Genomic DNA, 97455 nt, shown 5'->3' on the forward strand with positions numbered 1-97455 from the left:
CGCCTTCCGGCAGGGGAGAATCGGACGCATGGACGCAACTCTCCAGTTCCTGCTGGACCTGCTCGATCTGGAGCGGATCGAGGAGGACATCTTCCGGGGCAACAGCCACGCCTCCGTCGTTCCCCGGGTCTTCGGCGGTCAGGTCGCCGCCCAGGCGCTGGTCGCGGCGTGCCGCACGGTGCCCGAGGAGCGGCTGCCGCACTCCCTGCACTCCTACTTCCTGCGCGTCGGCGACCCCGGCGCGCCCATCGTCTACACCGTCGACCGCATCCGCGACGGCCGGTCCTTCACCACCCGGCGCGTCGTGGCCGTCCAGCACGGGCAGGCCATCTTCCACCTGTCCGCCTCCTTCCAGCACGCCGAGGAAGGGCTCGACCACCAGGAGCCGATGCCCCCGGCCCCCGACCCGGAGACCCTGCTCCCGGCCGAGGAGCTGCTGCCGCGGTACTCCCACCTGTTCTGGGACCCGGGCGTGGTGCAGCTGCTGCTCGACGCGCGGCGGGCGATCGACCTGCGCTACGTCGCCGACCCGCCGTTCGCCACCGCGGGCAAGCCGAGGGAGCCCCGCTCGCAGGTGTGGTTCCGCGTCAACGGCAAGCTGGCGGGCCGGTACGACAACCCCGTCGTCCACCTCTGCCTCGGCACCTACGTCTCCGACATGAACCTGCTCGACTCGGTGCTGCTGGCGCACGGCCGCGGCGGCTGGATGACCGGCGACATCGTGGGCGCCAGCCTGGACCACGCGATGTGGTTCCACCGCCCCTTCCGCGCCGACGAGTGGCTCCTCTACGACACCGACTCGCCGACCTCCCAGGGCGGCCGCGGCCTGGCCCGCGGCCGGATCTTCACCCGGGACGGGCGGCTTGCGGTCTCCGTCATCCAGGAGGGCCTGATGCGGGTGCCGCGCACCGAACAGGGCTGAGCCGGGGCCCCGGCGCGGGCCGCCCCCACGCCGGGGTGGTCAGCGGCGGGCCCAGGTCGTCCACAGGGGCCGGTAGCCGTGGCGGTGCCAGAAGGGCGCCGAGAACGGGTTGAGCGCCGCGTAGTGCAGCAGCGTCACCGCGCAGCCCGCCTCGTCGAGGGCGGCGTGCGCGGTGCGCGCCAGCGCGGTGCCGATCCCCCGGCCGCGCAGCTCCTCGGCGACCATCATCAGCGTCAGATAGCCCGCGCGCCTGGCCGAGGTGAGGCCGGCCGCCCAGTCCGCGCCGGCCGGCTCGGCCACCGCGAGCAGCCCGACGACCTCGCCGTCCGCCTCGGCGACCCAGGCCAGGGCGGCGGCGAGGCGTTCGCGGACGTGCCGCTCGGCCGAGGCCCGCGGCACGCAGGCCCCGAACCTCGCCTCCCAGCGCAGCTCTTCGAGCCACAGCGAGGCGGCCCGGTCGGCGTCGGCCTCGTCCAGGGGCCGCACGGCGGCGGCCGGGCGGCGGCGCTCCGCGGGCCCGGGGCGCCCGGCCTCGCGGACCGCGGCGATCTGCTTGGGAACCAGCCCGTGCCCGAGCAGCACCGGGGTCAGCTCCGTGTCGCGGCTCGGCCAGGTGAGCACCGCCTCGGCGTCCGCGCCGGGCGGCCAGGGCGCGATGCGCCCCTCCCAGGCGGTGAGCAGCGCGTCCAGCGCGGCGGCCCGCTCCCTTCCCGGGGCGGGCGGCGCCAGCCGGGCGTGCAGCAGGTGCTGGTCGGCCGCGTTCCAGCTGGCCTCGAAGGACTCGGGGTCGGGCCGGCGCCGCCGGTAGACGCCCTGGGCGCCGGGCACGGTGAGCAGCACGTCGCCCGGGGCGGGCTCGGGCAGGGCCCGCTGCCGGGGAAGCAGCCGGTCCAGCGCGCGCAGGCCCCTGGCCTCGTCTCTGGCCTCCCGGAGCCTGCCCCTCATGAACCGCTCAGGCCGGCCGCGTCGAGCAGGTAGGCGGTCATCGGCTCGTAGTAGCGCGGGTCGGCGACGTGGTCGTCGAGGGGGACGCAGACCGCGAGGGTGCCCTCGGCCTCGCCGAGGAACAGGGCCGGGTCGTTGCAGTCCGCGTAGCCGATGGTGTCGATGCCGTACTGCGCCGCGCACCCGGCCCAGCCGTGGTCGGCCACCACGAGGCCGGGGGGCTCCTCGCCCTCCTGGGCGAGCGCGTCGAGGATCTCGGCCATCGGGCGCGGGGAGTGGGTGTGCCACAGCGAGGCGCCGCGTTCGTACATGGCGACCCCGGCGAACTGGGAGACCACGCCCTCGTCCGCGGTGAGGCCGAGCGGCACCCGCACCAGCTCGCAGCCCGCGGCCTTGAGCGCCGCGGCGGTCTCGGCGTGGACGTCGAGCAGGCCGCCGGGGTGGCCGGTGGCGACCAGCACCCGCCGCCTGCCGGTGACCGCCTTCCGCAGCAGCGTCGCGGCCCGGTCGAGCGCGTCGATCGTCAGCTCGGGGTCGATGGTGTCCTGGCCCTGGCGGTGCTCCGGGTCCTCGTCGACCCCGCAGCGCTCCGCCATGACGGCCAGGACGTCCTGCTCGTCGGTCCAGCGGTCGCCGAGTTCGAGGCCAAGCCAGAAGTAGCGGTTGCCGTTGGCCAGCTCCCGGTAGTGCGCGAGGTTGTTCTCCCGGGGGGTGGCGACCTCGCCCGCGATCCGGGTCCGTATCAGATGTTCGACGAGCTCCGAACGGGGCGGGGCGGCGGTGGTCGGCATACGGCCAGTATCGCCCCGGCCGCGGCGCTCGGGGGCGTGCGTCGCCGAGCTGTGATCTCCGGGAGGGCCGGGGCGTGCGCTCAGTTCCCGGGGCCGCGGCCGGTCAGCGACTCCAGGCGGGCGGTCAGGTAGGCCCGCTCCCGGGCGGTGGGGGCGAGCGGGATGGCCTCCCGGTAGGCCGCGGCGGCCGCCTCGGTGCGGCCGAGGCGGCGCAGCAGGTCGGCGCGGGTGGCGGGCAGCAGGTGGTAGCCGGCCAGCGCGCCCCCGCGCTGCAGGCCGGCGAGCAGCGCGAGGCCGGCGGCGGGGCCGTCGCGCATGGCGACCGCGACGGCGTGGTTCAGCTCCACCACGGGGGAGGGAGCCACCCGGTGCAGCCGGGCGTACAGGGCGGCGATCTGGGCCCAGTCGGTGTCCGCGGCCCGGGCCGCCTCGGCGTGGCAGGCGGCGATGGCGGCCTGGATCTGGTACGGCCCCGGCCTGCCGAGCCGCAGCGCGGCGTTCAGCCGTTCGGTGCCCTCGCGGATGGCCTCGGCGTCCCAGCGGGTCCTGTCCTGCTCGTCGAGCGGGACGAGCCGGCCCGCGGCGTCGACGCGGGCCGCGCGCCGCGCATGCTGGAGCAGCATCAGGGCGAGCAGGCCGGTGGCCTCGGCGTGGCCCTGCTCCGGGGGCCGCGGGCCGAGCAGCCTGGCCAGGGTGCGGGTGAGCCGGATGGCCTGCCCGCACAGGTCGTGCCGCTCGGCCGGCGCCGAGTAGCCCTCGTTGAACAGCAGGTAGAGCACCGCGAGGACCGCCCCGGCGCGCTGCGGCAGGAACTCGGGCGGCGGCACCCGGAAGGGGATGCCGGCGTTGCGGATCTTGTGCTTGGCGCGGACCAGGCGCTTGGCCATCGTGCCCTCGGGGACCAGGAAGGCCCTGGCGATCTCCGCGGTGGTCAGCCCGGCCAGCGTCCGCAGGGTGAGCGCGACCCTGGCCTCGGTGGACAGGGCCGGGTGGCAGCAGGTGAAGAACAGCCGCAGCCGGTCGGGTTCGTCGCCCGTCTCGCCTGGCTCCCCGGCCCCGAGGCGGTCGAACGCCGCCTCGCCTGCGGCGTCCCGCGCCTCCTCCCCTGGACCGCGGCGGCCGGCGAGGTCCGCCTCGGCGGCGGGGGCCAGGGCGGCCAGCCGCCGCAGCCTGCCCTCCTCGGTGGCGGCCCGGCGCAGGCGGTCGAGCGCCCGGTTGCGCGCCGTGGTGGTGAGCCAGGCCCCCGGGCGCCGGGGCACGCCGTCCCGCGGCCAGCGCTCCAGCGCCCGGGTGAACGCGTCCTGCGCGCACTCCTCGGCCAGGTCCCAGTCCCCGGTCAGCCGGATGAGCGTGGCGACGACCCGGCCCCACTCCTCCCGGAACGCCGCCGCGACGGCCGCCTCCGCGCTCATCCCGGCCTCACTTCCCCTCGGCGTCTTCGCCCGTCCAGAAGGGGCGCACCTCCACCGCGCCGAAGCGGGCGACGGGGTGGAGGGCGGCCGCGTTCAGCGCCTCGTCGAGGTTCTCACACTCGATCACGTCGTAGCCGACGATCAGTTCCTTCGTCTCGGCGAAGGGCCCGTCGGAGACCAGGACCTCCTCGGCAGCCGGGTCCCCCGGCTTCCTGCGGACGCGGACGGTGGTGGCGTCGGCCGGCGGGCGCAGCCGGGAGCCGTCGAGGCGCACCCCACGGGTCGCCTCGATCCAGGCGTCGGGCGATCCCTCGCCCGGGGCGACCTCGATGGACTCGTCGAAGCAGATCAGCAGCAGATACTTCATCGTTTCTCCGTAGGGTGTCGGGCGGTCCCGGCGGTCCGGGCCCGGCCGGTCGCCGGTGTCTGTCACCCACACGACGCACGGGAGGGCCCCGGATGGACCGCAGGGGGCGCACGAGACGGGAAAGACCCGGGGGACGGGGGTGGATGTTCGGATATGGCCGGGAATGGGCAAGTGGGTTCGGAAATGTCCGGCGAGGCCGGGTGTGAGCGGTGCGGGGCGAGCAGGGGCGGGCAGGGGCGGGCGGGGCCGGAGGCGGCGGGGAACGGGAAGGCGGGGCGGGGGTGCGGGCGCGCGGGGGGCCGGTGGGGTGATTCCGCCGGGGGGCGGCACGCCGGGCGGCCCGGCGGCCGGAATGGGACGATCGGCGGTGAGGGTCCCGGAAGGCGAGGCGGGCCAGGGAAGAGGCGGGAGCGATGTCCGAGTACCCGGAGCCCCAGGTGCTGCGGGCGGCGTTCGACAATCTGGACGCCGGGCTGATCCTGACCGACCCGAGCGGCCGGATCAGCGCCGTCAACCCGTATGCCGAGCGCCTGCTGCGCCGCCGCGCGGCCGCCATGCGGGACGCCGACCTGCACGACCTGCTGCACCGGCGGCTGAACGGCGCGAAGATCCCCCGCGGGCAGTGCTCGGCGCGGCGGGTGTACGAGCGGCAGGAGACGGCCTCGGCGGAACGGGACGGCTTCCTGCGCGGCGATGGCGAGGTGCTCCCGGTGAACTGGCACGCGGCCCCCGTGGTGGAGAGCGGCCGGCCGCTGGGCATGGTGACCCTCTTCACGGACGTCACCGAGCGCAGGGCGGCCGAGGACCGGCAGGCGGCCGAACTCGCCGACCTGTCCGACCTGACCGCGCGGCTGACGCTGCTCGGCGAGATCACGGCCGTGCTCAGCGAGACGCTGGAGGCCGAGGAGGCGCTCAACCGGCTGGGGCGGCTGGTCGTGCCGCGGCTCGCCGAGTGGGCGGCGGTCGACCTGATCACCGGGGAGGGGGAGACCCGGCGGGTGGCGGTGGTCGGCCCGGCCGGGCGGTACGTCGGCAAGGAGGGGTGGCGCGGCACGCTCCCGGCGATTCCCGAGTCCTCCGGCTCGGCCCTGGTGCGGGTGCTGCGCGGCGCGCAGGCCGCGCTGCTCGGCCCGGAGGAGATCGCCGAGGCGCCGGACAGCCCGCTGGCCGCGGTGCAGGCCGCCTTCTTCGAGGCGCTCGGCGCCACCTCGGCCATCGTGGCGCCCCTGGGCACCGCCCGGCAGGTGGTGGGCGCGCTCACCGTCGCCAGGACGGCGCGGGAGCGGCCCTACACCCCGGCCGACCTGCCGCTGATCACGGACATCGGCCGCCGGGCCGGCCTCGCCATCGACAACGCCCGGCTGTTCGAGCAGCAGCGGGACATCGCCGCCACCATGCAGCGCAACCTGCTGCCCACGCTGCCCGACGTCTCCCCGCTGGTGCTCGCCGCCCGCTACCAGCCCGCGCCGCCCGGCTCCCAGGTGGGCGGCGACTGGTACGACGCGTTCCGGCTGCCCGACGGCTGCCCTGCCCTCGTGATCGGCGACGTGGTCGGGCACGACCTGGCGGCGGCGGCCGGCATGGCCCAGCTGCGGAACATGCTGCGGGTGCTGGCCTGGGACCGCGCCGGGCCGCCCGGCGTGGTCGTGGACCGCCTGGACGAGGCGATGTCGGCGATCACGGACGTGCCGATGGCCACGCTGGTCCTGGTCAGGGTCGAGGCGGCGGACGAGGGCAGGTGGCGGATCGGCTGGGCCAACGCGGGGCACCCGCCGCCGCTGCTCGTCACGCCGGAGGGGGAGGCGCACTTCCTGGAGGAGGGGCCGGTGCTGCTGCTCGGCACCCGGATCGGGCACGAGCCGTTCGCGCGGCGCACCGAGACCGCGGAGCTGCCGGCCGGGTCGACGCTGCTGCTCTACACGGACGGGCTGGTCGAGGCGCCGGGCTCCGACCTGGCCACGGGGCTGGAGCGGCTGCGGCGGCACGCCGCGGCGCTGGCCAGGCACGCGCTGGGGGACTTCCTCGACCAGATCCTGGCCCGCATCCAGCCGGGCAGGGCCGACGACATCGCCCTGCTCGCGCTCCGGGTCCCGATCCGGGCACAGGCGCGGGACGGCTCCCCGGGAGGCCGGTGAGCGGCCGGTCAAGGCCGCCGGCCGGTCCCGGCCGTGCGGGGGGTGGCGGCCGGGGGCGGACGGCAGCCGACGGCCCGGCGCGCGGGGCTCGCCCGCGCGCCGGGTCCGTCCTGTGGTCAGCCGCGGCGGCTGACGCGCTGCCGCATCTTCGCCGCGGCGATGCGCAGCCGCTGCTTGCGGCGGCGCATCACCTGCGCGGGCTGTACGCGGTCGGCGAGGCGGCCCAGGTCATGGGTCAGCTGTGCCCTGGTGGCCTCGATGTCCGCTCTCAACTGGTCGGATGACGTGCCCACTTCGCGTCCTCCTTCAGGGTCTCCACGGTCTGGTTCGGTGTCGGCGAGACCGCGCGCATCTCCTGACGGCCCACGGCCGCCAGGACCAGGCCGATGAGCGCCCAGGCGCCCGCGACGATCAGCGCGGCGAACACCAGGGGCAGCACCAGGTCCAGGGCGAACATGCCGGCCAGCGACAGGAAGATCACCACCAGGTAGCCGGCGAACCCGGCGCCGCCGAACATGCCGGCGGCCTTGCCCGCCCTGGTGGCCTCCTCGCGCATCTCGGTCTTCGCCAGCTCCGTCTCCTGGCGGAACAGCGTCTCCACGTCGGACGTCAGGTCGGCCAGGACCTGGACCACGGAGTCCCCTTCCGCCGGTGGCGAGTAGCGCGACATCTCACACCTCCACGAAACGGGTGCCGCATCCGCCGCACCCCGGTGCCGAGTAACCACCCCTCCCGGCCCGAAACGGCGCGCCCGCCGCTCAGGGCAGGGTCAGCACCCGGGGCCCCTCGTCGGTGATCGCCACCGTGTGCTCGAAGTGGGCGGCCCTGCTGCCGTCGCAGGTGCGCAGGGTCCAGCCGTCGGGCGCGGTGTACCAGGGGTCGGCGCCGCCGGCGAGCAGCATCGGCTCGATGGCCAGCACGAGGCCGTGACGCAGCGGAAAGCCCCGCCCGGGGCGGCCCTCGTTGGGCACCTCGGGGTCCTCGTGCATCCGGCGGCCGATGCCGTGCCCGCCGAAGCCGTGCGGGATGCCGTAGCCGGCGGACCGGCCGACCCGGCCCACGGCGTGCGCGATGTCTCCGGTCCTGGCGCCGGGGACCGCGGCGGCGATGCCGGCCTCCAGGGCCTGGCGGGTGGTGTCGAGCAGCCGCCGGTCCGCGGGCTCGGGGCGGCCGATGGTGAAGCTGATCGCCGCGTCGCCCGTCCAGCCGTCCAGGATCGCGCCGCAGTCCACGCTGAGCAGGTCGCCGTCGCGCAGCCGGTAGCCGTCGGGGATGCCGTGCACGATGGCGTCGTTCACGGAGGTGCAGACGACGCCCGGGTAGGGCACGGGGGCCCAGGAGGGCAGGTAGTCGAGGAACGCGGGCTTGGCCCCGCTCCCGTGGATGACCTCCCTGGCCACCTCGTCGAGCGCGAGCAGGGTGACGCCCGGCCCGGCGGCCTCCCGCACCGCGCCGAGCGCCCGGGCCACCACCCGGCCCGCCTCGCGCATGGCGTCCAGCTCGCCGTTCGTCTTGATCTCGACCATGACCGCTCCTCCGGTTTCCCTCGCCTCGGCCCCAATTCTTATACCGGTATTAGTATCACGTCCATGGTGCGCACTCCTCTCACCCCCGCGGAACGCGAACGCGGCCGCCGCCTCGGCGTCCTGCTCAGGACGGCCAGGGGCGGGCGCAGCATGGCCGAGGTGGCGGCGGCGGCCGGGATCTCCGCCGAGACCCTGCGGAAGATCGAGACGGGGCGGGCCCCGACGCCCGCCTTCTTCACCGTCGTCGCGCTGGCCGCCGCGCTCGGACTCTCCCTCGACGAGGTGGCCGGCGCCTGCGCGCCGGCGGAGGAACCGGCGGGCGCGGCGGGCGCCGCGGCCTGAGGTGCGGGCGCCGGACGGGCGCCGGACGGGCGCGGGTGAACGCGCCGGGGTGCGGCGTTGGCACGGGCCCGGGCGCGCGCCCGCGCGTCACCGCCGCCCGCGCCGGTCCGTGCGCCCGCGCCCGGCTGCGCCCTCGTGCCGGTGCGCCGCGCTGCCGTGGGCCGGGCGCCGCGCCGGGAGCGCCGCGGGCCCCCGGCGGCCGGGCCGGTCCGCCGGGACGGCCCCGGCGCCGGTCAGTCCGCCGGCCGGTCGGCCGGGGGAACCGGGGGCGCCGGGGTGGCCAGGGCGAGGGCGGCGGCGGCCGGGATCTCGTCGAACGCCTCGCGCAGCAGGGCGGCCAGGGTCTCCCGGTCGGCCCGCTCCGGGGTGGCCGACCAGCGGGTGAGGGCCCAGTGCCAGGCGGACAGGGTGAGGTCGATCAGCAGCCGCAGCCGCAGCCGCGCGTGGGGGTGCGCGCCCTCCCCTTCGCCCGCCGGTGCCCCGGCTCCCTCCGTCCCGTGGGGGCGGGGCCGTTCGGCCAGGTCGAGCAGGCGCTCGGTCACCTCGGCGCAGTGCCGCAGGCTGTGCGCGGCCAGCCCCGGGGTGCGGTCGCACAGTTCGCGGGCGGCGAGGAAGCGGGCCTCCCAGCCCTCCGACATGGCCGCGAGCGCGGCGAACATCGTCTCCTCGAACTCCGCCAGCGGCGAGGGCCCCGGCGTCCGGCGGGCGAGTTCGGCCGTGTAGACCGACCACAGCTCCTTCTCCGGCGCCAGCGCGACGTCCTCCTTGGAGGAGAAGTAGCGGAAGAAGGTCCGCTGCGAGACCTCGACCGCCCCCACGAGGTCGTCGAGCGTCGTCTGGGCGAACCCCCTGCTGGTGAAGAGCCGCAGCGCCTCGTCCACCAGCGTGCGGCGGGTGCGGAGCTTCTTGCGCTCGCGCAGGGGCAGCCCGGTCTCACTCACGCGCCGGAGTCTACTCCGCCGAAGGTGCCGCTGGCTGACTTACGCGGGTTGCCAGCAAATGCCGGTGACCGGCATATACTCGGGGTGTTCACGAGGAACGTCACGATCGGAGTCAACGATGCGCGCCTGGACGATCGACCACGAGGCCCCCGAGGAGCTGTCCCTGGCCGAGGTGCCCGACCCCGAGCCCGGGCCCGGGCAGGCCCTGGTGCGGGTGGCCGCGTTCTCGCTCAACTTCGGCGAGGTGCGCAGGCTGCCGGAGGGCGAGCCGGGGTGGGTGCCGGGCTGGGACGCGGCCGGGGTGGTGGTCGAGGCCGCGGCCGACGGCTCCGGCCCGGCCGCGGGCACGCCGGTGGTCTCGCTGGCCCCCGACGGCGCCTGGGCCGAACTGCGCGCCGTGGACACCGCGTTGCTCGCGCCGGTGCCGGCCGGGGCGGACCTGGGCGCGATCAGCACCCTGCCGGTCGCCGCCGGGTCGGCCCTGCGCGGCCTGCGCCGCCTCGGGCCGATCCTCGGCCGCCGGGTCCTGGTGACCGGCGCCACCAGCGGCGTCGGCCGCTTCACCCTGCAACTGGCGGCCCGCGGCGGCGCGTACGTCATCGCGAGCACCAGGAACCCGGCGAACGCCGAGCGGCTGCGCGCGCTGGGCGCGGACGAGGTGGTCATCGGCGTCGAGGGGGTGGCCGGGATCGAGGCCCCGGTGCACGGCGTGCTCGACATGGTGGGCGGCGACCACCTGGTCGCCGCCTACCGGCTGCTGCGCCGCGACGGCACCCTGGTCGCCCTGGGCAGCACCGCGCAGCAGCCGGAGTCCTTCGCCCAGGGCGACTTCAGCGGGTACCTCGGCACCAACCGGACCATCGCCTCGTACTACCTGCTGGAGGACGCCGACGGCCTGGGCGCCGACCTGGCCTGGCTGGCCGGGCTGGTCGCGCGCGGCGATCTGGAGCCCGAGATCGGCTGGCGCGGCGAGTGGACCAGGACCCGGGAGGCGGTGGCGGCCCTGCGGGAGAGCCGGGTGCCGGGCAAGGCGGTCCTCGACCTCGGCTGAGCCGGCGCGCCGCCCGGCCCCCCGCGTCGCCCCGCGCCCGGCGCGTGAACCGGCGGGTGGCGCCGCGGGCGCGCCCCGCCGGGCGCCCCTCGGCGGGGGCCCGGCCGGCGGGGCGCGTTCCGGCGGCTCAGGGCCGGGTGGCGGCGAGCCTGCGGTGCAGCGCCAGCCACTGGGCGGGGGTGACCAGCCCCGCGGTGGCCTCGCGTGGCACCCCCGCCGCCTCAAGCGCCGCGCTCACCCGGCGGGCGCGGCGCCCGCGGGCGAGCGCCGCCCGCACCGAGCCGCCAGGGCCGGTGAAGCCGGCCGTGACCAGCGCCCGGTAGTCCGGCAGCTCCGCGGGCGGCAGCAGCGGCACCGGCCTGCGGACCAGCCGCAGCACCGCCGAGTGCGTGCGGGGCACGGGCGTGAAGTGCGCCCGGTCGATCCGCGGCCCGAGCAGCCACTCGTGCTCCGGCCAGCTCAGCACCGTGATCAGGGGCCAGCGGCCGAAGCCGCCGGTGCGGCGCCTGGCGTACTCCAGCTGGGTGACGAGCGTGGCCGAGCGCAGCCGGGGCGCCCGCAGGCACCAGCGCACGATGTCCGTCGTGCGCGCGTACGGGATGTTCCCCACCACGACGAAGGGCAGGCGCGGCGGCGTGGAGCGCAGGAAGTCGCCGCGCACCACCCGGACGTTCGGCAGGCCGCGCACGCGCCGGGGCAGGCGCGCGGCGAGCGCCGGGTCGAGCTCGTGCGCGACCACCTCGCGCGCCCGGCCGGCCAGCACGCGGGTGAGGGCGCCCTCGCCCGCGCCTGGTTCGACGACGAGATCGCCGGGCCGCAGCGCGGCGCAGGCGGCGATCGAGCGCAGCACGCCGGGGTGGTACAGGAAGTTCTGTGACAGGGTCTTGCGGCGGGATGCCATGGATGTCCTCGGAGTCCTCGGGGGGAGGACAGGCCGACGACGGCGGAACGCGCGCGCACGACGGCGGATCGCGGCGCAGGGCCGCGATCCCGGGAGCCGTGAGGTGCCGCGGCCCCGAACCGGCGTCACCGGAAGGCCGGGACGTCACCGGGAGGGCGCGCGGGAGAGCGGGAAAGCGAGTGCCGACGGCCTGTCCGGGTCGGTGGACACGGACGGCCCTGGCAACGGGAGCCGCGGGAGCTCAGACGCCGGGCAGATCCTCGTGGACCAGGGCCGGGCGGCAGGCGCGAGGACGATACGCGTGCGTGAGGCCGCACCCGGCGAACCCGGCGACTGCGCGCCGACCGTCGCGGCAAAGCGTTCCCATGGCGGGGACCCTACGCGCGGCCTGTGGCCGCGGCAACGGAGTTTCCTCACGGCCCGTCCCCCCAACCACCGGGGGACACGACGGGGCGTGCGACGGCGTCGGGGCTGCCCGGCGCCGATGGCCTCGATCGCGCACCGCGGCTTCCGGACGCCCCGCTTGATTCCGGCGTCCGTGGTGACCCAGGGGACGCCGAGGGGCTCGGCGAGGGCGACGTAGGTGGCGTCGCAGGCGGACGGGTTGCCGTGCAGGGCCCGGATGCGCGGCAGCGGCGGCGTCTCGTCTGGCGGGGACCGGGTGGGGCGTGCGCGGGGCGCGGCCGTCGCTCGCGCCGGAGTGCGCGGCCGTCGCCTGGCCGACGATGATGCGGAGGGATGAACGTGGGATGAAATCCCCAGGCGGGCGCGTTGCGGTCCTGGGAGAGTGACGCAGGCGGCGCCCCCGGGCGGCGGGCGCGCACCGGGCGACGGAGGGAGCTGCTTGTGGCGGTGGCACGGGAAGAGGGGGGCCTTTCGGCGCCCGACGGCGGCTGGGTGAGGCGGCTCACGGGGTACTGCCTGCGGTACCGCCGCAACGTCCTGCTGGCGGTGGGCGCCTCGCTGGCCGGCATGGCGATGACGGCCCTGATGCCGCTGATCACGAAGTCGGTGATCGACGACGTGGTGGTCGGCGGGCACGGCTCGCTCACCCCCAGGATCGTGCTGCTGGTCGCCGGGGCCCTCGTCATCTACGGGCTCACCTTCCTGCGCCGCTACTACGGCGGCAGGCTCGGCATCGACGTGCAGCACGACCTGCGCACCGAGATGTACCGCTCGCTCACCCGGCTCGACGGCCGCCGCCAGGACCGGCTGAGCACCGGGCAGGTCGTCGGCAGGGCCACCAGCGACCTCCAGCTCATCCAGGGCCTGCTGTTCATGATGCCGGTGACGGTCGGCAACGTGATGCTGTTCGCCGTCTCCCTGGTGATCATGTGCACGCTCTCCCCGCTGCTCACGCTGATCGCGCTCGCCGTGGTGCCCGCCCTGTGGCTGATCACCGCCCGCACCCGCACCCGGCTGTTCCCGGCCACCTGGTACGCCCAGCAGCGCGCCGCGGACATCGCCGGGGTCGTGGACGGCGCCGTCGGCGGGGTCCGGGTCGTCAAGGGCTTCGGGCAGGAGGAGCAGGAGATGGGCAAGCTGCGCGCCGCCTCCGGCCGGCTGTTCGCGGCCCGGCTGCGCAGCGTGCGGCTGAACGCCCGCTACACCCCCGCCCTCCAGGCGGTGCCCGCCCTCGGCCAGGTGGCGATGCTCGCCCTCGGCGGCTGGATGGCCACCCGCGGGCAGATCACGCTCGGCACCTTCGTCGCGTTCTCCACCTACCTCGCCCAACTGGTCGGCCCCGTACGGATGTTCACCGTCATCCTCACCATGGGTCAGCAGGCCAGGGCCGGGGTGGAGCGGGTGCTGGAACTCATCGACACCCGGCCGGAGATCACCGAGGCCCCCGGCGCCCGCGAGCTGCCGCCCGGCGCCCCGGCCACGGTGGAGTTCGACCGGGTCTCCTTCCGCTACCGGCCGGGCGGCGAGCCGGTGCTGCGGGAGCTCTCGCTGCGGATCGAGCCGGGCGAGACGCTCGCCGTGGTGGGCCCCTCCGGCAGCGGCAAGTCGACCGTCTCGCTGCTGCTGCCGCGCTTCTACGACCCCGACGGCGGCACCGTCCGCCTCGGCGGCCACGACCTGAGGGAACTCACCTACGACTCGCTGCGGGCCGCGATCGGGCTCGTCCCCGAGGACGGGTTCCTGTTCTCCGACACGGTCCGAGCCAACCTCGCCTACGGGCATCCGGAGGCGACCGAGGAGCAGATGCGGGCGGCGGCCAGGGCCGCGCAGGCCGAGGACTTCATCGCGGCGCTGCCCCAGGGCTACGACACCGTCATCGGCGAGCAGGGCCTGACCCTCTCCGGCGGGCAGCGGCAGCGGATCGCGCTGGCCCGGGCGATCCTGACCGACCCGCGGCTGCTGATCCTCGACGACGCCACCTCCGCCGTCGACGCCCGGGTCGAGCACGAGATCCACGACGCGCTGCGCGCGGTCATGGCCGGCCGGACCACGCTGCTGATCGCGCACCGGCAGTCCACCCTCCAGCTCGCCGACCGGATCGCGGTGCTGGAGGCCGGCCGGCTCGTCGACACCGGCACCCACGAGGAACTGGTGGCGCGCTGCGGGCTGTACCGGCGGCTGCTCGCCGACCCCGCCGAACTCGCCGGGGCCGGGCGCGACCCGGTGGGGCTGCTCGCCGGGCCGGAGGCGCTGCCCGGCGGGCCCGGGTCCCTCCCCGGCGGCTCGGAGCCGCTGCCAGGCTCGGAGCCGCTGACCGGCCCGGAGGCGCTGCCCGCGCGGGCGGGCGCGCGCACCGCCGTGGCCGCCCCCGCGGGGCCGGGCGGCCCCGGGGCGCCGGGGGCCGCGCCTGGGCAGGGCCCCGGCGGCGGGATCACCCCCGAGCTGTGGGTCGGGGAACCCGGCCAGGAGGGCAGGGACGGCAGGGACGGCAGGGAGGGAGCGCCGCTCGCCCCGGCCACCGCCGCGGGGCCCGTGGGCGGCGGCCCGGGGCGCATGGGCGGCCTCGCGGCGAACCCGCAGCTGCTGGCGCAGGTGGCCGCGCTGCCCCCGGCCACCGACGCCCCGGACGTGGACGAGGAGCGCGCGGCCGGCGCGGAGCCGGGCGGCTTCGGACTGCGCCGCCTGCTCCAGGGCCTCGGGCGGCCGTTCGCCCTGGCCCTGCTGCTCGTCGTCGCCGACGCCCTGGCCTCGCTCGTGGTGCCGATCCTCATCAGGAGCGGCATCGACGACGGCGTGCAGCGCGAGGACCTGCACGCCGTGTGGGTGGCCTCCGCGGTGGCGTTCGTGGTGGTGCTGGCGCAGTGGGTGGCGCAGTTCGGCGGGCTGCGCCTGGTGGGCCGCACGGGGGAACGGGCCCTGTACACGCTCCGGGTGAAGATCTTCGCCCAGCTCCAGCGGCTCGGCCTCGACTACTACGAGCGGGAGCTGGCCGGGCGCGTGATGACGCGGATGACCACCGACGTGGACGCGCTGACCTCCTTCCTCCAGACGGGGCTCACCCAGGCGCTGGTGGCCCTGATGACCTTCTTCGGCATCATGGGCGTGCTGCTGGCCATCGACCCCCAGCTCGCCCTGGTCGTGCTCGTCACGCTGGTGCCGCTGGTGGCCGGGACCGTCGTGTTCCGGCGGCACAGCTCCCGCGCCTACGAGCTGGCCAGGGAGCGGGTCAGCGGGGTCAACGCCGACCTGCAGGAGACGGTGGCCGGGCTGCGGATGGTGCAGGCGTTCCGGCGCGAGGAGGACGGCTTCGCGCGGTTCACCGCCCGCTCGGACGGCTACCGGCAGGCGCGGGCCCGCGGGCAGTGGCTGATCTCGGTCTACTTCCCCTTCGTCCAGCTGCTGGCCACGCTGGCCACCGCCGGGGTGCTCGTCGTGGGCTCCTCGCGGGTGGGCGACGGCACCCTCACCGCGGGCGCCCTGGTGGCGTACCTGCTGTACATCGAGCTGTTCTTCGCGCCCGTGCAGCAGCTTTCCCAGGTGTTCGACGGCTACCAGCAGGCCGTGGTCTCGCTGCGGCGCATCCAGGAGCTGCTGCGGGAGGAGACCAGCACTCCCGCGGCCCCGCACCCGGCCGAGGTGACCTCGCTGCGCGGCGCCCTCACCTTCGACGGGGTCCGCTTCGCCTACCGCGGCGCGGAGCGCCCCGCGCTCGACGGCGTGGACCTGAGCATTCCGGCCGGCCAGAGGGTGGCGTTCGTCGGCGAGACCGGGGCGGGCAAGACGACGCTGGTGAAGCTGGTCGCGCGGTTCTACGACCCGACCTCGGGGGCGGTGCGCGTGGACGGCCGCGACCTGCGGGAGCTCGACCTCACGGGCTACCGGCACCGGCTCGGCGTGGTGCCGCAGGAGCCGTACCTGTTCGCGGGGACGGTCAGGGACGCGATCGCCTACGGGCGCCCGGAGGCCACCGACGCCGAGGTGGAGGCGGCGGCCCGCGCGGTCGGCGCGCACGCCATGATCGCGACGCTGCCCGGCGGCTACCTGTACCCCCTCGCCGAGCGCGGCCGGAACCTCTCGGCCGGCCAGCGCCAGCTGATCGCGCTGGCCAGGGCGGAGCTGGTGCGGCCGGACATCCTGCTGCTCGACGAGGCGACGGCGGCCCTCGACCTGGCCACCGAGGCCCTGGTCACCGAGGCCACGGAGCGGCTCGCCGGGAACCGCACCACGCTGGTCGTCGCCCACCGGCTGACCACGGCGGCCCGCGCGGACCGGGTGATCGTGCTGGACCACGGCCGGGTCGTCGAGGACGGCAGTCACGCCGACCTGCTGGCGGCGAACGGCAGGTACGCCGCGCTGTGGCGCAGCTACGCGGGCGGCACCGAGCCGGAACCGGCCACGCTCGGCTGAGGCGGCGGCCGGGGGCGCGCGGGCGTGGGGGCGCGGTGGCGTGCGCGGGCGCGCTGCTCCCGCGCGCGCCGGACCGTGGCGCGTTCAGCGGGGGTGCGCTCAGCAGGGGTGCGCTCAGCAGGGGTGCGCCCGGCCGGGGGTGCGCTCAGCGGGGCCAGAGGCCGTCGTGGACGCGCAGCAGCAGGGCGTGCAGCGTGTCGCGTTCCCGCGGGGACAGGGGCGCCAGCACCTCCTCCTGCACGGCCCGTGCCTCGTCCGTCAGCTCGCCGAGCAGTTCCCGGCCCGCGGCGGTGAGGCTGACGACGACGCGCCGCCGGTCGGCCGGGTCGCGTTCCCGATCCACCCATCCCGCGCCGCCGAGTTCCTCGACGATCCGGGCCATGTCGCTGACGTGGATGGCGAGCCGCTCGGCCAGCCGGCGCTGGGGGTGGGGGCCGAAGTCGGCGAGCGCGGCCAGGACGGCCATGTGCCACAGCAGCATCCCGCGCGGCGCCAGCCGCTCCCCGAGGCGCCCGCGGGCGGCCTTGCCCGTCCTGGAGAGGAGGTAGGTGGTCAGCGCGGTGAGGCTGGGCGGGGATTCCGGCATGGGGCTATCATAGGTGCACCCCAAAGGTTGGGGCACACCTACTGATTCCCGCACCGAGGAGCTGCCGTGGACGCCCTGCACCCGCGTTTGCTGGTCGACCGCTTCCCCGAGACCTTCCGCTTCTACGACGCCGTGCTGCCCGCCCTGCTCGGAGCCGCCCGCGCCCGGGGCGACGCGGCCGGCCCCTACGCGAGCTGGGACGTGGGCGGCGAGGGCGTGCTGGCGCTGTTCGACCGGGCGGCGGCGCCGCCGGAGCTGGCCGGGGCCCAGGCGGCCGCTCCCGGCACGATGCTGGTCAGCCGCGTCGAGGACGTGGACGCCGCGTTCGCCCTGTGCACGGCGCACGGCGCGGCCCCGGTCGCCGGGCCCACCGCCAGGCCCGCGTGGGGGCCGACGATGCGCACCGCCCACGTCCGCGCCCCGGAAGGCACGCTGTGGGAGCTCCAGGCGTACTGAACGCCCGCCGCGTCAACGGGAGTTGCGCGGGTGGTTGCGCGCGGTCCGCTCGTTGCCCCGCTGGTGGTCGCCGGTCCGGCGGGCCATCGCCCGCAGGGAGTCCCCGGCCCCGGCCTGGGCGAGGAACGCCGCCGCCCGCGCCCCGCGCAGCACGGTGACCACCCGCCCGTGCCGGGAGATCCGCACCGTGCCGTCCGCCTGCCGCGCGTACGCGAAGCCCTCGGGTCTGCCCGTGCGGGCAGCGCAGGCCCGCGCGCCCGGCCGGGGCAGCCGCATTCCCCGCGGCCCCTGCGGCCCGCCGCCGCTCCCGGGGGCGGAACTCAGCCGCGCAGCCTGGCGGCCAGGTAGGCGTCCACGGTCTGCAGCCGCCCGCCGGGCAGCGGCGCGACGCGGTCCCACCAGTGGATCGCGGCGATCTCGGGCGTGGGCCGGAACGGCAGCCGGTGGCCGGCCTCGGCCTCGTACAGGGCGCCGTGCAGGGTCGGCCTGCCGGGCAGCGCGGTCGCGGTGAAGCCGGCGAACCGCAGCGCCCCGGGCTCCAGGCGCTGGGCCGACTCCTCGCGCAGCTCGCGGACGGCGGCCTCGCGGGGCGTCTCGCCCGGCTCGACGCCGCCGCCGGGCAACTCCCAGCAGTCGCGCTCGCGTTCCCTGACCATCAGCAGGTGGTCCCCGTGCCACAGCGCCACCAGGACGTAGCGCACCGGGGCGCCGGGGCGGGGGGAGTCCTCGGGCAGGCCGGGGGAGAAGGAGAGCAGTTCCATGCCGCGCGGGCCGCGGGCGAGCGGCGCGCCCGGCCGGTCCTGGCCGGTGGAGGGGAGGCCGGAAAGGCCGGGGGAATCGGTCACAGTCCCGAGCCTAGAGCGGAGAACTCCGCCCAGATCGTCTTGCCCTCGCTCGTCTGCCGGGTGCCCCAGCGCTGGGTCAGCTGCGCCACGATGAACAGGCCGCGCCCGTTCTCGTCGAGGGTGCGGGCCCGGCGCAGGTGCGGGGTGGTGCTGCTGCCGTCGGAGACCTCGCAGATCAGCGAGTTCTCCCGGATCACGCGCAGCCGGATCGGGCCTCCCGCGTGGCGGATCGCGTTGGTCACCAGCTCGCTGACGATCAGCTCGGTGGAGAAGGCCGCCTCCGGCAGGCCCCAGTCGGCCAGCTGCCGGTTCACCAGCTCCCTGGCCCGGCCCACGGCCGTCGGATCGGAGGGGACGTCCCAGACGCCCACGTGGGAGGCGTCGAGCGCGTGGGTGCGGGCGAGCAGCAGCGCCACGTCGTCCTTGGGCCTGAGCCTGGAGTCGCCGTCCAGCATCTCCCGCAGCACCGCGTCGCAGGTCGCCTCCAGGGAACTCCCCGGCCGGGCGAGGACGTTCCGCAGCTCGTCCATGGCCAGGTCCAGGTCGTGGCCGCCCGCCTCGATGAGGCCGTTGGTGTAGAGGGCGAGCAGGCTGTTCTCCGGCAGCCTCAACTCGGTGGCCTCGAAGGGCAGTCCACCCACGCCGAGCGGGGGCCCGGCCGGCAGGCCGATGAACTCCACGCTGCCGTCCGGCCGCACCAGCGCGGGCTCCGGGTGCCCGGCGCGGGCGAGGGAGCACATGCGGGAGACCGGATCGTAGACCGCGTACAGGCAGGTGGCGCCGGCGTCGGCGAACTGGCCCTCGCCCGGCTCGCCGCCGTCCCCGCGCCCGGTCTCGGCGCGCAGCCTGATCAGCACGTCGTCGAGGTGGGTGAGCAGTTCGTCGGGGGGCAGGTCGATGTCGGCCAGGGTGCGCACCGCGGCGCGCAGCCGCCCCATCGTGGCGGAGGCGTACAGGCCGTGCCCCACCACGTCCCCGACCACCAGCGCCACCCGGGCGCCGGAGAGCTGGATGACGTCGAACCAGTCGCCGCCCACCCCGAGGCCGGTGTCGGCGGGCAGGTAGCGGGTGGCGACGTCCACCGCCGCCTGCTCGGGCAGCCGCCTCGGCAGCAGGCTCCGTTGCAGGGTGAGCGAGGTGTGGTGCTCGTGGGTGTACCTGCGGGCGTTGTCCACGCAGACCGCGGCGCGCGCGCCGATCTCCTCGGCGAGCAGCAGATCGTCGGCGTCGAAGGGCTCGGGGCGGTGACTGCGCAGGAAGACCGCCACGCCGAGGGTCGCGCCGCGGGCCCGCAGGGGGACGGCGATGCCGGAGTGGTAGTCGTGGCGGCGGGCGGCCGGCTCCCGCGCCTTCGCCCGCCCCCGGCCCTTGCGCCGCCCCTCCGGCCGCCGCCCGGCGGCCCCCGCTTCTGCGGCCTCCGGTGCCGTGCCCTCCGCTTCTGCGGCCTCCGGTGCCGTGCCCTCCCCGGGAGGCTCCTCGGCACGGTCCGCGCCGGGGCCGTCGGCGCCCTCCTCCGCCGGCCGTCCTGCGCCGCCGGGCGGGGCGTCGTCCCGGCCCGCGTCGTCCCCGCCCGCGTCGTCCCCGCCAACGCCGTCCCGGCCGGGGGCGGCCGCGTCCGGCCGGCCGGGGGCCGGCTCGCCTCGTTGCGGCCCGCGCCTTACGGCGGGGGCGAGGAAGCGGGCTTCGGCCGGGTCGGCGCCCAGCCAGCTCGCCGCCTCGGAGGCACTCTGGATGCCGGCCCGCGCCGCCTTGCCCGTGGCCAGGCAGCGGCCCGGCACCGAGCCCGGCTCGTAGGTGTCCGTGCCGCCGGGCTCGAAGGTCTCCACCCCGTCGCCCTCGTCCACCGTGCGCCCCGCCACCCGGCGCACCGTGACCGGGCCGCGCGGCCGTTCCTCCGCGGGCTCCTCCCCGTGCAGCACCGGATCGAAGAGGTCGACCACCGCGGTGTCGGCGAACCTGGGCACCGCGGCCTCCACCAGCTCCCGCGCCGTGCGGTCCACGTCCAGGGTCGAGCCCACGTGGGTACTGGCCACGCTGAGCAGGGTCAGCCGCTCGCGGGCCACCATCAGGCCGCTGATCCGCCGCTCCCGGCCCAGCCTGACCCGTCCCACCACGAGGCTCAGCGCGCAGGCGACCGTGACCAGGGCCACCGCGAGCAGCCGGTGCCACACGGCGATGTCCCTGGCCAGGAAGCCGTAGGCGACGAGCGTGGTCAGCACGGTGGCCCCGCAGACGAGCAGCGTCTGCCTGAAGGTGAGCAGCGCCCCGCCGACCAGCGGCGCCAGCAGCGTCCAGCCGACGAGCCTGAGGGCGCCCTGCGAGATCAGGCTCTGCACGACCCCGAGCAGTACCACCCAGGTCAGAAGCAGGGCGAAGAAGCCGATCCTGCCGCCCAGGCGAAGGGGAGCCACCGAGCGCACCTCCCGGCCGGGTAGACGGGGGCTGTCCTGCCAGCCCTCTGCTCAACCGTAACCGCGGGACCCCGGCTCGGCGACGCGGAGCGCGCGCCGCCCGCCGTGGCCCGCGCGCCACCCGCAGCCGCCCGCGTGCCGCGCCGTTGCCCGCGTGCCGCGCCGCGCCGGGGCCCGAAGGCCCCGGGCGCCCGGCCCCCGGAACGGGCCGCCGGCTCAGGCGCCGTCCTCGCCTTCCGCGCCGGCCGCCTCCTTGGCGGCGCGGGAGAGCGCCAGGTCGTTGGAGGTGGAGAAGTACAGGCGCAGGCGCGGGCCGGGCGAGGGCAGGACGTCGATCTTCTTCCGGTCGGGAATGTCGCCGCCGATCCTGCCCAGGGGCACCAGGGCGCCGTCGGGCAGGCAGAGCCGCAGGTCCCACCGGCCCTCGTCGGGGACGTCGGCCTGCCGCAGGACCAGCGAGAAGAGGCCGGGCGCGGCCAGCGGGCGCACCGCAAGGCCGATCTCCCCGTCGGTCTGCCCGCGCGGCGCGGCCACCGCCCTCACCCGTTCGGGCGCGGGCGGCTCCGTGGTGAGCAGGGCGGCGGTGATCCGCACCTCCTCGCTGCCCACCACCACGTCGGCCACCTCGGCGTGGGCCGGGCGCAGCCAGGTGCGCAGCGAGAGGTTGCCGTGGGCGGTCACGTAGGGAATCCACGCCGACACGCCCCGCTCGTCCACGGTGGGTGGCGTGCCGACCAGGGCGGCCCGCTCCACCAGCCGCGCGCCCACCCGCTTCGGCTTCGCCCCGGCGAACACGTCCCAGCGGCCCTCCTCCAGGGTGAGCGAGGCCCGCGAGAGGGTGGCCGTGCCGTCCTTCCCGACGGGCACCCTGACCTCCCGGCCCCGCGGGTCCTGCCGCAGCCGCAGCCGCAGCTCGCCGGCGGGCGGCAGCGCCGAGACGGTCAGCCCCCCGTCCGCGGTGCAGGCGACGCGCGCCAGGGGCCGCGCGGCCGGACGCGGCCGCTGCGCCGGCGGGGCCTGCCGGGTCCCGCGCGGCCTGCCGCCGCCCACCAGCCGGCGCAGCCCGCGCAGGCCCCGCAGCCCGGCCAGGCCGCCGGCCCCCGGCCTGCCCCGGCCCTCGCCGCGGGGGCCGGAGCGCGGGCGCGGCCGGTCGGCGAGCAGCGCGGCGAACAGCTCCTCGTAGCGGCGCGCGATCGTCTCCGGCCGGTATCTGGCGGCGCTCCGCAGCCCGGCGGCGCCCATGCGCCGCCGCAGCGCCGGGTCGGCCATCAGCCGCCGCAGCGCGTCGGCGAACGCCTCGCTGCCGCCGTCGAGGGGCGTCAGCAGGCCGTCCTCGCCCTCGGTCAGGATCTCCCGCGGCCCGTGCGGGCAGTCGGTGGAGACGACCGGAACCCCGCAGGCCATCGCCTCGACGAGGGTCAGCCCGAACGACTCGACGTCGGAGGAGACCGCCGCGATCGCGCCCTTCACCCACTCCGCCTCGATCGGCGAGGCGGCGCCCATCAGCCGGGCCCGGTCGTACAGGCCGTGCTCCTCGATCCGCCGGCGCAGCGCATCCTTGACCGGGCCGCGGCCGTAGATCCGCAGGTCCCACTCGGGGAACTCGGGGGCGACCTTGGCGAAGGCGTCGATCAGGCGGTCGTAGCGCTTCACGGGGACCAGCCGGCCGGCGGCCACGATCGTCGTCGAGTCGCCGGTCGCGGGGGCGACCGCGGGGGTGGGCGAGCAGTTCGGAATGCACAGCACCCGGGTGGCCGCGGCGGGGAGGGCGTCCCGGTAGGCGGCGGCGTCCGCCTCGGACACCGGCACGAACGCGTCGAGCACGGCGGCGGCGGGCAGTTGGAGGGCGCGCACCGGCTGCTTGCGCGCCCGGAGCGTCAGGTGCTCCTGGCCGATCCTGAGGTGGCGCCGCGGGTCGCCGAACCGGGCCAGGTAGGCGTTCAGCGTGGGCCTGGTGGAGATCACCACCTCGGCGTCGGTCCCGGCCAGGTACTCCGCCACCAGGCGGTCGCTGAGCAGCGAGGGCGGGGTGGAGCCGAAGTCCATCCGCGCCTGGGCGAAGAGCTCGCTCGGCCGCGCGCCCGCGGGCGGCAGGGCCACCCCCTCGCGCAGGTCGATCAGCGGCTCCACGGTGACATCCGGGTGAAAACCGAGGCTCGGCACGTCACGATGCCGGTAGAGACTGGCGACCCGCACCTCGTGCCCGCGCGCGGCCAGCGCGGCCGAAAGATTACCGACCGACCTGATTGTCCCCCCGATGCCGTAGGCGTTGTTCAGCAGAAAAACGATCTTCAAGGCAGGCCCCCCAGCGGCTCCGTGTCCCGGCGCTTCCCCAGGCCAAAACGGGGGAAGTCGCTGTGAGGTGGACCAATGAGGCGCCCGCACGGTTGTAGGGGGTGCACGCGGAGTGATCTTGCCCACGGCGTCCCCGCATTCCTTCGCTCCTTCCACACCCCTTCCGGGTGCCCCCTCGCCTCCCGCGCCTCCCCTGCCGCGCCTGTGGGGAAGGTGAAGTGATCCGCGGGAAAGGTGAAGTGAAGGTGAATCAGCAGCGCGCGCGGGAATGGGCGTGCCCGGCTTCCGTCCGCGGCCGGGGCGACCGCCCGCCCACGTCGTGGGGCCGGCTCAGAAGCGGCCGTCTGAGGTGAGCCCGAGGTGCGCGGAAAGGGCCGCGCGCCCCGCCTCGGTGAGCCGCACGGCGCGCCCCGTGCCGCGCCGCGCGACCCAGCCCGCCTCGAAGGCGTGCCGGCACAGCGCGGCGCCCACCGCGCCCGCCAGGTGCGGACGGCGTTCGGTCCAGTCGAGGCAGGCGCGGGTGGGCGGGCGGCGCCCGCCGGGCCGCGGGGCCAGGCCGAGTTCGGCGAGCCAGGCCGCGCCGCGCGGGGTGAGGCGGAGATCGTGCGCGCCGTCCAGCAGGCCCCTGGCGGTCATCGCGTCGGTGAGGGCGACGCCGAGGGCGCCCGCCAGGTGGTCGTAGCAGGTCCGGCCCGCCGCCAGCGCCCTGCGGCGGCCTGCGGCCGACAGGGAGCGCGGCGGGGCGGCGGCCGGCGCCAGCGCGGCGAGGCTCTCCACGACCGCGGCCACCTCGGGACCGGCCAGCCGCACGTAGCGGTGCCGCCCCTGGCGCACCTCGCTCAGCAGCCCGCCGTCCACCAGCGCGTTCAGGTGCTCGGTGGCCGTCGAGGGGGCCACCCCGGCCAGCCTGGCCAGTTCGGTCGGCGTCCACGCACGGCCGTCGAGCAGCGCCAGGCAGAACCCGGCGCGGGTGTCGTTGGCCAGCAGCGCCGCGAGGGCGGCGAGGTCCCGATCGGCCTCCCGCCCGGCGCGCTGGGCCCCGGTCTGCCGGGTCTCCGCCGTGCCTCGCATACCCCCAGCATGACGCGCCGGCGTTTCGGCCCGCGCCGAAGCGTTCCCCGCCGGGACCGGGGCGGGCCCGGCGGGTCCGTACGCTGGGAGGGGCCGGTCCCGCGCGCGGGACCGCGAACGGCGCGCCCGGATCCCCCGGGCGAGGGACTTCGAGGTGGCTGAACGTGACCGACGCGACCAACCCGACACAGGCGGCGCCTGCCGCGCACGCGACGGATGTGGCGGATGTGGCGGATGTCCCGGATGCGGCGGATCGAGGGCGGGGCGCGGGCGCCGGGGCCCGGGGAGAGGGCGGGGCGGCCAGGCGGCGCGTTCCCCTGCTCCTCGCGGTGGCGGGCCTGGCCTACGCGATCGACCTTGGCACCAAGCTGGCCGTGGTCGCCCGGCTCGAACACCACGCCCCGGTCGGGCTGATCGGCTCGTGGATGGAGCTGCGGGTGATGCGGAACTCCGGCGCGGCCTTCGGCATCGGCGGGGCGACGACCCTCGTGTTCACGGTGATCGCCATCGGCGTGGCCGCGGTGATCTTCCGCCTGGCGCGCCGGCTCTACAGCAGGCCGTGGGCGCTCGCGCTCGGGCTGCTGCTCGGCGGCGCGCTGGGCAACCTCACCGACCGCCTCTTCCGCGCCCCGGGCGACCTGCAGGGGGCGGTCGTCGACTTCATCGCCGTCCGCGGGTTCAGCGTGATGAACCTCGCCGACTGGGCGATCGTCTGCGGCGGGGCGCTGATCGTGCTCTTCTCCTTCTGCGGCTGGGAACTCGACGGCACCACCCGCGGCGGGGCGACCCCGGCGGGGGCCGCCCCGGTCCCCGGCCCCCGCGCGGAGGCGGGGCCCGCGCGGCCGGGCGACGGCCGCGGCCCGGGGGCCTGAGCCGCCGGCCCCGCCGCTGCGGCGGGCGCGGCACCCGCCGGGGCCCGCGCGGGCGCGATCCTTCGGCGCCGGCCGAACTGCCGGGCGCCTAGCGTCCCCGGGTATGGAACACGTCGCGATACGGCCCCCCATCCTGTACTTCGGCACCCCCGTGGTGCTGCTGAGCACGGAGAACGAGGACGGCTCGGCGAACCTCGCGCCCATGTCCTCGGCCTGGGCGCTGGGGCAGGTGGTGGTGCTCGGGCTCGGCCCCGGGGGCCAGACCGCCCGCAACCTGCGCAGCCGCCCCGAGCTCGTGATCAACCTCCCCGCGCCCGGGCAGTGGCGGGCGGTGGAACGGCTCGCGCCGCTGACCGGCGCCGACCCGGTGCCCCCGCACAAGACGTGGGCCAGGTTCGAGCGGGACAAGTTCGGCGCGGCCGGGCTGCGCCCCGAGCCCTCCGTGCTCGTGCGGCCCCCGCGGGTGGCGGGCTGCCCGCTGCAGTTGGAGGCCAGGGCCGAGGCGGTCAGGCCGGACGCGGCGGGCGATTTCGTGATCGTCGAGGCGCGGGTGCTCCGGGTGCACGCGGACCCGCGGATCGTGGTCGGGGACACCCAGCACGTGGACCCGGCGGCCTGGCGGCCCCTCGTCTACAACTTCCGCCACTACTTCACCCTCGGCCCCGAACTCGGCGCCTCCTTCCGCACCGAGACCCCGGGCCGCGCCGCCCGGCCGCCGCGCCCCGAGGGGCCCACGGCCCGGCCGGAGCCGGCCGGGGAGGCGGCGCAGGAACGCGGCCGGCCGGCGCGCTGACGGGCGCGCTGACCGGCACCCCGGCCGGCACCCAGGCCGGCGCGCGGCGCCGCCGGGAAAGGCCTTACCGGCCGGGGGCGGCCGTGGACTGGCGGGCCATCAGCTCGGTGGGGAAGGTGGTGACGCCGCCGGGCGGCGGGGTCTCGCGGCCGAGGACCAGCCGCCCGGCGCGGGCCGCGGCGTCGTGCAGCGGCAGGCGCACCGTGGTGAGGGCGGGCGTGGCGTCCACCGCGAAGGGCAGGTCGTCGAAGCCGGTGACCGACACGTCCTCGGGAATGCGCAGCCCCCGGTCGCGCAGCGCCGCGCAGACGCCGAGTGCCACGGTGTCGTTCGCCGCCAGGATGGCCGTCAACCCCGGGTCGCGCCGCAGCAGTTCGAGCGCACCGTCGTAGCCGGCCGCGCGGTCGTAGGCGCCCTGCACCGTCAGCCGCTCGGCGTCCCCCGCCAGGCCGGCCGCGGAAAGCGCCTCGCGGTGCCCCTCCAGCCGGTGCCTGGTCGTGGTGCGGCCGGCGGGGCCCGCCAGGTAGCCCAGGCGGCGGTGGCCGAGGGAGAGCAGGTGCTCGGTCAGGCGGCGGGCGCCGCCGCGGTTGTCGAAGGTGACGGTCAGGGGCCCCGGCTCGGGCAGCGGGGGGCGCCCGCAGAGCACGACCTGCGCCCCCGCCGCCTCAAGGCGCCGCAGGCGCGCGCCGAGGGCCTCGGCGTGCCCCGGGTCCTCGACGGCGCCGCCGGTGAGGACCACCCCGGCGGCGCGCTGGCGCTGGAGGAGGGTGAGGTAGGTCAGCTCGCGCTCGGGGAGGCCCCCGGTGTTGCAGACGATGGCCATCTTGTGCCCGGCCCCGTCGGGCCCCGGGCCGATCTCGGACTGCACCGCGCTCGCCATGATCCCGAAGAAGGGGTCGGCGATGTCGTTGACCAGCACCCCGACCAGGTCGGAGCTGGCCGCGGCCAGGGCGCTGGCCGGGCCGTTCACCACGTACTCCAGCTCGTCGACGGCCCGCAGCACGCGGCTGCGGGTGGAGCCGGCCACCGGGTAGTTCCCGTTGAGCACCCGGGAGACGGTCGCCGCGGACACCCCCGCGCGGGCCGCCACGTCCGCCAGCGTCACTGACATGCCTTCGCTCCCACACTTGTCCTTCCCCGTGGGGAGAGGTTAGCTTCTGTCGATGTAGAAAGCGCTTACTTGCCCAGGAGGCACAGCCCATGACCACACGCAGGACCGTCAGGATCGCCATGAACGGGGTCACGGGACGAATGGGGTACCGGCAGCACCTCGTCCGTTCGATCCTGGCCATCCGCGAGCAGGGCGGCGTCGACCTGGGCGACGGCACGGCGATCTGGCCAGAGCCGGTGCTGCTCGGCCGCCGCGAGCACGCCCTGCGCGAGATCGCGGAGCGGCACGGCCTGCCCGCGGAATCGGTCTCCACCGACCTCGACGCCGTCCTGGGCGACGACTCGGTCGACATCTACTTCGACTCCCAGATCACCGCCGCCCGCGAGGAGGCGCTGACCAAGGCCATCGCGGCCGGCAAGCACCTCTACACCGAGAAGCCCACCGCGGGCGACCTTCAGGGCGCGCTGCGGCTGGCCAGGCTCGCCAACGAGGCCGGGATCAAGACCGGCGTCGTGCAGGACAAGCTGTTCCTGCCCGGCCTGCTCAAGCTGCGGCGGCTGGTGGAGGGCGGCTTCTTCGGCCGCATCCTCTCGGTGCGCGGCGAGTTCGGCTACTGGGTCTTCGAGGGCGACTGGCAGGCCGCCCAGCGCCCCTCCTGGAACTACCGCACCGAGGACGGCGGCGGCATCGTGCGCGACATGTTCCCGCACTGGGAGTACGTGCTGCACGGGCTGTTCGGCCGGGTGGAGAGCGTGCAGGCGCTCGCCGTCACCCACATCCCCGAGCGCTGGGACGAGCAGGGCAAGCCCTACCAGGCCACGGCGGACGACGCGGCCTACGGCATCTTCGAGCTCGCCGGCGGCACCGTCGCCCAGATCAACTCCTCCTGGGCGGTCCGGGTCAACCGCGACGAGCTGGTCGAGTTCCAGGTCGACGGCACCGAGGGCTCGGCCGTCGCCGGCCTGCGCACGTGCCGCGTCCAGCACCGCTCCGCCACCCCGAAGCCGGTGTGGAACCCGGACATCCCGGCCACCGAGGTCTTCCGCGAGCAGTGGCAGGAGGTCCCGGACAACGGTGAGTTCGACAACGGCTTCAAGGCGCAGTGGGAGCTGTTCCTGCGGCACGTCGTGGCGGACGAGCCCTACGACAAGGACCTGCTGGCCGGCGCCAGGGGCGTGCAGGTCGGCGAGCTCGGGCTGCGTTCCTCGGCCGAGGGCCGCAGGCTGCCCGTGCCCGAGCTGAGCCTGTGACCCCGCGAGGCACCCACCGCCGAGGAGAGGAGCGAGCCACCCCATGATCCGACTGCCCGACAGCCAGGGCCGGTTGCGCGACTACCAGCCCCGCGCCGAGCCCGCCGACCACCCGCCGGGCGAGGGGCCGCTCGCCGCGCGCGTCGTCTACTCGGCCGCCCACGTGGTCGCCGACCCCTTCGCCGACACCACCCCGGACGGCCCGGCCGCCGTCGACTGGGAGGCCACCCTCGCCTTCCGCCGCCACCTGTGGGCGCACGGCCTCGGCGTGGCCGAGGCGATGGACACCGCCCAGCGCGGCATGGGCCTGGACTGGGGCGGGGCGGCGGAGCTGATCCGCCGCTCCGGCGCGGAGGCGAAGGCCGTCGGCGGGCGCATCGCCTGCGGCGTGGGCACCGACCAGCTCGCGCCGGGCACCGCCTCGCTCGCCGCCGTGTGGGCCGCGTACGAGGAGCAGCTGGCCGTCGTCGAGGAGACGGGCGCGCAGGCCATCCTCATGGCCTCCCGCGCGCTTGCCGCCGCGGCCCGCGGCCCCGAGGACTACCTGGAGGTCTACGGGCACCTGCTGCGGCAGGCCGCGGAGCCGGTCATCCTGCACTGGCTCGGGCCGATGTTCGACCCGGCGCTCGAAGGCTACTGGGGCAGCGCCGACCTGGACGCGGCCACCGGCACCTTCCTGCAGATCATCGCCGCCGACCCGGCCAAGGTGGACGGCGTCAAGGTCTCCCTCCTCGACGCGCGCCGCGAGGTGGAGCTGCGCCGCCGCCTCCCGGCGGGGGTCCGCTGCTACACGGGCGACGACTTCCACTACCCGGAGCTGATCGCCGGGGACGAGCAGGGCTTCAGCCACGCCCTGCTCGGCATCTTCGACCCGCTCGGCCCGCTCGCCGCGCACGCGGTGCGGACGCTGGACGCGGGCGAGGGGGGCGAGAAGGAGAACACGGCCGGCTTCCGGGCGGTGCTCGACCCCACCGTCCCGCTGTCCAGGCACCTCTTCCAGGCGCCGACCCGCTTCTACAAGACCGGCGTGGTCTTCCTGGCCTGGCTGGCCGGGCACCAGGAGCACTTCGCGATGGTGGGCGGCCTGCAGTCCGCGCGCTCGCTGCCGCACCTGGCCCGCGCCTACGAACTGGCCGACGGGCTCGGCCTGTTCCCGGACCCCGGCCTGGCCGAGTCCAGGATGAGGCACCTGCTCGCGGTGAACGGGGTGACGGCGTGACGCACGAGGACCTGCGGGACTTCTCGCTCAACCAGATGACCGTCAGGCAGCTCTCGCTGCCCGAGCTGGTCAATGGCCTGCTGGCGGCCGGGGTGCCGGGCGTCGGGCTGTGGCGGGAGCCGGTGGCGGAGTTCGGCCTGCAGGCCGCGGCCCGGCTGGTCCGCGAGGCCGGCCTCACCGTCACCTCGCTGTGCCGGGGCGGCTTCTTCACCGCGATCGACCCGGCCGAGCGGGCCCGCGCCCTCGCGGACAACCGCGCGGCCATCGACGAGGCGGCCACCCTGGGCACCGACACGCTGGTCCTGGTCTCCGGCGGCCTGCCGCCGGGCAGCCGCGACCTGGCCGGGGCCCGCGAGCGGATCGCCGACGCCCTGGGCGAACTCGCCCCCTACGCGGCCGAACGCGGCGTGCGGCTGGCGATCGAGGCGCTGCACCCGATGTACGCGGCCGACCGCTGCGTGGTCTCCACCCTGGCGCAGGCCCTGGACCTGGCGGAGCGCTTCCCGGCCGAGCAGGTCGGCGTCGTCGTGGACACCTACCACCTGTGGTGGGACGACGCCGTCGCCGAGGGGATACGGCGGGCGGGGGCCGGCGGGCGCATCCACGCCTTCCAGTTCGCCGACTGGGTCACCCCGCTGCCGGCCGGGGTGCTCAACGGCCGCGGCCAACTCGGCGACGGATCGGTCGACTTCCGCTGGTTCAGGTCGCAGGTCGAGGCGGCGGGCTACCGCGGCCCGGTGGAGGTCGAGCTGTTCAACGACGGGCTGTGGGCGCGCGAAGGACACGAGGTGCTGAGGGAGACGGTGGCCCGCTACCGCGCGCACGGGCGCTGACCCGCGCCCCCCTGAACGCCGCCCCGTCCCGGGTGAAGCCGCCCCGGGTCGGGGCGGCTTCATGCCGCGGGCGGGCGCCCCGTCACTCGACGGAGCCGGTGCCCAGGACGTGGAGCCGGATGCGGTCCAGGGTGGCGTCCTCCAGGCAGCCCTCCAGGCGGTGCTCGTCGTGGGCGGAGAGCGAGGGGTGCACGGTGGCGGCGTACAGGCCCTCGTCGAGGCGGGTCATCCCGGCCTGGCCCAGCGGGACCGAGGTGGCGTCCCGGCAGCGTTCCCACAGCTGGCGCGCGGCCAGCGCGGAGCGCTCGGCCGTGACGCCGTGGCCCTCGACGGTGAAGAGCAGCGAGGTGGCGGTCGCCTCGCCGTGCTCGGGCGGCGCCGTCTCCGTCAGCTCGGCGAGCCCGGCGACGAGCAGCGCGCACAGGAGCGCGGCGGTCAGCCAGGCCAGGCCGCGCAGCCCGCCGCGGGTGGAGCCTGGGCCAGCGAGGGCCGGGCGCGGCGGCAGGTCCCGCGCCCCGGCCAGGTAGCCGCCGGGCGGCGCGGCGAGCACCGCGAACCTGCGGGCCAGGCGGCGTCCCGCGGCGGGACGGGCCGTGGCCCCCGCCGCCCGCTCGACCAGCCAGGCGAGGCCGGAGAGCGCCGCGCCCGTGGCCATCAGCACGGGGACGAAGACGTGGCTGTGGTGTTCCCACTCCAGCGCCTCCGTGCCGCGTTCGAGCCAGGAGAACCGCGGGCCGCCCGCGGCGGTCCGCGCCTCCTCGCCCGCCGGGGCGCCCTCGGCGCCGCGCAGGGCGGCGAGGATCTCCCGCTGCCTGGCGTCGCCCTCGCCGAGCCGCCGCTCCAGGCGGGCCAGCCGGTCGAGGACGGCGAGGGAGAGCAGCAGTACCTCGACGACGAGGAGCAGCACGCCGCAGACGATCGTGCGCTGCCACTGCCACCGGTAGAGGTAGACGACCAGGAAGCAGGCCGCCCCGAGCGCGGCGGCCCCGCCGAGGAGGTAGGCGGCGGACCTGGCGCCCCTCATCGGGCCCGCACCTCCCCGGTGGCGCCGTCGACGAGCAGGGGGGTGCCCGGCGGGAAGCGGTCCACGGCCCCGGGCACGCCGGTGACGGCCGCCAGCCCCGACTCCCGGGCGAGGAGGGCCAGGTGCGACAGCGGGCTCCCGGTCTGCGCGACCAGCCCGGTCAGCCCCGGCAGCAGGGGGGCGAGGCCGGGATCGAGGGTGCGGACCACCAGCACGGCCCCGGGCGGCGGCGGCCCCGCCCCGTCCCAGGCCAGGCCGTGGACGCGCCCGCCGGAGACGGGCCGGCCGGCGCCGGCGGCCCGGCCGCCGCGCCGCGGCTCGGGCACGGGGGTGCCGTCCGCGGCCAGGCGGAACGCGTCGGGCGGCGGCGGGCCCTGCGGGGGCGGCGTCCGCCGGTTCGCCCCGGCCGGCCGCCGCCCGCCCTCGGCGAGGGCGAGCAGCTCCTCCCACCGCAGCAGGGCGAGCGGTTCGGGACCCGGGTGGCGGGCCGCCAGCTCCCGCACCAGCGCCGCCTGGAACTCCTGCACCCACCGCACGCGCAGCCGCAGCGCCTCCCGGAGCGGCAGGCCCGCCAGGGCGGCCGCGATCTCCTGCCACCCGGCCGCCGAATCCGGGTCCGTGTCCGGGATCGCGCGAGGGGCCGTGTCGGGGACCGCGCCCGGGGCCGTATCCGGGGCCGTATCCGGTATCGCGCCCGAGGTCGTGCCGGGGATCGCGCCCGGGGCCGTGCCGGGGACCGTTTCGGGGACTGAGTCCGGGATCGCGCCAGGGACCGTGCCGGCGGGCCATGCCGCCGGGGGGCGGGGCGGGGTGGTGAGGCTGGGCGGGATCAGGGCCAGCACCTCGGGGTGGCGGGCCGGGATCGCGGCCTCCTCCTCGCCCGCGGCCCGCGCGGCGGCGAGGGCGGCGAGCGCCACCCCGGCGCCGGTCGCCGGGGGAGCGCCCGCCGCGTCCCCCGCCGCCCCCGCGGCGGCTCCCCCGGGGCCGCTCGCGGCCACCCGCGCCGCGGGGGCACGCCGGCGGCGCGGGCGGGCGGCGGCCGGGGCTTCCGGGGGCGCCGGCAGCGCGCCCGCCAGGGCCTCCTGGGCGTGCAGGGGGACCAGGACCGCGCGGCTCCAGCGCAGGGCGGCGGCCAGCGCGGCGGGGGAGAGTTCCCCGGCGGCCGGGGCCGCGGCGAGCTGGGCGTCCACCTCGGCCCGCAGGGCGAGCGCGAGGCCGGGCAGCGCGGCGCGCAGCCGGCCGACGCGCCAGGCCGCGGCCAGGCGGCGCGCCGCCGGAAGCGGGTCGAGGGCGGCGAGCAGCCGGTGGCGCGGCCCGGCGAGGCCGAGCAGCCGCAGGTCCGCCACGGCGCGGCCGGCCACGGTGGTGACGGCGGGCACGCCGCGCAGCGTGCGGGCGCTCGCCGCCCCGCACAGGTGCAGCGCGGCGGCGAGCCCGTGGGCCATCGGCGTCACCCACAGGTCCTCCTCCAGCGGGTGCAGCACCCCGGGGAGGGTCTCCGCCACCGGCCCCGCGCCCAGCAGCCTGGCCCGCCGCGCCGGGCGCGGGGCCCGCGCGGTGATCGGCCGGGACTGGAACAGCCACAGGCGGCCGGTGAGCGCGTCGAAGCCGAACTCGATGTCCTGGGCGCGCCCGAAGAGCCGCCGCGCCCGCCGGGCGAGCGCGGCCAGCCGCCGCAGCTCCCGGCCGGTCAGCAGCCCGGCCGCGGGCGCCCCTCCCACCGGGCGGCCGTGCCGGGTGAGGCGGAAGTCGCTGCCGGTCTCGGCGCCGCCCACCAGGCGGTCCGGCCCGCCGCGCACGGCGCTGACCAGCATCCGGCGGGCGCCGCCCGGCAGCGGATCCGAGGTGAAGAGCACCCCGCCGACCCGCGACCTGACCATGGGCTGCACCAGCACGGCCGGCTCCCGGGCCGAGGAGCCGCGGACCTCCCGCAGCGCGGCGCGGAACTCCTCCCAGCCGCGCACGTCCAGGACGGTGCGGAAACGGCCCGCCATCGAGGAGGTCACGGTGTCCTCGGCGGCCGAGGAGGAGCGCACGGCGAGTGGCCGGGTGCCTTCCGCGCTCAGCTCCCGCCAGGCGGCGTACAACTCGCGTCCGTGCGGGGTCGGTTGAGCGCTGGGCGGCGGCACGACGAAGCCGGGCGGCACCGGCAGCCCCGCCTCGGCGGCCCGGGCGAGCGAGGCCGCCTTGCCGCCGCTGAGTTCCACCCGCCGCGCGCGCGGATCGGCCAGGGCGAGGACGCGCTCCCCGGCCGCGGCCGGCCCCTCCCCGGCGAGCCCGGTTCCTCCGGTGCCCTCGATGTCCTGGATGTCCATCGCCTGCCTCCCGAGTCCCCCTCCGGCCTTACGGGAATGAGGACGCCGCGTGACGCTCCGGTGCCTGACAGGCAACCGGCGGCAAAAGGTGATGTGTCCCGCCATGGCGGGCCGCACCGCCCGCCGCGGCGGCGGGCCGCTGCCCGGCCGCCCGCCGCCCCGGCCGAGGCGCGCCGGCGGGCCCTCTCATGGTGCGCCCTGGCCAGCGCCCCTTCCAGTGCGTGCCGGTGCCGCCGGGAGCCCCGGGGCGCCGGTGGAGGCAACCGGGGGAGCGCGCCGGGCGGCGGGCGCCGCGGCCTTCGAGGCGGAAGGGGCCGACTGCCGTGTCGGCGACCGGGGTTACGGTCGTGGCATGTCGTCAAGCACCGTCGTCGAGGGGGTCCTCGAACGCATCACCTACGCCAACGAGGAGACCGGCTACACGGTCGCCAGGGTGGACACGGGCCGCGGCGGGGGCGAGCTGCTGACGGTGGTGGGCTCGCTGCTCGGCGCGCAGGTCGGCGAGTCGCTGCGGATGACCGGCCGCTGGGGCTCGCACCCCAGCTACGGCCGCCAGTTCACCGTGGAGAACTACACGACCGTGCTGCCGGCGACCGTGCAGGGCATCAGGCGCTACCTGGGCTCCGGCCTGATCAAGGGCATCGGCCCGGTGACGGCCGACCGCATCGTGGAGCACTTCGGGCTGGCGACCCTGGAGGTGATCGAGGAGGACCCGGGGCGGCTGATCGCCGTGCCGGGGCTCGGCCCCAAGCGCACCGCGCGGATCGCCGCCGCCTGGGAGGAGCAGAAGGCGATCAAGGAGGTCATGGTCTTCCTGCAGAGCGTCGAGGTCTCCACCTCCCTGGCCGTGCGCATCTACAAGAAGTACGGCGACGCCGCCATCTCCGTGGTGAAGAACCGGCCCTACCGGCTGGCGGCCGACGTGTGGGGCATCGGCTTCCTGACCGCGGACCGCATCGCGCAGGCCGTGGGCATCCCGCGCGACAGCCCCGAACGGGTGAAGGCGGGGCTGGCCTACGCGCTCTCCCAGGCGAGCGACCAGGGCCACTGCTACCTGCCGGAGGAGCGGCTGATCTCGGACGCGGTCAAGCTGCTCCAGGTGGACACCGGCCTGGTCATCGACTGCCTGGGCGAGCTGGCGGCGCAGCCGGAGGAGGCGGGCGGCGTGGTCCGGGAGGCGGTGCCGGACCCGGAGCAGCCCGAGGGCAGGGTCACCGCGGTCTACCTGCTGCCCTTCCACCGCGCCGAGCTCTCCCTCGCCGGGCAGCTGCGGCGGCTGCTGCGGGGCCCGGAGGACCGGCTGGCGGCCTTCGGGTCCGTCGACTGGGCGGCGGCCCTGGCCTGGCTGGCCGCGCGGACCGGGGCGGCGCTCGCGCCCGAGCAGGAGCAGGCCGTGCGGCTCGCGCTGACCGAGCGGGTGGCGGTGCTCACCGGCGGGCCCGGCTGCGGCAAGTCGTTCACGGTGCGGTCGGTGGTCGAGCTGGCCCGGGCCAAGCGGGCGCGGGTGCTGCTGGCCGCCCCCACCGGGCGGGCCGCCAAGCGGCTGGCCGAGCTGACCGGGGCGGAGGCCAAGACGGTGCACCGGCTGCTCGAACTGAAGCCGGGCGGGGACGCCGCCTTCGACCGCGACCGGCCCCTGGAGGCGGACCTGGTGGTGGTGGACGAGGCGTCCATGCTGGACCTGCTGCTGGCCAACAAGCTGGTCAAGGCCGTGCCCCCGGGCGCGCACCTGCTGCTGGTGGGCGACGTGGACCAGCTGCCCTCGGTGGGGGCCGGGGAGGTGCTGCGCGACCTGCTGTCCGCGGACAGCCCGGTGCCCGCCGTGCGGCTGACCCGCATCTTCCGGCAGGCGCAGCAGTCCGGGGTGGTGACCAACGCCCACCGGATCAACGCGGGGGTGCCGCCGCTGACCCAGGGCCTCGCGGACTTCTTCCTGTTCGTGGAGGACGACGCGGAGGAGGCGGGGAAGCTGGCCGTGGACGTGGCGGCCAGGCGGGTACCGGCCAGATTCGGCCTCGACCCGCGCCGGGACGTGCAGGTGCTCACCCCGATGCACCGCGGGCCGGCGGGCGCCGGCGTGCTGAACGGGCTGCTGCAGCAGTCGATCACCCCGGCCAGGCCGGGCCTGCCGGAGAAGCGGTTCGGCGGCCGGGTCTTCCGGGTGGGCGACAAGGTCACCCAGATCAGGAACAACTACGAGCGCGGCGCGAACGGCGTCTTCAACGGGACCGTCGGCGTGGTGACGGGCCTGGACCTCGACGAGCAGCGGCTGACCGTGCGCACCGACGAGGACGAGGAGGTGGGCTACGACTTCGGCGAGCTGGACGAGCTGGCGCACGCCTACGCGGTGACGATCCACCGCTCCCAGGGCAGCGAGTACCCGTGCGTGGTCATTCCGGTCACCACGAGCGCCTGGATGATGCTCCAGCGAAACCTGCTGTACACGGCCGTCACCCGCGCCAAGCGGCTTGTGGTGCTCGTGGGTTCGCGGCGGGCGCTGGGCCAGGCGGTGCGCAGCGTGTCCGCCGGGCGCCGCCACACGGCCCTCGACGCGCGGCTGGCGGGGCTGATCCCCCGCCGGGATCGGCCGTAAAACATCCGATTTAGGCGGCACGCCGTGCCAGATTTTCGCCACTTGGCCGACCCCGAGTGCACATTCTGGCTCCAGATGGGGGACAGTGGAGTCAGTCAGGGCACCTCGAAGAAGAGGCACATACGTCGGTGAGGGATGACGTGAGCGAGAACCGCAACAGCGACAGTGCAGACACGGCAGTCGTAGTCAGGTACGGGGACGACGAGTACCGCTACCCGCTGGTGGAGAGCTCGGTGGGCGACCGCGGCTTCGACATCGGCAAGCTGCGGGCCCAAACCGGTCTGGTGACCCTGGACTCGGGCTTCGGGAACACCTCGTCGGTGAAATCGGAGATCACCTATCTCGACGGCGAGAAAGGCATCCTTCGCTACCGGGGTTACCCGATCGAGCAGCTCGCCGAGCACGGCTCGTTCCTGGAGACGGCCTACCTGCTGATCAACGGTGAACTTCCCACGGTCGACGAGCTGTCGGCCTTCCGGAACGAGATCACGCAGCACACGCTGCTCCACGAGGACGTCAAGCGCTTCTTCGAGGGCTTCCCGACGGACGCGCACCCGATGGCGATGCTGACCTCGGTCGTCAGCGCGCTGTCCACGTTCTACCAGGACAGCCACAACCCCTTCGACGAGCGCCAGCGCTACATCTCGACCATCCGGCTGCTCGCCAAGCTCCCGACCATCGCGGCCTACGCGTACAAGAAGGCCGTCGGCCACCCGGTGGTCTACCCGCGCAACGACCTGGGGTACGTGGAGAACTTCCTGCGGATGACCTTCTCGGTCCCCGCCGAGGACTACCAGCCCGATCCGGTGGTCGCCAACGCCCTGGACAAGCTGCTGATCCTGCACGCGGACCACGAGCAGAACTGTTCGACGTCCACCGTGCGCCTGGTCGGCTCCTCCCAGGCCAACCTGTTCGTCTCCATCTCCGCCGGCATCAACGCCCTGTGGGGCCCGCTGCACGGCGGGGCGAACGCGGCCGTGCTGGAGATGCTCCAGCGCATCCAGGCCGAGGGCGGGGACGTCGACTCCTTCATCCGCCGGGTGAAGAACAAGGAGCAGGGCGTCCGGCTGATGGGCTTCGGCCACCGGGTGTACAAGAGCTTCGACCCGCGGGCCAAGATCATCAAGGCGGCGGCCCACGACGTGCTGTCGGCGCTCGGCAAGTCCGACGAGCTGCTCGACATCGCGCTGAAGCTGGAGGAGCACGCGCTGGGCGACGACTACTTCGTCTCGCGCAACCTCTACCCGAACGTCGACTTCTACACCGGCCTCATCTACCGGGCGATGGGCTTCCCGACCAGCATGTTCACCGTGCTGTTCGCCCTCGGGCGGCTGCCGGGCTGGATCGCCCAGTGGCACGAGATGATCACCGACCCGACCACCAGGATCGGCCGCCCGCGGCAGATCTACACCGGCGTCGTGGAGCGTCCGTACGTGCCGGTGGAGCAGCGCGGATAATGTGACGCAGGTCACATCATCTTGTGCGCAACCTTTGAACGAGTTGTGGGTCTAACCGGTCAGCGTTAGCGCGGATTCGGCTGGACCCACGCTGACGGCCGTTCCGCCGGGGTCCCGTGGGGGGACGCTCTGAGCGAACGGCAGGAAGCGCCCCGCGCCACGGGCCCTGTGGGGGGACCCGTCGCCGGGGCGCTTCTCCCTTTCCCGGGCCTTCCCGTGGGTTCCCGGGGATTCCCCGAATCCTCGGGGAATCCCGGACGTCTCAGGGTTCCCCGCATCCCGTCCCGGGGATTCCCCGATTCCCCTGCCCGGCTTCCGGCCTTCGCGGGGGTTTCTCCCCCGCGCGGGGCGCGTCCGGCTCAGACGCGGCCGACCAGCTCGTATCCCGCCTCGTCCACGGCGCCGCGGACGGCCTCGTCGTCGAGCGGGCCCTCGGAGGTGACGGTCACCAGGCCGGTGGCCGCCGCGGCCGTCACCCCGGTGACGCCGGGCAGCGCGGAGACCTCCTCCTTCACGCTCCCCTCGCAGTGTCCGCAGGTCATGCCGGAGACCCGGTAGGTCACGGTGCTCGTGGTGCTCATGGGGCTGCCTCGCTTCTGTGTGGCTGCTGCTTCCGTTCCCCCCGCCCGGCCGGTGGGCGCCGGCCGCGCCGGGGGAGTCGTTCCGGCGCGTCGCGGGGTCCGCTTCCGGCCACCGGCGTTGCGCAGGCTTCCCGCACGCCTGTGTGGATTTCCCGGGTGTCCCTTCACGCGCCCTGCGACTGGCCGAATCATATACCCCTTGGGGGTATAACGCGACCGCCCTAGGGGAGACCACCACATCCCCCGGGTATTCCTCGAAACGTGTTCCCCGTCCCGCGCCTGGCGTGTCAGCTTTTGCTGACACACACCAGGCTCGGGAGAGCCGTGGAGAGGATGGGACACCAGGAATGGACGGCGCACTGTGGATGTACGCCCTGCTCGCCCTCACCACCGCCCCTCCGCTCGTGCCCAACGCCGCCCTGATCGCCTCCGCCGGCGCCCTCGCCCAGGAGGGAAAGCTGAGCCTGCCGCTGGTCCTGCTCGTGGTCGCCGGCAGCGCCCTGGCCGGTGACGCCCTCGTCCACGGCGCGGGCCGCCTGGCCGGGCCCCGCGCGCTGCGCCGGCTGAACCGCAGGCCCAGGCGCCGGGCCGCACTGGCCTGGATGGCCGCCAGGATGCACTCCCACGGCCTGCCCTTCGTCATCGGCATCCGCTTCCTGCCGAGCGGGCGCCTGGTGGGCGGCCTCGCCGCCGCCGTCGTCGGCTACCCCGCCAGGCGCTACCTGCTCGGGGCCGCGATCGCCGAGGCCGTCTGGGCCTCCTACAGCGTCGCCCTCGGCTACTGGGGCGGCTCGGCCCTGCACGGCACCTGGCCCTCGCTCGCCCTCGGCACCGCGGTCTCCGCCGTCGTCGCCTGCGTCGCCCAGCTCCTCACCCGCCTCGGCCGCCCCGCCTCGGGGCCCACCAGGACCGTGGCCAGGGGACCGGCCGCCGCCGGGGCCCTCAGGTCCGGCGCCCGCGACGCCGTCCCGGCCGGTTCGCCACCCACCGCCTGACCGTCTCCTGACGCCAGTACGGCCGCCCGTCGCGCACGGCGTCGGGCGGCGGCAGATGCCCCAGCTTGCGATACGAGCGCACGGTGGCGGGCTGCACCCCGATGTGCGCGGCGATCTCCTTGTAGGACCACAGCTCCCCCGGCTCCCACGGCTCCTCGCGCGGGTCCCGGCGCACGTCCTCGCTCATCTCCTCGCACCTCCTCCGGCCGCCGCACGAGCGGCCTCGCTCCCGGCTGACACCCCGTCAGCGCGCTGTTCCCCGACCACAACGACGCCACCGGGCGCGGGGCCCACGCTGTCGCCCACCTGTGACGGGCGGGCCACAGGGCGGTGACGCTCGTGGCCCGCCGCGGAAGAACCTGACGGCTTATCGGGTCTTCCGGTGTTCAGCCGGCCCCAAATCCGGGGAGAGCGAGATCAATTGACAGCCGGGCCCGCCGCGGGTTTGCTTCCGTCCCCAGCGGCCCAAGCCGCCATCAGGGAAGTCTCACAGCGAAGTGAGGTACGGACGATGAATCGGACCAGCCGCTCCGCGCTCGTCGCGGCCTGCGCCGCGAGCCTGCTGCTCGCCGGCTGTTCCAGCGACTCCGGGGGCAAAGAGGCCCAGGAGGACCGGGACAACCAGAACGCCGGGGCCTCAGTGGCCGACACCCCCAGGCTGAAGGTCGCGCTGATCACCCACGGGGCGTCGAGCGACACGTTCTGGGACACCGTCCGCGAGGGAGCGGAGGCGGCGGCGCAGAAGGACAACGTCGACCTCGTCTACTCCAGCGACCCCAGCGCCGCCAACCAGGCGGCCCTCATCCAGAACGCCATCGACCAGGACGTGGACGGCATCGCCCTCACCATGCCCGACCCCGACGCGCTCGCGGACGCCATAGCCGATGCCGAGGACGCCGGGATCCCCGTCGTCGGCCTCAACTCGGGGCTGCCCGCCTGGCAGGACCTGGGCCTGCTCTCCTACTTCGGCCAGGACGAGGGCGTCGCGGGGCGGGCGTTCGGCGAACGGCTCAACGAGGTCGGCGCGCACCACAGCATCTGCGTCATCCACGAGCAGGGCAACATCTCCCAGGAACAGCGCTGCGGCGGCGTGGACGACACCTTCGAGGGGGAGAACGAGATCCTCTACGTGGACGGCGAGGACATGCCCTCGGTCCGCTCCACCATCGAGGCCAAGCTCCGCCAGGACGACTCGATCGACTACATCGTCGCGCTGGGCGCCCCCTTCGCGCTGGCCGCCGTGGGCTCGGTCGAGGACGCGAGCAGCGAGGCCGGCATCGCCACCTTCGACCTCAACTCCGAACTGGTGCAGGCCATCCAGGACGGCGACATCCAGTTCGCCGTGGACCAGCAGCCCTACCTTCAGGGCTACCTGGCCGTGGACGCCCTGTGGCTCTACCAGACCAACGGCAACGTCAGCGGCGGCGGCCAGGAACCGGTGCTGACCGGCCCCGCCTTCGTGGACCAGGACAACATCGACACCATCGCCGGCTTCGCCGCGAACGGGACCCGATGAGCGGCGCGCAGGGACAGGCCGCACCGCCCGCCGCCCCCGCCGCTCCCCCCGCGGGAGCCGGCGCGCCCCGGCGGCGCACGGCCCGCCGTCTGCTCGGGCGGCCCGAGATGGGTGCCCTGGTGGGCGCGCTCGCCGTCTACCTGCTCTTCTACGCCGTCGCGCCCACCTTCCGGCACGTGGACTCGCTGTCCACCGTGCTCTACCAGTCCTCGACGCTCGGCATCATGGGCGTCGCGGTGGCGCTGCTGATGATCGGCGGCGAGTTCGACCTCTCGGCCGGGGTCGCGGTGACCACCTCCGCCCTGACGGCCAGCATGTTCGCCTTCCAGCTGACCCTGAACGTCTGGGCGGGGGTCTGCGTCGCCCTGCTGCTCTCGGTGGCGATCGGTGCCCTCAACGGCTTCCTGCTGGTGCGCACCAAGCTGCCCAGCTTCCTCATCACGCTGGCCACCTTCCTGATGCTCCAGGGCCTCAACCTGGCCGTCACCAAGGCGATCACGGGCGAGGTCGCCACCGACTCGATCCGCGACATGGACGGCTTCGACCAGGCGAAGAAGGTGTTCGCGGCCACCCTCACCATCGGCGGCACGCACCTGCGGGTCACCGTGCTGTGGTGGCTGGGCTTCGCCTGCCTCGCCACCTGGGTGCTGCTGCGCACCAGGTACGGCAACTGGGTCTTCGCCGTGGGGGGCAACGCCGAGAGCGCCAGGGCCGTCGGCGTCCCGGTGGCCTTCGTCAAGGTCAGCCTCTTCATGACGGTCGGCTTCGCGGCCTGGTTCACCGGCATGCACCAGCTGTTCGCCTTCAACACGGTGCAGTCGGGCGGCGGCGTGGGCAACGAGCTGCGCTACATCGCCGCCGCGGTCATCGGCGGCTGCCTGCTGACCGGCGGCTACGGCTCGGTCTTCGGGCCGGTCGTCGGCGCGTTCCTGTTCGGCATGGCCTCCCAGGGCATCGTCTACGCCGACTGGGACCCGGACTGGTTCATGTTCTTCCTCGGGGCGATGCTCCTGCTCGCCGTGCTGCTGAATCTGTGGGTGCGCCGGCAGGCGACCAGGAGGTGACCCAGGTGACCACACCAGAAAACCCCGCAGAACCCGCCGGGCCCAAGGGCGCCACCACACCGGCCGGCGCCGCGGAACCCGCCGGCCCCGCCGCGCCGGGCGGCGCCGCGCCCCTCGTCGAACTGGTGGGCGTGGGCAAGACCTACGGCACCATCCGCGCCCTGGACGGAGTGGACCTGGCGGTGCACCCCGGCCGGGTCAGCTGCGTGCTCGGCGACAACGGGGCAGGCAAGTCCACCCTCATCAAGATCATCGCCGGGGTGCACCGGCACACCTCGGGCGAGTTGCGCATCGACGGCCGGCCGGTGCGTCTCGACTCGCCCCGCCAGGCCCTGGACCGCGGGATCGCCGCCGTCCACCAGGACCTGGCCACCGTCAGCCTGATGCCGGTGTGGCGCAACTTCTTCCTCGGCTCGGAACTCACCCGCGGCCGCTGGCCCTTCCAGCGGCTCGACGTGGCGAGGATGCGCGCGGTCGCCGACGCGGAGCTGCGCGGCATGGGCATCGTCCTCGACGACCTCGACCAGCCGGTCGGCTCCCTGTCCGGCGGGCAGCGGCAGTCCGTTGCCATCGCGCGGGCGGTGTACTTCGGGGCCCGCGTGCTGATCCTGGACGAGCCCACCGCGGCACTCGGCGTCAAGCAGTCGGGGGTGGTCCTGAGGTACATCGCCGCGGCCCGGGACCGCGGCCTCGGCGTCGTCCTCATCACCCACAACCCGCACCACGCCCACCTGGTGGGGGACCACTTCACCGTGCTGCGGCTCGGCTCCGTCGAACTCGCCGCCCCCCGCAGCGGGGTCACCCTCGACGAGCTGACCCGCCACATGGCCGGCGGCGCCGAACTCGCCCAACTCGAACGCGAACTCTCCGGCCCGGCCTGACCCCCGTCCGCCACCCGCCCCGGGCCCCGCCCGCCCCCGGCCCAGGCCCCCCGGGGCGGGGGCGGGCGGGGCCGCCCGGTCCGCGCCGAGAGGCCGGTGGCCTCCCGTCGCGCCCGGGGCGGGCGTGGCGGGAGGCGCGGGCGCCGGGGCCGTCGTACCGGGGGGCGGTCAGCGGCCGGCGAGCAGTTCGAGGGTGTCGATCACGCGGTTCGAGAAGCCCCACTCGTTGTCGTACCAGGCGACCACCTTGACGTGGCGGCCGTCGACGCGGGTGAGGGCCGAGTCGAAGATCGAGGAGGCGGGATTGCCCGTGATGTCGGAGGACACCAGCGGGTCCTCCGAGTATGCGAGGATGCCGGCGAGCGGCCCCTGGGCCGCGGCCCGGTACGCCGCAAGCACCTCCTCGCGCGTCACGTCGCGGGCGACGGTGGTGTTGAGTTCGACGATCGAGCCCACCGGGACCGGCACGCGGATCGAGTCGCCCGACAGCTTGCCGTCGAGGTTCGGCAGCACCAGGCCGATCGCCTTGGCGGCGCCGGTCGTGGTCGGCACGATGTTGACGCCGGCCGCCCGGGCGCGCCGGGGGTCGCGGTGCGGCCCGTCCTGCAGGTTCTGCTCCTGCGTGTAGGCGTGCACCGTCGTCATGAACCCGTGCTCGATGCCCGCGAGTTCGTCCAGGACCGCGGCCAGCGGAGCGAGCGCGTTGGTGGTGCAGGAGGCGTTCGAGACGATCGTGTGCGCGGCCGGGTCGTAGGCGCCGGTGTTGACCCCGAACGCGAGCGTGACGTCGGCGCCGTCCGAGGGCGCGCTGACGAGGACCTTCTTCGCACCCGCGTCGAGGTGGGCGCGGGCGGCCCTGGCCGCGGTGAAGCGGCCGGTGGCCTCCAGGACCAGGTCGACGCCGAGCGCGGCCCACGGCAGCCGCGCCGGCTCGCGCTCGGCCGTCACCGTGATCCGGCGGCCGTCCACGACCAGGGTGTCCCCGTCGACGGTCACCGGGCGCCCGAGCCGGCCCGCCGTGCTGTCGTAGGCGAGCAGCCGGGCGAGGGTGGCGGGCTCCGTCAGGTCGTTGACGGCGACGACCTGAAGGGCGCTGTCGCGCTCCAGCAGCGCGCGCAGCACGTTGCGTCCGATGCGGCCGAATCCGTTGATGGCGATGCGTGTCATGAGCGGTGTTCCTTCCCTTCGCCACCAGGGTCGCCCGCCGCTCGCGCCCCTGACAGTGGCGGGAACGCCAGCGTTCACAAGTATCCTGCCACCCTGCCCGCGCCTGCCCGCCCCTGCCCGCGCCGCGGCGCCCGGGGTCACTCGCCCCGGGTGAAGGTGCGCCGGTACTCGCTCGGCGTGGTGCCGAGGATGCGCTGGAAGTGCAGGCGCAGGTTGGCTCCGGTGCCCAGCCCGACGTCGGCGGCGATCTGCTCGACGCTGCGCTGCGAGCGCTCCAGCAGCTCGCGGGCCAGGTCGACGCGGGCGCGCATCACCCACTGCATCGGCGTGTAGCCGGTCTCCTCGACGAAGCGCCGGGAGAACGTGCGCGGCGAGACCTCGGCCTGCCGCGCCAGCCTGTCGAGGGTGAGGGGCTCGCCGAGCCGGTGCAGCGCCCACTCGCGGGTGGCGGCGAACCGCTCGCCGAGCGGCTCGGGGACGCTGCGCGGCACGTACTGGGCCTGGCCGCCGCTGCGGTAGGGCGCGGCCACGAGGCGCCGGGCCGCGTGGTTGGACGCGGCCACCCCGAGGTCGCCGCGCAGGATGTGCAGGCACAGGTCGATGCCGGAGGCGGCGCCCGCCGAGGTGAGCACGCTGCCCTCGTCGACGAACAGCACGTTCTCGTCGACCCGGACCAGCGGGTGCCTGGTCACGAGGGCCCGCGTGTAGTGCCAGTGCGTCGTGGCGCGCCTGCCGTCGAGCAGGCCGGTGGCGGCGAGCGCGAAGGCGCCCGTCGAGATGGCGGCCAGCCGCGCGCCGCGGTGGTGGGCGGCGATCAGCGCGTCGAGGACGGCCCGCGGCGGGTCCTCGCGGTCCGGGTTCCGGTAGCCGGGGACGAAGACGATGTCGGCCCAGGCGAGCGCGTCGAGCCCGTGCGCGACGGAGTACGCGAGGCCGTCGCCGCCGGTCACGAGGCCGGGCGCCGCCCCGCAGACCCGCACCTCGTAGGGCATGCTCGCGCGGGTCGTGAAGACCTGCGCGGGAATGCCGACGTCGAGCGGCTTCGCGCCCTCGAGCACGAGGACGGCGACGCGATGCAGGCGGGAGGCTGGCACGGGACGAGGGTACGGGGGGCGGGCCGCCTCGGTCGGGGAACGGGAGCGGGGAGCCGGGCCCGGGGCAGGGGACGTCCGGGCGTCGCGGGCCTACGGCGGCCCGCTGCCGGGCGGCGGCGGAACGCGGGGCGGCGGGAGGCACGGCGGCGGAGAACGCATGGCGGCGGGAGGCACGGCCGGCGGCCCCTATCCTGAGTCAGCACGGACGCGGCCCGCGGGGAAGGCCCGCGGTGCGGGGGGAACGACGGGGAAGGGATAGACGTCGGGTGGACGTCAAGTTCAGCATCGACCGCAGCAGCCCGGTGCCGCTGTACTACCAGCTGTCCCAGCAGCTTGAGGCCGCCATAGCGCAGGGCAGGCTGCTGCCCGGCACGCTGCTCGGCAACGAGATGGAGCTCGCGGGCAGCCTCGGCCTGTCCCGGCCGACCGTGCGGCAGGCGCTCCAGGGCCTGGTCGACAAGGGGTTACTGGTCCGCCGCCGGGGCGTGGGCACCCAGGTGGTGCACAGCCAGGTCAAGCGCCCGCTCGAACTGACCAGCCTCTACGACGACTTGGAGGCCGCCGGGCAACGCCCCACCACCCGGGTCCTGGGCCTCGCCCGGGTCCGCGCCACGGCCGGGGTGGCGGCGGCGCTCGCCGTCGCCGAGGGCAGCGAGGTGCAGCGCCTCGACCGGCTGCGCCTCACCCACGGCGAGCCCCTGGCCCACCTGCGCAACTACCTGCCGCCCGGGCTGCTCGACGCCACCGAGGAGGAGCTGGAGACCACCGGCTTCTACCGGCTGCTGCGGGCCGGTGGCACGGCCCTGCACAGCGCGCACCAGTCGATCGGCGCCACCTCGGCGAGCGCGGAGGAGGCCGGGCTGCTGGCCGAGCCGGTGGGCGCGCCGCTGCTGAGCATGCAGCGCACGGCCTTCGACGAGCGGGGGCGTGCGGTCGAGTTCGGCACCCACCTCTACCGCGCCTCCCGCTACACCTTCGAGCTGCACCTGCTGGTCCGCTCCTGAGCGGGACGGGCGCGCCGCCGGGGCTGTTCCCGGCGCGGGTTCCGCCCCGCCTTCGGCCCGTTCGTGAACGGGGCATGTCCGCCGATGCCGTTCCCGTTGCGTTCGGCCCGGATCCGTTGACCGGGCGGGCGGCCCGGCGGCATGGTCGTGCAAGCGAGAGCGCACGGCCGTGTGCCCGAGTGGTTCAGGGGCTCGCCTGCAAAGCGAGTGACGTGGGTTCGAATCCCGCCACGGCCTCCGGTGTCCTGAACCAGGGCCGTTGGGTGGTAGCCCGTTCGCAGTCGTTGCGTACCCGATCAGTTAACCGACTCCCGCTGCGCCCGGGCGAATCGGCAATGGGGGACGACGATTCCAGCGAAGCAGGCAGTTCACGTGTGGGTAGGTCGCCTTGGCCCTGCCTGATGGTTGGGACTTCCGTCGAGCCGGTGTCAGACTGATCGCATGCAGGACAACTACTTCTCGCTGACCCGTGTCCGGCTACGGCACTACAGGAGCATCGCTGCAGCCAACGTGGAGTTGGGCCGGCTCCTGCTGCTCGTCGGGCCCAATGGCTCGGGCAAGAGCAACTTCCTCGATGCCCTGCGTCTCGTATCCGAGTCACTCCAAACATCGTTGGACCAGGCTCTACGTGCGCGCGGCGGAGTGTCTGAGGTTCGCCGCCGGTCGACAGGCCATCCCACCCATTTCTCGATTGATCTCTCGGTCGAGAGCCCTTCATTTTCGGGAGAATACGGGTTCGAGGTAGGCGCGGTTAAAGGGCTCGGCTATCGCATCTCCAGAGAATATTGCCGAGTGCGGAGTCGTTCGAGCGCTGCCGAGGTGTCACTTCCCGTAGAGGCATATTTTCGGGTGGAAAATGGTGCCCTGGCCGAGCAGAGCGAACCGGTGATGCCGCCTGTGAGCAACCAGCGACTTTACCTGGTGTCCGCCGCTGGGCTTGATCCCTTTCGGTCGATCTTCGACGGACTTGCCGGAATCAGTGTTTTCAGTCTCAATCCCGATGTGATACGGCAACCGCAATCGCCGGACGCTGGAGATTTCCTTCATCGTGACGGCTCCAATATCGCCAGTGTGCTTCACCGCCTGGAGCGGAGCGGGCGGGGTCAGTCGGACAAGGCGCGCATCGAGAGCTACCTGCAAAATATCGTGCCTGGTATGCATGGAGTATCCCGCTCCGAATTGGGCAATTGGGAAACGCTTGTTTTCAGTCAAGACGTGCCAGGAGCAAAAAATCCCTGGCGGTTCCAGGCGCAATCCGTCTCTGATGGAACGCTGCGCGCCCTGGGCGTCCTGGTTTCCCTCTTCGCCGGGACCGGATCAACCCTGAGTACCGTCGGAATCGAGGAGCCGGAAAGTGCATTGCACCCGGCGGCTGCGGGTGTCCTTCTCGATGCCCTGCGTGATGCGAGTGAACGCCGTCAGGTGATTGTGACCAGTCATAGTCCTGATCTCCTGGATCGGCACGACTTCACTTTGAGGGAGATTCGCGCAGTGCGCTCCATTGCTGGCGAAACGTGTATCGGTGAATTGGATGAGGCCGGGGCTTTGGCGCTTCGTGAGCAGCTTTACACCCCGGGGGAACTGCTTCGTAACGACCAACTTCTTCCGGGAGTCCCCAGGTGAAGCGTGCACCAATCGTGGCCCCAATCGTCGAGGGTCACGGTGAGGTTGCGGCCGTACGGCAACTGATCACCAGAATCGGAGAACGTCACGCAGTCTGGATTGAAGTAGCTCAACCTTTCAGGCTTGACTCCGCGAAAATGCGCAAGCCCGAGGAGTTGGCGAAGGCCGTGCGGTTGCAGGAAGTTCGAGTCAAGGGGCGGACGGGGGGAGTGCTGATCATCCGTGACGGCGACGATAGCGACATCCAATGTCCCGTGGAATTGGCTCGCCTCATAGCTCCCGAGGCAGAAGCATTTTCGGTGCCCGTGGAGGTGGTGATCGCCTATCACGAGTACGAGGCTTGGATTCTTGCCTCCGCGGACTCTCTGCGGAGCCACCCATCGGTCCGAGACAACGCTGTTGCCCCGGCGGAACCGGAGGCGAAGCGCAACGCGAAGGCCCAACTGGAATCGATGATGCACGAGTCTTACAAGGAGACTCTCCATCAAGCAAAGTTCTCGTCCATGATCGACCTGGCCATGGCTTCGGAAAAGAGCCGCTCGTTCCGGCGGATGATGCATGCGGTTGAAAAGCTGATCGGATTGCCGGGGAGTTGACCTCACAGGTGGACTCACCCCCTGCGGGCGATCCGCTCGCGTGGCCTTGAGGCAGGGTGGCGCGGCGCGGCCGGCGCCGTGGCGAGGGCCGGGCTTGACCTTCTCACCGTGTCAGGGCTCTAGGCTCCGCTTCCGGTGGCGCGGCCGGTGGCGCGCCGAGGCGGGAGAACGCGGGAGGAAGGCGGGATGAGCGGCATGTCCACAGCGGTGATAGTCGGGGCGGGCCCTGGGATCGGGCGCGCGGTCGCCAGGCGGTTCGCCCGGGAGGGCTTCGCGCTGGCGCTGCTGGCGCGGCGCGAGGAGACGGTGCGGGCCGCCGCGGAGGCGGTGGCGGAGTTCGGCGTGCCGGTGCTCGGGCTGACCGCGGACGGCGCGGACGAGGACGCGTTGCGCGCGGCCCTGGACACCGCGGCCGACCGGTTCGGCACCCCCGAGGTCGCGGTCTACAACGCGGCGGTGATCAGGCCGGACCGGGTGGGGGAGCTGCCGGTCCGCGCCCACCTGGACGCCTACGCCGTGAACGTGCTGGGCGCGCTCACCACCGCCGCCCACCTGGCGCCGCGGATGGCGCGGCGCGGCCACGGCAGCATCCTGCTCACCGGCGGGATGCCCGAGCCCAAGGCGGGCTACGTCAGCCTCTCGCTCGGCAAGGCCGGGGTGCGCACCCTGGTGGAGCTGCTCGACCAGGAGTACGGGGCGGCCGGCGTCCACGTGGCCTCCGTCACGGTGGCCGGGCCGGTGGCGCCAGGCACCGCCTTCGACCCGGAGGACATCGCCGAGCACCACTGGCGCCTCCACACCCAGCCCCGCCGCGACTGGCGGCGCGAGGTCGTCCACGCCGGCGTGTGACTCCCGCCCGGGGCGGCCCGGGCCGTGGGCCGCCCCGGGCCGGTGGCGCGGCCGGGCCGATGGCGCGGCCGGGCCTGCGGGGCGGCCGGGCGTGCCCGCGGTGGCTCAGGCGTCGCCGCGGAGCCGGGCCGCGAGCGGGGAGGCGCCCGCCAGCCGCGCCCGCCCGCCGGCGATCGCCTTCTCGACCGTCAGATCGTCCCTGGCCAGGGCCACGCAGGTCTCCGTGTCCAGGCTGAGCCGCGCGTCGGCGCGCTCCGCCCGGCCCTCCCCGTAGCCGGGCCCCGCGCCGAGCCGCAGGTGGAAGGCGCCCTCGTCCAACTCGACCTCCACCACCCCCTCGTGCCCCGCCGCCAGCCGCTGCAGCCGGTCGAGCAGCGGCACCGCGAACCAGTGCGCCCGCACCGCGTCCGTGGGGCGCCGCTCGGCGAGGCCGGCCGCGCCCCAGGTGGCGAGCGCGGCGAGCACCGGGAGCAACTCCCGGCCGTGCGGGGTCAGTTCGTAGACGACGGCCCCTCCGGGCGGCGGCAGCTTGCGGCGGCCGAGCACGCCGTCCCGCTCCAGGTCCCGCAGCCGGGTGGCGAGCACGTCGGTGCTGACGCCCGGCAGGTCGGCGTGCAGGTCGGTGTACCTGCGCGGTCCCGCCAGCAGCTCGCGCGCGATCAGCAGGGCCCAGCGGTCCCCGACGGCGTCGAGGGCCCGCGCAATCGCGCAGAACTGGTCGTAGGCGCGGCGTGGTCGGTGTGGCATGAGGGGAAGTCTAGAAAAATGAGGTTGGACTTTCCAAGTGGGCACTTGGTAGAACCAAGTGAAGCGCCAGTACCTGGGAGGTCCGGCATGGAGTTCCGGCAGTCGAGCAAGCTCCGCGACGTCTGTTACGAGATTCGCGGCCCGGTGATCGAGCACGCCAACGCGCTGGAGGAGGCGGGCCACAGCGTGCTGCGGCTGAACACCGGGAATCCCGCCCCCTTCGGCTTCGAGGCGCCGGAGGAGATCCTGCAGGACATGATCAGGACGCTGCCGAAGGCGCACGGCTACAGCGACTCGCGCGGCATCCTCTCCGCCCGCCGCGCGGTGGCCCAGTACTACCAGCAGCGCGGCGTGGCCGACGTCGGCGTCGACGACGTCTTCCTGGGCAACGGCGTCTCCGAGCTGGTGTCCATGGCGGTGCAGGCCCTGGTCGAGGACGGGGACGAGATCCTGGTGCCCGCCCCCGACTTCCCGCTGTGGACGGCCGTCACCAGGCTGGCGGGCGGCCGGGCCGTGCACTACCTGTGCGACGAGTCGGCCGACTGGTACCCGGACCTGGAGGACATGGCCGCCAAGATCACCGACCGCACCCGCGCCGTCGTCGTGATCAACCCCAACAACCCCACCGGGGCGGTGTATCCGAAGGAGATCGTCGAGGGCATCCTCGACCTCGCCCGCCGGCACGGCCTGATGGTCTTCTCCGACGAGATCTACGACCGCATCCTCTACGACGGCGCCGTCCTCCACAGCCCCGCCGTGCTGGCGCCCGACGTGGTCTGCCTGACCTTCAGCGGCCTGTCCAAGTCCTACCGGGTGGCGGGCTTCCGCTCCGGCTGGCTGGTGGTCTCCGGGCCGCGCCAGCACGCCAGGAACTACCTGGAGGGCCTGACGATGCTGGCCTCCATGCGGCTGTGCGCCAACACCCCCGGGCAGCACGCCATCCAGGCGGCCCTCGGCGGCCGGCAGAGCATCAACGAGCTGGTGCTGCCCAGCGGGCGCCTGCACGAGCAGCGCGACACGGCCTGGCGCAAGCTCAACGAGATCCCGGGCGTCAGCTGCGTGAAGCCGCGCGGCGCGCTCTACGCCTTCCCGCGGATCGACCCCGAGGTGCACCGGATCGTCGACGACGAGCGGTTCGTCCTCGACCTGCTGCTGCGGGAGAAGATCCAGGTCGTGCAGGGCACCGGCTTCAACTGGCCGCGCCCCGACCACTTCAGGATCATCACCCTGCCGCACGCGGAGGACCTGGAGTCGGCCATCAGCCGGATCGGCCGTTTCCTGGCCGGGTACCGCCAGTAACCCCGCCGTCCCCGCCCGCCCGGCCGGCGGGCCGCCCGTGCCCGCCGTCGGCCCGCCGCAGGTGGACCCGGCCCCTGGCGGTCAGCAGGGCGGAGGCGCCCAGCGCGGACACCAGCGAGCCGAGCAGGACGGCGGCCTTGACGTGCGCGGTCAGCTGCTCGTCCCCCTCGAAGGCCAGCTCCGCGATGAGCAGCGAGACGGTGAACCCGATTCCGGCCAGCATCGCGCCCCCGGCGACGTCCGCCCAGCTGAGCGTGGGGTTCAGGCGCGCCCGCGTGAAGCGGTCGGTGAGGAAGGCGGCGCCGAACACGCCGATCGTCTTCCCGGCGAACAGGGCGAGCACCACGCCGATCGCCTCCGGCTCGTGCGCCATGTCCGCGAGCGTGCCGCCCGAGACCTCGACCCCGGCCGCGAACAGGGCGAAGAGCGGCACCGCGAAGCCGGCCGAGTACGGGTGCACCAGGTGCGCGACGCGTTCGGCTGACGACTCCTTCTCCAGCGGGTCGGGCGTGGCCCGCAGCAGCATCCCCAGCAGCACGCCCGCAATGGTCGCGTGCACGCCGCTGTTGAACATCAGCACCCAGACCGCCAGCGCCAGCGGCACGTACACGTACCAGCCGCGCACCCGCAGCGCGTGCAGGGTCCGGAACAGCGCCAGGCCGAGCAGCGCGCCCAGGAGGGCGAGGAAGTTCAGGCCGCTGGTGTAGAAGACGGCGATCACGGTGATCGCGATCAGGTCGTCGACGATCGCGAGGGTGAGCAGGAAGGTCCGCAGCGCCGCCGGAATGTGCCGCCCGACGACCGCGAGCACCCCGAGGGCGAAGGCGATGTCGGTGGCCATCGGCACCGCCCAGCCGTTCAGGTCGCCGCCCCCCACCCCGCCGGCCAGGACGTAGAGCCCCGCGGGCACCGCCATGCCGCCGACCGCCGCCACCACCGGCAGCGCCGCCGCGGCCGGGCGGCGCAGCTCGCCGGCCACCAGCTCGCGCTTCAGCTCGGCCCCGGCGACGAAGAAGAAGACGGCAAGCACCCCGTCGGACGCCCAGTGCCCCACGGTCAGCTCCAGGCCGAGCGGCGGAATGTCCAGGTGGTGGTCGCGCACCGTGGCGTAGGCGTCGCTCAGCGGGGAGTTCGCCAGCACCAGGGCGAGGGCCGCGGCGATCACCAGCAGCAGGCCGCCGACGACCTCCAGCCGGAGGAACTCGGCGAGGGTCCGCCGGTCGCGCTCCGCGTCGCTCGCGGGGTTCCTCGTCAGGCGGAAGGGCAGGGCGGGGCGCTTCATGCGGGAGCCTCTCGCGGCGCAACGTACGGACACGGACGTTGCCGACCAGACTTCCCGGCGCACCCCAGGCGAAGAGGACACATCCCGACGCCTTTCTCCCACCCTACCCGCTGACCCCGCGCGGGATCAGTCGTCCGGCGCATCGATCGCCCCGGAGGCGGCCGGGGTCCCCGGGGCGGCCGTGGCCGAAAAGGATCGGTGAGCAGCCGGTGGCGAAAGCGAGGTAAAGGTGAATGAATGCGCTCAAGGTGTCGAAGGGTGTGCGGTGCCTGGCGGAAGGCCGAGATCCCCGTGGATGGCCGCAGATTCCCGAAGCGCGCCGAAGATCACCGAAGGGCCGCTTGCGGCGAGGGGCGCCGCGGGGCGCCGGGGATCACCGGGGAGCGCCGGGGAACGCCGGGAGTCGGCCGCCGAGCCGGCGCCGCGCAGGCGCGGAGGGGGCGCGGGGGAGGCGCGCAGGGAGCGCGGGGGAAGGCGGGGCGAGCGGGATGCGCCGGCGCGCGAGTCGCCGGGCGGCGGGCCGGTGCGCATCGGGGCGGACCGGTGGGGAAAGGGGCGAATCGGAGTGGAGTGGGGTGGAGGGGTGTGAAGCGGCGGGAAGGATGAAGGAGAAGGAGAACGCGGAGAAAAAGGGCGAGGATATCGCGGAGGAAACCCCGAAGCGCGCCCCGAAGCGCGCCGCGGAGCCGGCCGCGAGGGAGAGGCGGGGGAAGGCGCGGGGAAGCCGCGGGAGAAGGGCGAGAAGGGCGAGAAGGGGCGAGAAGGGGTGAGAAGGGTGGCAAGGGTGGCAAGGGTGGGGAAAGGCCGTGGGGCGGTGCCGGGCGCCGGGTGGGCGCCTGGCACCGCCCCACGGGCGGCAGGCGGATGCGTCAGCCGCTGATGCCGGAGGCCAGACCCTCGTCGGTCTGCTCGAAGGTGTCGGCCGCCTGGATCAGGAAGGAGCCGAGGCCCTCCAGACCCTGGAGCATCTGCTTCGCACCGGTGGTGAACTGCTGGTACTGGTCGTCGAACGCGCCCGAGGACCGGCCCGTCACGTAACCGTCGGAGACGAGGCCCTGGATGTAGGACTGGAGCTCGTCCAGCTTGGCGTCCATCTGCTCGTACTCTTGCTTGAGCCTGTTGCCAGCCTGCCGCATGTCCTCATATGTGACATTCACGTCAGCCATGACGTTTCCCCTCCTAGTGGGGCGGAGGGCCGGTGCCCCCGCGGTGGTTCGTTGTGTGACGTGGCCCCCCGTGTCCGGCACGGCCACGGCCACTCAGCCTACGGCCGAGATGCACAGGACGATACCCCCGGTCAAGGGGCCGTCCTCCGTACCTCGGTTGGTGGCTAGGACGCCGAACTCGGCTCGGCGGTTGCAGCCCTCGCAGCACCCGTTGTCACACTCACGCAAGATGCGATTATGGTCATGTCCAGCTAGGCAAAAGCTGCTGTGTCACAACGGGAGGAACAGCGTGCGCCTGACCCTGACAGTCGTCGACCCGGTCGGGGGCCACAGTGCCGACACCGTGATCGACGCGGCGCCGGAGCTGCAGATCGGCGACCTGGCGCCCGAGTTGGTCCGAGCGGTGGGTGGGGGTGCCTCCCCTTACGGGGGGCAGAGCTCGGCGCACGTGTTCGTCGACGGCGAGTACGTCGACCCGACCCTCACCTTTGCCGACTCCCCGCTGCGCGAGGGCAGCGTCGTCAGCCTGCACAACCCGAGCGGCTGCTGGCCGCCCGAGCCGAGCGGCGCCGTCGAACTGCGCGTCGTCAGCGGCCCCGCGGCGGGCGCCGTGCACCGCATCGGCCAGGGCCGCGTCGACATCGGCAGCGGGCAGCAGGTGCACATCCACGTCGCCGACCCCACGCTGCCCGAGCGCGCGATGACGCTGCGGGTCGCCGCCGACGGCACCTGCAAGGTCACCGTGTACACGCAGGAGCAGCCGCTGCTCGACGGCGAGCCCTTCGTGCACACGGAGGGGGACCGCGCCGACTGGAAGCTCGGCAAGCAACTGGCCGTCGGCGACTCGCTGTTCGAGCTCACCCCGTACTTCCCGCCGGACGCGGCGCTGAAGGTCTCCGAGGACGGAGCCGGGCTCGACTACAACCGCCCGCCCCGGCTGCTGCCGCCCGAGCGGCAGACCAAGTTCACCCTCCCCAAGCCGCCGGGCGAGCGCCAGCGCCGCCCGGTGCCCTGGCTGATGGCCCTGCTGCCGCTGGCCGGCGCGATCACCATCGCGATCGTCATGGACCGCATGCAGTTCCTGCTGATGGCGTTCCTGAGCCCGATCATGATGATGTCCAACTACTTCATGGACAAGAAGCGCGGCCGGGTCTCGCACGCCCAGCAGGTCCAGGAGTACCACGAGCACAAGGCGAGGATCGAGAAGGACGCCAGGGACGCCCTGATCGCCGAGCGGTTCGCCCGCCGGCACGCCGCCCCCGACCCCGCCACCGTCCTGGCCCAGGCCACCGGGCCGCGCACCCGCCTGTGGGAGCGCCGCCGCACCGACAACGACCACCTGCTGCTGCGGGTGGGCACCGCCGAGCTCGACTCCGAGGTGGTGCTCAACGACCCGGAGCAGGACGAGCACAAGCGGCTGGTCGCCTGGAAGATCGCCGACGCGCCCATCACCCTGCCGCTGCGCTCCCTCGGCGTCGTCGGCTTCGCCGGCCCCGGCGACAGCGCCCGCGCGCTCGGCCGCTGGGCGATCGGCCAGATAGCGGTCCTGCACAGCCCGGTCGACGTGCAGTTCTACCTGCTGACCGACGGCTCGGGGCAGTACAGCTGGAACTGGCTGCGCTGGCTGCCGCACGCCAGGCCCTCCGCCGAGCAGGACACCAACCTGCTGATCGGCACCGACGCCGAGACGATCGGCGCCAGGATCGCCGAGCTGACCTCCATCCTCGACGCCCGCCAGAAGGCCAGGCAGCAGACCCGCGCCAACGGCCCCTCCACCTTCAAGGACCCCGACATCGTCGTGGTCTTCGACGGCTCCCGCCGGATGCGTTCGCTGCCCGGCGTCATCCGCCTGCTGCGCGAGGGCCGGGACTGCTCGATCTTCGCGATCTGCCTCGACGACGAGGAGCGTTTCCTGCCGGGCGAGTGCCAGGCCGTCGTCGTCGCCGAGCCCAACCCGGACCGGGTCGCCAAGAGCGGCCCGCGCCAGGCCGGTTACGCCACCGGCTTCCACACCTTCCTCGCCGTCCCCGGCGGCGCGGCCAACTTCCAGCAGGTCGGCCAGCCGGGCGCCGAGCAGGTGCAGGCGGCCACGGCCACCCAGGTCGCCGACCGGCTGCGGGTCGAGCAGACCGGCGCCTGGCGGATCAGGGGCGTGCGGCCCGACTGGGTGCTGCCCGAGTGGTGCGAGCTGCTGGCCCGCTCGCTCTCGCCGATCCGCGACATCAGCGGGGAGTCCGAGGACGCGGCGCTGCCCTCGGCCAGCCGCCTGCTCGACGTCATCGAGCTCGAACCCCCCACGGCCGGGGCCATCGCCGCCAGGTGGCGGATGGGCGGCCAGTCCACCGAGGCCGTCATCGGCGAGTCCTACGACGGCGCCTTCGCCATCGACCTGCGGCGCGACGGCCCGCACGGCCTGATCGCCGGCACCACCGGCTCCGGCAAGTCGGAGCTGCTGCAGACGATCGTCGCCTCGCTCGCCGTGGCCAACACGCCGGACAACATGACCTTCGTGCTGGTCGACTACAAGGGCGGCTCGGCCTTCAAGGACTGCGTCCAGCTGCCGCACACCGTCGGCATGGTCACCGACCTGGACAACTACCTGGTCGAACGCGCCCTCGCCTCCCTGGGCGCCGAGCTGACCCGCCGCGAGCACATGCTCGCCGAGGTCGGCGCCAAGGACATCGAGGACTACCAGGACCTCGTCCGCCGCAACCAGGGCCGCCTGCCGCAGCTGCCCAGGCTCCTCATCGTCATCGACGAGTTCGCCTCGATGGTCCGCGAACTGCCCGACTTCGTGAAGGGCCTGGTCAACATCGCCCAGCGAGGCCGTTCCCTGGGCATCCACCTGCTGCTGGCCACCCAGCGGCCCAGCGGCGTGGTCTCCCCGGAGATCCGCGCGAACACCAACCTCAGGATCGCGCTGCGCGTCACCGACGGCAACGAGTCCACCGACGTCATCGACGCCCCCGACGCCGGACTGATCGCGAAGTCCACGCCGGGCCGCGCGTACGTGAGGCTGGGCGCCTCCTCGCTGGTGCCCTTCCAGTCCGGGCGCGTCGGCGGCCGGCGCCCCGGCGCCGTGGACCCCGCCATCTCCCGGCCCTGGTCCGCCGCCCTCGACTGGAACAGCCTCGGCCGCGCCACGCTGAAGCGGCCGGCCGGCGCCAAGTCCCAGGAGGAGGAGATCACCGACCTCAAGGTGCTGGTCGACGCCATCATCGAGGCCGACAAGCAGCTTGGCTTCCCCAAGCAGCACAGCCCCTGGCTGCCGGCGCTCGGCGAGACGGTGCTGCTGCGCGACCTCGAACACCCGGTGCCGCTCGGCGCCCTGCCCGCCGCCCCCTACGGCGTGGAGGACCTGCCCGAGCAGCAGGCGCGGCGTTCGGTGGCCATCGACTTCCGCAGCTTCGGGCACATGCTGGTCGGCGGCCAGCCCCGCAGCGGCCGCTCCCAGCTGCTGCGCACCATCGCGGGCTCGCTGGGCTGGGTGCACTCCTGCGCCGACGTCCACATCTACGGCATCGACTGCGGCAACGGCGCGCTCAACGCCCTGACCCGCCTGCCCAACTGCGGCGCGGTCGTCACCAGGACCCAGACCGAGCGGGTGCGGCGGCTGATGCGCCGCCTGCGGCAGGAGATGGACCGCCGCCAGGAGCTGCTGGCCGCCGACGCCCTCGCCGACATCAACGAGCAGCGCAGCGCGGCCCCGCCGGAGAAGCGGCTGCCGCACCTGGTGGTGCTGATCGACCGCTGGGAGGGCTGGGTCAACACCCTGGGCGAGCTGGACCACGGAGCCCTCACCGACGAGCTGTTCGTGATGATGCGCGAGGGCGCCAGCGTCGGCATCCACCTCATCGTCACCGGCGACCGCACCGTGCTCTCCGGCCGCATCGCCGCCCTCACCGAGGACAAGTACGCCCTGCGGCTGGCGGACCGCGCCGACTACACCACCATCGGGCTCAGCGCCAGGAAGGTGCCGGACAACATCCCCGACGGCCGGATGTTCCGCAACCAGGCCGCCACCCAGATCCAGATCGCGGTGCTCGCCGAGGAGCTGTCCGGGCAGGCGCAGGCCGCGGCCCTGACCGCCATCGGCGACTGGGCCACCCAGCGCGACGCCAACGTGCCGCGCACCCACCGGCCGTTCCGGGTGGACGTGCTGCCCAGCCGTCTCACCTTCGCCGACGCCTGGGAGAAGCGCGACCCGGACGCCTCGGCCTCCCGCCTGTGGGGCCTCATCGGCGTGGGCGGCGACGAGCTGATGGGCTACGGCCCCGACCTGGCGCAGGGCACCCCGGCGTTCATCGTGGCGGGCCCCGCCAAGTCCGGGCGTTCCACGCTGCTGTGGATGCTGGCGAGCTCCTACCTGCAGCGCGGGGTCCGGCTCGTCCTGGCGGCCCCGCGGCCCTCGCCGCTGCGGGACCTGGCCGGGCAGCAGGGCGTGGTGGCCACCTTCACCGGGGACAACGTGTCGGCGGACGAGATGCGGGAGGCGCTCGCCACCTCCTCCGTGGAGAACCCGATCGTGGTCGTGGTGGACGACGGCGAGGACCTGCGGCGCTGCGACGCGGGGGACGAGCTGAAGAACATCCTCACCCAGGGCGCCTCGCTCGGCCGCTACCTGGTCCTCGGCGGCGACGAGACCGACATGTGCAGCGGGTTCTCCGGCTGGCAGGTGGACGTGAAGAAGGCGCGCCGCGGCGTGCTCCTCTCGCCCTCCACGCACCGCTCGGGCGAGCTGATCGGCGCGAAGCTGCCGCGCAGCGCCGCGGTCGAGCAGCCCACCCCCGGCAAGGGCATCCTGCACCTCGGGGACGGCACCGCGATCTCGGTCACCACCCCGGCGCCCTGAGCGCCGCCCGGCGCCCGGCCCCTCCGGGCGCCACCGCACCGCCACCCGGCCCGGGACCGGGCCCCCTGCCCAGGGGCCGGTCCCGGGCCGTCCCGGTCCTCCCGGCCGCCCCGGGCGGGAACAAGCCGGGCGGTTCTGCGCTTGTCCGAGGACATGAGCGCTCACGAGATCCACGAACTCGGCGACTTCACCCTGGAATCGGGGCAGGTCCTGCCCGACGCCAGGCTGGCGTTCGCCACCTACGGCGAGCTCGCCGCCGACCGGTCCAACGGCATCCTCTTCCCCACCTGGTTCGCCGGCACCCACGAGGCCAACGAGTGGCTGATCGGCCCGGGCAGGCCGCTGGACACGGACCGGTACTTCGTGATCGTGCCCAGTCTCTTCGGCAACGGGCTCTCCAGCTCGCCGAGCACCACCCCGCCGCCCTTCGACCGGGCCCGCTTCCCGCGGGTCGCGATCCGGGACAACGTCCGTGCCCAGCACCTGCTGGTCACCGGCCGCTTCGGCATCGAGCGGCTGCGGCTGGTGCTCGGTGCCTCGATGGGGGCCGCCCAGACCTACCAGTGGGCGGTGAGCCACCCGGACATGGTGGAGCGCATCGCGCCGATCACCGGCTCCTCCCACACCAGCCCGCACAACCAGGTCTTCCTCGAAGGGCTCAGGGCGGCCCTCACCGCCGACTCCGCCTACGCGGGCGGCGACTACGCCGAGCCGCCGCGCGCCGGGCTGCGGGCCTTCTCCCGCGTCTACGCGGGCTGGGGCCTCTCGCAGGCGTTCTACTGGCGGCACACCTACCGGGACCTCGGCTTCGCCGGCATCGAGGAGTTCCTCACCGGGGTGTGGGAACCCACCTTCGGCGACTGGGACGCCAACGACCTGCTGGCCATGATGGACACCTGGCAGCACGCGGACGTCGGCGGCACCCCGGGCTTCGGCGGGGACACCGAGGCCGCGCTCGCCTCGATCAAGGCCCGGGCGATGATCCTTCCCTCGCGGACCGACCTGTACTTCCCCCCGGAGGACGAGGAGTGGAGCGCGGCCAGGATCGCCGGGGCCGAGCTTCGCGTCGTCCCCACCCTCTGGGGGCACCTGGCCGGCGGCGGGGCCGACCCGGAGGCGGCCGCGTTCATCGGGTCCGCCCTGCGCGAACTCCTCGCCCGGCCGTAACGCCCCGGGGCGGCGGGGGAGCGGAGGCGAGGCGGGGGACCGGCGGGAGGCCCGCGAGGATTCCGGCGGGAGGCCCGCGGGCCTCAGGCGAGGTCGGCGGTGGCGAGGAACTGGGTGGTGGCCAGCTCCGCGTACAGGGGGCTGGCGGCGAGCAGTTCGGCGTGGGTGCCCACCGCCAGGACCCGGCCGGTGTCCATCACCACGATCCGGTCGGCCGAGGTGACCGTGGAGAGCCGGTGGGCGACCACCAGGACCGTCGTCTCGCGCGCCACCTCGGCGACGGTCTCCCGCAGCGCCGCCTCGTTGACCGCGTCGAGCTGCGAGGTCGCCTCGTCGAGCAGCAGCAGCCGCGGGCGGCGCAGCAGCGCGCGGGCGATGGCCACGCGCTGCCGTTCGCCGCCGGACAGCTTGGTGCCGCGGTGTCCCACGACCGTGTCCAGGCCCTCGGGCAGCCGGGCCACCAGCCCGTCGAGGCGGGTGGTGCGCAGCGCCTCGGCCAGCGCCTCCTCGCCGGTGTCCGGGGCGCCGAAGACCAGGTTTTCGCGCAGCGTGCCGGACAGGACGGGCGCGTCCTGCTCCACGTAGCCGATGGCGGACCGCAGTTCGGCCAGCGGCCAGTCGCGGACGTCGCGGCCGTCCACGAGGACCCGGCCCGAGGTGGCGTCGTAGAAGCGCTCTACAAGGGAGAAGACGGTGGTCTTGCCCGCGCCCGAGGGCCCGACGAAGGCCGTCATCCCGCGCGGGGGCACGGTGAAGGAGACGCCGTGGTGCACGTAGGGCTGCTCGGGCCCGTAGCGGAACCTGACGTCGAGGAAGGCGACCGCGGCGGGCGCCGCGCCGGCCTCGGGCAGCGGCGCCGCGTCCAGGGCGCCGGGCTCGGCGGGCAGCCGCCGCACCTCCTGGATGCGGCTGATGGCGGCGGCGCCGACCTGGTACTGGGTGACGGCGGAGACCACCTGCTGGATGGGGGCCATCAGGTAGAAGACGTAGAGCAGGAAGGCGACGAGCGAGCCGACCTCGATGGAGTCGGTGGCCACCCGGGCGCCGCCCACGGCGAGCACGGTGATGAACGCCACCTGCATGGACAGGCCGGCGGTGTTCCCGGCCAGCGCCGACCACTTGGCGGACCGCACGCTCTCCCGCCAGGAGTCCTCGGCCGCGGCGTGCACCGCCCGCTCCTCGCGGCGTTCCGCTCCCGAGGCCTTCACGGTGCGCAGGGCGCCCAGGACGCGCTCCAGCACCGCGCCCATCCGGCCGACGGACTGCTGGGCGCGTTTGCTGGCCTTGCTGATCCGCGGAACGATGAGCCCGATGACCGTGGCGGCGAGCCCGATCACGCCCAGGGTGACGGCCAGCAGCACGAGGTCGACGAAGCCCATCATGACGAGGGTGGCCAGCAGGGTGAGCCCGCCGGTGCCGAAGCCGATCAGCGTCTGGACGGTCATCGCGCGCAGCAGCGTGGTGTCCGAGGTGGCGCGGGAGAGCAGGTCGCCGGGCTCGGTGCCGTCCACGGCGGAGATCCGCAGCCGCAGCAGCCAGGAGGTCAGGCTCTTGCGCGCGGTGAGCACCACGGACTCGGCGGTGCGCTGGAGGACGTAGCCGCCGAGCGCGCCGAGCACCGCGTTGCCCGCCACCAGCAGGCTCATCAGCACCAGGGCGGTGGCGATGGGCCGGTCCTCGGAGAGGTTGTCGATCAGCCGCCGGGCGACCAGCGGCAGGGCCAGGCCGGTGGCGCCGGTGACCAGGGAGAGCAGCGCGCCGGAGAACAGCGCGGCGCGGTGCGGCCGCACGTAGCCGAGCAGCACCCGCAGCGGGCTGGGCCCGTCCCCGGCACCTTCCTCCGCGCCGGGCCCGGCCCCCTCGCCGTGTGCGGGCCCGGCACCCTCGCCCGGTGCGGGCCCGGCCCCGTCCTCCCCGGCGGGCCTGCCGGCCCCGTCGATCCCGGCGGCCCCGGCGCCCTCGGCTGCCGCGGTGCGCCCGGTGTCCCCGGCGGCCGTGGCACGTGCGGCGGGAGCCGCGGCGCGTGCGGTGGGGCCGGCGGTCGTGGGGGACGCGGCGGGTTCGGCGTCCTCGCGGGGCTCCGCGGGGCGCAGGGGTCCGGTGGGCTCCGCGGGGGAGGGGTCCGTCTTCGGGGGCACTCGCTCGCCTTTCCGCTCCGTCGCCTGGCAGCCGCGCGTGGCCCGCGGGCCGCCGCCTCCTTGGACGCGGCTCGTGGCCTGCGGGTTGTCCGCGCGGGCGCGCCGCACGCGACAGCCCATGATCCCCCGCCGCGGCCCCGGGCCGCCACCGCCCTCCGGCCGCCCGCGAGCCGGGCCCGGTCCTATGCCGCCGGCCCTTGACCGAAACGTATGGCCCAGTCGCCTTGCGTCACCCGCCCCATGCCTGCTTGACTCCGAACTGCCTTGCGGGAGACCGGGTTTCGGGCTCCGGCGGCTCCAGTTGCGGACAGCTGTGTCCGGATCGCGCTGCTCGCGGCAGGCCGAGGTGGCATGCCCAAGACACCCATGGCCGGCCACTGGGCCCCGCTGGAACCCGCCGTCCACGCCGCCCCCACCGTCGTCACTCATGGAGCGGGAACCGATGCATATACCGGCCGCGCTGGTCGTTTGCCTGGCCGTCGGCAGTGCGGCGGCCGTGCTGGGCGCCGCGCTCTGGCCGCGCAGGCGCAGGCACCTGGCCGCCACGACCCGGCGCGCCGAGGCCGCGGAGCGCGAACTGGGCGAGATCCGCGGCCGGCTGGCCGAGGCGGAGCGCCGCGAGCGGCTGCTGACCGAGGAGATCGGGCACCTCGCCGGCACCAGAATCCCGGCCCTGGCCACCGCCGCCCGGCACAGCCACGTGCGCCTGCCGGGCGCGTTGCACGAGGAACTCGCGCACACCGAGGGCGGCCGGGCGCTCGAAAGCCTGCTGGAGGAGGCCGCCGCGGCGCTGGCCGCCGAGCGCACCCGCGTGGACGGCGCGGCCCAGGCCGCGATGCGCGGGGCCACCACGAAGCTCCAGACGATGTGCTACCAGCTCCAGACCACGGTGGACGAGCTGCTGCACAAGTACGACGACCCCGACCTGGCCGAGCGGCTCGCCGCGCTCGACTACCTCAACGAGCAGATGCTGCGCCGCCTCCAGGTCACCCGCGTCGTCTGCGGCGCGGGCGCCGGCCTGGTCCGCACCAAGTCGCAGCTGCACGCGCTGGTGGTCGGCGCCAGCTCCCGCATCCCCAGCTACGAGCGGGTCCGCATCGACAACCACCTCGCCCAGCCGGTGGCCGTGGCCGACCGCGCCGCAGAACCGGTGGCGATCGTGGTGGCGGAGCTCCTGGCCAACGCCGTGCACCACTCGCACGGCACGCTGCCCGTCGAGGTGAGCCTGCACCAGGCGCACAACGGCGCGGTCGTCGTCATCAACGACGCGGGCATCGGCATGAACGCCGAGGAGTTCGAGCAGGCCAGGCAGCTGCTCACCGGCAGCCGGGAGATCCGGCTCGCCGACCTCGGCGACCCGCCCCGCTCGGGCTTCGCGGCCATCGGCCGCCTGTGCCACCAGTACGGCATCGCCGTCTCGCTCGAACCCTCGCACTACGCCGGGGTCAAGGCGGTGCTCTTCGTCCCGGGCGAGTTGCTGACCGTAGAGGAGGAGGAGCGCCAGCCCGTGCCGCACGCCGCCACGCCCGACCTCGCCACCCCGGCGGTGGGCCCGATCGCGCCCCCCGTCCGCGGCCCCAGGGCGCCGCGGAGGGAGCCGGCGGCCGACCTGGACCCGGCCCAGTTCACCGGCGAGGCCGGCGGGCCCCCGGCCGCCCCGGCCGCGCCGCCGGCCGGCGTGACCGGGGAGCCGCCCCACCCGGCGGCGGACGAGGCCGGCGAGGCCGGCGAGGCGGACGGTGCAGACGCTCCGGACGCCGCGGGCGCGGTGTCCCCGCGGGCCACGGACCCGGCGACCGGGGAGCTGCCCGCGCTCCCGCAGCGCCGGCACCGCAGGCCGGAGCGGCCCTCGGCCGCCGACCTCGCCGACCTGGAGGACACCCTCGCGCGCGACCCCGAGGACGCCGCCTCCCGGATGGGCGCCCTCCAGCGCGGCACCGCCCGAGGCCGCGCCGAAGTGGCCGGCGACCCCACCGTGGACGACTCAGAAAGGCAGAGCCGATGAATGCCCGCGTGCCCGTGACGAAGCCCAAGGCCGACCTGTCGTTCGTGCTGGCCCCGATCCTCGAGGTGCCGGACGTGCAGCACGCCATGGTCATCACGGCGGACGGCTTCTTCGAGGCCCACTCCGGCCTTGAGGAGCAGACCGCGGAGAAGCTGTCCGCGGTGCTCGCCTCGCTCCTGGCCTCGGGCCGCGGCACCAGCCAGACCTACTTCGGCGGGCGCGCCCCGCTGCGCCAGGTGATGGTGGAGACGCACGACGGGTACGTGTTCGTGATCCCGGCGGCCGAGGGAACCTACCTCGCCGTTTTCACCGGTGCGAACGTGGCCATGGACAACGTGTGTTACGAGATGCAGAAGCAGGTGCAGACGCTCGGCAAGGCACTGGTGAGCCCGGCCAGGACCGACCTGAAGGGCACCGATCCCGGGACGGACGGCTCCCCGGCATGAACCGGCGGCTCATCCCGCCCTACCTGTGGACGGGCGGCCGCACGCATCCCAGCCGCAACGTGCTCGACCGGCTGAGCGTGCTGCGGGCGGCAGGGGACACCGTCCCGCGGGACGTGACGCCCGCCGGGCGGCGGGTGCTGGAGATCCTGCAAGACGGCGCCCTGCCGCTTGCGGAGGTCGCCGCCCATCTCTCCCTGCCCGTCAGCTTCGTGAAGGTACTGGTCAGCGACCTCTTCGACGAGGGCTTGCTGACGGTGCGCGCCCCCATCGCGGCCGAGGCGGGACCCCTACCCGACCAGCAGCTCCTTGAAAGGGTGATCCGTGGACTCCGCGCGCTCCAGTAGAGACATCTACCTGCGCAATCCCGACCAGCGGCTGGTCAAGGTCATCGTGAGCGGCCCCTTCGGGGTCGGCAAGACCACCATCATCCGCACGCTCTCGGAGATTCCTCCGCTGCAGACCGAGGAGATGATGACCGCCACCGGCGCCATCGTCGACCACCTCGACGGCGTGCGGGACAAGACGACCACCACCGTCGGCCTCGACTACGGCCGGATGTCCCTGGGCGACGACCTGGCGCTGTGCCTGTTCGGCACGCCGGGCCAGCAGCGTTTCCACGCCCTGTGGAAGGACATCACCCGCGGCGCGCTCGGCGCCCTCATCCTCGCCGACACCCGGCGGATCGCGGACTCCTTCGAGGTGATGGGCCTGATCGAGGAGCAGGGCATCCGCTACGCGGTGGCGCTGAACGTCTTCCCCGACTCGCCCGCCTACCCGGAGGCCGACCTGCGGCAGGCCCTCGACCTGGCGCCGGAGACCCCGCTGATCACCTGTGACGCCCGCGACCGGGACACCTCCCTGGCCGCCCTGCTCGCGCTCGCCGAGCACCTGCTGGCCCTTCCCGCCCTGGAGCAGTCGTGACCCAGCCCTCCCCCGCCGCCGTCCCCACGCACCCCGCCCCGGGGGAGCGGGTGCCGCTCTACGGGCCGGACTTCGCCGCCGACCCGCACGCCGTCTACGCCAGGCTGCGCTCCTACGGCGCCTGCGCCCCCGTGGAGCTGGCGCCCGGCGTCGCGGCGACGCTGGTGACCAACTACCGCGCCGCGCTCGACGTGCTGCACGACACCACGACGTACTCCAAGGACTCGCGGACCTGGCTGAGCACCGCGCCCAAGGACAGCCCGGTGCTGCCGATGATGACCTGGCTGCCCAACGCCCTCACCAACGACGGCGAGGTGCACGCCCGTTACCGCGGGGCGACCACCGACAGCATCCGGATGATCGAGCCGCACGAGTTGCGGGAGACGGTGCACGAGACGGCGGACTCGCTGATCAGGAAGTTCGCCGCCCGCGGAGAGGTCGACCTGGTCGGCGAGTACTGCCAGGTGCTGCCGCTGCTGATCTTCAACAAGCTGTTCGGGCTGCCGGACTCCCAGGGCCCGCGCCTCGTCGCCGCCATCGCCCGCATGTTCGACTCCCAGGGGGAGGAGGCGGCCCGCGGCATCGAGGACCTGCTCCAGTACACGGGCGAGCTGGTGGCCCTCAAGGTGGAGAAGCGCGGCAACGACCTCACCTCCTGGATGCTCGACCACCCGGCCGGGCTGTCCCCCGAGGAGGTCGTCACCCAGCTGGTGACCGCGCTCAGCGCGGGCCACGAGCCGGTCAAGAACCTCATGGCCAACGCGATGGCCAGGATGCTCTCCGACGAGCGCTACTACCGCACCATCTCCAGCGGCGCGCTGACCGCGATCGACGCCATCACCGACGTGCTGTGGAACGACCCGCCGATGGCCAACTACTCGATCCACTACCCGCGGCGCGACGTCGACCTGCACGGCACCTGGATTCCCGCCAACAGCCCGGTGGTCATCTCCTACGCGGCGGCCAACACCAGCTCCGGGCCCTCCGCCCCCGGCCCCAGGTCGGACGCCGGCGCCCACCTCGCCTTCGCCGCCGGGCCGCACGCCTGCCCCGCCCAGCAGCCCGCCGTGCTCATCGCCTCCACCGCCATCGACCGCCTCACCAGCTGGCTGTGCGACATCCGGCTCGCCGTGCCCTTCGACCGGCTCACGTGGCGTCCCGGCCCCTTCCACCGCGCACTGACCGAACTGCCCGCCCGTTTCACCCCCATCGCGCCCGACCAGAAGGGAAGCAGCCCGTGGAGTACCAGCCCGTCGTCATCGACCCCAGCGGCCGAGACATCGCCGGAGAGGCGAGGAGGCTCCGCGGCTTAGGCGAGGCGGTCCGCGTCGTCCTGCCGGGCGGGGTCGAGGGCTGGGCCATCACCAGCCACGCGCTGACCAAGCGCCTGCTGACCGATCCGCGGATCTCCAAGGACGCCTCCCTGCACTGGCCCGCCTTCATCGAGGGCACGATCGACCAGAGCTGGCCGCTCTACCCCTGGGTCGCGATCAAGAACATGCTGAGCACCTACGGCGCCGAGCACGCCAGGCTGCGGAAGCTGGTGGCGCCCGCCTTCACCGCGCGCCGCACCACCGCCATGCGGCCCATCGTGGCCCAGATCACCGGGGAACTCCTCGATTCCCTGGCGGCGGCCCCGGCCGGCGAGCCCGTCGACCTGTGCACCGCCTTCAACCAGCCGCTCCCGGTGCGGGTGATCTGCGAGCTGTACGGGGTCCCGCCGCGGATGCGGGCGGAGATGCAGCGCGTGGCGGGGGCGCCGTTCCGCACCTCGGCGAGCGCCGAGGAGATCGGGGCCGACTTCATGCGGCTCCAGGAGATCCTGGCCGACCTGGTGGCCGGGAAGCGCGAGGAGCCCGCCGACGACCTGACCAGCGCGCTGATCGCGGCCCGCGAGGACGGGGACAGCCTCAGCGAGCAGGAGCTGTTCCACACCCTCACCCTGGTCCTCACCGCGGGGCACGAGACGACCGTGCACCTGCTCGGCAACGCGGTGCACGCCCTGCTCACCCGGCCCGAGCAGCTCGACCTGATCCGCTCCGGGAAGGCGACCTGGGCCGCGCTGGTGGAGGAGACGCTGCGCTTCTCGCCCTCCGTGGCCAACCTCCCGCTGCGCTTCGCCACCGAGCCGATCGACCTGCCGGACGGCACGACCCTCCCCAGCGGGGAGCCGATCCTGCTGGCCCTGCGCGCCGCGGGCACCGACACCGAGCACTTCGGCGCGGACGCCGGCCGGTTCGACGTCACCCGCGAGTCCGCCGACGAGCACCTGTCCTTCGGCTACGGCGTCCACCACTGCCTCGGCGCCCCGCTGGCCAGGCTGGAGGCCCAGACCGCGCTCCCCGCCCTGTTCGCCCGCTTCCCCCGCCTCGCGCTCGCCGAGGCGGACCCGGAGCCCTACCCCTCGTTCATCTCCAACGGCTTCCGCGCCCTGCCCGTCCACCTCAACCCCTGAGGGCCGGGCCCCGCCCAACCCCAGGCAACCCGCCCGCCCCGTCCGCCTCGCCCCGAACGCCCGCGCGCCACGCGGGACGTGGGCGCGGCGGGGCTCGGCGGAGCCCCCGGGGAGCCGCGGGCTCGCGGGCCCCCCGCCACCTCCGGCGGCGGCCCCCGCCGCCGGCCGGTTCGTGCCGCGCTCAGGCCGCCCCGGCCTCGCCGGGCTCCGGCTCCTCGCCCTCGTCCGGGCGGCCCGCCTCGGTGATGTGCATCGCCGCCTCCTCCGCGGAGGCGGCGCCGCCGTCGATGCCCACGTCGCGGGCCGTCGTGTCCTGGTGGTGCCGCGGCGACTCGTCCTCCACGCCGGACAGCCGCCCGGCGCGCCGCTCCCCGCTCACCGCCTCGTCGGCCCGCTCGCCCCACATGTCCGGGCTGTCGCCGATGCCGTCGCCCGGCGGCACGGAGACGTCGGGCTCCTCCTCGCCGACCCGCTCGTCGAGCGACTCCCGCTCGCGCTGCTCCCGGGCCGTCGTCCCGTGGTCGCGCACCGCGAGGGGCTTCTCCGGCGGGGAGTAACCCTCCTCCATCGTGTCGTCGAGGTCCCGCTCGTCGAGCGCGTCCTCCATGTCGAGCTCGTTGGGCTGGTCCCACAGCTCGGTGCGGTCCGGCTGGTAGACCTCGTCGCCCATCGCTTCCTCGTCGGACATCTGCGGGTCCCTTCCCTCCGTGTCCGTCGTTCCCGGGTTCCCGGCCGGCGGCGGTCCGCTCGCGGCACGCCGCCCGCGGCCCGCTCCCGGCGCCTACGCTCCCGGCGCGTGCCGGGTGCGTCCGCTCCGGCGCGTCCGGTGACTCACGCGCGCGCCCGGTGACTCGCTCCCGGCGCGTCCGCCGGCCGGCTCCCGGCGCGTTCCTGCTCCTGTGCGCCCCTGCCTGCCGCCCGGGCCCGGGCCCTTGCCCGCCGGCCGGGCCGGCCCCTCAGGACGGCGCCTCCGGCTCCCGCAGCCGCGCCTCGACGCGGCCGTCCACCACCCTGGCCTCGAACGCGGGCTGCGGCGCCGTCGCCGGGCCCTCGACGTTCCAGCCGTCCGTCAGCCGGAAGAGGCTGCCGTGCCAGGGGCAGCGCACGCAGCCGTCCGTGATCTCCCCCTGGGACAGCGGCCCGCCCAGGTGCGCGCAGTGGTCGGCGAGCACCCGCACCGCGCCGCCAGGCTCCCGGTACACCAGCACCGGAACCCCGCCGGTCTCCGCCCGCACCGCCTGGCCCACGGGGAAGTCGGCCACCGCGCCCAGCGGCTGCCAGCCGGCCGGCACGTGGGCCTCCACCCCCTCGGCGTGGTTCGCCCCCGCGCCCTGCCGGTACGCGAGGTGCCCGCCGAGCGCCCCGCCCGCCCCCACGAGCGCGAACCCGGCCCAGCCGAGCGCCTTCCCCCTCAGGCGCCGCCCGCGCAGCCTGGCGGCCAGCGAGGCGGCGTAGAGCACGATGCCCCCGGCGTTCGCCGCGGCGTGCACCAGCCCGACCCGCAGCTGCGGCTTGCGCAGGTCCGCCCAGTCGGTCCAGCCCGCGACCGCCGAGGGGACCGCTGCGGCGAGGCCGATCGCCACCAGCGTGCCGGAGTCCCTGCGCTTGCCCGGCAGCAGGTCGAGCACCGCCGCCGCGCTCCACATGCCGATCGGCGTCTGCACCAGCGCCGGGTGCAGCGGGTGACCGAGCCACTTTCCGTGCAGCACGTCCCTGGTGCCCGCGGGCAGGGCGTGCGCGGCCCGCTGCAGCGGGCCGATCAAGCCGTCCAGCTGCGGCACCCGGGCCAGCCGGTCGACCGCGGCCAGCACCTTCCCTGGCCGGTCGGTCTCCGGCATCAGGGACCGCGCCGTCGAGCCGATGTCGGGGAATCTCTCCAAAAAGGCCATGCCTCCCGGTTCCCCGCTGCCCCCGTCCGAAACCGCCGCCCGCCGCCCCCACCCCCGCCCCACCGCGCCGTTCCCCCAGCTCAGCACGCCGACACGCCGCCTCCCACTCCCGCCCGTCCGGCCCAGCCCCCGCCTCCGCGCCCCCCGGCAGACGCGGCCCGGCGGCTACGGCGCGGGCGTGAGGGTGCAGCGGGTGAGTTCGGTGACGAGCTGGTTGGCGAGGAAGGTGGGTGTGGCGGGGTGGCCGTAGGGGAGGTAGTCGTCGGGTCCTGGGGTGAGCCCTGGTCCGAAGGCCCCGCCGAACACTCCCCACACGCGCGGCTTGCGCACCCGGACGAACACGGGCTCGCCCAGGTGCGGGCAGTGCTCGGTCGCCAGCCGTGCGCAGGGCGCGCACACCGGCGGCTTGGTGGACAGCAGTCCCTCGGGCCAGCCGGGGAGCGCGTCGGCGGCGTCGGGGCGGCGCAGGGCGAACAGCCATCCTTTGCCGTTGCGGTCCGCGGGCCGGGCGCATACCTGGCACAGGCGGTGCTGCATGGCGTGGCGTTGCCGGGCCGGGTGCATGACGCGGAAGTCGGGGCGTCCGCTGCCGGGGGCGTGGCCGACCCGGGCCCACAGCACGCCGTGCCGGTCCCGGTCCCCGGCCGCCTCGTCCCGGTAGACCAGCCCCCACCCGCCCGGCCGCAGGCCCAGCGCCCCACCGGCGAGGACCTCTTCCCCGCTCCACTTGGCGACATACGGCACGGGCAGCCGGTTGGGCCCCCAGGTCAGGATCTCGGGCATCGGGTCGGGTCCTCCGTGGCGGCGGGGGAGTGGGGCGTGAGCGGCGTGTTGGCGGTGGGTGCGGCGGTCGAGGGCCGGGCCCATGCGGTATGGCACCCGTGCGTGCAGGGGTCGAAGGCGATGCCGAGGTGCCGTTCTGGCGGGCGGGGTTCGTGCTGCGTGCAGTCCTCGCAACGGCGCTCCGCGCAGGCGAGGGAGATGTAGGCCCGCGGCGGGCTGCCCAGGAGGCGGTCCTCAGACACGGCGCACACCCCCTCGCGCGCGCCGCCGAAGGAGCGGGGCGAGGACCTGGCGCCGGGCCCAGGGGGCGGGAAGGCTGTTGGCGCGTACGGCGCCAACAGTCGTGCCAGGCGGCAGGGCAAGCATGCCCCAACCAGTAGGCGGAATCCGCGCAGGCAGCGCGTTAAGCATCATGATCGGCTCCCTCAGAGTCTGTGCACACCAGAAAGTAGGGGAGGTATAACCATGAGTGAGTACGCGAAGTGCGTGCCTTCTCAACGAAAGTGGTGGCAATGGACACGAGTGGAATCGGACGGCGCGTCTCCTATTGGCGCAACCGGCGGCGTCTGACGCAGGCGGAGTTCGGCGCCCTCATGGGAAAGTCCCGTCGGTGGGTGCAGGATCTTGAAGGCGGCCACCGACAGTCCGATCCGCGGCTCTCTGTTCTTGAGCGGGCCGCGGAAGTGCTGCACATCCGACTCGAAACCCTGTTGTCAGATCAGAGCATGCGCTCGAATTCGCAGTGCGTGGATGCCACCGAACTAGCCGAGATCCGACGCACCATGCACCGGCACGACGTGCTGACGGGTGCGTTCGCCGAGTCGAGTCGGATTGAGCCGGAGGCGCTGCGGAGAAACGTCGCCTATGGATGGATGGCGTTCCAGGGCTCCGACTATTCCCCATTGGGTCGTGTACTGCCCCAACTACTGGTGGAGGCCAACCGAACGGCCGCGCAAGCAGCAGGCGAGCAACTAACCACGGCCTTCAGGCTTCTGACGATGACGTATCAGCTGACTGCCGCGGTGGCGACAAAGTTCGGCGACGACGCCCTCGCATGGCACGCTGCCGACAGAGCCGTTGTGGCCGCGGAGCACTCTGGCGATCCGGTAGCGATCGCCGGAGCTGCTCGGCACCTGTGCGATGCCATGTTTCACCGTGGCCACAGCAGAGAGGCGGTGGAGTTCGCCACTGCGACGGCCGCTCGGCATGAACGGGCCCTCGTCTCCCAAGGTGCCCAGGGACTCAGCGTGCTTGGCATGCTCTATCTCAAGGCGGCGATGGCCGCCGCCCACATCGAGTCGCGAAGCGACGTTCCCGGGCTGCTCGCTGAGGCCGAGCAGGCGGCTGACCGGCTTGGAGCGGACGGGAACGCACAGTGGACTGCCTTCGGGCCCACCAATGTGCGCATTCATCAGGTGTCGGCCCTGGTCAGGATGTGCGAGGGCGCCAGGGCAGTGAATACTGCCGAGGGGATCGAGCCACCGCGACTTTCCGCGCTCCCCCGCGAGCGGAGGGCCCTCCATCTGGTCGACGTCGCGCGTGCGTTGGCACAGTCGGCACGTCGAGACGAAGCCGTCGCGGTCTTGTTGAACGCCGAGCGGGAAGCGGCGGAAGAGGTACGGTGCCGTCCCAGAACGCGGCAGCTGATCGAGGAGCTGCGGTTGCTTGGCGTCGGGGCCGCGGAGAGCAGGTTGCGCGGCCTGGCCGCGCGCTGTGGACTTCCCGCATGACAACGTCGCGTGTGCTGTACCTGGTTGCCTGCGCCGCTCCTCCGGCTCAGCGCATCGGGACAGGGATCGAGAAGGCGCAGGCCGCCGGGTGGGACGTGTGCCTCGTGCTCACCCCCTCGGCGGCGCGGTGGCTCGGAGCCGAACAGGAGGAACTGGCGGCGCTCACCGGCCATCCGGTGCGGTCCCGGTACAAGCTTCCAGGTCAGCCGGATGTGCTTCCGCCGCCGGAGGCGATCCTGGTGGCCCCGGCGACCTTCAACACGCTGAACAAATGGGCGCAGGGCATCGCCGACACGCTCGCGCTCGGCCTCGTCACCGAGGCCATCGGGCTGCGCCTGCCGGTCGTGGCACTGCCGTACCTCAACAGCGCCCAGGCCGGGCACCCGGCACTGGACCGGAGCGTCGCCTTCCTGCGCTCCTGCGGTGTGACGGTGCTGCTGGGTGGCGACGGCTTCGTGCCCCACGCCCCGAAGAACGGAAGTGCCGACACCTATCCCTGGGAGGTCGCCCTGGCCGCGTTGCCGTGAACCGGCGTCCTGGTTCCGGCGGCTTCCTTGCCGTCGGTCGTGGCGCCGCACCCGGTGCGTTGGCCGGCCCGCGTTCTCCGGGACGGCACGGGAGCGGTCAGGAGCGGGCCGCCTCGGGACGGCGGCGGGGTGGGGCTGCCCCACCCCGCCGAGGCCGGGTGGGGCCTGGGGTTGAGTCTCCAGTCACTGGAGACGCCAGGGTGTGCACATGGAAAGCGACGGCCTCCACTCGATCGGCGAGCTGGCCAGGCGTACCGGGCTCTCGGTGCGGACGATCCGGTTCTACTCCGACAGCGGACTGGTGCCGCCCACCGGCCGCAGCGCGGCCGGGTACCGGCTGTACGACCTGGACGCCCTGGCCCGCCTCGACCTGATCCGCACGCTGCGCGAGCTCGGGCTCGACCTGGCCACCGTGCGGCGGGTGCTGAGCCGGGAGGTGGGCGTGCCCGAGGTGGCCGCGGCGCACGTGGAGGCGCTCGACGTGCAGATCCGCACGCTGCGCCTGCGCCGCGCCGTGCTGCGCGCCGTCGCGAAGCGGGACCCAGGACAACAGGAGTTGAGAATGATGCACCGGCTCGCCCAGCTCTCCGACGAGGAACGCAGGCGGCTGATCGAGGACTTCGTCAGCGAGATCTTCGACGACCTGGACGCCAACCCGGAGTTCGTGGCCATGATGCGCTCGGCCGTGCCCGAGCTGCCCGACGACCCCAGCCCCGCCCAGCTCGACGCCTGGGTGGAGCTGGCCGAGCTGGTCCAGGACCCGGGCTTCCGGGCGAGCGTGCGGCGCGCCGCCGAGTACCAGGCGGCGGACCGCGCGGAGGGAGCCCCGCAGGGCATGCAGCACGAACTCGCCCAGTGGGTCAGGGAGCGGGTGACGCGGGCCGTCGAGGACGGGATCGCACCGGACTCGCCCGCCGCGGCGCCCGTCCTGGCCGAGTTGGTGGCCCGTTACGCCGCCGAGTTCGGCGCCGAGGACACCCCCGCCTACCGGGCGCGGCTCCTGACCCGCCTCGAAGCGGGCAACGACCCGCGCGCCGAGCGGTACTGGCAGCTGATGGCCACCGTCAACGGCTGGCCGATCCCGCCCAGCCTGAGCCCGGTGTTCGACTGGTTCGCCCGCGCCCTGCGGCACGACGCCGCCCGCTGAGCGGCGCGCCGCGGCACGGCGCCGGCCCGTGGCACGGCCTCGCCGCCCCGCCCGCCCGGCCCGGCGCCACTGTGGCCGGTGCCGCGCGGCGGGTGCCGCGCGGCGGGTGCTTACGCGGCCGGGCATCCCGGCAGCATCAGCAGGTCGGTCAGGTACTGGCGGGCGCGGGCCTGGGTCTCCCGAGCGCCGAGCGTCCCCGCGTCGAGGGTCAGGACGGGCCACGGCGACTCGGCGAGGAGACGCCGGGTCAGTTCTGCCTCGGCACGCAGGTGCGCGGCGGCGGAGGCGAGGTCGTGGACGGCCCTGGTGCCGGGGGCGGCGGCGAGTTTGGCCACGTACCAGTCTCCCCAGGCACTGCCCTCTCGGTCGATCGCACGCCGCAGTGCCTTCTCCGGATCGTCCCGGAGGTACACCAGGACGATCTCGGCGGGCGCCACGACCCGGTCCAGCTCGGCAATGACCCGGCGGAGGGTCTCCTCGGGATGGCCCCAGGCCACGAGGGAGGGGATGAACGGCAGCAGGGCGTCGGTCAGCAGGTAATCCCTGCCCTGGGCGAGTGACTCCGCGACGTAGGCGCGCGTGCAGGCGACCAGTGTTGCCGGGCGAACCGAGCCGGCCCCGCCGTCGAACTCCTCGGCCACGGGCCGAAAGGCGGCTCGCCTGAGGATGTCCTCCTCCTCGAAGTGGTCGACCGACGCCCCCGTGCCGGAGAGCCATTCCGCCAAGGCGCGGCAGAGAGTCGACTTGCCCACGCCGGGGCTGCTTCCCAGGACCGAGATGACTCGCATCGTCATACCGGCAGTCTCGCAGCCACGCGCGGTGCCCTGCGTCCGGCCGGTGCGCCGGGTACGGCAGAGCGCGGCGGCCACCTCGGGCACCTCGGGCGCCGAGGGCGGCGAGGGCCCCGTGGACGCGGGCCGCAGCCACCTGATCCACACCGGCTCCACCGGCGAGACCGTGGCCCTGTGCGTCACCCGCCGGTTCGCGGTCGGGCAGTGCTTCCTCGGCATGGCCGACGGCGGCGCCAACCTCATGAGCCGGGTGGACTGCCAGGGCGAGGTGCCCTCCCCGTACAGCCAGACGTACCACGTCACCGGCGTCTACGCCGCCCCGGCGCAGCACCAGGCGGGGGAGTGCAACCGGGTCGCCAACGACCCGACGCAGTACGCCTCCTGGTTCGTCGACGGCGGCTCGGTGCTGGTCTGCGCCGTGGTCTTCACCGGCTGAGGCCCCGCCGGGCCCGCCTCAGCCGCGCTGGGGCACCGGCTGCCCGGTGGGCCGCACCGGCTCCGCGGGCGGCCCGGGCGGCCCGGGCGGCCCCGCGGGCCGCGGCGCCTGGAGGAGGCGGGTCACCGCGCGCGTGACGGCGTACCCGGCCGCCACCACGGCCACGCCGCCGACCGCGTCGAGCAGGTAGTGGTTGGCGGTGCCCATCACCACGGCCGCCGTCAGCACCGGATAGGCGAAGCCCGCCAGCCGCAGCCAGGCGTAGGGGGCGACCCGCCACAGGGTCAGCGCGCACCACAGCGCCCAGCCGACGTGCAGCGAGGGCATCGCGGCGTACGGGTTGGTGATGCCGGTGAGCGCGCCGAACCGCGGGTCGTTGAGATCCTGCGGGCCGTTGGCCGTGTCGATGAAGCCGAGCCCCGGCATCAGGCGGGGCGGGGCCAGCGGGTACAGCCAGAAGCCGACCAGGCCGAAGAGGGTGGTGCAGCCCAGCCAGGCGCGGGCCTGGCGGTAGTCCGCGGGGTGGCGCACCAGCAGCCAGCCGAGGAGGGACAGCGGCACCACGAAGTGGAACGTCGCGTAGTAGAAGTCCATCGCGTCCGCGAGGGCGGCGCTCTTGGCGACGGTGTGGTTGAGCCAGTGCTCGATGTCCACGTGCAGGAACTCCTGCACGTCGAGCACCTGGTGCCCGTGCCGCTCCGCGGTGTGCCGGTCGCCCTTGGCGTAGGAGCGAATCCACGAGTAGGCGGCGTACCCGGCCCTGATGAGGACGAGCTCCAGCAGCAGGTTGGGGCGCCCGGCCGGCCCGGCGGCCTCGGGGGCGGCCCACCGCGGGTCGCTGCGCGGCAGGAAGGGGACGGCGCAGGCGGCGAGGAGGGCGGCGATCAGCGGCAGGTTCTCGCCGAACACCGCCAGCCAGTCCAGCTTCGGCAGCAGCTCGGCGCCCTCGACGACCGCCACCAGCGCCACGAACACCGGCCACACCGGCCGGTCCGCGGTCCGCCGCCCCCAGCGGCCCTGCGCGGCGAGCAGCAGCCAGAGCTGCTCGTGCGGCCAGGCGGCGGGCGCCAGGGCGAGCGTGGCGCAGCCGGCCACGGCGGCGGCCGGCAGCGGCTGCCCGTCGCGGCAGTAGCGCGCGGCCCGGCGCAGCGCCACCGCGCACACGGCCAGAGCGAGCGCCAGGCACAGGACGCGTTCCCCCGGCCCGTGGAGGCCCTGGCGCAGCAGCGCCGAGTGCAGCGACTGGCTGCCCGCCTCCCCGGGCGCGGCGGCGAGGCCGGCCCCGGCGGCGTTGCGCAGCCAGTAGGTCACGGAGTCCCCGGGCAGCGCCAGCCAGCCCACGGCCGTGGCGCAGCCGAACGCAACCCCCGCCGCCAGGGCGCCGCGCCTGCGCCCGGCCGCCCACAGCGGCACGGCGAGCAGCAGCAGCACCGGCTGGGCCGCCGCGGCCAGGCCGAGCAGCGCGCCGCCCGCGAGTCGCCGGCCCTCCGCGTGCGCTCCCCACCCGCCCCGCGCGAAATTTTCAAACGCCCCCGGCAGGGCGCCGGAACGCCCCGTAACCGGGCGGGGGTTGGGCCCGGCCGTCGCCAGCAGCCAGCCGCCGAGGGCGAGCAGCGCGGGCAGCACGAGCGCCAGCTGCCCGCGGCCGAGCAGCTCCCGCACCGGCAGCGAGAGCGTCAGCAGGCAGACGGCGAACGGCCCGTGCCAGGGCCGCCGGCCGGGCGCGGCGCGCGTGGCGAGCACCGCGGCGGCGGCCAGGAGCAGCAGCAGGAAGCAGGTCCACACGGCGTGGGAGTCCACCGCGGAGCCGCCGCCGAGGTGCCGCACCAGCAGCCCGTCGAGGGGGGTGCCCGCGAACCGGTCGTCGCCTTCCCCCGCGTAGAGGGACCCGCCCCCGGTGCCGGCCCAGCCGGGCAGCGGCCCGTCCAGCTCCTCCGCGGGGCGCCGCAGCGCGGCCACCGCCGCCCGGACGACCAGGAAGGCGGCGATCACCCACAGCGCCGCCGCCCCGAGCACGGCGGGTTCCGGCCGCCCGCCCGCCGTGAGTCTCCTCGTCCTGCCCGCCACGCCATGCCCTCCGGCCCGTCCGCCCAACCGGTGCCCACCGCGTTAACGGCCGACGGACGCCAACCTACCGGCCCGCAAACCGCCCAGCTCACGCGCCCCGGCCCGCCGCGGCGGTCCCGGGCGGGCCGGGCAGCGGCGAGGGCGGTCCCGGCCGGGCGCATCGGCCGCCGGCGACGGCCGCCTCGGCGCCGGTGAAGGAGCCGCGGGCCGGGTTGACGTCCGTCTCGCCGCCCCGCCCCGCCGCGACGCGATGCGAGCCGCCGCGGCCCCCGCTCCGCGTTCCGCGACCCGCGTTCCGCGCTCCGCGCTACGCCCCCGGCGGGGGCCCCGAACTCCCGCGTACCACCAGCCGCGTGGGCACCAGCGTCGTGCCCCGCTCCACGGCGTCGGTCCGCAGCTGCCGCAGCACGCCGGCCACGCAGCGCCTGCCCACCTCGGCGAAGTCCTGGTGGACGGTGGTCAGCGGCGGGATGAACGAGCCCGCCTCGGGGATGTCGTCGAAGCCGACCACGCTCACCTCCGCGGGCACCGCGCGCCCCCGCTCGTGCAGGGCCCGCAGCAGCCCGAGGGCCATCTGGTCGTTGGCGGCGAACACGGCGGTGCAGCCCGGCTCCCCGGCCAGCCGCAGGCCGGCCAGGTAGCCGGACTCGGCCGACCAGTCCCCGCGCACCGGGGGCGGCACCTCGCGCCCCGCCTCCTCCAGCGTGGCCCGCCAGGCGTCGGCGCGGCGCTGCGCCGCGAAGGAGTCCGCGGGGCCCGCCAGGTGCCACACCGTGCGGTGGCCCAGGCCCAGCAGGTGCCGCACCGCCTCCCGGCTGCCGCCCGCCTGGTCGGTGTCGACGACGCTGTAGCGGTCGCCCGCGTTCGAATCGGCCACGACCACGCCGATGTTGGGCGGCAGCGAGACGGTGGCGGCGTCCAGCAGGTGCACCTCCATGATCACGATGATCGCGTCGACGGCGAGTTCGCCGAGCCTGGTGAACGCGCCGCGCACCTCGTCCTGGGTGGGGACGGCCACGGGCAGCAGCGTGATGGCGTAGCCCTCCTCGGCGGCCGAGGTGGCGATGGCCTCCAGGGTGCGGACGTTGCCCGTGGTGGAGAGGGTGAACAGGATGATGCCGATGGTGCGGAACTCGCCGCTCTTCAGGGCGCGCGCCGCGCTGTTGGGCCGGTAGCCCAGCTCCTTCATCGCGTCGAGCACCTGCCGCCTGGTCGCGTCCACCACGCCCGGGTGCCCGTTGGAGACCCGGGAGACGGTCTGCGAGGAGACTCCGGCACGCCGGGCGACGTCCGCCATGGACACCCGCCGCTTCCGCTGTGGCACCGCCTGCCTCCGCCCCTGCCGCGCGGCACGTTCACCCGGAACGTCCGCCCGGAAAGCCCTGGGACGCCACTCTTGACGCCCACCTTTCGGAAGTGTAAACATCTCGCGCAATTGGATGTTTACGTAAACATATCAGGTCCCCGCGCGCTCGGCCCCTCGATGTTTACGCAACCATCCGCCGGGGCGGCCCGCCCGCCACGACCAGCGAGGGAGACTATGGCTACGGTGTCAGCGCCGCTGCGGGCGGCGCGCAGGCGGCGGTCGTGGACCGGGTGGGGCTTCATCGGCCCCTTCATGGCCGTCTTCGCCCTCGTCTTCCTTGCCCCGATCGGCTACTCCGTCTATCTCAGCCTCTTCCGCGACCAGTTGATCGGCGGCAACCACTACGTCGGCCTCGCCAACTACCGGCAGGCCCTGCAGGACGCGCAGTTCTGGGAGTCGCTGACCCGGGTGTCGCTGTTCCTCCTGATCCAGGTCCCGATCATGCTGTTCCTGGCCCTCCTGGTCGCCCTCGCGCTGGACAGCGGGCGGCTGTACGGGCGGGACTTCTTCCGCATCGCCATCTTCCTGCCCTACGCGGTGCCCGCGGTGGTCGCCACCCTCATGTGGGGCTTCATGTACGGCACCCGCTTCGGCCTGGTCGGCAACATCAACGACGCCTTCGGCATCTCCCTGCCCGACCCGCTCTCTCCCGACCTGGTGCTCGCCGCCATCGGCAACATCGTGACCTGGGAGTTCGTCGGCTACAACATGCTGATCTTCTACTCCGCGCTGCGCGTGATCCCGCACTCAATGTACGAGGCGGCGGAGATCGACGGCGCGGGCCAGCTGCGGGTCATCACGGCGATCAAGCTGCCGGCCATCCGCGGCGCGCTGGTGATCGCCACGATCTTCTCCATTATCGGCACCTTCCAGCTGTTCAACGAGCCGGCGATCCTCCAGAACCTGGCGCCCAACGCCATCACCACGGACTACACGCCCAACATCCTGACCTACTCGCTGTCCTTCTCCGGGCAGCAGCACAACTACGCGGCGACCGTCGCGATCATCATGGGCCTGCTCACCATGGTCGTCGCCTACGTGGTCCAGCTCCGCGGCATGCGAAAGGACGCGTGAGAACCGATGAGCGCCCCCGCCACTCCCCTCGCGCCCCCGCGCCGCCGCCCCGCCAGGCTGCGCACCCCGCGCCGTCCGGCCGCCGGCCCCCGCCGCAGGCGGCGCAGCCTGCCGCTCACCCTGCTGACCGGTCTCGTCCTGCTGTACGCGCTGGTGCCGCTGGTGTGGCTGTTCGTGAACGCCACCAAGACTCAGGCGGGCCTGTTCGACTCCTTCGGCCTGTGGTTCGACGGGGACTTCGCCCTCTTCTCGAACATCGCCGACACCTTCACCTACGACGACGGCGTCTTCACCCGCTGGCTGCTCAACACCCTGCTGTACGTGGGCGTGGGCGCGGGCGGCGCCACCTTCCTGGCCATCCTGGGCGGCTACGCGCTGGCGAAGTTCGACTTCGCGGGCAAGCGCGCGGTGTTCGCCGTGGTCATCGGCGCGGTGGCGGTGCCCAGCACGGCGCTCGCGGTGCCGACCTTCCTCATGTTCAGCAAGATGGGGCTGACGAACACGCCCTGGGCGGTGATCCTCCCCTCGCTGATCTCGCCCTTCGGCCTCTACCTCATGTGGGTCTTCGCCTCCGAGGCGATCCCCGGCGAGCTGCTTGAGGCCGCCCGCATCGACGGCTCGGGCGAGATCCGCACCTTCTTCAGGATCGGGCTGCCGCTGCTCGCGCCGGGCATCGTCACGGTCCTGCTGTTCACCATGGTCGCGACCTGGAACAACTACTTCCTGCCGCTGATCATGATCAAGGACCCGGACTGGTACCCGCTCACCCTCGGCCTCAACGCCTGGAACGCGCAGGCCGCGACGGCGGGCGGCGAGGCCATCTTCCACCTCGTCATCACCGGCTCCCTGCTCACCATCCTGCCGCTGATCGCCGCGTTCCTGCTGCTCCAGCGGTACTGGCAGTCGGGCCTTGCCGCCGGAAGCGTCAAGGAGTGACCCGGCCGCCGCGCCCGCCGCGCGCACATCCGCTGCGCCCCCCCACGCGCCACCACCCCGACCGGGCCGGGGCCCACCGCGGCACCCCGCCCACGACACCGAAGTGAGATGACCCCTATGAGCACACGAGTGCGTCCCCTCGCGCGCGGCCTCGGCCTCGCCTGCGCGCTCGCCCTCGCCGTCACGGCGTGCGGCGGCTCCGACGACGGCGGTTCCGGCGGCGGCTCGCCCGACGACGTCCAGGCGGCACTGGAGCAGGGCGGCAAGATCACCGTCTGGGCCTGGGAGCCCACCCTGGAGTCCGTCGTGGCGGACTTCGAGGAGAAGTACCCGAACGTGCAGGTCGACCTCGTGAACGCCGGCACGGCCAACGACCAGTACACGGCCCTCCAGAACGCGATATCCGCCGGCTCGGGCGTGCCGGACGTGGCGCAGATCGAGTACTACGCGCTGGGCCAGTTCGCGATCGCCGACTCGATCGCCGACCTGTCCTCCATGGGCGCCTCCGACCTTGAGGGCACCTTCTCGCCCGGGCCGTGGAACTCGGTGCACGCGGGCGGCGAGGGCATCTACGGCCTGCCGATGGACTCCGGACCGATGGCCCTCTTCTACAACAAGACCGTCTTCGACGAGTACGGCGTCGAGGTGCCCACCACCTGGGACGAGTACGTCACGGCCGCGAGGGAGCTGCACGAGGCCGACCCGGACGTGTACATCGGCGCGGACATCGGCGACGCCGGGTTCACCACCAGCATGATCTGGCAGGCGGGCGGCCACCCCTACACCGTGGACGGCACCAGCGTCGGCATCGACTTCACCGACGAGGGCTCCACGAGGTTCGCCGAGACCTGGCAGCAGCTGGTCTCCGAGGGCCTGCTCAGCGACGTGGCCGGCTGGACCGACGCGTGGTACCAGGGGCTCGCGGACGGCACGATCGCCACCCTGCCCACCGGCGCCTGGATGCCGGCCAACTTCGAGTCGGGCGTGCCGGGGGCCGCGGGCGACTGGCGGGTGGCGCCGCTGCCGCAGTGGGAGGAGGGCGGCCACGCGAGCGCCGAGAACGGCGGCAGCTCGCTCGCCATCCCCGAGGCCAGCGGCAACAAGGAACTCGCCTACGCCTTCATCGAGTACGCCGACGCGGGCGAGGGGGTGCAGACCAGGCTCGCGGAGGGCGCCTTCCCGGCCACGACCGCCGACCTGTCGTCCGAGGAGTTCCTGAACACCGAGTTCGACTACTTCGGCGGCCAGCAGGCCAACCAGATCTTCGCCGAGTCGGCGCAGAACGTGGTGGAGGGCTGGTCGTACCTGCCCTACCAGGTCTACGCGAACTCGATCTTCAACGACACCGTCGGCCAGGCGTACGTCTCGGACACCACGCTCGCCGAGGGGCTGGCCGACTGGCAGCAGAAGTCCCGCGACTACGGCCAGGAGCAGGGCTTCACCCTGACCGACTGAGGAGGGCCGCCCGGCCCGCAGGACGCGCCGCGGCGGGGGCGCGGCAGCCGCCCCCGCGAGACGGCCGCCCGCCGGCGGACCCGGCCGGCGCGGCCCCAAGGTTCCGCAGGTTCCGCGGCGCCGCGGCCACCCCGCCGCGGCGCCGCCGCCACCCCGCCAACCCAAGGAGCACGATGACCCGCGCCCGCTCGCCCCGCTGGCTGCGGTGGCCGTCCGACGGCACGGCCGAGACCGCCGCCCCACGTTTCGCCTTCGGCGCCGACTACAACCCGGAGCAGTGGCCGCGCGAGGTGTGGCCCGAGGACGTCCGGCTGATGCGGCAGGCCGGCGTCAACCTCGTCTCGCTCGCGATCTTCTCCTGGGCACGCCTGCAACCCGGTCCCGAGGAATGGGACTTCGGCTGGCTCGACGAGATCATGGACCTGCTGCACGAGAACGGGGTGGCCGTCGACCTGGCGACCGCCACGGCCTCGCCGCCGCCCTGGCTGACCGCGGCGCACCCCGAGATCCTGCCGGTGACCAGGACCGGGGAGACGGTGTGGCCGGGCGCCAGGCAGCACTGGCGGCCCACCTCCCCGCTGTTCAGGGCGCACGCCCTGCGCCTGGTGGAGGCGATGGCCACCCGCTACGCCGGCCACCCGGCGCTCGCGGCCTGGCACGTCAGCAACGAGCTCGGCTGCCACAACGTCTACGACTACTCCGAGGACGCGGCCGAGGCGTTCCGGGCCTGGCTGCGGGCGCGTTACGGCACGGTGGCGGCGCTCAACGCGGCCTGGGGCACGGCCTTCTGGTCCCAGCACTACACGGACTGGGCGCAGGTGCTGCCGCCGCGGCTGGCCGCCTCGCACCCCAACCCGACCCAGCAGCTCGACTTCGCCCGCTTCTCCTCCGACGCGCTCGCCGCGCACCTGCGGGCCGAGCGGGAGGTGCTGCGCCGGCTGACCCCGGGGGTGCCGGTCACCACGAACTTCATGGTGATGGGCGGCACCAAGGGGATGCACTACCCGAGCTGGGCGGCCGAGGTGGACTTCGTCTCCAACGACCACTACCTGCACCCGGGCCCGCAGGGCCTGGACGAGCTGTCCTTCTCGGCGAACCTGACGGGGAACATCGCCGGCGGCGAGCCCTGGTTCCTGATGGAGCACTCGACGAGCGCGGTCAACTGGCAGCCGGTCAACCGCGCCAAGCGGCCGGGGGAGCTGGCCCGCGACTCGCTGCTGCACGTGGCGCACGGCGCGGACGCGGTCTGCTTCTTCCAGTGGCGGCAGTCGGCGGCCGGGGCCGAGAAGTACCACTCGGCGATGGTGCCGCACGCCGGGGCCGACAGCGCCGTGTTCCGTTCGGTGGCCGCGCTCGGGCGGCTGCTGCGCGAGGAGCTGGCCCCGGTCGCCGGCTCGCGCCGGGCGCCCGCCGAGGCGGCCATCCTGTTCGACTGGGAGTCCTGGTGGGCGAGCGAGCTCGACTCGCACCCCTCCGCCCGGCTGCGCTACCGGCAGGAGGCGCTGGACTGGTACTCGGCCTTCCTCGCCCTGGGCGTGCGCGCCGACGTGGTGCCCACCGGCACGCCGCTCGACGGCTACCGGCTGGTGGTGGCCCCCATCCTGCACGTGCTGCCGAGCGCCCTGGCCAAGGAGCTGACCCGCTGGGCCGAGGGGGGCGGGCACCTGGTGACGACGTACTTCTCCGGGATCGTGGACGAGCACGACCACGTGTGGCTTGGCGGCTATCCCGGTCCGCTGCGGGAGCTGCTCGGCCTGCGGATCGAGGAGTTCGGGCCGCTGCTGGACGGCGAGACGGTGACCCTGGAGGGCACGGGACCCGGCGAAGGGGCGCCCGCCGGGACGCTCGGCTGCGCCCTCACCGGCACGCTCACCGGCTCGCTGTGGACGGACGAGATCACCGTCACCGACCCGGCGACCGAGGTGCTGGCCCGGTACGCGAGCGGCCCGCAGGCCGGGCGGGCGGCGATCACCCGCCGTCCCGTCCCGGGCGGCGGCTCGGCCGCGTACGTGTCCACGCGGCTGGGGCCCGAGGGCCTGCCCGGCGTCCTCGCCCCGCTGCTCGGCGCGGCCGGCCTGGGCAGCGAACTGCCCCCGCAGCTGCGCGGCCTGGTGGAGCCGGCCGTGCGCACCGCCGGGGACGCCCGCTACCTGTTCCTCACCAACCGCACCGACCGGCCGATCGAACTCCCGCCGCTGGAAGGGGAGTTCCTCACCGGCTCGCCGGAGGTGCTGCCGCCCCACGGCGTCGCGGTGCTGCGCCGCCCGCCCGCCGCCCCGGGCCGGGCGCGGCCGTGAGGCCGCGGTAGGGCAGGAGGGCGCGGTAGGGCAGGAGGGCGCGGACGGCGGTGCGCACCGGCCCGGGCCGGATCCGCACCCGCCGCAGCGCCGCCGCCCGCCCGGGCCGGGCGGCGCGGCCGGGCCCCGCCCCGGGCAGCGCGGCCGGACCCCGCGCCGCCCCGTTCAGCGGGCGGTGCGCGCGCCCGCGGCGAACCAGGCGCCCGCCGCGGCGCAGACCCCGGCGGCGAGGAGGAACGCGGCGGCCGCGCCGCCCGCGCCGCCCTCGCCCGCGCAGGCCCCCATGGCGGCGACGCCGAGGGTGGCGCCCGCCTGCCTGACCGCGTTGAGCAGGCCGCCGGCCGCGCCAGCGGTGCCCTCGGGGGCCGCGGCGATCACCGCGCCGACCAGGGCGGGCAGCGCGAAGGACACGCCGAGCCCGGCGCCCAGCAGGCCCACGGCGAGCGGGCCGTACCCCCTCCCCGCCCCTGCCGCCCAGGCCAGCGCCCCGGTGCCCGCGGTCAGCAGGGCGAGCCCGAGCAGGATCGGCGGCCTGGGTCCGCGCCTGGCCGCGATCCGGCCGGTCAGCGGCGGGTTCAGCGCGAAGGGCAGGGTCAGCGGCAGGAAGGCGAAGCCGGTGGCCCAGGGGCCGAGGCCGTGCTCGTGCCGCAGCAGCAGCGGCAGCACGAACAGCGCCCCGGTCAGCGTGAAGTTGACCGCGGCCCCCGCGGCGAGCGCCGCCCGCGCCGCCGCGGCGCGCAGCAGCGCGGCGGGCAGCACCCCCGCCCCCGGGCGCCGTTCGGCCAGGGCGAAGGCGCCGCAGGCGAGCGCCGTGGCCGCCGCGGAGAGCGCCAGGTGCCCGAAGGCGCCGGAGCCGGCCGCGATCAGCGCGTCGGTGGCGAGGGCGAGCACGGCACACGCCGCGAGCTGGCCCGCCCAGTCGATCCGCCGCTCGCCGCGCGGGCAGCGCACCGCGGGATGCGCCGCAAGGAGGAGGACCAGCGCGGCGAGCGGCACGTTGACCAGGAAGATCGCCCGCCACCCGGCGAGCCCGACCAGGGCGCCGCCGGCGATCGGGCCGGCGGCCACCGCCGAGCCGCTGACCGCGGCCCAGGTGGCCAGGGCGCGGGTGCGCGCCGCGGGCGCCGGGTAGAGGCGGGAGATCATCGCCATCGAGGCGGGCACGCAGGCCGCGGCCGCCGCGCCGAGCAACGCGCGCAGCCCGACGAGGACTTCCAGCGTCGGGGCGAGGGCGCACAGCAGCGAGCCGAGGCCGAAGGCGGCGGTGCCGGCCCGGAAGACCCGGTGCGCCCCCAGCCGATCGGCCACCGCGCCCGCCGAGAGCAGCAGCGCGCCGAAGACCACGGTGTAGCCGGTGGTGGCCCACTGCAGGCCGGCGACCGAGCTGTGCAGGGAGCGGGCGAGGTCCGGCTCGGCCACCGAGAGCACGGTCATGTCGAGCAGCACCATGAAGTAGCCGAGCGAGATCCCGAAGAGCGCCGTCCCGCGCCTGGGCGCGGGCGCCTCGCTCCCGGCCGCGCCGCGCGGCGCGGCGGAGGTGTCCTGGGTCGTCATGGCGCCCACCCTCGCCGGGCGGCGGCCCGCCTTCCACCGGCGGCCCCGCACGCGGCGTTCGGGAATTCCGAAGGCACCGCGCGGGTTGCAGCGCGGCATGGAGCTACGTCAGCTGCGCACCTTCGAGGCCGTCGTCAGGCACGGCACGGTGACGGACGCGGCCAACGCCGTGGGCCTGGCGCCCTCGACCGTCTCGGAGCAGATCAGGGGCCTGGAGGCGGCGCTCGGGGTGGCGCTGTTCGCGCGCACCCGCCGCGGGATGCGGCTGACCGGCGCGGGGGAGCGGCTGCTGACCTGGTCCCGCCGCCTCCTCGACCTGGCGGCGCAGGCGCGCAGCGAGGTGACCGGCGAGCGGCAGGTGCTGTGGCTGGGGGCGCTGGAGACGGTGGCGGCGACCTGCGTGCCCCGGGTGCTCGGCCGGCTCGCGGAACGCCGCCCCGACGTCGTGGTCCGGGTCCGGGCGGCGCGCGGCCGGGACGAGCTGTTCGCGGCCGTGGGCGCGGGCGAGCTGGTGGCGGCGCTCGTCCTGGACACCGGGGAGGCCGTGGGCGACCTGGGCTTTCCGGTGCCGCCCGAGCCGCTGACCTTCCTCGACGTGGACCCGGTGCCGCTGGCGCTCGTGGCGGCCCCCGGGCACCGGCTGGCGGGCAGCCCCGCCCTGGCGGCCGGGGACTTCTCCGGGGAGCGGCTGCTGGTCAACGTGCCGAACTGCTCCTTCCGGATGGCCGCGGAGCGCGCCCTGGGCCCGGGCCCCGAGCGGGTGGAGGCCGGCGGGGTCGCGGTGATGCGGGGCTGGGCGGAGCGGGGCCTGGGGGTGGCGCTGCTGCCGGAGTTCGCGGTGGCGGACGCGCTGCGGGCGGGCTCCCTGGCCAGGCTCGACTTCGCCGTCCCCGACCTCGCCCTGCGCCTGGTCTGGCGCGCCGACCGCGAGCAGCTGCCCGGCGTGCGGGAGGTGCTCTACGCCGCGGGCGCCTGAGCGGCCGGCGCCCCGGCGGGTCGGCCGCGGACCCGGCGGCCCGGCCGCGCCGCCGGGGCGGGCGGAGTTCAGCGGGGTTCAGGGCGTTCCGGCCGGCGGGGGCGCGCCGAGCCCCGGCGCCGCGGGGAGCGGCCGGGGGGCGGAGCCGTCCCGGGGGACGCCGAGCCCGTCCCTGACGACCGCGAGCAGGCGGGCGGTGTACGCGGGGCCGCACTTCTCCGACACCCAGCCCAGCGCGCTCGCCGCGGTGATGACGTCCTCGGCGTCCACGTCCCCGCGCACCGTGCCCTCCCGCTGGGCCCTGGCGAGCAGGTCCGCGACGGCCTCGATCACGTCGGTGAAGGCCGCCTGCACGGCGGGCCGGCCGCCGTGCAGCGCCTCCATCACCGAGCCGGGCACCCCGCACCACACGCTTGACCTGGAGGCGAAGGTCTCCATCCAGGCGAACAGCGCCTCGCCGGGGGACTGTTCGCCGAGCCCGCGGTGTGCCTCCTCGCGCAGCGCCCCGAGGCCGGTGCTCAGCGCGGCGCCGAGCAGGTCCTCGCGGGTGGGGAAGTGGCGGTAGAGGGTGCCGATGCCGACGCCGGCGCGGCGGGCGATGTCCCGCAGCGAGGCGTCCGTGCCCGACTCGGCGAAGACCTCCCTCGCCACCCGTACCAGGTTCTCCCGGTTGCGTCGCGCGTCGGCGCGCGGCTGAGTCCCGGACACGTCGTCTCCTCCCGCTTGCCATTCCGGAGCGGTGCTCCGTATATTTCCGGAGCACCGCTCCGATCGGGGTGGTCTCCTCATCGTACGGAACGGACCGGAATGGACCCGACAAAGACCCGGACGCCCTTCTCGCCCCGGCTGCGCCGAGTGATCGTCGTCACGACGCTCGGCTCCTTCCTCGCCCTGCTCGACGGGACCATCGTCAACGTCGCCCTCGACTCGCTCTCCGCGGAGCTCGACGCCCCGCTCGGCACCGTCCAGTGGCTGGTGACCGGCTACCTGCTGGCGATGGCGGCCGTGCTCCCGATCTCCCACTGGCTCGCCACCCGCTACGGGCCGGCCAGGGTCTACACCACCGCGATGGCCGCCTTCGCCCTCTCCTCGCTCGCCTGCGGACTGGCAGGCTCCGCCGGGCAGTTGATCGCCTTCCGCGTCGTGCAGGGGGCGGCGGCAGCCGTCGCGGGCCCGGTCGGGCAGGTGATCGTCGTGCGCGCCGCCGGCGTCCGCCTGATGGCCCGGGTGATGAGCGTGACCGCCATCCCCACGATCATGGCGCCCGTCCTCGGCCCCACCGTGGGCGGCCTGCTGCTCCAGCACGCGGGCTGGCGCTGGATCTTCCTGGTCAACGTGCCCGTCGGCGCCCTGGCCGTGCTCCTGGCCCGGCTGCTGCTGCCGAGGGACGAGCCGCAGCGGCCGGGACGCCTCGACGTCACGGGCCTGGCCACCCTCGCCCTCGGCTGCGTCGCCCTCACCTACGGCCTGGCCGGGATCGGCGGGGACGGCGGCCCGGGCACCGGCCCGGCGCTCGGCTGGACGGCCGCGGGCGCGGTCCTCCTCGGCTGCTTCGTCCGCCACGCCCTGCGGGCCCCCGCCCCGCTCGTCGACCTGCGGCTGTTCGCCCGCGGCGGCTACGTCGCCGCCTCCCTGATCAACTTCCTCGTCGGCGCCCTCGTCTTCGGGGCGGTCATCCTGATGCCGCTGTACTTCCAGGTGGTCCGCGGCCAGGACGCGGTGGCCACCGGCCTGCTGCTCGTCCCGCAGGGCCTCGGCATCGCGGTGGCGTTCCGCTACGCCGCCCTCATGACCGACCGGGCCGGGGGCGGGCGCACGGCCCTCGCCGGCGTCCTGATCGGCCTCGTGGGCACCCTCCCCTTCGTGTTCATCGGGGCCCACACGCCCTACGGCTGGCTGTGCGCGGCGATGGTGGTGCGCGGCATCGGGATCGGCGCCACGATGGTGCCGGCCATCGCCGTCGCCTACCGCGCCATACCGCCCGACCGGGTCGGGGACGCCACCGTCCAGCTCAACGTCCTGCAGCGGATCGGCGGTTCGGTCTCCACGGCGCTGTTCGCGGTCGTCCTCCAGCGCGGGCTCGACGGCGCCGCCACCCCCTCCGCCATGGCCGGCGGCTTCGGCTCCGCCTTCTGCTGGGTGGCCGCGATCTCCGTGCTCGCCGCGCCGCCCGCCCTCTACCTGGCCCGTGCAGAACGCCGCGGCCCGGCCGGGCCGCCGGCCGAGCCGGCCCGGGCACCGGCGGCGCCGCCACCCGCCGAGCCGGCCCCGCCCACGGGAGCGCCGCCCACGGGAACCCCGCCCGCCGGCCCGCGGTAGGCGGGTGGCGCGCGGCGGGGCCGTTGGGCCGTTCGGGTCGCCCGGCGGCCCCCGTTCCGGTGACGGCGCATGTCGTGGCGCGCGGCGCGGGGCACCTGCCCCTAAACAGACGGCCATGAAGACAACCAGCAAGCTCATCCGTGCCGCGGGCCTCGGCGTCCTCGCGGCCTCCGTCTGCGCGGCCCCCGCCTGGGCCGGCGACAAGCACGAAGGCAAGCCGGGCGGCTGCGTCAACCTCGGCGACGCCAACGCGGGCGCCCTCGCGGCCGGTTCCCCCGGCCTCATCTCGGGCAACGTCATCCAGATTCCGGTCAGCGTGCCGATCAACCTGTGCGGGAACAGCCTCAACCTGGTCGGCATCGGCAACTTCACCGCCGGCAACTGATCGCTGTCCTCCGCTCGGCGACGGCAGCCGGGCCGCGCCCACCCCACGGGTGCGGCGGAGAAGCACCGAAGTCACCGCACTACTCCCACCCCGACTTCCCACCCCGACCGTGCTCACCAGGGGCGGAGCCCACCCGGGCTCCGCCCCTCGCCATGCCGGCCCCCCGAACTCGGCGCCTCCCGGCCCCTCCTGGCCTACGCCTCGGCCGGCGCCCGCCCGGTGGCCAGGAGCCCGATGGCCCCGGTGGTGTCCTCCAGGCCGTGCCCCTCGGCCAGGCGCCGCCGCAGCAGGTCCAGGTAGGGCGTCAGCAACTCCGGGCTCACCCCCCGCTCCTCCGCGGTGCGCAGCAGCGTGGCGCTGCCCGCCACCTGCATGGCCAGCGGCGAGACGACCCCCGTGGTGAAGTCGCCGCTCTCCAGGCGCCGGGCCGTCCCGTGCACCGAGGCGGTCATGGCGCCGAGCCAGGCGGCCAGCCGCGGCGCGAGGTCGGTCGGCGCGATCTCCTCCCCGGCCAGCGCGAAGGCGTGCGCCACCCCGGCGAACATCCCGTACATGGCGCTCAGCAGCGCCACGTCGTACAGCGCCGCGGCCCCCGGGTCCCCGCCCACGTAGGCGGTGTCCGCCGGCACGGCGAGCGTGGCCCGGTGCTCCTCGAACAGGCCGGCCGAGCCGCTGTAGAACACGTAACCCCCGCCGTCCGGGCGGCCGATCATCGGCGGGACCGCCATGATCCCGCCGTCCAGGAAACGGGCCCCGCGCGAGCGCGCCCACCGCGCCCGCGCCCTGGCCTGGCCCGGGGTGCCGGTGACCAGGCTGACCAGGTCCCGGCCGCCGAGGTCGGCCCCTTCGAGCGTCTCCTCCAGGGCGGCGTCGTCCAGCACACAGCCCACGACCAGGCCGCCCGCGGCCACCGCCTCGGCCGGCGTGGCGGCGAGGCGGGCGCCCGCGGCGGCCAGCGACGCGGCCCGCTCCCGGCTGCGGTTCCACACGGTCAGCGGGTGCCCGGCGGCCAGCCAGGCCCGGCCGAGTGCCGAGCCCATGGCGCCCAGGCCGAGGAGGGTCACGGGGGCGGGCGGGGCGGGGGTCTCCCCCGGAGTGGTGGCGGCGGCCGTGGCCGCGCGCCCGGTGGCGTCATCGTTCACGGGGTTAGGCTGCTTCGGCGGCCCGGGGCCCACAAGTACGCACTTTGACGTGGGTGGTTACCCCGGGGTGAGCGAGCAGGCGGGAGGCGGGGAGATGACGGCCGTGCGGCGGCCTGGGGCGTACCACTGCGGGATCGACGCGGCGATGGACGTCATCGGCGGCAAGTGGAAGGTGCTCGTGCTGTGGGCGCTGAACGAGCGCGCCTGGCGCTTCGGCGAGCTCCGCAGGCAGCTGCCCGGCGTCACCGAGAAGGTGCTCGCCGCGCAGCTGCGGGAGCTGGAGGAGGACGGCATCGTCCACCGCGAGGCGTACGACGAGGTGCCGCCCCGGGTCGAGTACTCCCTCACCCCGCGCGGGCGGGCCCTCAACGAGGCGCTGGCCCCGCTCGGCGCCTGGGGCCGCCGCCACGTCCTCGGCCGCGCCGAGGCCGCGGGCTGACGAACCCGCCGCCGGAGGGCAGAGACGACGCCGCCCGAGGTCATGATCTTGACGGTGTGGACGAGACGTTCATGCGGGAGTACGCCGAGATGTTCCACCGGCGTCCGGAGCCCCTAGGAGAGGGACTCCTCGGCCTTCGTCTCGCGGTGCGGCGTCGGGCCCACGCCCTTCGCCGAGACCCTCGGCGCGGCCCTCGACGGGTACCGCTCCTTCCTGGCGGGGTGAGGCGAGGGTGCCGCGGGAGGGTCGTGAAGGGGGGCGGCGCCTTGTTTTTATACCCCCGGGGGGTATTGTGGGGCGCATGAACACCCCATCCAAGATCGGTACCTTCGGCGCCGGACTCGCCCTGGTCTTCGGCGCGGCCTTCGCCACCGGCGCGGCCCTCGACCCCGTGGACGCGGACCCGGCCGAGGCGGGCCACGGGGGACACCAGGACCCGCGCGGCGGCGGCCGGGCCGGAGGGCAGGAGGCCCAGCCGGCCGGCCTGCGCAGCTCGGAACGCGGCTACACGCTCGTCCCGCGCCACGACGGGCTGCGGGCGGGCGAGCCCGCCGGCCTCGCCTTCCGCATCCTGGACCCGGACGGCCGGCCGCTGACCGCCTACCGGGAGACGCACGAGCAGGACCTCCACCTGATCCTGGTGCGCCGGGACCTGACGGGCTACCGGCACCTCCACCCGGAGCGGGGAGCCGACGGCACCTGGCGCGTCCCGGTGACCTTCGCGGAGGGCGGCTCGTACCGGATGTTCGCCGACTTCGCCCCCGCAGGCGACCCGGAGGGCCCCCTCACCCTGGGAGCCGAGGTGCAGGTCGCCGGGGAGTACCGGCCGCAGCCGCTGCCCGAGCCCGCGGCCACGGCGCAGGTCGACGGGTACACGGTGACGCTCGACGGCGCACTCACCCCCGGGACCCCGAGCGAACTGACCTTCTCCGTCGCCAGGAACGGCCACCGGGTCACCGACCTCGACCCGTACCTCGGCGCCTACGGCCACCTCGTCGCCCTGCGCGCCGACGACCTCGCCTACCTGCACGTCCACCCCGAGGGCGCGCCCGGCGACGGCGTCACCGAGCCGGGCCCCGGCATCTCCTTCCACGCCCAGGCCCCGAGCCCGGGCGCCTACCGCCTCTACCTCGACTTCGCCCACGAAGGAGCCGTCCACACGGCCGAGTTCACCGTGCCGGCCACGGCAGGCGAGGAGCCGGAGGACGGCGCGCACCAGGACCCGGCCGAGGACCAGTCCGCCTCTCCCACCCCCGGGCACTCCGGCCACGGCCACGGCTGACGGGTGCCCCCGCCGCCGCCCGGCGCCCCTCGGCCCCCGCCTCGCGCGAGGGCGGCCACGCCCCCGGCTGGGGTACGGTACTGACGGGCAGCCACCACTCCGCCCCCGCCCACCGGCGCGCCCGGCGGGAGGGATGGCCCCCACCCGCCCCTTCCCCCGGGCGGGAGACGTCCTTTGCCTCACGGAGCCGAACGCGCCACGCGGGCGCGCCCGCTCCACCGACCGCCACGACCCCACCGCACGCGGGGGCCGGCCGTCCCCACGGACGCCCGCCGACCGATCCCGCGCGCCCCTCGCCACCCCCTGGCGGGCGCGCAACCCCGCGGCGGGCCGGGGCCATTGGGCGCGCGACCTGGCCCAGGGGGAGCGGGCCGGGCCGCGCGCCCCGGGCGCGGGGCGGCTTCCACGATGCGGGAATCGCCGCCCTGCCGCCGCCGTGGATCGCCCGATCCCGCACCTCTCCCCGGCTCCTGATCGATTGTCAGTGGTGGATGAGAGAGTGAGGACATCGCGCGGAAAAGAGCGGGAAAGAGGGAGAGCCGTCATGTCGGGTAACCAGAACTACATCAATCACGTGGCCCTGGTGCTGGATGCCAGTTCGTCGATGTCGCATCTCAGCCGCAAGGTCGTGGAAGTCGCCGACCAGCAGATCGAATATCTCGCCCGCCGTTCCAGGGAGCTGGATCAGGAAACGCGCGTCACGGTCTACGTCTTCGCGGACAAGGTGGAGTGCGTCATCTACGACAAGGACGTGCTGCGCATGCCGTCGCTGCGGCAGCTGTACCGCGTCGGCGGAATGACGGCCCTGCTGGCGGCCGCGCTGACATCGCAGCGAGAGCTGGCGCAGACCGCCCAGCTCTACGGCGACCACAGCTTCCTGACGTTCATCCTCACCGACGGCCAGGAGAACGCGAGCCACCGCTGCCCGGATGCCCCCACCAGGAAGCCGGGCGAGCTGGTCGCGGCCGTCTCCGAGATGATCGAGCGGCAGGAGGACAACTGGACGCTGGCCGTCCTCGTCCCGGACCAGATGGGCAAGCGCGAGGCCATGCAGTGCGGCTTCCCGAAAAACAACATCGCCATCTGGGACGCCACGAGCACGCAGGGCCTCGAAGAGGCCGGCCAGGTCATCCGGCAGGCCACCGAGAAATTCATGGTGGGCCGCACCAAGGGCATTCGCGGCTCGCGGGCGGTGTTCTCCACCGGCGCGGACGCGGTCAACAAGGACACCATCAAGGCGGCCGGCCTCACCTCGCTGAATCCCGCGCAGTACGAGCTGCTCCCGGTCGCCCGCGACGCGGCGATCCGGGAATGGATAATCGAATGCGGCCACGCCTACCGCACCGGCGGCGCGTTCTACGAGCTGAGCAAGTCGGAAAAGATCCAGGCGCGGAAACAGATCGCGGTGCTGGAAAAGAAGACGGACCGCGTCTACACGGGCCCCGAGGCGCGGGCCCTGCTCGGCCTGCCGGACGTGGAGGTGCGCGTCAAGCCGGACCACAACGACGAGTTCACCATCTTCGTGCAGAGCACCAGCGTGAACCGGAAGCTCATGCCGAACACCCGCCTGCTGCTGATGCTCTGAGCCCCGGCCCCACGGGTCCGGCGCCCCCCGCCCCGGGACCCCTCCGCCGGACCGGCGCCTCCCACCGTCGCCGGTGCCGACCCGACGATCGCCGCGCGGAAGCCGCGCCCGGCGATCGTCTCGGGTTCCTCGCTTCCCCACGCACACCGCTCCAGCCGGAGCCGGCCCTCATGCGCCGACGTCGGTGGGCCGGCCGGCCTGCCACAGCGTTTCGACGTGCCAGGCGAAGCGGTCGAACAGGCCGTCGTCCTGGAGGCGGCGCAGATGCAGCATCGGGGAGTCGTGTCCGGCGAGGTTCGAGAGATGCGGGGTCACGAGCATCTGGTCGTCGAAGCGGAACACGGACAGGCCGAGGTGGCTCTCCTGGTCGCTGTAGCGGGACTCGATGCCCTCCACGTCCCGCAGCCGGGCGAGGTGTTCGAGGGTGATCCTGATGCGCGTGGAGACGGTCAGGGCGGTCCGTTCCACGCTCTCGCGGGCCGGGTCACCTCCGCGTCGGGCACGCCCAGCAGGAACCGCACGGAGGCACCGGACCGCGCCTTGCGCCGCAGCACCGCGGCGAGGTTCGCGTGGTCGAGCCAGAGGAAGTAGTTGGTGTACCCGGCGAAGGTCAACTCGGTCCCGGCGTCCGTGATCAGTTGCCGCCACACCGAGGAGGGGCAAGCGGAGCGATAGGGGTAGACCGAGACGACCTCCCGGTCGGGTCCCGTCTTCAGCACCGCCTTGGCGGCGTTGGGCCACAACACGCTCTCCTCAACTCCTAGTCGCTCGGCGACGGAAGCACGGGTACCCGGGTGGAGCAGCGGCCGGCCGGCTAGCGCAGGTAGGTTCGCTGCCACTCGGCCGAGGACATGTCCTGTGCGGCATTCGCCAGGGCGATCGCCGACGGGGTCTTGAGCTTGGCGCGCGTACTGTCCACCCACTCCCGGGCGTTGCGATAGCCCTGCTCCAGGTACTCAAGGCCCTGGAGCATGCACTCCAGCTTGTCCGCGTCGTGGGCCACCAGCACTTCCAGCGAGTCGCCGTTCTCGTACTCGGCCACGATGGCCTGGATTCCGGCGGCCACCGCCGGATGGGCATCGGCGACCTGGTCCGCCGTGACGTCCTCGTTGCTCGCCGCGGTGAGGTAACGGCGCCCGACCCACGGGATATCGCCCACGCGGGTCTCCTGCGTGTCGTGGAAGGTGCACAGGAGCGCCACTTTCGCCGGATCGGCGCCTTCCAGCATCGCCAGTACCGACCCGATGATCGCCGTGCGGAAGCTGTGCTCGGCGATCGTCTCGGGGTCCTTGACCCCCACGATCCACCATCCACTGCGCCTGCTGCGCTTGAGCGCGCCCATCTCCATGAGGTAGGTGACCGAACCCCGGGCGTGCTGTTCGTCCATCATGCGGCGCCCTCTCCATGGATATGGCTCAGGCCATGCGTAGACCGTAATGCAACTGTTCCAGCTCACGCCGGGCTCGTGACGATGTACCGCCATCGTCGAGCAGGACCCCCACCCGATTGGCCAGATCGGCCGAGAGACGTGGGTCGGCTGCCGTCAGCCGCGGGTGAGCCGCGAGCATGGCCCATACCGTGTGCACGTTCAATTCAATGCAGGCTAGGCCAGGGCTGAGGCGAGTGGCCAGCGCGCGCAACAGCCCACCGGCGTCCCAACATTGGGACGACGCAGCGGCCATGAAGCTGTCGTCAGCCCGCGGGCAACGGTCCAAGCCCAGCCAGTAGGCCCAGTAGTTGAGGTTGGCGACCTCTGCGGAATCATCGCTCGTGCCGTGGTCGATGAATGCCCGAAGGACATCGCGCTCCCCGTACCTCGCCAGCGAGGTGGCGAGCGATCGTGCCTCCGACCACTCCGACGTCGAGGAGAAGCTGAGCTTCATGGGTCTCCTCATGTGAGCGAGCCAGGCGTGGGTGTCGGCGGCCCGGTCATAGCTACATAGGTACACGGCCTGTCGCCGCAGTAGAGCTCCACTTTCGCCGAGCCGATCCGCTTCCTCGGCGCAGCGTCTCAGATGACTGAAGAACGCCTGCCGTTCAGCTGTTGGCAGGAGAGGGGATTTGGGTGCAGGGCCACGACGGGACGACGTTCTCGGCGGCGCCGGCGGCAGCGCTGCGGGCGGGATGTCGGTGAGGGCCCACACGATCATGTGGGCGGCGGTCCGCGTGTAGACCCATTGGGCGAGTGGGTGCTCGACTGGCCTCCTCTGCGACGAGAGCGCCAGCGTGTGGGCAATGACGGCATCCGCTTGACTGGCAACTTCCAACAGGGGGACGAGCCTGGCGTCGGCGCCGCACCTCAGCAGTTGCCTTCGGACGGCCTGAAATTGGGTGAACGAGACAGAAGGAAGAGGCCGTCGGCCGGATTCCCACCCCTGGACAGTCGTGATGTCCACGCCTAGCAGCTCTGCAAGGCGACGTTGAGTCAATGGGATGCGCTCGCGTATGGTCTTCAGTAGGTGCCCTGTAATCGCCCCTGCCTGAGGATGGGGGCAAGAACTCTGACTGCCAGTGCGGCTTCTGCCAGGCAGTGGGCGCTGAGCTGAGGTCATGGCCTACCTTCTGGGCTCTTCGTTTGGTGCGACTTGTACTCTGCGTCAGTTTTTCCGGCCGACAGGTCACCGTAAGTTGATGATCCCGGGGTGCCGTAGTCGGATGGTGCGCAGCGTAGTGGCTCCGAGTAACGGGCTGCTCGGGGATGAGTTACCGAGGCTTTGGATAACGAAGCGCGTCAGGGGTGCCAAGCCCATCGGCCATGGCATCGCAGTAAGGGAAGGTTATGACCCATCCCGCCACCCCCTGGTTCCTCGCCAACCAGCTCGTCCTCGAACTCACCCGCTGCACGCGCGAGAGCGCGCCACTGGGGTGAGGTGCCGCTGCGCGCCGGGGCACGCCCCTGGCGCCGGGGAGCGGGGGCGGGAGCGGCGACCCTCGGGTGCCGCCTCCCGATCTCCTGCGCGTTCCTGCGCCGCCTGCGCCTTGCGGGCCTGGCCGGTCCGCACCGGCCGTCAGGGCCTGAGTCGCACCGGCCGTCCCGGCCTGAGTCGCACCGGCCGTCCCGGCCCGGGGCCTCACCGGCCGTCGCGGTCGTCCTCGTCCCTGAAGACGGCGTAGAGGGCCGTGCCGACGGCGGTGGCGACGGTGAGGGCCGTGCCTGCGGCCGGGCTCCGGTAGGCGGCGTAGGCGGCGAGTGCCGCGGCGACGGTGATCAAGACGAAGGTGCGCGCGTCCATGTGTGCTGCCCCACTCTCTGTGACCTGCAGGCCGGAAGGCCGGGACCGGGCCCGGGCCGTGCGGGCCTGGATTCCCTTCGGGAGGGGGAGGGCGGGGGAGCGGGATCGTTACGCCACTTCTCGCGACTTTCTCGCGGCTTCTCGTGGCTTCTCGTGGCTTCTCGCGGTTTCGGCCGCATGGCCGGGGAAGGAGGAGCGCCTGGGCGCCGCATGAGGGCCGAAAAGGAGAAGGCCCCCACCCTCGGTGGGGGCCTCTCATCAGGTGCGCCGCCAGGGACTCGAACCCCGGACCCGCTGATTAAGAGTCAGCTGCTCTAACCAACTGAGCTAGCGGCGCCTGCTGACGTCGTAGACATTAGCACCCCCAACCGAAGGAACAAAAATCGATAGGGAGGGCGGGCGGCAGCGGCCTAGGAACGGCGCCGTTGCAGCTCACGGCCGTACTCGATCATCTTGGCCGCGTAGTCCTCGGTCCACCCCGCGCGGTCGCCGATCTGGACCGCGGTGAGCCGGTCGAAGCGGGCCGGGTCGGCGAGCTGGGCGGCGGCCACGGCCTGGAACTCGACCGCGCGGTCGGCGGCGGCCTGGAACGCGGTCGCCAGCTCCGTGGCCCGGTCCAGGAGGTGCCTGGGGTCGGTGATCGACTCCAGGTCGAAGAAGTGCTCGCCGGCCGGCTGCTCGGCGGGCGGCTCGAAGAAGAGCGCGGCGGGCCGCCTGGGGCGCGGCGGCTCGCCTCCCGGGGACTCGGGGGCGCGGCCTGCGTCGGACATCGGGGAGCCTCCTGATCGGGCCGGAGGCCACCGTGGTGTTCTTCGTCAGGGCGATCAGGATGTTCGCCAGCGGTGCGATCACCGAGCGGAAGGCCTGCGGGAGCACGATCAGCCGCAGCACCTGCGAGAAGCTCAGGCCGAGCGCCCT

At 74.6% G+C, this 97455-nt stretch carries 86 protein-coding genes, 2 tRNA genes and 2 pseudogenes; 46 read left to right on the top strand and 44 right to left on the bottom strand.

Annotated elements, in window-relative coordinates:
- The first annotated feature begins 28 nt into the window (after window positions 1-28).
- Window positions 29-922 carry an acyl-CoA thioesterase gene (locus tag D7294_RS02985; RefSeq protein WP_120675034.1) on the top strand — a complete coding sequence of 298 codons (894 nt, stop codon included), beginning with the start codon at window positions 29-31 and terminating at the stop codon, window positions 920-922.
- Window positions 923-961: 39 nt separating this feature from the next.
- Here the strand turns inward: D7294_RS02985 and D7294_RS02990 are convergent, their stop codons facing one another.
- The 4 genes from D7294_RS02990 to D7294_RS03005 form a co-directional block, all read right to left on the bottom strand.
- Window positions 962-1867: a GNAT family N-acetyltransferase gene (locus D7294_RS02990; RefSeq protein ID WP_120675036.1), complete on the bottom strand. Its 906-nt coding sequence runs from the start codon at window positions 1865-1867 to the stop codon at window positions 962-964.
- On the bottom strand, window positions 1864-2658 hold the full coding sequence (locus tag D7294_RS02995) for a phosphatase (RefSeq protein ID WP_120675038.1): 795 nt from the start codon (window positions 2656-2658) through the stop codon (window positions 1864-1866). Before D7294_RS02995 ends, D7294_RS02990 begins: the two co-directional genes overlap by 4 nt.
- Before the next feature lie 80 nt (window positions 2659-2738).
- A complete protein-coding gene (locus tag D7294_RS03000; protein WP_120675040.1) occupies window positions 2739-4070 on the bottom strand; it encodes an RNA polymerase sigma factor in 1332 nt (443 codons plus the stop codon).
- A gap of 7 nt (window positions 4071-4077) precedes the next feature.
- Window positions 4078-4437, bottom strand: a complete 360-nt coding sequence (locus D7294_RS03005; protein ID WP_120675042.1) for a YciI family protein — start codon at window positions 4435-4437, stop codon at window positions 4078-4080.
- Between the two features lie 413 nt (window positions 4438-4850).
- Between D7294_RS03005 and D7294_RS03010 the strand changes: the two genes are divergently transcribed.
- On the top strand, window positions 4851-6572 hold the full coding sequence (locus D7294_RS03010; RefSeq protein ID WP_120675044.1) for a SpoIIE family protein phosphatase: 1722 nt from the start codon (window positions 4851-4853) through the stop codon (window positions 6570-6572).
- Window positions 6573-6688: 116 nt separating this feature from the next.
- On the opposite strand, the gene D7294_RS03015 is transcribed toward D7294_RS03010, so the two are convergent.
- From D7294_RS03015 to map, 3 genes are all read right to left on the bottom strand, one after another.
- Complete coding sequence (locus D7294_RS03015; RefSeq protein ID WP_120675046.1) at window positions 6689-6865, bottom strand: DUF3618 domain-containing protein; 177 nt, start codon at window positions 6863-6865, stop codon at window positions 6689-6691.
- Window positions 6841-7242 carry a phage holin family protein gene (locus tag D7294_RS03020; RefSeq protein ID WP_120675048.1) on the bottom strand — a complete coding sequence of 134 codons (402 nt, stop codon included), beginning with the start codon at window positions 7240-7242 and terminating at the stop codon, window positions 6841-6843. Before D7294_RS03020 ends, D7294_RS03015 begins: the two co-directional genes overlap by 25 nt.
- Window positions 7243-7330: 88 nt before the next feature.
- Window positions 7331-8098: a type I methionyl aminopeptidase gene (gene map / locus D7294_RS03025; RefSeq protein WP_120675049.1), complete on the bottom strand. Its 768-nt coding sequence runs from the start codon at window positions 8096-8098 to the stop codon at window positions 7331-7333.
- A 63-nt stretch (window positions 8099-8161) separates the two neighbouring features.
- On the opposite strand from map, the gene D7294_RS03030 reads away from it, so the two are divergent.
- Complete coding sequence (locus tag D7294_RS03030; protein WP_120675051.1) at window positions 8162-8440, top strand: helix-turn-helix domain-containing protein; 279 nt, start codon at window positions 8162-8164, stop codon at window positions 8438-8440.
- 233 nt (window positions 8441-8673) lie between these two features.
- On the opposite strand, the gene D7294_RS03035 is transcribed toward D7294_RS03030, so the two are convergent.
- Window positions 8674-9381: a TetR/AcrR family transcriptional regulator gene (locus tag D7294_RS03035; RefSeq protein ID WP_120675053.1), complete on the bottom strand. Its 708-nt coding sequence runs from the start codon at window positions 9379-9381 to the stop codon at window positions 8674-8676.
- Window positions 9382-9499: 118 nt separating this feature from the next.
- Between D7294_RS03035 and D7294_RS03040 the strand changes: the two genes are divergently transcribed.
- Complete coding sequence (locus D7294_RS03040) at window positions 9500-10432, top strand: zinc-binding dehydrogenase (RefSeq protein WP_120675055.1); 933 nt, start codon at window positions 9500-9502, stop codon at window positions 10430-10432.
- Window positions 10433-10559: 127 nt separating this feature from the next.
- Here the strand turns inward: D7294_RS03040 and erm are convergent, their stop codons facing one another.
- The gene (erm, locus tag D7294_RS03045) at window positions 10560-11333 is read right to left on the bottom strand and encodes a 23S ribosomal RNA methyltransferase Erm (protein WP_120675057.1); all 774 of its coding nucleotides are present in this window, start codon (window positions 11331-11333) and stop codon (window positions 10560-10562) included.
- A gap of 852 nt (window positions 11334-12185) precedes the next feature.
- Between erm and D7294_RS03050 the strand changes: the two genes are divergently transcribed.
- Entirely contained in the window at window positions 12186-16145 is a 3960-nt protein-coding gene (locus D7294_RS03050) for an ABC transporter ATP-binding protein (protein ID WP_241562047.1), read from the top strand.
- A 145-nt stretch (window positions 16146-16290) separates the two neighbouring features.
- Here the strand turns inward: D7294_RS03050 and D7294_RS03055 are convergent, their stop codons facing one another.
- Complete coding sequence (locus D7294_RS03055) at window positions 16291-16731, bottom strand: MarR family winged helix-turn-helix transcriptional regulator (protein WP_120675058.1); 441 nt, start codon at window positions 16729-16731, stop codon at window positions 16291-16293.
- A 66-nt stretch (window positions 16732-16797) separates the two neighbouring features.
- Between D7294_RS03055 and D7294_RS03060 the strand changes: the two genes are divergently transcribed.
- Window positions 16798-17187, top strand: coding sequence for a VOC family protein (locus tag D7294_RS03060; RefSeq protein ID WP_120675060.1), 390 nt, complete (start codon window positions 16798-16800; stop codon window positions 17185-17187).
- A 12-nt stretch (window positions 17188-17199) separates the two neighbouring features.
- Here D7294_RS03060 and D7294_RS03065 read toward each other — a convergent pair whose 3' ends face one another.
- From D7294_RS03065 to D7294_RS03085, 5 genes are all read right to left on the bottom strand, one after another.
- Window positions 17200-17463 (bottom strand): hypothetical protein, encoded by a 264-nt coding sequence (locus D7294_RS03065; protein ID WP_120675062.1) that lies wholly within the window; start codon window positions 17461-17463, stop codon window positions 17200-17202.
- A 44-nt stretch (window positions 17464-17507) separates the two neighbouring features.
- Entirely contained in the window at window positions 17508-18032 is a 525-nt protein-coding gene (locus D7294_RS03070; RefSeq protein WP_241562048.1) for an NUDIX domain-containing protein, read from the bottom strand.
- Window positions 18029-20443, bottom strand: coding sequence for an ATP-binding SpoIIE family protein phosphatase (locus D7294_RS03075; RefSeq protein ID WP_241562049.1), 2415 nt, complete (start codon window positions 20441-20443; stop codon window positions 18029-18031). Before D7294_RS03075 ends, D7294_RS03070 begins: the two co-directional genes overlap by 4 nt.
- Before the next feature lie 216 nt (window positions 20444-20659).
- Window positions 20660-22738 (bottom strand): glycosyltransferase family 4 protein, encoded by a 2079-nt coding sequence (locus D7294_RS03080; protein WP_120675064.1) that lies wholly within the window; start codon window positions 22736-22738, stop codon window positions 20660-20662.
- A gap of 330 nt (window positions 22739-23068) precedes the next feature.
- Window positions 23069-23809, bottom strand: a complete 741-nt coding sequence (locus tag D7294_RS03085) for a helix-turn-helix domain-containing protein (protein ID WP_120675066.1) — start codon at window positions 23807-23809, stop codon at window positions 23069-23071.
- A 164-nt stretch (window positions 23810-23973) separates the two neighbouring features.
- On the opposite strand from D7294_RS03085, the gene D7294_RS03090 reads away from it, so the two are divergent.
- Entirely contained in the window at window positions 23974-24681 is a 708-nt protein-coding gene (locus tag D7294_RS03090; protein WP_422070642.1) for a signal peptidase II, read from the top strand.
- A gap of 103 nt (window positions 24682-24784) precedes the next feature.
- Window positions 24785-25474, top strand: coding sequence for a flavin reductase family protein (locus D7294_RS03095; protein ID WP_120675070.1), 690 nt, complete (start codon window positions 24785-24787; stop codon window positions 25472-25474).
- 64 nt (window positions 25475-25538) lie between these two features.
- On the opposite strand, the gene D7294_RS03100 is transcribed toward D7294_RS03095, so the two are convergent.
- Window positions 25539-26585: a LacI family DNA-binding transcriptional regulator gene (locus tag D7294_RS03100; RefSeq protein WP_120675072.1), complete on the bottom strand. Its 1047-nt coding sequence runs from the start codon at window positions 26583-26585 to the stop codon at window positions 25539-25541.
- 89 nt (window positions 26586-26674) lie between these two features.
- On the opposite strand from D7294_RS03100, the gene D7294_RS03105 reads away from it, so the two are divergent.
- The 3 genes from D7294_RS03105 to D7294_RS03115 are packed head-to-tail and all read left to right on the top strand — an operon-like array spanning window position 26675 to window position 29887.
- A complete protein-coding gene (locus tag D7294_RS03105; RefSeq protein ID WP_120675074.1) occupies window positions 26675-27835 on the top strand; it encodes a Gfo/Idh/MocA family protein in 1161 nt (386 codons plus the stop codon).
- A gap of 43 nt (window positions 27836-27878) precedes the next feature.
- Complete coding sequence (locus D7294_RS03110; protein WP_120675076.1) at window positions 27879-29054, top strand: dihydrodipicolinate synthase family protein; 1176 nt, start codon at window positions 27879-27881, stop codon at window positions 29052-29054.
- 35 nt (window positions 29055-29089) lie between these two features.
- Window positions 29090-29887, top strand: a complete 798-nt coding sequence (locus D7294_RS03115) for a sugar phosphate isomerase/epimerase family protein (RefSeq protein WP_120675335.1) — start codon at window positions 29090-29092, stop codon at window positions 29885-29887.
- 82 nt (window positions 29888-29969) lie between these two features.
- Here the strand turns inward: D7294_RS03115 and D7294_RS03120 are convergent, their stop codons facing one another.
- Both D7294_RS03120 and D7294_RS33600 read right to left on the bottom strand, forming a co-directional pair.
- Window positions 29970-30911: a hypothetical protein gene (locus D7294_RS03120; protein WP_120675078.1), complete on the bottom strand. Its 942-nt coding sequence runs from the start codon at window positions 30909-30911 to the stop codon at window positions 29970-29972.
- Window positions 30908-33226, bottom strand: a complete 2319-nt coding sequence (locus tag D7294_RS33600) for a PEP/pyruvate-binding domain-containing protein (protein ID WP_120675080.1) — start codon at window positions 33224-33226, stop codon at window positions 30908-30910. Before D7294_RS33600 ends, D7294_RS03120 begins: the two co-directional genes overlap by 4 nt.
- A 352-nt stretch (window positions 33227-33578) precedes the next feature.
- Here D7294_RS33600 and recD2 point away from each other — a divergent pair, with 352 nt between their 5' ends.
- Both recD2 and D7294_RS03135 read left to right on the top strand, forming a co-directional pair.
- The gene (gene recD2 / locus D7294_RS03130) at window positions 33579-35819 is read left to right on the top strand and encodes an SF1B family DNA helicase RecD2 (protein ID WP_120675337.1); all 2241 of its coding nucleotides are present in this window, start codon (window positions 33579-33581) and stop codon (window positions 35817-35819) included.
- A gap of 128 nt (window positions 35820-35947) precedes the next feature.
- On the top strand, window positions 35948-37276 hold the full coding sequence (locus tag D7294_RS03135) for a citrate synthase (protein ID WP_174248248.1): 1329 nt from the start codon (window positions 35948-35950) through the stop codon (window positions 37274-37276).
- 359 nt (window positions 37277-37635) lie between these two features.
- Here the strand turns inward: D7294_RS03135 and D7294_RS33905 are convergent, their stop codons facing one another.
- Window positions 37636-38049 carry a heavy-metal-associated domain-containing protein gene (locus D7294_RS33905; protein ID WP_422070643.1) on the bottom strand — a complete coding sequence of 138 codons (414 nt, stop codon included), beginning with the start codon at window positions 38047-38049 and terminating at the stop codon, window positions 37636-37638.
- Window positions 38050-38204: 155 nt separating this feature from the next.
- Between D7294_RS33905 and D7294_RS03145 the strand changes: the two genes are divergently transcribed.
- The gene (locus tag D7294_RS03145) at window positions 38205-38852 is read left to right on the top strand and encodes a DedA family protein (RefSeq protein WP_120675086.1); all 648 of its coding nucleotides are present in this window, start codon (window positions 38205-38207) and stop codon (window positions 38850-38852) included.
- On the opposite strand, the gene D7294_RS03150 is transcribed toward D7294_RS03145, so the two are convergent.
- On the bottom strand, window positions 38800-39039 hold the full coding sequence (locus tag D7294_RS03150; protein ID WP_120675088.1) for a helix-turn-helix transcriptional regulator: 240 nt from the start codon (window positions 39037-39039) through the stop codon (window positions 38800-38802). The two genes, D7294_RS03145 and D7294_RS03150, sit on opposite strands and share 53 nt — an antisense overlap.
- Window positions 39040-39363: 324 nt before the next feature.
- Between D7294_RS03150 and D7294_RS03155 the strand changes: the two genes are divergently transcribed.
- The 3 genes from D7294_RS03155 to D7294_RS03165 are packed head-to-tail and all read left to right on the top strand — an operon-like array spanning window position 39364 to window position 42313.
- Window positions 39364-40368 carry a substrate-binding domain-containing protein gene (locus tag D7294_RS03155; protein WP_120675090.1) on the top strand — a complete coding sequence of 335 codons (1005 nt, stop codon included), beginning with the start codon at window positions 39364-39366 and terminating at the stop codon, window positions 40366-40368.
- Window positions 40365-41432, top strand: a complete 1068-nt coding sequence (locus tag D7294_RS03160) for an ABC transporter permease (protein WP_120675092.1) — start codon at window positions 40365-40367, stop codon at window positions 41430-41432. Before D7294_RS03155 ends, D7294_RS03160 begins: the two co-directional genes overlap by 4 nt.
- A gap of 5 nt (window positions 41433-41437) precedes the next feature.
- Window positions 41438-42313, top strand: a complete 876-nt coding sequence (locus tag D7294_RS03165) for an ATP-binding cassette domain-containing protein (protein WP_120675339.1) — start codon at window positions 41438-41440, stop codon at window positions 42311-42313.
- A 168-nt stretch (window positions 42314-42481) separates the two neighbouring features.
- Here D7294_RS03165 and gap read toward each other — a convergent pair whose 3' ends face one another.
- Together gap and D7294_RS03175 are read right to left on the bottom strand one after the other, a co-directional pair.
- Entirely contained in the window at window positions 42482-43480 is a 999-nt protein-coding gene (gene gap / locus D7294_RS03170) for a type I glyceraldehyde-3-phosphate dehydrogenase (RefSeq protein WP_120675095.1), read from the bottom strand.
- Window positions 43481-43617: 137 nt separating this feature from the next.
- On the bottom strand, window positions 43618-44574 hold the full coding sequence (locus D7294_RS03175; protein ID WP_120675096.1) for a GlxA family transcriptional regulator: 957 nt from the start codon (window positions 44572-44574) through the stop codon (window positions 43618-43620).
- A gap of 266 nt (window positions 44575-44840) precedes the next feature.
- On the opposite strand from D7294_RS03175, the gene D7294_RS03180 reads away from it, so the two are divergent.
- The 5 genes from D7294_RS03180 (at window position 44841) to D7294_RS03200 (ending at window position 48646) form a co-directional block, all read left to right on the top strand.
- Window positions 44841-45578, top strand: a complete 738-nt coding sequence (locus D7294_RS03180) for a GntR family transcriptional regulator (RefSeq protein WP_120675098.1) — start codon at window positions 44841-44843, stop codon at window positions 45576-45578.
- A gap of 165 nt (window positions 45579-45743) precedes the next feature.
- Window positions 45744-45815: transfer RNA gene (locus D7294_RS03185), tRNA-Cys, on the top strand.
- A gap of 204 nt (window positions 45816-46019) precedes the next feature.
- Entirely contained in the window at window positions 46020-47201 is a 1182-nt protein-coding gene (locus D7294_RS03190; protein WP_120675100.1) for an AAA family ATPase, read from the top strand.
- 14 nt (window positions 47202-47215) lie between these two features.
- The gene (locus tag D7294_RS03195) at window positions 47216-47797 is read left to right on the top strand and encodes a DUF4276 family protein (protein WP_241562072.1); all 582 of its coding nucleotides are present in this window, start codon (window positions 47216-47218) and stop codon (window positions 47795-47797) included.
- 195 nt (window positions 47798-47992) lie between these two features.
- Window positions 47993-48646, top strand: coding sequence for an SDR family NAD(P)-dependent oxidoreductase (locus tag D7294_RS03200; protein ID WP_120675341.1), 654 nt, complete (start codon window positions 47993-47995; stop codon window positions 48644-48646).
- Window positions 48647-48751: 105 nt separating this feature from the next.
- On the opposite strand, the gene D7294_RS03205 is transcribed toward D7294_RS03200, so the two are convergent.
- Window positions 48752-49393: a winged helix-turn-helix transcriptional regulator gene (locus tag D7294_RS03205; protein WP_120675104.1), complete on the bottom strand. Its 642-nt coding sequence runs from the start codon at window positions 49391-49393 to the stop codon at window positions 48752-48754.
- A gap of 87 nt (window positions 49394-49480) precedes the next feature.
- Between D7294_RS03205 and D7294_RS03210 the strand changes: the two genes are divergently transcribed.
- A complete protein-coding gene (locus tag D7294_RS03210) occupies window positions 49481-50692 on the top strand; it encodes a pyridoxal phosphate-dependent aminotransferase (protein ID WP_120675106.1) in 1212 nt (403 codons plus the stop codon).
- Here D7294_RS03210 and nhaA read toward each other — a convergent pair.
- Entirely contained in the window at window positions 50652-51974 is a 1323-nt protein-coding gene (gene nhaA, locus D7294_RS03215) for a Na+/H+ antiporter NhaA (protein ID WP_120675108.1), read from the bottom strand. The genes D7294_RS03210 and nhaA overlap by 41 nt on opposite strands.
- 602 nt (window positions 51975-52576) lie before the next feature.
- Between nhaA and D7294_RS31780 the strand changes: the two genes are divergently transcribed.
- A complete protein-coding gene (locus D7294_RS31780) occupies window positions 52577-52744 on the top strand; it encodes a hypothetical protein (RefSeq protein WP_158674552.1) in 168 nt (55 codons plus the stop codon).
- Window positions 52745-52843: 99 nt separating this feature from the next.
- Here the strand turns inward: D7294_RS31780 and D7294_RS03220 are convergent, their stop codons facing one another.
- A complete protein-coding gene (locus D7294_RS03220) occupies window positions 52844-53140 on the bottom strand; it encodes a WXG100 family type VII secretion target (protein ID WP_120675110.1) in 297 nt (98 codons plus the stop codon).
- A gap of 289 nt (window positions 53141-53429) precedes the next feature.
- On the opposite strand from D7294_RS03220, the gene D7294_RS03225 reads away from it, so the two are divergent.
- On the top strand, window positions 53430-57992 hold the full coding sequence (locus tag D7294_RS03225) for an FtsK/SpoIIIE domain-containing protein (protein WP_120675112.1): 4563 nt from the start codon (window positions 53430-53432) through the stop codon (window positions 57990-57992).
- 153 nt (window positions 57993-58145) lie between these two features.
- Window positions 58146-59159, top strand: a complete 1014-nt coding sequence (locus tag D7294_RS03230) for an alpha/beta fold hydrolase (RefSeq protein ID WP_120675114.1) — start codon at window positions 58146-58148, stop codon at window positions 59157-59159.
- A gap of 83 nt (window positions 59160-59242) precedes the next feature.
- On the opposite strand, the gene D7294_RS03235 is transcribed toward D7294_RS03230, so the two are convergent.
- Window positions 59243-60964 carry an ABC transporter ATP-binding protein gene (locus tag D7294_RS03235; protein WP_422070647.1) on the bottom strand — a complete coding sequence of 574 codons (1722 nt, stop codon included), beginning with the start codon at window positions 60962-60964 and terminating at the stop codon, window positions 59243-59245.
- Between the two features lie 775 nt (window positions 60965-61739).
- Here D7294_RS03235 and D7294_RS03240 point away from each other — a divergent pair.
- From D7294_RS03240 to D7294_RS03265, 6 genes are read left to right on the top strand one after another with little or no spacing between them, the layout of a single operon-like run.
- The gene (locus D7294_RS03240; RefSeq protein ID WP_147450760.1) at window positions 61740-63302 is read left to right on the top strand and encodes an ATP-binding protein; all 1563 of its coding nucleotides are present in this window, start codon (window positions 61740-61742) and stop codon (window positions 63300-63302) included.
- Between the two features lie 8 nt (window positions 63303-63310).
- Window positions 63311-63748: a roadblock/LC7 domain-containing protein gene (locus D7294_RS03245; protein ID WP_158674553.1), complete on the top strand. Its 438-nt coding sequence runs from the start codon at window positions 63311-63313 to the stop codon at window positions 63746-63748.
- On the top strand, window positions 63745-64092 hold the full coding sequence (locus D7294_RS03250; protein WP_120675123.1) for a DUF742 domain-containing protein: 348 nt from the start codon (window positions 63745-63747) through the stop codon (window positions 64090-64092). The genes D7294_RS03245 and D7294_RS03250 overlap by 4 nt, the downstream gene beginning before the upstream one ends.
- Entirely contained in the window at window positions 64070-64669 is a 600-nt protein-coding gene (locus tag D7294_RS03255) for a GTP-binding protein (protein ID WP_241562050.1), read from the top strand. Before D7294_RS03250 ends, D7294_RS03255 begins: the two co-directional genes overlap by 23 nt.
- Complete coding sequence (locus tag D7294_RS03260) at window positions 64666-65982, top strand: cytochrome P450 family protein (RefSeq protein ID WP_120675126.1); 1317 nt, start codon at window positions 64666-64668, stop codon at window positions 65980-65982. Before D7294_RS03255 ends, D7294_RS03260 begins: the two co-directional genes overlap by 4 nt.
- Window positions 65907-67124, top strand: coding sequence for a cytochrome P450 family protein (locus D7294_RS03265; protein WP_120675127.1), 1218 nt, complete (start codon window positions 65907-65909; stop codon window positions 67122-67124). Before D7294_RS03260 ends, D7294_RS03265 begins: the two co-directional genes overlap by 76 nt.
- A 181-nt stretch (window positions 67125-67305) precedes the next feature.
- On the opposite strand, the gene D7294_RS03270 is transcribed toward D7294_RS03265, so the two are convergent.
- From D7294_RS03270 to D7294_RS03280, 3 genes are all read right to left on the bottom strand, one after another.
- A complete protein-coding gene (locus D7294_RS03270) occupies window positions 67306-67812 on the bottom strand; it encodes a DUF5709 domain-containing protein (protein ID WP_120675128.1) in 507 nt (168 codons plus the stop codon).
- A 268-nt stretch (window positions 67813-68080) separates the two neighbouring features.
- Window positions 68081-69013 carry a Rieske (2Fe-2S) protein gene (locus D7294_RS03275; protein ID WP_241562051.1) on the bottom strand — a complete coding sequence of 311 codons (933 nt, stop codon included), beginning with the start codon at window positions 69011-69013 and terminating at the stop codon, window positions 68081-68083.
- Window positions 69014-69178: 165 nt separating this feature from the next.
- The gene (locus tag D7294_RS03280; RefSeq protein WP_120675130.1) at window positions 69179-69796 is read right to left on the bottom strand and encodes a hypothetical protein; all 618 of its coding nucleotides are present in this window, start codon (window positions 69794-69796) and stop codon (window positions 69179-69181) included.
- Window positions 69797-70308: 512 nt separating this feature from the next.
- Between D7294_RS03280 and D7294_RS03285 the strand changes: the two genes are divergently transcribed.
- The 3 genes from D7294_RS03285 to D7294_RS03295 all read left to right on the top strand — a co-directional run bounded on the left by D7294_RS03285 (window position 70309) and on the right by D7294_RS03295 (window position 73200).
- Window positions 70309-71526, top strand: coding sequence for a helix-turn-helix domain-containing protein (locus D7294_RS03285; RefSeq protein WP_120675132.1), 1218 nt, complete (start codon window positions 70309-70311; stop codon window positions 71524-71526).
- Window positions 71523-72053, top strand: a complete 531-nt coding sequence (locus D7294_RS03290) for a flavoprotein (RefSeq protein ID WP_120675134.1) — start codon at window positions 71523-71525, stop codon at window positions 72051-72053. The genes D7294_RS03285 and D7294_RS03290 overlap by 4 nt, the downstream gene beginning before the upstream one ends.
- 208 nt (window positions 72054-72261) lie before the next feature.
- Window positions 72262-73200 carry a helix-turn-helix domain-containing protein gene (locus D7294_RS03295; RefSeq protein WP_120675136.1) on the top strand — a complete coding sequence of 313 codons (939 nt, stop codon included), beginning with the start codon at window positions 72262-72264 and terminating at the stop codon, window positions 73198-73200.
- Window positions 73201-73310: 110 nt separating this feature from the next.
- On the opposite strand, the gene D7294_RS03300 is transcribed toward D7294_RS03295, so the two are convergent.
- A complete protein-coding gene (locus D7294_RS03300) occupies window positions 73311-73994 on the bottom strand; it encodes an adenylate kinase family protein (RefSeq protein ID WP_120675347.1) in 684 nt (227 codons plus the stop codon).
- Between D7294_RS03300 and D7294_RS03305 the strand changes: the two genes are divergently transcribed.
- Window positions 73978-74427: a hypothetical protein gene (locus tag D7294_RS03305; RefSeq protein ID WP_147450761.1), complete on the top strand. Its 450-nt coding sequence runs from the start codon at window positions 73978-73980 to the stop codon at window positions 74425-74427. The two genes, D7294_RS03300 and D7294_RS03305, sit on opposite strands and share 17 nt — an antisense overlap.
- A gap of 18 nt (window positions 74428-74445) precedes the next feature.
- Here the strand turns inward: D7294_RS03305 and D7294_RS03310 are convergent, their stop codons facing one another.
- Both D7294_RS03310 and D7294_RS03315 read right to left on the bottom strand, forming a co-directional pair.
- The gene (locus D7294_RS03310; protein WP_147450762.1) at window positions 74446-76494 is read right to left on the bottom strand and encodes a phosphatase PAP2 family protein; all 2049 of its coding nucleotides are present in this window, start codon (window positions 76492-76494) and stop codon (window positions 74446-74448) included.
- A gap of 307 nt (window positions 76495-76801) precedes the next feature.
- The gene (locus D7294_RS03315; protein ID WP_120675142.1) at window positions 76802-77791 is read right to left on the bottom strand and encodes a LacI family DNA-binding transcriptional regulator; all 990 of its coding nucleotides are present in this window, start codon (window positions 77789-77791) and stop codon (window positions 76802-76804) included.
- Between the two features lie 243 nt (window positions 77792-78034).
- Between D7294_RS03315 and D7294_RS03320 the strand changes: the two genes are divergently transcribed.
- The 4 genes from D7294_RS03320 to D7294_RS03335 all read left to right on the top strand — a co-directional run bounded on the left by D7294_RS03320 (window position 78035) and on the right by D7294_RS03335 (window position 83622).
- Window positions 78035-78934, top strand: coding sequence for a carbohydrate ABC transporter permease (locus D7294_RS03320; RefSeq protein WP_241562052.1), 900 nt, complete (start codon window positions 78035-78037; stop codon window positions 78932-78934).
- A 6-nt stretch (window positions 78935-78940) separates the two neighbouring features.
- Window positions 78941-79870: a carbohydrate ABC transporter permease gene (locus tag D7294_RS03325; RefSeq protein WP_120675146.1), complete on the top strand. Its 930-nt coding sequence runs from the start codon at window positions 78941-78943 to the stop codon at window positions 79868-79870.
- A 117-nt stretch (window positions 79871-79987) separates the two neighbouring features.
- Window positions 79988-81325 (top strand): ABC transporter substrate-binding protein, encoded by a 1338-nt coding sequence (locus D7294_RS03330; RefSeq protein WP_120675148.1) that lies wholly within the window; start codon window positions 79988-79990, stop codon window positions 81323-81325.
- A 173-nt stretch (window positions 81326-81498) separates the two neighbouring features.
- The gene (locus D7294_RS03335) at window positions 81499-83622 is read left to right on the top strand and encodes a beta-galactosidase (RefSeq protein ID WP_120675149.1); all 2124 of its coding nucleotides are present in this window, start codon (window positions 81499-81501) and stop codon (window positions 83620-83622) included.
- A gap of 165 nt (window positions 83623-83787) precedes the next feature.
- Here the strand turns inward: D7294_RS03335 and D7294_RS03340 are convergent, their stop codons facing one another.
- Window positions 83788-85176 carry an MFS transporter gene (locus tag D7294_RS03340; RefSeq protein ID WP_120675349.1) on the bottom strand — a complete coding sequence of 463 codons (1389 nt, stop codon included), beginning with the start codon at window positions 85174-85176 and terminating at the stop codon, window positions 83788-83790.
- Between the two features lie 97 nt (window positions 85177-85273).
- On the opposite strand from D7294_RS03340, the gene D7294_RS03345 reads away from it, so the two are divergent.
- Window positions 85274-86152: a LysR family transcriptional regulator gene (locus D7294_RS03345; protein WP_120675351.1), complete on the top strand. Its 879-nt coding sequence runs from the start codon at window positions 85274-85276 to the stop codon at window positions 86150-86152.
- Window positions 86153-86230: 78 nt separating this feature from the next.
- Here D7294_RS03345 and D7294_RS03350 read toward each other — a convergent pair whose 3' ends face one another.
- Window positions 86231-86860 (bottom strand): TetR/AcrR family transcriptional regulator, encoded by a 630-nt coding sequence (locus tag D7294_RS03350; RefSeq protein WP_158674554.1) that lies wholly within the window; start codon window positions 86858-86860, stop codon window positions 86231-86233.
- Window positions 86861-86959: 99 nt separating this feature from the next.
- On the opposite strand from D7294_RS03350, the gene D7294_RS03355 reads away from it, so the two are divergent.
- Window positions 86960-88471 carry a DHA2 family efflux MFS transporter permease subunit gene (locus tag D7294_RS03355; protein ID WP_120675154.1) on the top strand — a complete coding sequence of 504 codons (1512 nt, stop codon included), beginning with the start codon at window positions 86960-86962 and terminating at the stop codon, window positions 88469-88471.
- Window positions 88472-88586: 115 nt separating this feature from the next.
- Window positions 88587-88856, top strand: coding sequence for a chaplin (locus D7294_RS03360; RefSeq protein WP_120675156.1), 270 nt, complete (start codon window positions 88587-88589; stop codon window positions 88854-88856).
- Between the two features lie 194 nt (window positions 88857-89050).
- Here D7294_RS03360 and D7294_RS03365 read toward each other — a convergent pair whose 3' ends face one another.
- The gene (locus D7294_RS03365; protein ID WP_422070648.1) at window positions 89051-89920 is read right to left on the bottom strand and encodes an imine reductase family protein; all 870 of its coding nucleotides are present in this window, start codon (window positions 89918-89920) and stop codon (window positions 89051-89053) included.
- A gap of 172 nt (window positions 89921-90092) precedes the next feature.
- Between D7294_RS03365 and D7294_RS03370 the strand changes: the two genes are divergently transcribed.
- From D7294_RS03370 to D7294_RS03380, 3 genes are all read left to right on the top strand, one after another.
- Window positions 90093-90437, top strand: coding sequence for a winged helix-turn-helix transcriptional regulator (locus D7294_RS03370; protein ID WP_120675158.1), 345 nt, complete (start codon window positions 90093-90095; stop codon window positions 90435-90437).
- Window positions 90438-90738: 301 nt separating this feature from the next.
- Window positions 90739-91719, top strand: a complete 981-nt coding sequence (locus D7294_RS03375; RefSeq protein ID WP_194117721.1) for a hypothetical protein — start codon at window positions 90739-90741, stop codon at window positions 91717-91719.
- Between the two features lie 544 nt (window positions 91720-92263).
- Window positions 92264-93304, top strand: a complete 1041-nt coding sequence (locus tag D7294_RS03380; RefSeq protein WP_120675160.1) for a vWA domain-containing protein — start codon at window positions 92264-92266, stop codon at window positions 93302-93304.
- Between the two features lie 168 nt (window positions 93305-93472).
- Here the strand turns inward: D7294_RS03380 and D7294_RS33835 are convergent, their stop codons facing one another.
- The 9 genes and pseudogenes from D7294_RS33835 to D7294_RS32805 form a co-directional block, all read right to left on the bottom strand.
- Window positions 93473-93772, bottom strand: coding sequence for a hypothetical protein (locus tag D7294_RS33835; protein WP_338325607.1), 300 nt, complete (start codon window positions 93770-93772; stop codon window positions 93473-93475).
- Window positions 93754-94050, bottom strand: coding sequence for a hypothetical protein (locus D7294_RS33840; RefSeq protein WP_338325608.1), 297 nt, complete (start codon window positions 94048-94050; stop codon window positions 93754-93756). The genes D7294_RS33835 and D7294_RS33840 overlap by 19 nt, the downstream gene beginning before the upstream one ends.
- Window positions 94051-94118: 68 nt before the next feature.
- Complete coding sequence (locus D7294_RS03390) at window positions 94119-94691, bottom strand: HD domain-containing protein (protein ID WP_422070649.1); 573 nt, start codon at window positions 94689-94691, stop codon at window positions 94119-94121.
- Between the two features lie 28 nt (window positions 94692-94719).
- Entirely contained in the window at window positions 94720-95187 is a 468-nt protein-coding gene (locus tag D7294_RS32800; protein WP_241562053.1) for a transcriptional regulator, read from the bottom strand.
- A 408-nt stretch (window positions 95188-95595) separates the two neighbouring features.
- Window positions 95596-95856 (bottom strand): annotated as a pseudogene (locus D7294_RS33910) (helix-turn-helix domain-containing protein); the annotation flags it as partial.
- A 519-nt stretch (window positions 95857-96375) separates the two neighbouring features.
- Entirely contained in the window at window positions 96376-96537 is a 162-nt protein-coding gene (locus tag D7294_RS31785; protein WP_158674556.1) for a hypothetical protein, read from the bottom strand.
- 263 nt (window positions 96538-96800) lie between these two features.
- A tRNA-Lys gene (locus D7294_RS03400) sits at window positions 96801-96874 on the bottom strand.
- Window positions 96875-96947: 73 nt separating this feature from the next.
- Window positions 96948-97307 carry a hypothetical protein gene (locus tag D7294_RS03405; RefSeq protein WP_120675166.1) on the bottom strand — a complete coding sequence of 120 codons (360 nt, stop codon included), beginning with the start codon at window positions 97305-97307 and terminating at the stop codon, window positions 96948-96950.
- 22 nt (window positions 97308-97329) lie between these two features.
- Window positions 97330-97455: pseudogene (locus D7294_RS32805) on the bottom strand (amino acid ABC transporter permease); the annotation flags it as partial.

The organism is Streptomyces hoynatensis (assembly GCF_003626535.1).
Lineage (GTDB): Bacteria > Actinomycetota > Actinomycetes > Streptomycetales > Streptomycetaceae > Streptomyces > Streptomyces hoynatensis.

Bases quoted from the DNA above. Each gene is read 5' to 3' on its own strand.
- D7294_RS03145 (WP_120675086.1), top strand. From the start codon at position 38,205: ATGGACGGCGCACTGTGGATGTACGCCCTGCTCGCCCTCACCACCGCC.
- D7294_RS02990 (WP_120675036.1), bottom strand. From the start codon at position 1,867: ATGAGGGGCAGGCTCCGGGAGGCCAGAGACGAGGCCAGGGGCCTGCGC.
- D7294_RS03380 (WP_120675160.1), top strand. From the start codon at position 92,264: ATGTCGGGTAACCAGAACTACATCAATCACGTGGCCCTGGTGCTGGAT.
- D7294_RS03330 (WP_120675148.1), top strand. From the start codon at position 79,988: ATGAGCACACGAGTGCGTCCCCTCGCGCGCGGCCTCGGCCTCGCCTGC.
- D7294_RS32800 (WP_241562053.1), bottom strand. From the start codon at position 95,187: ATGAAGCTCAGCTTCTCCTCGACGTCGGAGTGGTCGGAGGCACGATCG.
- nhaA (WP_120675108.1), bottom strand. From the start codon at position 51,974: ATGAAGCGCCCCGCCCTGCCCTTCCGCCTGACGAGGAACCCCGCGAGC.
- map (WP_120675049.1), bottom strand. From the start codon at position 8,098: ATGGTCGAGATCAAGACGAACGGCGAGCTGGACGCCATGCGCGAGGCG.
- D7294_RS03280 (WP_120675130.1), bottom strand. From the start codon at position 69,796: ATGCCCGAGATCCTGACCTGGGGGCCCAACCGGCTGCCCGTGCCGTAT.
- D7294_RS33905 (WP_422070643.1), bottom strand. From the start codon at position 38,049: ATGATTCGGCCAGTCGCAGGGCGCGTGAAGGGACACCCGGGAAATCCA.
- D7294_RS03390 (WP_422070649.1), bottom strand. From the start codon at position 94,691: ATGGACGAACAGCACGCCCGGGGTTCGGTCACCTACCTCATGGAGATG.
- D7294_RS03230 (WP_120675114.1), top strand. From the start codon at position 58,146: ATGAGCGCTCACGAGATCCACGAACTCGGCGACTTCACCCTGGAATCG.
- D7294_RS03000 (WP_120675040.1), bottom strand. From the start codon at position 4,070: ATGAGCGCGGAGGCGGCCGTCGCGGCGGCGTTCCGGGAGGAGTGGGGC.
- D7294_RS31785 (WP_158674556.1), bottom strand. From the start codon at position 96,537: ATGGACGCGCGCACCTTCGTCTTGATCACCGTCGCCGCGGCACTCGCC.
- D7294_RS03370 (WP_120675158.1), top strand. From the start codon at position 90,093: ATGACGGCCGTGCGGCGGCCTGGGGCGTACCACTGCGGGATCGACGCG.
- D7294_RS03360 (WP_120675156.1), top strand. From the start codon at position 88,587: ATGAAGACAACCAGCAAGCTCATCCGTGCCGCGGGCCTCGGCGTCCTC.
- D7294_RS03290 (WP_120675134.1), top strand. From the start codon at position 71,523: ATGACAACGTCGCGTGTGCTGTACCTGGTTGCCTGCGCCGCTCCTCCG.
- D7294_RS03155 (WP_120675090.1), top strand. From the start codon at position 39,364: ATGAATCGGACCAGCCGCTCCGCGCTCGTCGCGGCCTGCGCCGCGAGC.
- D7294_RS03120 (WP_120675078.1), bottom strand. From the start codon at position 30,911: ATGAGGGGCGCCAGGTCCGCCGCCTACCTCCTCGGCGGGGCCGCCGCG.
- D7294_RS03300 (WP_120675347.1), bottom strand. From the start codon at position 73,994: ATGACGATGCGAGTCATCTCGGTCCTGGGAAGCAGCCCCGGCGTGGGC.
- D7294_RS03020 (WP_120675048.1), bottom strand. From the start codon at position 7,242: ATGTCGCGCTACTCGCCACCGGCGGAAGGGGACTCCGTGGTCCAGGTC.
- D7294_RS03110 (WP_120675076.1), top strand. From the start codon at position 27,879: ATGATCCGACTGCCCGACAGCCAGGGCCGGTTGCGCGACTACCAGCCC.
- D7294_RS03150 (WP_120675088.1), bottom strand. From the start codon at position 39,039: ATGAGCGAGGACGTGCGCCGGGACCCGCGCGAGGAGCCGTGGGAGCCG.
- D7294_RS03100 (WP_120675072.1), bottom strand. From the start codon at position 26,585: ATGTCAGTGACGCTGGCGGACGTGGCGGCCCGCGCGGGGGTGTCCGCG.
- erm (WP_120675057.1), bottom strand. From the start codon at position 11,333: ATGGCATCCCGCCGCAAGACCCTGTCACAGAACTTCCTGTACCACCCC.
- D7294_RS03010 (WP_120675044.1), top strand. From the start codon at position 4,851: ATGTCCGAGTACCCGGAGCCCCAGGTGCTGCGGGCGGCGTTCGACAAT.
- D7294_RS03320 (WP_241562052.1), top strand. From the start codon at position 78,035: ATGGCTACGGTGTCAGCGCCGCTGCGGGCGGCGCGCAGGCGGCGGTCG.
- D7294_RS03275 (WP_241562051.1), bottom strand. From the start codon at position 69,013: ATGGCCTTTTTGGAGAGATTCCCCGACATCGGCTCGACGGCGCGGTCC.
- D7294_RS33600 (WP_120675080.1), bottom strand. From the start codon at position 33,226: ATGGACATCCAGGACATCGAGGGCACCGGAGGAACCGGGCTCGCCGGG.
- D7294_RS03160 (WP_120675092.1), top strand. From the start codon at position 40,365: ATGAGCGGCGCGCAGGGACAGGCCGCACCGCCCGCCGCCCCCGCCGCT.
- D7294_RS31780 (WP_158674552.1), top strand. From the start codon at position 52,577: ATGAAGGAGAAGGAGAACGCGGAGAAAAAGGGCGAGGATATCGCGGAG.
- D7294_RS03295 (WP_120675136.1), top strand. From the start codon at position 72,262: ATGGAAAGCGACGGCCTCCACTCGATCGGCGAGCTGGCCAGGCGTACC.
- D7294_RS03315 (WP_120675142.1), bottom strand. From the start codon at position 77,791: ATGGCGGACGTCGCCCGGCGTGCCGGAGTCTCCTCGCAGACCGTCTCC.
- D7294_RS02995 (WP_120675038.1), bottom strand. From the start codon at position 2,658: ATGCCGACCACCGCCGCCCCGCCCCGTTCGGAGCTCGTCGAACATCTG.
- D7294_RS03375 (WP_194117721.1), top strand. From the start codon at position 90,739: ATGAACACCCCATCCAAGATCGGTACCTTCGGCGCCGGACTCGCCCTG.
- D7294_RS03065 (WP_120675062.1), bottom strand. From the start codon at position 17,463: ATGCGGCTGCCCCGGCCGGGCGCGCGGGCCTGCGCTGCCCGCACGGGC.
- D7294_RS03250 (WP_120675123.1), top strand. From the start codon at position 63,745: ATGAACCGGCGGCTCATCCCGCCCTACCTGTGGACGGGCGGCCGCACG.
- gap (WP_120675095.1), bottom strand. From the start codon at position 43,480: ATGACACGCATCGCCATCAACGGATTCGGCCGCATCGGACGCAACGTG.
- D7294_RS03005 (WP_120675042.1), bottom strand. From the start codon at position 4,437: ATGAAGTATCTGCTGCTGATCTGCTTCGACGAGTCCATCGAGGTCGCC.
- recD2 (WP_120675337.1), top strand. From the start codon at position 33,579: ATGTCGTCAAGCACCGTCGTCGAGGGGGTCCTCGAACGCATCACCTAC.
- D7294_RS03205 (WP_120675104.1), bottom strand. From the start codon at position 49,393: ATGCCACACCGACCACGCCGCGCCTACGACCAGTTCTGCGCGATTGCG.
- D7294_RS02985 (WP_120675034.1), top strand. From the start codon at position 29: ATGGACGCAACTCTCCAGTTCCTGCTGGACCTGCTCGATCTGGAGCGG.
- D7294_RS03345 (WP_120675351.1), top strand. From the start codon at position 85,274: ATGGAGCTACGTCAGCTGCGCACCTTCGAGGCCGTCGTCAGGCACGGC.
- D7294_RS03040 (WP_120675055.1), top strand. From the start codon at position 9,500: ATGCGCGCCTGGACGATCGACCACGAGGCCCCCGAGGAGCTGTCCCTG.
- D7294_RS03055 (WP_120675058.1), bottom strand. From the start codon at position 16,731: ATGCCGGAATCCCCGCCCAGCCTCACCGCGCTGACCACCTACCTCCTC.
- D7294_RS03325 (WP_120675146.1), top strand. From the start codon at position 78,941: ATGAGCGCCCCCGCCACTCCCCTCGCGCCCCCGCGCCGCCGCCCCGCC.
- D7294_RS03190 (WP_120675100.1), top strand. From the start codon at position 46,020: ATGCAGGACAACTACTTCTCGCTGACCCGTGTCCGGCTACGGCACTAC.
- D7294_RS03095 (WP_120675070.1), top strand. From the start codon at position 24,785: ATGGAACACGTCGCGATACGGCCCCCCATCCTGTACTTCGGCACCCCC.
- D7294_RS03030 (WP_120675051.1), top strand. From the start codon at position 8,162: ATGGTGCGCACTCCTCTCACCCCCGCGGAACGCGAACGCGGCCGCCGC.
- D7294_RS03240 (WP_147450760.1), top strand. From the start codon at position 61,740: ATGCATATACCGGCCGCGCTGGTCGTTTGCCTGGCCGTCGGCAGTGCG.
- D7294_RS03270 (WP_120675128.1), bottom strand. From the start codon at position 67,812: ATGTCCGACGAGGAAGCGATGGGCGACGAGGTCTACCAGCCGGACCGC.
- D7294_RS03105 (WP_120675074.1), top strand. From the start codon at position 26,675: ATGACCACACGCAGGACCGTCAGGATCGCCATGAACGGGGTCACGGGA.
- D7294_RS03355 (WP_120675154.1), top strand. From the start codon at position 86,960: ATGGACCCGACAAAGACCCGGACGCCCTTCTCGCCCCGGCTGCGCCGA.
- D7294_RS03220 (WP_120675110.1), bottom strand. From the start codon at position 53,140: ATGGCTGACGTGAATGTCACATATGAGGACATGCGGCAGGCTGGCAAC.
- D7294_RS03200 (WP_120675341.1), top strand. From the start codon at position 47,993: ATGTCCACAGCGGTGATAGTCGGGGCGGGCCCTGGGATCGGGCGCGCG.
- D7294_RS03210 (WP_120675106.1), top strand. From the start codon at position 49,481: ATGGAGTTCCGGCAGTCGAGCAAGCTCCGCGACGTCTGTTACGAGATT.
- D7294_RS03335 (WP_120675149.1), top strand. From the start codon at position 81,499: ATGACCCGCGCCCGCTCGCCCCGCTGGCTGCGGTGGCCGTCCGACGGC.
- D7294_RS03305 (WP_147450761.1), top strand. From the start codon at position 73,978: ATGACTCGCATCGTCATACCGGCAGTCTCGCAGCCACGCGCGGTGCCC.
- D7294_RS03085 (WP_120675066.1), bottom strand. From the start codon at position 23,809: ATGCGAGGCACGGCGGAGACCCGGCAGACCGGGGCCCAGCGCGCCGGG.
- D7294_RS03285 (WP_120675132.1), top strand. From the start codon at position 70,309: ATGGACACGAGTGGAATCGGACGGCGCGTCTCCTATTGGCGCAACCGG.
- D7294_RS03405 (WP_120675166.1), bottom strand. From the start codon at position 97,307: ATGTCCGACGCAGGCCGCGCCCCCGAGTCCCCGGGAGGCGAGCCGCCG.
- D7294_RS03115 (WP_120675335.1), top strand. From the start codon at position 29,090: ATGACCGTCAGGCAGCTCTCGCTGCCCGAGCTGGTCAATGGCCTGCTG.
- D7294_RS03340 (WP_120675349.1), bottom strand. From the start codon at position 85,176: ATGACGACCCAGGACACCTCCGCCGCGCCGCGCGGCGCGGCCGGGAGC.